General features: G+C 59.0%; 80 protein-coding genes (1 of these 80 only partly in view). 29 read left to right on the top strand and 51 right to left on the bottom strand.

What is annotated here, in order from left to right; all coding sequences use genetic code 11:
• Positions 1 to 114: 114 nt before the first annotated feature.
• On the top strand, positions 115 to 1,680 hold the full coding sequence (istA, locus tag ACP15P_RS17670) for an IS21 family transposase (protein WP_424929792.1): 1,566 nt from the start codon (positions 115 to 117) through the stop codon (positions 1,678 to 1,680).
• The gene (gene istB, locus ACP15P_RS17665; RefSeq protein WP_424929791.1) at positions 1,613 to 2,341 is read left to right on the top strand and encodes an IS21-like element helper ATPase IstB; all 729 of its coding nucleotides are present in this window, start codon (positions 1,613 to 1,615) and stop codon (positions 2,339 to 2,341) included. The genes istA and istB overlap by 68 nt, the downstream gene beginning before the upstream one ends.
• A 273-nt stretch (positions 2,342 to 2,614) precedes the next feature.
• On the opposite strand, the gene ACP15P_RS17660 is transcribed toward istB, so the two are convergent.
• The 6 genes from ACP15P_RS17660 to ACP15P_RS17635 form a co-directional block, all read right to left on the bottom strand.
• Complete coding sequence (locus ACP15P_RS17660) at positions 2,615 to 3,469, bottom strand: ABC transporter permease (protein ID WP_424929790.1); 855 nt, start codon at positions 3,467 to 3,469, stop codon at positions 2,615 to 2,617.
• A 4-nt stretch (positions 3,470 to 3,473) separates the two neighbouring features.
• Positions 3,474 to 4,340 carry an ABC transporter permease gene (locus ACP15P_RS17655; protein WP_424929789.1) on the bottom strand — a complete coding sequence of 289 codons (867 nt, stop codon included), beginning with the start codon at positions 4,338 to 4,340 and terminating at the stop codon, positions 3,474 to 3,476.
• Positions 4,340 to 5,413 (bottom strand): ABC transporter ATP-binding protein, encoded by a 1,074-nt coding sequence (locus ACP15P_RS17650; RefSeq protein ID WP_424929788.1) that lies wholly within the window; start codon positions 5,411 to 5,413, stop codon positions 4,340 to 4,342. Before ACP15P_RS17650 ends, ACP15P_RS17655 begins: the two co-directional genes overlap by 1 nt.
• A 99-nt stretch (positions 5,414 to 5,512) precedes the next feature.
• On the bottom strand, positions 5,513 to 6,580 hold the full coding sequence (locus tag ACP15P_RS17645) for an extracellular solute-binding protein (RefSeq protein WP_424929787.1): 1,068 nt from the start codon (positions 6,578 to 6,580) through the stop codon (positions 5,513 to 5,515).
• Positions 6,581 to 6,720: 140 nt separating this feature from the next.
• On the bottom strand, positions 6,721 to 8,019 hold the full coding sequence (locus ACP15P_RS17640; protein ID WP_424929786.1) for an NAD(P)/FAD-dependent oxidoreductase: 1,299 nt from the start codon (positions 8,017 to 8,019) through the stop codon (positions 6,721 to 6,723).
• Positions 8,020 to 8,055: 36 nt separating this feature from the next.
• Positions 8,056 to 9,174 carry a mandelate racemase/muconate lactonizing enzyme family protein gene (locus ACP15P_RS17635; protein ID WP_424929785.1) on the bottom strand — a complete coding sequence of 373 codons (1,119 nt, stop codon included), beginning with the start codon at positions 9,172 to 9,174 and terminating at the stop codon, positions 8,056 to 8,058.
• Positions 9,175 to 9,287: 113 nt separating this feature from the next.
• On the opposite strand from ACP15P_RS17635, the gene pdxR reads away from it, so the two are divergent.
• On the top strand, positions 9,288 to 10,772 hold the full coding sequence (gene pdxR / locus ACP15P_RS17630) for a MocR-like pyridoxine biosynthesis transcription factor PdxR (protein ID WP_424929784.1): 1,485 nt from the start codon (positions 9,288 to 9,290) through the stop codon (positions 10,770 to 10,772).
• A gap of 40 nt (positions 10,773 to 10,812) precedes the next feature.
• On the opposite strand, the gene ACP15P_RS17625 is transcribed toward pdxR, so the two are convergent.
• Complete coding sequence (locus ACP15P_RS17625) at positions 10,813 to 11,547, bottom strand: hypothetical protein (RefSeq protein WP_424929783.1); 735 nt, start codon at positions 11,545 to 11,547, stop codon at positions 10,813 to 10,815.
• A gap of 315 nt (positions 11,548 to 11,862) precedes the next feature.
• Between ACP15P_RS17625 and ACP15P_RS17620 the strand changes: the two genes are divergently transcribed.
• Positions 11,863 to 12,561 carry a hypothetical protein gene (locus tag ACP15P_RS17620; protein WP_424929782.1) on the top strand — a complete coding sequence of 233 codons (699 nt, stop codon included), beginning with the start codon at positions 11,863 to 11,865 and terminating at the stop codon, positions 12,559 to 12,561.
• 9 nt (positions 12,562 to 12,570) lie between these two features.
• Here the strand turns inward: ACP15P_RS17620 and ACP15P_RS17615 are convergent, their stop codons facing one another.
• The 3 genes from ACP15P_RS17615 to ACP15P_RS17605 form a co-directional block, all read right to left on the bottom strand.
• On the bottom strand, positions 12,571 to 14,187 hold the full coding sequence (locus tag ACP15P_RS17615; protein ID WP_424929781.1) for a GMC family oxidoreductase: 1,617 nt from the start codon (positions 14,185 to 14,187) through the stop codon (positions 12,571 to 12,573).
• A 138-nt stretch (positions 14,188 to 14,325) separates the two neighbouring features.
• Complete coding sequence (locus ACP15P_RS17610) at positions 14,326 to 14,994, bottom strand: sugar transferase (RefSeq protein ID WP_424929780.1); 669 nt, start codon at positions 14,992 to 14,994, stop codon at positions 14,326 to 14,328.
• A 121-nt stretch (positions 14,995 to 15,115) separates the two neighbouring features.
• Complete coding sequence (locus ACP15P_RS17605; protein ID WP_424929779.1) at positions 15,116 to 15,307, bottom strand: hypothetical protein; 192 nt, start codon at positions 15,305 to 15,307, stop codon at positions 15,116 to 15,118.
• A 274-nt stretch (positions 15,308 to 15,581) separates the two neighbouring features.
• Here ACP15P_RS17605 and ACP15P_RS17600 point away from each other — a divergent pair, with 274 nt between their 5' ends.
• The 3 genes from ACP15P_RS17600 (at position 15,582) to ACP15P_RS17590 (ending at position 16,691) form a co-directional block, all read left to right on the top strand.
• A complete protein-coding gene (locus tag ACP15P_RS17600) occupies positions 15,582 to 16,082 on the top strand; it encodes a response regulator (RefSeq protein WP_424929778.1) in 501 nt (166 codons plus the stop codon).
• A gap of 79 nt (positions 16,083 to 16,161) precedes the next feature.
• Positions 16,162 to 16,392: a type II toxin-antitoxin system CcdA family antitoxin gene (locus ACP15P_RS17595; RefSeq protein WP_424929777.1), complete on the top strand. Its 231-nt coding sequence runs from the start codon at positions 16,162 to 16,164 to the stop codon at positions 16,390 to 16,392.
• Positions 16,392 to 16,691 carry a CcdB family protein gene (locus tag ACP15P_RS17590; protein WP_424929776.1) on the top strand — a complete coding sequence of 100 codons (300 nt, stop codon included), beginning with the start codon at positions 16,392 to 16,394 and terminating at the stop codon, positions 16,689 to 16,691. Before ACP15P_RS17595 ends, ACP15P_RS17590 begins: the two co-directional genes overlap by 1 nt.
• A gap of 366 nt (positions 16,692 to 17,057) precedes the next feature.
• Here the strand turns inward: ACP15P_RS17590 and ACP15P_RS17585 are convergent, their stop codons facing one another.
• The 6 genes from ACP15P_RS17585 to ACP15P_RS17560 form a co-directional block, all read right to left on the bottom strand.
• The gene (locus ACP15P_RS17585; protein ID WP_424929775.1) at positions 17,058 to 18,974 is read right to left on the bottom strand and encodes a beta-galactosidase; all 1,917 of its coding nucleotides are present in this window, start codon (positions 18,972 to 18,974) and stop codon (positions 17,058 to 17,060) included.
• Between the two features lie 121 nt (positions 18,975 to 19,095).
• Positions 19,096 to 19,866 carry an SDR family NAD(P)-dependent oxidoreductase gene (locus ACP15P_RS17580; RefSeq protein WP_424929774.1) on the bottom strand — a complete coding sequence of 257 codons (771 nt, stop codon included), beginning with the start codon at positions 19,864 to 19,866 and terminating at the stop codon, positions 19,096 to 19,098.
• 43 nt (positions 19,867 to 19,909) lie between these two features.
• The gene (locus ACP15P_RS17575; RefSeq protein ID WP_424929773.1) at positions 19,910 to 21,994 is read right to left on the bottom strand and encodes an alpha-galactosidase; all 2,085 of its coding nucleotides are present in this window, start codon (positions 21,992 to 21,994) and stop codon (positions 19,910 to 19,912) included.
• Positions 21,991 to 22,839 (bottom strand): carbohydrate ABC transporter permease, encoded by an 849-nt coding sequence (locus ACP15P_RS17570; RefSeq protein ID WP_424929772.1) that lies wholly within the window; start codon positions 22,837 to 22,839, stop codon positions 21,991 to 21,993. The genes ACP15P_RS17575 and ACP15P_RS17570 overlap by 4 nt, the downstream gene beginning before the upstream one ends.
• Position 22,840: 1 nt before the next feature.
• Positions 22,841 to 23,767: a carbohydrate ABC transporter permease gene (locus ACP15P_RS17565; RefSeq protein ID WP_424929770.1), complete on the bottom strand. Its 927-nt coding sequence runs from the start codon at positions 23,765 to 23,767 to the stop codon at positions 22,841 to 22,843.
• Positions 23,768 to 23,846: 79 nt separating this feature from the next.
• The gene (locus tag ACP15P_RS17560; RefSeq protein WP_424929769.1) at positions 23,847 to 25,085 is read right to left on the bottom strand and encodes an ABC transporter substrate-binding protein; all 1,239 of its coding nucleotides are present in this window, start codon (positions 25,083 to 25,085) and stop codon (positions 23,847 to 23,849) included.
• A 138-nt stretch (positions 25,086 to 25,223) separates the two neighbouring features.
• On the opposite strand from ACP15P_RS17560, the gene ACP15P_RS17555 reads away from it, so the two are divergent.
• From ACP15P_RS17555 to ACP15P_RS17520, 8 genes are all read left to right on the top strand, one after another.
• The gene (locus tag ACP15P_RS17555; RefSeq protein ID WP_424929768.1) at positions 25,224 to 26,009 is read left to right on the top strand and encodes an IclR family transcriptional regulator; all 786 of its coding nucleotides are present in this window, start codon (positions 25,224 to 25,226) and stop codon (positions 26,007 to 26,009) included.
• A 31-nt stretch (positions 26,010 to 26,040) separates the two neighbouring features.
• A complete protein-coding gene (locus ACP15P_RS17550) occupies positions 26,041 to 27,102 on the top strand; it encodes an ABC transporter ATP-binding protein (RefSeq protein WP_424929767.1) in 1,062 nt (353 codons plus the stop codon).
• A gap of 264 nt (positions 27,103 to 27,366) precedes the next feature.
• Entirely contained in the window at positions 27,367 to 27,783 is a 417-nt protein-coding gene (locus ACP15P_RS17545) for a CopG family transcriptional regulator (RefSeq protein ID WP_424929765.1), read from the top strand.
• Between the two features lie 29 nt (positions 27,784 to 27,812).
• Complete coding sequence (locus ACP15P_RS17540; protein ID WP_424929764.1) at positions 27,813 to 28,886, top strand: extracellular catalytic domain type 1 short-chain-length polyhydroxyalkanoate depolymerase; 1,074 nt, start codon at positions 27,813 to 27,815, stop codon at positions 28,884 to 28,886.
• 4 nt (positions 28,887 to 28,890) lie between these two features.
• Positions 28,891 to 30,045: a C45 family autoproteolytic acyltransferase/hydrolase gene (locus ACP15P_RS17535; RefSeq protein ID WP_424929763.1), complete on the top strand. Its 1,155-nt coding sequence runs from the start codon at positions 28,891 to 28,893 to the stop codon at positions 30,043 to 30,045.
• Positions 30,046 to 30,125: 80 nt separating this feature from the next.
• Positions 30,126 to 30,626 carry a 2Fe-2S iron-sulfur cluster-binding protein gene (locus ACP15P_RS17530; protein WP_424929761.1) on the top strand — a complete coding sequence of 167 codons (501 nt, stop codon included), beginning with the start codon at positions 30,126 to 30,128 and terminating at the stop codon, positions 30,624 to 30,626.
• Complete coding sequence (locus ACP15P_RS17525; protein ID WP_424929760.1) at positions 30,623 to 31,594, top strand: FAD binding domain-containing protein; 972 nt, start codon at positions 30,623 to 30,625, stop codon at positions 31,592 to 31,594. Before ACP15P_RS17530 ends, ACP15P_RS17525 begins: the two co-directional genes overlap by 4 nt.
• Positions 31,591 to 33,777, top strand: coding sequence for a xanthine dehydrogenase family protein molybdopterin-binding subunit (locus tag ACP15P_RS17520; RefSeq protein WP_424929759.1), 2,187 nt, complete (start codon positions 31,591 to 31,593; stop codon positions 33,775 to 33,777). Before ACP15P_RS17525 ends, ACP15P_RS17520 begins: the two co-directional genes overlap by 4 nt.
• A gap of 91 nt (positions 33,778 to 33,868) precedes the next feature.
• Here the strand turns inward: ACP15P_RS17520 and ACP15P_RS17515 are convergent, their stop codons facing one another.
• The 3 genes from ACP15P_RS17515 to ACP15P_RS17505 are packed head-to-tail and all read right to left on the bottom strand — an operon-like array spanning position 33,869 to position 35,837.
• Positions 33,869 to 34,339, bottom strand: coding sequence for a VOC family protein (locus ACP15P_RS17515; protein WP_424929758.1), 471 nt, complete (start codon positions 34,337 to 34,339; stop codon positions 33,869 to 33,871).
• Positions 34,336 to 34,989: a hypothetical protein gene (locus ACP15P_RS17510; protein ID WP_424929757.1), complete on the bottom strand. Its 654-nt coding sequence runs from the start codon at positions 34,987 to 34,989 to the stop codon at positions 34,336 to 34,338. Before ACP15P_RS17510 ends, ACP15P_RS17515 begins: the two co-directional genes overlap by 4 nt.
• On the bottom strand, positions 34,989 to 35,837 hold the full coding sequence (locus ACP15P_RS17505; RefSeq protein WP_424929756.1) for an SDR family oxidoreductase: 849 nt from the start codon (positions 35,835 to 35,837) through the stop codon (positions 34,989 to 34,991). The genes ACP15P_RS17510 and ACP15P_RS17505 overlap by 1 nt, the downstream gene beginning before the upstream one ends.
• A gap of 521 nt (positions 35,838 to 36,358) precedes the next feature.
• On the opposite strand from ACP15P_RS17505, the gene ACP15P_RS17500 reads away from it, so the two are divergent.
• From ACP15P_RS17500 to ACP15P_RS17490, 3 genes are read left to right on the top strand one after another with little or no spacing between them, the layout of a single operon-like run.
• On the top strand, positions 36,359 to 36,946 hold the full coding sequence (locus tag ACP15P_RS17500; RefSeq protein WP_424929755.1) for a hypothetical protein: 588 nt from the start codon (positions 36,359 to 36,361) through the stop codon (positions 36,944 to 36,946).
• A complete protein-coding gene (locus ACP15P_RS17495) occupies positions 36,943 to 37,341 on the top strand; it encodes a phage holin family protein (protein ID WP_424929754.1) in 399 nt (132 codons plus the stop codon). The genes ACP15P_RS17500 and ACP15P_RS17495 overlap by 4 nt, the downstream gene beginning before the upstream one ends.
• Positions 37,331 to 38,527, top strand: coding sequence for a DUF3618 domain-containing protein (locus tag ACP15P_RS17490; protein ID WP_424929753.1), 1,197 nt, complete (start codon positions 37,331 to 37,333; stop codon positions 38,525 to 38,527). Before ACP15P_RS17495 ends, ACP15P_RS17490 begins: the two co-directional genes overlap by 11 nt.
• Positions 38,528 to 38,594: 67 nt before the next feature.
• On the opposite strand, the gene metH is transcribed toward ACP15P_RS17490, so the two are convergent.
• From metH to ACP15P_RS17460, 6 genes are all read right to left on the bottom strand, one after another.
• Positions 38,595 to 41,315 (bottom strand): methionine synthase, encoded by a 2,721-nt coding sequence (gene metH, locus ACP15P_RS17485; RefSeq protein ID WP_424929752.1) that lies wholly within the window; start codon positions 41,313 to 41,315, stop codon positions 38,595 to 38,597.
• Positions 41,308 to 42,369 (bottom strand): homocysteine S-methyltransferase family protein, encoded by a 1,062-nt coding sequence (locus ACP15P_RS17480; RefSeq protein WP_424929751.1) that lies wholly within the window; start codon positions 42,367 to 42,369, stop codon positions 41,308 to 41,310. Before ACP15P_RS17480 ends, metH begins: the two co-directional genes overlap by 8 nt.
• A gap of 255 nt (positions 42,370 to 42,624) precedes the next feature.
• Positions 42,625 to 43,677, bottom strand: coding sequence for a 2,3-butanediol dehydrogenase (locus ACP15P_RS17475; protein WP_424929750.1), 1,053 nt, complete (start codon positions 43,675 to 43,677; stop codon positions 42,625 to 42,627).
• Between the two features lie 76 nt (positions 43,678 to 43,753).
• A complete protein-coding gene (locus ACP15P_RS17470; protein WP_424929749.1) occupies positions 43,754 to 45,553 on the bottom strand; it encodes an NAD(P)/FAD-dependent oxidoreductase in 1,800 nt (599 codons plus the stop codon).
• Positions 45,554 to 45,691: 138 nt separating this feature from the next.
• The gene (locus ACP15P_RS17465) at positions 45,692 to 47,413 is read right to left on the bottom strand and encodes a sigma-54-dependent Fis family transcriptional regulator (RefSeq protein ID WP_424929748.1); all 1,722 of its coding nucleotides are present in this window, start codon (positions 47,411 to 47,413) and stop codon (positions 45,692 to 45,694) included.
• Positions 47,414 to 47,513: 100 nt separating this feature from the next.
• Positions 47,514 to 47,852, bottom strand: a complete 339-nt coding sequence (locus ACP15P_RS17460; RefSeq protein WP_424929747.1) for a RidA family protein — start codon at positions 47,850 to 47,852, stop codon at positions 47,514 to 47,516.
• A 192-nt stretch (positions 47,853 to 48,044) separates the two neighbouring features.
• On the opposite strand from ACP15P_RS17460, the gene ACP15P_RS17455 reads away from it, so the two are divergent.
• The 5 genes from ACP15P_RS17455 to ACP15P_RS17435 all read left to right on the top strand — a co-directional run bounded on the left by ACP15P_RS17455 (position 48,045) and on the right by ACP15P_RS17435 (position 52,924).
• Positions 48,045 to 48,317, top strand: coding sequence for a YgaP family membrane protein (locus tag ACP15P_RS17455; RefSeq protein ID WP_424929746.1), 273 nt, complete (start codon positions 48,045 to 48,047; stop codon positions 48,315 to 48,317).
• Positions 48,318 to 48,471: 154 nt separating this feature from the next.
• Positions 48,472 to 48,789 (top strand): MBL fold metallo-hydrolase, encoded by a 318-nt coding sequence (locus tag ACP15P_RS17450; RefSeq protein ID WP_424929745.1) that lies wholly within the window; start codon positions 48,472 to 48,474, stop codon positions 48,787 to 48,789.
• 123 nt (positions 48,790 to 48,912) lie between these two features.
• A complete protein-coding gene (locus tag ACP15P_RS17445; protein WP_424929744.1) occupies positions 48,913 to 49,419 on the top strand; it encodes a hypothetical protein in 507 nt (168 codons plus the stop codon).
• Positions 49,420 to 49,468: 49 nt separating this feature from the next.
• Positions 49,469 to 51,148, top strand: coding sequence for a bifunctional protein tyrosine phosphatase family protein/NAD(P)/FAD-dependent oxidoreductase (locus ACP15P_RS17440; RefSeq protein ID WP_424929742.1), 1,680 nt, complete (start codon positions 49,469 to 49,471; stop codon positions 51,146 to 51,148).
• A 48-nt stretch (positions 51,149 to 51,196) separates the two neighbouring features.
• The gene (locus ACP15P_RS17435) at positions 51,197 to 52,924 is read left to right on the top strand and encodes a SulP family inorganic anion transporter (RefSeq protein ID WP_424929741.1); all 1,728 of its coding nucleotides are present in this window, start codon (positions 51,197 to 51,199) and stop codon (positions 52,922 to 52,924) included.
• A 25-nt stretch (positions 52,925 to 52,949) separates the two neighbouring features.
• Here the strand turns inward: ACP15P_RS17435 and ACP15P_RS17430 are convergent, their stop codons facing one another.
• Genes ACP15P_RS17430 through ACP15P_RS17415 form a run of 4 tightly spaced genes read right to left on the bottom strand, consistent with a single transcriptional unit; the run spans position 52,950 to position 57,320 of the window.
• On the bottom strand, positions 52,950 to 53,897 hold the full coding sequence (locus tag ACP15P_RS17430; protein WP_424929740.1) for an ABC transporter permease: 948 nt from the start codon (positions 53,895 to 53,897) through the stop codon (positions 52,950 to 52,952).
• A complete protein-coding gene (locus ACP15P_RS17425) occupies positions 53,894 to 54,832 on the bottom strand; it encodes an ABC transporter permease (protein ID WP_424929739.1) in 939 nt (312 codons plus the stop codon). Before ACP15P_RS17425 ends, ACP15P_RS17430 begins: the two co-directional genes overlap by 4 nt.
• A complete protein-coding gene (locus ACP15P_RS17420) occupies positions 54,829 to 56,280 on the bottom strand; it encodes a sugar ABC transporter ATP-binding protein (protein ID WP_424929738.1) in 1,452 nt (483 codons plus the stop codon). The genes ACP15P_RS17425 and ACP15P_RS17420 overlap by 4 nt, the downstream gene beginning before the upstream one ends.
• Before the next feature lie 20 nt (positions 56,281 to 56,300).
• Positions 56,301 to 57,320: an ABC transporter substrate-binding protein gene (locus ACP15P_RS17415; protein WP_424929737.1), complete on the bottom strand. Its 1,020-nt coding sequence runs from the start codon at positions 57,318 to 57,320 to the stop codon at positions 56,301 to 56,303.
• Between the two features lie 297 nt (positions 57,321 to 57,617).
• On the opposite strand from ACP15P_RS17415, the gene ACP15P_RS17410 reads away from it, so the two are divergent.
• The 4 genes from ACP15P_RS17410 (at position 57,618) to ACP15P_RS17395 (ending at position 60,940) form a co-directional block, all read left to right on the top strand.
• On the top strand, positions 57,618 to 58,505 hold the full coding sequence (locus ACP15P_RS17410) for a LysR family transcriptional regulator (protein ID WP_424929735.1): 888 nt from the start codon (positions 57,618 to 57,620) through the stop codon (positions 58,503 to 58,505).
• A gap of 104 nt (positions 58,506 to 58,609) precedes the next feature.
• Positions 58,610 to 59,236 (top strand): NAD(P)H:quinone oxidoreductase, encoded by a 627-nt coding sequence (gene wrbA / locus ACP15P_RS17405; protein ID WP_424929734.1) that lies wholly within the window; start codon positions 58,610 to 58,612, stop codon positions 59,234 to 59,236.
• Positions 59,236 to 59,904 carry a DsbA family oxidoreductase gene (locus tag ACP15P_RS17400; RefSeq protein ID WP_424929733.1) on the top strand — a complete coding sequence of 223 codons (669 nt, stop codon included), beginning with the start codon at positions 59,236 to 59,238 and terminating at the stop codon, positions 59,902 to 59,904. The genes wrbA and ACP15P_RS17400 overlap by 1 nt, the downstream gene beginning before the upstream one ends.
• A gap of 148 nt (positions 59,905 to 60,052) precedes the next feature.
• Entirely contained in the window at positions 60,053 to 60,940 is an 888-nt protein-coding gene (locus ACP15P_RS17395; RefSeq protein WP_424929732.1) for an EamA family transporter, read from the top strand.
• Here the strand turns inward: ACP15P_RS17395 and ACP15P_RS17390 are convergent.
• The 10 genes from ACP15P_RS17390 to ectA all read right to left on the bottom strand — a co-directional run bounded on the left by ACP15P_RS17390 (position 60,937) and on the right by ectA (position 71,466).
• Positions 60,937 to 61,974 (bottom strand): LacI family DNA-binding transcriptional regulator, encoded by a 1,038-nt coding sequence (locus ACP15P_RS17390; RefSeq protein WP_424929731.1) that lies wholly within the window; start codon positions 61,972 to 61,974, stop codon positions 60,937 to 60,939. The genes ACP15P_RS17395 and ACP15P_RS17390 overlap by 4 nt on opposite strands.
• Positions 61,971 to 63,263, bottom strand: coding sequence for a sulfatase family protein (locus ACP15P_RS17385; RefSeq protein ID WP_424929730.1), 1,293 nt, complete (start codon positions 63,261 to 63,263; stop codon positions 61,971 to 61,973). The genes ACP15P_RS17390 and ACP15P_RS17385 overlap by 4 nt, the downstream gene beginning before the upstream one ends.
• Positions 63,264 to 63,274: 11 nt before the next feature.
• A complete protein-coding gene (locus ACP15P_RS17380) occupies positions 63,275 to 64,114 on the bottom strand; it encodes a carbohydrate ABC transporter permease (protein ID WP_424929729.1) in 840 nt (279 codons plus the stop codon).
• A complete protein-coding gene (locus tag ACP15P_RS17375; RefSeq protein WP_424929728.1) occupies positions 64,107 to 64,985 on the bottom strand; it encodes a carbohydrate ABC transporter permease in 879 nt (292 codons plus the stop codon). Before ACP15P_RS17375 ends, ACP15P_RS17380 begins: the two co-directional genes overlap by 8 nt.
• A 55-nt stretch (positions 64,986 to 65,040) precedes the next feature.
• Positions 65,041 to 66,276 (bottom strand): extracellular solute-binding protein, encoded by a 1,236-nt coding sequence (locus ACP15P_RS17370; RefSeq protein ID WP_424929727.1) that lies wholly within the window; start codon positions 66,274 to 66,276, stop codon positions 65,041 to 65,043.
• A 55-nt stretch (positions 66,277 to 66,331) separates the two neighbouring features.
• The gene (locus tag ACP15P_RS17365) at positions 66,332 to 67,393 is read right to left on the bottom strand and encodes an ABC transporter ATP-binding protein (RefSeq protein WP_424929726.1); all 1,062 of its coding nucleotides are present in this window, start codon (positions 67,391 to 67,393) and stop codon (positions 66,332 to 66,334) included.
• A 359-nt stretch (positions 67,394 to 67,752) separates the two neighbouring features.
• Positions 67,753 to 69,177 (bottom strand): aspartate kinase, encoded by a 1,425-nt coding sequence (locus ACP15P_RS17360; RefSeq protein ID WP_424929725.1) that lies wholly within the window; start codon positions 69,175 to 69,177, stop codon positions 67,753 to 67,755.
• A 1-nt stretch (position 69,178) separates the two neighbouring features.
• Positions 69,179 to 69,574: an ectoine synthase gene (locus ACP15P_RS17355; protein WP_424929724.1), complete on the bottom strand. Its 396-nt coding sequence runs from the start codon at positions 69,572 to 69,574 to the stop codon at positions 69,179 to 69,181.
• 5 nt (positions 69,575 to 69,579) lie between these two features.
• Positions 69,580 to 70,872: a diaminobutyrate--2-oxoglutarate transaminase gene (gene ectB / locus ACP15P_RS17350; protein WP_424929723.1), complete on the bottom strand. Its 1,293-nt coding sequence runs from the start codon at positions 70,870 to 70,872 to the stop codon at positions 69,580 to 69,582.
• A gap of 60 nt (positions 70,873 to 70,932) precedes the next feature.
• On the bottom strand, positions 70,933 to 71,466 hold the full coding sequence (ectA, locus tag ACP15P_RS17345) for a diaminobutyrate acetyltransferase (protein ID WP_424929722.1): 534 nt from the start codon (positions 71,464 to 71,466) through the stop codon (positions 70,933 to 70,935).
• A 230-nt stretch (positions 71,467 to 71,696) separates the two neighbouring features.
• Here ectA and ACP15P_RS17340 point away from each other — a divergent pair, with 230 nt between their 5' ends.
• Complete coding sequence (locus ACP15P_RS17340) at positions 71,697 to 72,194, top strand: MarR family winged helix-turn-helix transcriptional regulator (protein WP_424929721.1); 498 nt, start codon at positions 71,697 to 71,699, stop codon at positions 72,192 to 72,194.
• Between the two features lie 36 nt (positions 72,195 to 72,230).
• On the opposite strand, the gene ACP15P_RS17335 is transcribed toward ACP15P_RS17340, so the two are convergent.
• Positions 72,231 to 72,962 (bottom strand): aspartate/glutamate racemase family protein, encoded by a 732-nt coding sequence (locus tag ACP15P_RS17335; RefSeq protein WP_424929720.1) that lies wholly within the window; start codon positions 72,960 to 72,962, stop codon positions 72,231 to 72,233.
• A gap of 149 nt (positions 72,963 to 73,111) precedes the next feature.
• Between ACP15P_RS17335 and ACP15P_RS17330 the strand changes: the two genes are divergently transcribed.
• Positions 73,112 to 75,613, top strand: a complete 2,502-nt coding sequence (locus tag ACP15P_RS17330; RefSeq protein WP_424929719.1) for a cation:proton antiporter — start codon at positions 73,112 to 73,114, stop codon at positions 75,611 to 75,613.
• A gap of 46 nt (positions 75,614 to 75,659) precedes the next feature.
• Here the strand turns inward: ACP15P_RS17330 and ACP15P_RS17325 are convergent, their stop codons facing one another.
• The 11 genes from ACP15P_RS17325 to ACP15P_RS17275 all read right to left on the bottom strand — a co-directional run.
• Entirely contained in the window at positions 75,660 to 77,393 is a 1,734-nt protein-coding gene (locus ACP15P_RS17325; protein WP_424929718.1) for a serine hydrolase, read from the bottom strand.
• 219 nt (positions 77,394 to 77,612) lie between these two features.
• The gene (locus tag ACP15P_RS17320; protein ID WP_424929717.1) at positions 77,613 to 78,803 is read right to left on the bottom strand and encodes a helix-turn-helix domain-containing protein; all 1,191 of its coding nucleotides are present in this window, start codon (positions 78,801 to 78,803) and stop codon (positions 77,613 to 77,615) included.
• A 56-nt stretch (positions 78,804 to 78,859) separates the two neighbouring features.
• Positions 78,860 to 80,710 (bottom strand): sn-glycerol-3-phosphate ABC transporter ATP-binding protein UgpC, encoded by a 1,851-nt coding sequence (gene ugpC, locus ACP15P_RS17315; RefSeq protein ID WP_424929716.1) that lies wholly within the window; start codon positions 80,708 to 80,710, stop codon positions 78,860 to 78,862.
• A gap of 11 nt (positions 80,711 to 80,721) precedes the next feature.
• Complete coding sequence (locus ACP15P_RS17310; RefSeq protein ID WP_424929715.1) at positions 80,722 to 81,621, bottom strand: carbohydrate ABC transporter permease; 900 nt, start codon at positions 81,619 to 81,621, stop codon at positions 80,722 to 80,724.
• Complete coding sequence (locus tag ACP15P_RS17305; RefSeq protein ID WP_424929714.1) at positions 81,614 to 82,528, bottom strand: carbohydrate ABC transporter permease; 915 nt, start codon at positions 82,526 to 82,528, stop codon at positions 81,614 to 81,616. Before ACP15P_RS17305 ends, ACP15P_RS17310 begins: the two co-directional genes overlap by 8 nt.
• Positions 82,529 to 82,612: 84 nt before the next feature.
• The gene (locus ACP15P_RS17300; protein ID WP_424929713.1) at positions 82,613 to 83,878 is read right to left on the bottom strand and encodes an ABC transporter substrate-binding protein; all 1,266 of its coding nucleotides are present in this window, start codon (positions 83,876 to 83,878) and stop codon (positions 82,613 to 82,615) included.
• Positions 83,879 to 83,936: 58 nt separating this feature from the next.
• Complete coding sequence (locus tag ACP15P_RS17295) at positions 83,937 to 84,698, bottom strand: SDR family oxidoreductase (RefSeq protein ID WP_424929712.1); 762 nt, start codon at positions 84,696 to 84,698, stop codon at positions 83,937 to 83,939.
• Positions 84,695 to 85,444 (bottom strand): SDR family NAD(P)-dependent oxidoreductase, encoded by a 750-nt coding sequence (locus ACP15P_RS17290; RefSeq protein WP_424929711.1) that lies wholly within the window; start codon positions 85,442 to 85,444, stop codon positions 84,695 to 84,697. The genes ACP15P_RS17295 and ACP15P_RS17290 overlap by 4 nt, the downstream gene beginning before the upstream one ends.
• Complete coding sequence (locus ACP15P_RS17285) at positions 85,444 to 86,301, bottom strand: fumarylacetoacetate hydrolase family protein (protein ID WP_424929710.1); 858 nt, start codon at positions 86,299 to 86,301, stop codon at positions 85,444 to 85,446. Before ACP15P_RS17285 ends, ACP15P_RS17290 begins: the two co-directional genes overlap by 1 nt.
• Positions 86,298 to 87,614 carry a phosphopyruvate hydratase gene (eno, locus tag ACP15P_RS17280; RefSeq protein ID WP_424929709.1) on the bottom strand — a complete coding sequence of 439 codons (1,317 nt, stop codon included), beginning with the start codon at positions 87,612 to 87,614 and terminating at the stop codon, positions 86,298 to 86,300. The genes ACP15P_RS17285 and eno overlap by 4 nt, the downstream gene beginning before the upstream one ends.
• On the bottom strand, positions 87,611 to 88,472 hold the 3' portion of the coding sequence (locus ACP15P_RS17275; protein WP_424929708.1) for a phosphotransferase family protein. The gene runs 152 nt beyond the window's last position; only the last 862 of its 1,014 coding nucleotides appear in the window; the start codon falls outside the window, past its right edge; the stop codon is at positions 87,611 to 87,613. Before ACP15P_RS17275 ends, eno begins: the two co-directional genes overlap by 4 nt.

Genomic DNA, 88,472 nt, shown 5'->3' with positions numbered 1-88,472 from the left:
TGTGAAACGGCATGCAATTTTGACCCTCATATTGGGGTAATCGGCGTCCAAAAGTGACCCCCCTTATAAATCTGTTCAGAAGCTTCCTCAAAAGCATGGGGGAGCAGTCAGGGGATGTTGGTTGTGGAGACGATCGCGAAGATCAGGCGTGCGCATTTTATCGAAGGCAAGTCGATCAAGCAGATTTGCCGTGAACTGCGGTTATCCCGCAATACGGTGCGTAGAGTCATCCGATCCGGTGCGACCGAGTTCAGTTATGACCGCACGACGCAGCCCCGCCCAAAGATTGATCCCTGGCGTTCTGAGTTGGACGGGATGCTGGCCGAGAACGTCCGGCGGCCGAAGCGGGAACGCCTGACGCTCATCCGGATCTATGAGGAACTGCGTAACCGTGGCTATGGAGGCGGCTATGATGCGATACGCCGATATGCGGCGGGCTGGTCGAAGGCGACACGGGAAGCGTCGGCCAGTGCGTATGTTCCGCTGAGCTTCGATCCGGGCGAAGCCTACCAGTTCGATTGGAGCCATGAGATCGTGATCCTCGATGGCGTGACGGTGACGGTCAAGGTTGCCCATGTCCGCCTGTGCTACAGCAGGATGCCATATGTCCGGGCCTATCCCCGTGAAACCCAGGAGATGGTGTTCGACGCGCACGACAGGGCGTTCGCCTTCTTTGGCGGTGCCTGTGCGCGGGGCATCTACGACAATATGAAGACCGCCGTTGATGCGATCTTTGTCGGCAAGGACCGTGCCTATAACCGGCGTTTCCAGCAGATGTGCGGGCATTATCTGGTCGATCCGGTTGCCTGCACGCCTGCCTCGGGCTGGGAGAAGGGTCAGGTTGAGAACCAGGTCGGCGTGATCCGGCGGCGGTTCTTTGTGCCGCGCCCGAAGTTCAAATCCCATGCCGAGTTGAATGCCTGGCTGGAAGATCGTTGCGTGGCCCATGCCCGGGCGAACACGCATCCTGAGATGCGGGACAAAACGGTCTGGGAGGTGTTCGAAGAAGAGCGCCCGAGCCTCGTGCCCTATGTTGGCCCGTTCGATGGGTTCCACGCGGTTACGGCGTCTGTCTCCAAGACCTGCCTCGTGCGGTTTGACAAAAACAGATACTCGGTTGACGCCCGTGCCGTGGGGCGGCCGGTCGAGATCAGAGCCTACGCAGATCGGATGGAATGCTGGCAGGATGGCCGGATCGTCAGTCGCCATGCGCGTGCTTTCGGGCGCGACAACACCGTCTACGATCCCCTGCATTACATACCTGTTCTGGCCCGCAAGCCCGGCGCCCTTCGTAACGGTACGCCATTCAAGGAGTGGGACCTGCCGGTTGCGATCCGCCGGGTGCAGCGTAAGCTGGAACGCCAGCCCGGCGGCGACCGCCAGATGGTCGAGATCCTGAGCGCTGTGATGACGGATGGCATTGATGCTGTAGAAGCCGCCTGTACCGAGGCGCTGTCCCACAACGTCCATTCTGCGGGCGTCGTGCTGAACATCCTGGCCCGCCACCGGGAACCGCCGCCACCCCTGACAATCACCACACCGGACGCGCTGCGGCTGAACTGCGAACCCACGGCGAATTGCGACCGATATGACAGCTTGAGGAGACAGACAGATGGAACGCTCAGACGTGCTCGACGCGATGGGAAAGCTGAAGCTCTACGGGATGAGAGCCGCCTATGACGAGATTCTGACCACCGCCGTCAAACGCCAGCATGAGCCCCAGCAGATCATCGGCGAATTGCTGACGGCTGAGATCTCGGAGAAGCAGGCCCGCTCGATCAAATACCAGATGACCATCGCCAAACTGCCTCTGGCCAAGGAACTGGAAGAGTTCGACTTCGAAGCAGCCGAGGTCAACGAGACCCTGATCCGTGATCTGGCCGCCGGGGACTTCCTTGATCATCAGCGCAACCTGGTCCTGATCGGCGGCACCGGAACGGGCAAAACCCATCTCGCCGTCAGCATCGCCAGGGCTTGCATCCGGAACGGGCGGCGCGGGCGGTTCTTCAATGTCGTCGATCTGGTAAACAAGTTGGACGCCGAAGCCCGCGCCGAGCGTCAGGGACGAACCGCCGATTTGATATCGCGCTTGGATTTCCTGATCCTCGATGAACTCGGCTACCTCCCGTTCGCCCAGACCGGCGGCCAGCTCCTGTTCCACCTGATCAGCAGGCTCTACGAACGCACCTCGATAATCGTCACAACCAATCTGGCATTCGGTGAATGGCCAAGCGTCTTCGGCGACGCCAGGATGACAACCGCGCTGCTCGACCGGCTGACGCATCACTGCGAGATCGTCGAAACCGGCAACGAAAGCTGGCGCTTCAAAAACCGGGCATAATACCAGGCCGCCCCCACACTGGCCCGGCGCCGCTGCGGTAATCGGAGACTGCGCAGCACCGGGCCAGCTTAGCACCAGGGGGGTCAATTTTGGACGCCGATGAGGGGTTAAGATTGGATGCCGATTGACACCGTTGCCTGTGGAGAGTGACGGTTGAGCCGAGGGAGTGCGATTGACCGTCCGAGCAAAGCCGCTTCTCGATAAATTACCCAATCGGTTGAAATCTTCGGGTGGGTACGCCTCGAACCAGACCCATTTGCCAAGGCGGGTTAGTCATGTCCGATCGCGTTGAACGATGACACTCAGGAGAGCCAGGAGGCCGGAGCCGAGCATCAGGAAGACCGATACGGCGTTCAGGACGGGAGTGGAGCCGACCTTTACCATGCGGTCATACATGGTGATTGTGAGCGGCGCATCGGAGCCTACCAGCATGAGCGTGGTGTTAAAGTTCTCGAAAGACACCAGGAAGGCCACCACAAAGGCCGAGAACAGCGCCGGGACGAGGAAAGGCAGCGTGATGGTCATCAGCACCCGAAGGCGGCCCGCGCCGAGGTTCAGGGCGGCCTCCTCCAGCGCCATGTCGAATTTTTCAAGGCGCGCGGCGATTACGAGAGAGGTGATCGTGGTCAGGAAGGAAAACTGGCCCAGAACGATCAGCGGGATGCCTGGGCGCAGCCAGGTGGGGTTGATGCCCAGGCCCTGGTCGATGCCGTTGGCGATCATGGAGGCGAACACCAGGATCGAGATGCCGAGAATGACGCCTGGGATTACGAGCGGCACGACCATCAGCACGTAGAGCGCGTTTTTGAAGGGGAAGTCCCGGCGCACGAAGAGAAACGCGTTGCAGGTGCCGGCCGCGACGGAGAGGGCCGAGACGATGACGCCAATATAGAGGGAGTTCCCAAGACCGCGCAGGAGTCTTTCGTCGTGGAACATGCCGAGTTTTGGCTCGGTGTCGTTGAAGAACCAGTCGAGGGTGAAACCCTGCCAGGGCAGGGAGGGGAAAACGGAGTCGTTGAAGGCGAAGACGCCTGCCGCCAAAAGGGGAGCGATCAGGTAGAGGAAGAAGATCACGATATAGGCCGTGTAGACGGCGTTGAGGAGCGGGGATCTGTTGGACCGGGTCATGCCGCTACTCCTTTGCCACGGTGGTGGCGAGGCTTTGGCCGGTCAGGCGCAGGCCGGCCCAGACCACGAACGAGGTAAAGGCGAGGAGCAGGACGCCAAAGGTGGCGCCGGCCTCCCAGTTGTAGCGGGTGATGAACTGGTTGTAGATCTGTTCAGTGAACCAGCTGCTGTTTTTGCCGCCCAGGAGAATGGGCGTGAGGTAGCTGCCTGCCGTCAGCATAAAGGTAATGATGCAGCCAGCGACAAGGCCGGGCATGGCGTAGGGGACGACGATGCGGCGGAATACGGTGAAGCGACTGCCGCCGAGATTATAGCCCGCTTCCAGCATGGCGTCGTCCATACCGTCGAGTGTGGAGACAAGCGGCACGATCATGAAAAGCACAACGGTGTAAACGAGACCGATGATCACGGTGATATCGTTGTAGAGCAGTTCCACGGGGCCGCTGATCAGGCCGATGGACTGAAGTGTGCTGGATATGATACCGGTTTCGCGCAGGAGGACGATCCAGCCGAAGGCGCGGACGAGGTCGCTGACCCAAAGGGGGATCAGGCAGAGCAGGAACAGACCCGCGCGGGCGCGTTTTCGGGCCATTTTGGCGATGTAATACGCCACCGGGAAGCCGATGAGCAGGGCCAGGAAGGTCACGAGAATGGACATCCAGGCCGTGCGCAGGAGGGTGTTCCAGTAGATCGGCTCGCGGATGAATGCCATGTAGTTGGCGAAACCGAGTTCATATTCGCGAGGGCCGATTTTTTCGCGGAGGGAAACGTAGCCGATGCCAAGCTGGGGCAGGGCGATGAGCAGCACGATCCACAGCGCGAAGGGCGTCATCAGGAGGATCAGCGAGAGTTTTCCCGCGTCGGTCCGCATCAGGCCGCACCCCGTGCGAAGCAGAGCGCCCGGTCGGCGCGCCAGTGGATGTGGATGGGGTCGCCCTCGTTGATGGAGGTGGCACCGGAGGTGTCCGCGACCTCAATCAGTTTGCCGGTATCGGTACGCACCAGGATGCGGCTGTTGGCGCCGTTGAACAGCAGGCTGTCGACGCGGCCGGAGAGCGTTGCGCCGTCCTCGCCCTGGCCGATGGCCACGGCTTCGGGGCGGACGAAAACCTCCACGTCGGAGGTTTCGCGCAGGCCATCGGTTCCGGTTTTGGCAAGCACGGTGCCGCCGTTCTCGAGGGCCACGCGGGCGGTGCCGTCCGCGATGCGGTCTATGCGGCCGCCCCAGCGGTTGGTGTCGCCGACGAAGCCCGCGACGAAACCGGAGACCGGGTTGTCGTAAAGGACGCGCGGGGGGCCGATCTGCTCGAAACGACCGGCATTCATGACGGCGACGTTGTCGGACATGACCAGGGCTTCGGACTGGTCATGGGTGATGTAGAGGAAGGTGGTCTCGAACTGGTGCTGGAGCTGCTTCAGCTCTATTTTCATGTGCTCGCGCAGTTTGAGGTCGAGTGCGCCGAGGGGCTCATCCAGCAGGAGCACGTCCGGTTCAAGGACCATGCAGCGGGCGATGGCGATGCGCTGTTTCTGGCCGCCGGAGAGTTGCGAGATCTGTTTGTCCTCGACCCCTGGCAGGCCAACGCGGTCAAGCACGGCGCGGACCCTGTCACCAATGCCCACTTTGGCGTCGCCGCGACAGCGCAGGCCGTAGGCGATGTTTTCGCCCACGTTCATCATGGGGAAGAGGGCGAGGTGCTGGAACACCATTTTGACATTGCGTTTGTTAGGCGCGAGATTGAGGACGGATTTTTCCCTGAGCAGGATGTCGCCCCCGTCGGGATGCTCAAATCCGGCGATCATGCGCATCAGTGTGGTCTTTCCGCAGCCTGACGGGCCGAGGATGGAAAAGAACGAACCGGCGGGCACGCCGAAGCTGACGCCGTCAACGGCGGTAAAATTTCCAAAGCGTTTGGTGACGCTTTCGCATCTGAGATCATACATGATCCGCCCCCCGATGTCTGAAATTCCGGGTCCGGCGCATGGCCGGAACAGGACAGGGGTGCATTATCGCCCCTGCCCATAGATGGTGGCCGACAGTTTTTACTGTGCCGCCTGGATGCGTTCCAGCGCGAGACCTTCCATGTCTTCGATTCCGGCCGGGATGTTCGCAAAGAACTTCAGGTTTTCGAGGTCGGTATCGTCAAAGGCTGCCTGCACGGCGGCGCGTTTGTCCTCAGGCAGGAGCTCAATGCCGTTCGGAACGGCAGCGATCGCACCGGTCGAGGCCGACATGATTTCCACATTCTCAGGGCGCATCACGAAGTTTATCCACTTGTAAGCAGCGTCATCGGCTTCTCCACCACGGGGGATGGCAAAAGTGTCGATCCAGGCAAGTGCACCGGTTTCGGGTGGTACAAAAACGATGTCCGGGTTTTCGCCGAACAGCTTGTAGGCCGTGGAATCCCAAGTTTCCGACACCACAACCTCACCCGAAAGCATGAGGGCCGCAAGGTCGTCGCCGCCGGTCCAGTAGGTTTTGATAACGGATTTGCAGTCGATCAGTTTTTCAGTGACCTGGTCCAGCATGTCCTGGTAGGCCTCGGGGTCGTCGTAGAGCGCGAATGGGTCCATGCCCATGCCAAAGGCGGTGCCGAGCAGGATGGTACGGCGCAGGCGCATGGAGGTTTTGCCCTCGTAGGCCGGGTCGCAAAGGTCGTTCCATCCGGTCACGTCAGGCGCGACCGATTTGTTGGTCATGATGCCGGAGGTGCCCCACTGATGCGGCACGGCATAGACCTCGCCGTCGATCGTCGTGTTGGCCTTGACGCCCTCAAGCAGGTTCTCCGACATGACCGAGGTATCGATTTGACTCAGGTCGAGCGGTTTGTAGATGTTGTATTCCTGCTGGGCGGAGAAAATGCGGTCATGACTGGGTTGGGCCAGATCGTAACCGGAGCCGCCGGTGGCGCGCAGCTTCGCAATCATTTCCTCGTTGTTAGAGAACGTGACCTCAACAACAATGTCGGGATATTCCTCCTCGAATTTGTTGATCAGTTCCTCCGGCGCGTAGCTGCCCCAGGTCATGAGCCGCAGGGTTTCGGCGGAGACAGTCCCCGCGACCAGGCTGAGGGCCGTGCCCGCCAGCAGGAGTTTGAGTGACGCTTTCATGTCTGAGAATCCTTCCGTGTTGGTGTGTGGTTTGTGTGTTATTGTTCTTTTTTGTTGCGCTTTTTTCGCTGGAGGGGACTAGACCCCGAATTAGCCCGTTGGGCAAGGTCCACTTCCCATGCAATGGCATGCCAATGACGCTACGAAAGGCCGAGTCTGTCCCGGAGGCGGTAATATTCCACGGCTGCCGGCAGAAACCACGGTTTGCCGTTGTAGAGGGGACGGGGCGGGAACGCGGTTTTTTCGAGGCCCGTGGTTCCTTCGGGATCGCCTAGAACAGCCAACCCGGTTTTCATTCCGAGGTAGCTTGCCATTCCCACGCCTGCGCCACAGTAGCCCATTGCGTGATGCACCCGGTCCTGTCGACCCATATGGGGCAGGGTGTCGAAGGTGTAGCCGACGAAACCCATCCAGGAGTGTGATATTTGGTAACCAGCGAGCTCGGGAAAGATGCGGATCATCTCGTCGCGCAGGCGGCGGGCGCTGGCGCGGGTGTCGGTTTCGCCCGCACTGACTCGCCCGCCGAAGAGGATGCGGCGTCGGTCCGGGCTGGTTCGGTAGTAGTAAACCACGCGGCGGCTGTCCGAGACGAGGCGGCCTGTGGGGAACAATCCATCAATGAGGTCGGAGGGAAGCACTTCGGTGGCGATTATGTAGCTGCCGATGGGGATGATACGGCGTCTGTGCCAAGGGGAGAGGTCACCGGAATATCCATTGGTGGCAATGACCACGTCCCGGGTTTTGATGGGTCCGCGTGGGGTGGTGACGGTTGCGCCCTTGTGGTCGGAATCGAGCAAGGTTGCTGGTGTCTTGGGATGGATCGAGACGCCAGCCTTGCGGCAAAGGGCGATGAGGCCTGCGTGGTAGCGGCCGGGGTCGATTTCAGCAACGTCATGGTATACCGCGCCCCCGTGGTAGAAATCCGTGCCAAGCTCGCGTCTTTGTTCGGTGCGGGGTATCAGGGTAATCTGGCGCTCAAATTCCTTCGGCTGGTTCTCGATGGTTGCTCGCAGATCCCTGAAGGCTGCGGCCGAATGGGCGGCGTGGAAGCGGCCGGAAGTGCGGAAGTCACAGTCAAGGCCCTCGGTTTTGACGAATTCCTCAATATAGGCGCGGGAGGCATGTCCATCCTGAAGAATTCGGCGGGCGGTATCGGCGCCGTGTTTGACTGTGAGTTCCTTCAGGTCAGATTTGATTGAAATGCTGATCTGGCCGCCATTGCGGGTTGAGCAGCCCTGGCCTAGGGCATCTCTCTCAAGTACGATGACACTGCGACCGGCGCGTGCGATTTGCAGCGCTGCGTGAAGGCCGGTGTAGCCCGAGCCAATGACGACCGCGTCGGACCGGTTTGGCAGGTCGGGTGCGGTTCGATCGTCCAGAGGGTAGCGGTCCCACCAATAGGGTGCCGCGCGAAAATCCTTCGTGAAGAATTCAGCCATTGTAAGCCGCAGCGTTATGGACGCTTTCGGACATGGTCAGTCGTCCATTTCGCTGACCTGGTAGATGGATTTTGCGAGCCATTCGGGGTTTACCTCGATACCCCAGCCCGGCGCGTCGGTGACCTCGGCCATTCCGTCCGTGATCGCGTAGGGATCGGTCACGAAAAGGTCCTGCTGCCATGGGTAGTAGTCCTCACCCTCGATGGAAAACTCGAGATACTTTCCCGCATTTGGGATGGCGCGCAAGAGGTGCATGGTGAAGAGCGTCACCAGCGAGAGGTTGGCGCAGTGGGGGGTGACAGGCAGGCCCGCGGCTTCGGCCAGGCGGGCGACCTCAAGCGTGCGGCCCATGCCGCCCACATACATCACGTCGGGCTGCACGATGTCGACGGCGTGCATGTCGATCATGCGTTTCCAGGTGGGGATCATGCAGTCCTGTTCGCCGCCGGTGACGTCGAGCGGCGTGTCGGCGAAGGCCTCGCGAACGGTGCGGGTCTGGTCGAGTTCCCAGTAGGGGCAGGGTTCCTCGTAATGGGTGATGCCGTGGTCGAGCAGCATGTGGCCCCAGGTGATGGCCTGGTCGGGGGCGTAGCAGGAATTGGCGTCCACGAGCAGGGTTACGTCCTCACCGGCGAAGGTTTTGGCGATCGTGGGGATGATTTCTCCGGTGCGGCTCTCCCATTCGTCGCGGCCGCGCCCGACCTCGGCTCCAATGCGGAACTTGAAGGCGTCGAAGCCGTAGTCACCGCGCAGGCGGCGGAAGCGATCTGCCTCGTTGGCAGGCGTGATGTCGCGCTTCATGGACGAGGCGTAGGCGCGGATTTTGCCGGGACTGCCGCCGAGCAGGGTGGCGACGGGGACGCCCGCCTGTTTGCCGCGCAGATCCCAAATGGCGGTTTCCAGGCCGCCCATGGCGCGGCAGATATAGGAGCCGGGGAATTTGTGTTCGCGTTCCTGTATGAGGTTCAGGTGGTCGTCCAGGTCGTCAATGTCGATGCCGATTGTCCAAGGGGCGACCTGGCGGTGGAGAACCTGGGCGGTGATGTCGGAATGGTAGGTGGACATCTGGCCCCAGCCGGTGGCGCCGGTCTCGTCCGTGACCCTGGTGAAACCCACGAAGGGGTTCGAAAATGTCTCGATGCGAATGATTTTCATGCGTTGGCTCACCTTGGATGGACATGGATTGTCCGCATCCACGGATGATTGCATATTGGGCTGGTGATAAGGTCCACTTTGAACCAATGGGCAGACCAATTGAAGGAGCCGCGGTGACGAAATACGCGGGCGGGGCGCTCATCCCGGTCATTCCGATCAGGCACGATGACAGTGCCACGATAACGGTCCAGCTGGTCGCGGCGCTGCGGCGGATGATCCTGTCGGGGCAGTTGCCGGCGGGGGTGCGTCTGCCCGCGAGCCGGACGCTGGCGCGGAGCCAGGGGGTGTCGCGGACCACGGCGGTCAACACCTATGAGCAGCTGGCGGCGGAGGGTTTGCTGCGGTCGCTGGTGGGGTCGGGGACGTATGTGAGTGACACGATCCTACCGCCGGTGCCCGCCCATGAGGTGCCGCGTGGGGAGGACGCGGTGCCGCCGAGGCTGGCGACCCTGAGCCGGGATGCGTCGGACCGGTATTACACGCGCCTGGCGCATCCGGACACGCCACGGGCGTTTGTGACGGGCATGCCCGCGTTTGACGTGTTTCCCATGGCGCTTTGGTCGCGGCTGTCGGCGCGGCACTGGCGGGGCGGGCGCAGCGGGGTGATGCGCTATCCGGACCCGTGCGGGCTGATGGAGTTGCGGCGGAGCGTGAGCCAGCACATGCGGGCGAACCGGGGGGTAACCTGCGCGCCGGAGGAGGTGTTTATCTTCAACGGGGCGCAGGATGCGTTCAACCGGATCGCGTCCATGCTGGTCAATCCGGGCGATCCGGTGTGGTTTGAAAACCCCGGCACGGTGGGCGCACGGAACAGTTTCATTGCCTGTGGAGCCAGGCTGGTGCCGGTGCCGGTGGATGCGGAAGGGTTGGACGTGGCGGCGGGCCTGGAGGCCGCGCCGGAGTATCGGCTGGCCTTTGTCACGCCCGCGCATCAGCATCCGTTGGGAAACACCATGAGCGTGTCGCGCCGTTTTGAACTGTTGCGGGCGGCGGAGCGGACGGGGGCCTGGATCATCGAGGATGATTACGTGGGGGAGTTCCACTATGGCAGCCACACGCCACCGCCGCTGAAGAGCATGGATGCCTCGGGGCGGGTGGTCTATGTCGGCACGTTCTCGAAGTCGATTTTTCCCGCCCTGCGTCTTGGGTTCGTGGTGGCACCGCCCCGGCTGGTGGAGATGTTCGAGCGCACGGCGGCGGCGATGTTGCAGGGTGCGCCCACGGGGTCGCAGGCCATTGTGGCGGATTTCATCGACGAGGGGCATTTCACCACCCATATCCGCAGGATGCGGGAGGTCTATGCCGAACGGCGCGATGCCCTGATACGGGCGGCGGATCGGGAGTTGTCAGGGATGCTGACCGTGCAGCCGACGGAGACCGGGTTTCACACGATTGGGGATCTGGAGGTGTCAGGGCTGTCGGAAACCGTTGTGGCCGGGGCGGCGGGTGCGGCGGGGATTGCCACGGCACCGCTGGGCCGGTTTGCGCTTTCACCGATCGACCGGCAGGGGCTGACGCTTGGGTTCAGCGCGGTGCCCGCCGCACAGATCGGGCGGAGTGTCGCGGCGCTGGGACGGGTGATGCGGGGGCTGGTGTGAGGGTGTATCCTGTTGACGGGCGTTCGTGTTTATTCCACGTTCAGCCGTCCGTGCGGGGTGGAAAGGTTTCAAGTTCGGGGTGGTGTTCCAGATAGTCCCGGCAGGTCAGTGTTCCGTTCTCGGTGATCACGTAACCATCCCAGTATTCAATCGTCACGACCAAAGCGTTCCCGGCCTGATCGTCCCGTCGGTAGATTACTGGTGTGCCGTCCTCAAGTTCGAGGGGTGTGCCAATACTGTCGTCCCGGAAGAGAACCGTTCCCTGGCTGCCTTTTTTGTCATAACCGGAAGAAACGACCGCGCCGAGAGCCGGACTGTATTCCGTGGGTTTTTCCATGCAGATACCCCAAAACACCCTGTCCACGAAACTGCATTCTTCGTAGTAGCGAACGGGCAATTCAACTGGGGCTACCAACTCGATCCCGTCGTCGCCTTCCGTGAGGGTGATCAGATAGCTTTTGACCGGACCCAGAACGAAGTACTTTCCCGGTGTTACCTCCACTATCGTTTCCGCCGGGCCGTTATCAGGCTGCTGAACCGCCTTGAAGGATTTTTCGCGTCCGTCGACGATGAGAAGAACGTGACTGGGGACCAAACGCAGGGACGTGCGGTCGTCAACGTGGATCCATGTGTTTCCGTAGACTTCAGGTTTGGGGCCTTCAACCGGACAGGGTTCACGGGCGGTGGCGGGCGAAGGCAGGGTGACCAGTGTTGCCAGAATAATGGCATGGGCTGATAATCCGTGGTGTGTGGATGAATGGCTTGAATTTTGCATGGGTACTCAGGGAAATCTGGAACTGTTTTAATGGACGCGGACGGACCGCGCCCGGCATGCTAACCGAACATGTTGGATGATCCAAACGGGTGAAGGTCTGTCCGGTGCCGCGCGGGGTTGGGACCAGTCGGCACGGTACTGGACAATTCCATCGGCAGGCCGCTTCGCAAGCTGACCGGGAGTTAATCCGATGGTAGGATTTCCAAGACAGCGTGGCGAAATTCTTCATTCAACTCACCGGGATCAGGTATCCCAAATAACCAAAGGTCGTCAAAAAATTTCACGTATGCAATTTGCCGTATGATATTACTACGGATGCCGAAAATCAGAGCGGGTGGAAAAAAGATCAAACGAATACGCCATATGTTGGGCGCGGCACTGGTCTTCCTGGTTGCGGGAACAATTTTTCCGCCGGCAACCGCTCAAACCACGGACCAACAGCCTGATCCGCGTGCGCGTGAGTTTTTGCCGTATGAGGATCAGTTTGGGACGGTCGTGAGACTGTCCAATGAGGAAAACTATCCGTTTCGATTTTATGGAAGAACGCTTGCGCAGGTCGAGAATGATGGTGGACACCGGCGCGCTCGGGAATTTGCTCCGGTATTGGAGGAATATCCGTCAGTTTTGTCCTGTCTGAAACCGGACCAGCAGAGAGAGACCCGGCCCGATTTGTCACAGGTTGATTGGCGTAAGATCAATTTCATTCTTGCGGCAGAGGTGTGCGTGTTTCGGATTGCGGCCAGCTATCAAAGCGTTGAGGGATTTGAGAGGTGGCTGGAAGGGCAGGGTTTTCGTATGATGGGAAGGACTGCCCGCTCCGGTCCGCACAATCTGGGATGGGTTACGTTGGAAGCCGGCAGGTCAACCAAAGAACAGGGGCGGCTGTTCGACTACGGTTGGGTTGATTGGCTTCTGGAACGTCTGTTCGGGCTACATCTTGCTGAAACCATTCAGATTATTTTTGATCCAAACGGTCAATGGGTGGACATCAATCTGAGCGTTACCAGAAATTAACGACGGGGATCAGCCCCGATCCGCCAGGATCAGGTCGGAGGCCTTCTCGCCGACCATCATGGACGGGGCGTTGATGTTGCCGGCGGTGATGCGGGGGAAGATCGAGGCGTCGGCGACGCGCAGGCCGTCCAGGCCGTGGACTTTCAGGCGGGCGTCCACCACGGCGCCCGCGTTTGGGTCGGGGCCCATGGCGCAGGTGCCGCAGGGGTGGAAGACGGTGCCGACCTGGCCGACGATATTGGCGCGCAGGGCGTCGGGGTCGGTGACGTCCGGGCCTGGGATGACCTCGCGGAGGATGGAGTTGGCCAGGGGCGGGGCGGCGGCGATGCGGCGCAGGATGTCGACGCCTTCGCACAGCTCGTCCAGGTCTTCCGGGACGCTGAGGTAGCGGGGGTGGATCTCGGGCGGTGCCATCGGGTCGGCGGAGCGGATGTGGAGATGGCCGCGGCTCAGGGGGTGGCAGTTGGAGATGCTGAGCTGCATTCCGGGGAAGGCGTCGGGTGCCAGCAGGCGGCGTTTGCCGGGGGTTTTGTGGGTATAGCTGACCGGGGCGAAGTAGAGTTGCAGGTTAGGGCGGGGACGGTCCGGGGAACTGCGGAAAAACCCGCCGGCCTGGTTGACGCTGAGCGAGAGGGGGCCGCCGCGGGTCAGAAGATAGAGCAGACCCATGGCGATCCGCCCGGACCAGGGACGCAGAAGGTTATTCAGGGTCGGGCAGTTGGCCTCGTAGATGAAGTCATAGCCGATATGGTCCTGGAGGTTGGTGCCGACCCCTGGCAGGTCCTGGGTGATGTCGAGACCGAGGTTTTTGAGGCGGTCGGCCCCGCCGATGCCGGAAAGCTCGAGCAGCTGGGGTGAATTGACGGCACCGGCGGAGAGGATGACCTCGCGGCGGGCGTGAATGCGCAGGGTTTTGTTACCGCGCCGGTATTCGATGCCGGTGGCGCGGCGGCCGTCGAACAGGATGCGGGTGGCATGGGCGCGTGTGATGACGCGGAGGTTTGCGCGGCGTTTCGCAGGGTTGAGGTATCCGGTGGCGGCGGAGCAGCGAAAGCCGTTGCGGGTGGTGATCTGGTAGAGGCCGACGCCTTCCTGGTCGGCACCGTTGAAATCGGCATTGCGGGGGAGGCCCGTGGCCTCGGCGGCGTCAATCCAGTCGTGGCTCAGGGTGTGTACGCCGAGATCGGTGGCGGTGACGGTCATCGGCCCGCCGGTTCCGCGCCAGTCGTCGCCGCCGGCGAGGTTGTTTTCCATGCGCCGGAACAGGGGCAGCACATCCGCATGGGACCAGCCGGGATTGCCCAAAGCCGCCCAGCCGTCGTAATCCGCCGCCTGACCGCGAATATAGACCATGGCGTTGATGGCGCTTGACCCGCCAAGAACGCGTCCACGGGGCCAGTAGCTGACGCGGTTGCCGGTGCCCGGGTCGGGTTCGGTGAAATAGCGCCAGTTGATGTGGGGGTCGTGGAACGCGCCGCCATAGCCGATGGGCATGCGGACCCAGAGGTTGAGGTCGGAGCCGCCGGCCTCGATCACCGCAACCTCGGATTTACCGTCCGCGCTGAGCCGGTTGGCAAGAACGCAGCCCGCACTGCCTGCGCCCACAATCACGTAGTCGACCTGCATCCGTTTCCCGATCTTCAAACCACAAATCAGCGGGCGAATTTCGCCCACTGATCGGAGTTACACAAATGTCATGAACCGGGGTCAAGTCTCGGGCCATTATGTTTGAACTGCCACGCCAATTTTGTCCGGGTCTGGGCGTCAGTAAGACCCGTCTTTCTGGAAGGGCACGGCCAGAGTCTTAATGAGGATCCAGGCGTCGAGCACAAGCGACTGGTTCTGGATATAGTCAAGGTCGTAGTGGACACGCTCAAAGGCGGTTTCGGCGTCGTCGATGGGGCCGCGGTTGCCATTGGTCTGCGCGAGGCCGGTCACGCCAGGACGGATCTGGTGGCGGGCATGGTAGTAGGGAATCATGTCCTCGATGTCGCGGCCTTCGACCTCCAGCACCAGCGCATGGGGGCGGGGTCCGACGAGGGACATGCGACCGCAGAGAACGTCCCATAGTTGGGGCAGTTCGTCGAGGCAGGTTTTGCGCAGGATGCGGCCAAGCGGAGTGATGCGGTCATCGTCGCGGGTGGCCTGGCGGCGGCCCGACAGGTCGGTGCCCTCAACGAACATGGTGCGAAATTTCGTCACGGTGATCACGTCCCGCCCGGCGCCGTAACGGGGCTGGCGGAAAAAGACGGGTCCGGGAGAGGTGAACTTCACACAGACGGCGGTGATGATCAGAAGCGGTGCGAAGGTCAGGAGCAGGATCAGAGCGCCAATGCGGTCTACGGCGGCTTTGATGCGCCAGGATGGTGTTGTGGCATCCGTTCCTGGAATGGTGGCGGGGAACTGTTCGGAACTGAAATCTGAAACTGTCATGTCAGGTGTCCTGCCGGTTGAGGGGTTCCCCGTCCTCGGGGTTGGCCTCTTTTTGGCAGAACGGACGCGTCACGGATGTGATAGACGTCACGGAGGATTTGAATAAAGTTGTTGGGTTCGGTTACTCCGGCTTGCCTGAATTTGAATCAAGCACCCCGAAATCTCGCGATGCAGACCCATCGCGCGCGGTTGAAAAGTAGCCCTCAGCGGCCAGGCCACGCTGAAGCAGTTCGCGAATGGCGGCGGCACGGCTGGGCATTCGGCTCTTGAAGCGCCAGTCGTCCAGCGCTTTGAGCTCGTCCTCCGAGACCATTATCTGCAGTCTTTCCATACGCTTGGAGCTTTGCCCGGACATCTTTCGCATTCCATTGTGGACTGGTGGCGGAATCAAATTCCAACCACATTTTACACCGAATTTTAGGTAAGGTAACTTACTCATAAAGCCCCGGTTGTGCCATTGGAGCTCGTGATGCTGGTGTGGTAAGTTAAGAAATTGATTTCGCTGGACAAATCCGGTTTTGGCCCTACGCTTGCAAGAGGTGCCTGCGTTTGCGGGTCAACAAGACTTTTCAGGAAGGTGGTGGCTGTTGGATTTTGCGGACGAAAATGGGCTGGGAAGAGGCAAAACCGAACTTCTCAAGATCGGTCTTGAGACGGGCGGTGATGCCGGTATGCCGGTCCGTCCCGATTTCGCACGGCTGATGGCACGCTATGGCGGGTCGCCGCGTGTCCTGGTGGTGGAGGATGATCACCTGATCGGGACGGACATCGCGCATTCGCTTCGTGAGACCGGATATGAGGTCGTTGGGATTGCAAATACCCCGGATGCCGCGCTGGATTTTCTTGCGATGAGGGAAGGGCGGATCGACTGTGCCGTGATTGACATACAGTTAGATGATGAAACGTCGCAGCCGGTCGCCGAGCAACTGGACCAGCTGGCCATCCCCTATGTCGTGGTCACGGGCCATACCGAGGCGACGGTGCGCAGGCTTGGCATTGATGCCCCGGTGATTGAAAAACCCTTTGATGGCGTGCGCCTGAGTGCGGACCTGACTTCTCTGCTGCTGGTGCAAATAGAGTTGGACTAAGAGTATGCCCATAACCATGCGCATGGTTGATGTATACAAAGTCTGCGCGTATATTGATGCTCTCTAGGAGCGCCGCCAAATGAATATTCAAAGCAGGAAACCCACCAATCTTTCTCTGGACAGCAGTCTGCTGTCGGAGGCGCGGGCGTTGAAAGTCAATCTTTCCCGCGCTGCGGAAGAGGGCGTTCGGGCTGCGGTCCGGCGGGCGCGGTCGGAACAGTGGAAGGCGGAAAACGCCGCGGCACTGGAAAGCTCCAACGCATTTGTTGAAATGCATGGATTGCCCCTGGACCGCTACCGGCAGTTTTAATGCCCAAATACGATGTGTTTCCCAATCCCTCGGGTGATGGGTTCCTCCTGGATGTGCAAACTGATCTGCTGAGCGGGCTGAATACACGTGTGGTCGTGCCGTTGCTGCCGCAGGAGCATGCCCCCAAACCGGCGAAGCGGCTCAATCCGGTTTTCAAGGTCGATGGTGAATCTGTTGTCATGGCGACACAATTCCTCGCAGCGGTCCCGGTGAGTATTCTCAAGGCTCCGTTGTCGAATATGGACGACCGGGCGGATGAGGTGACCGCCGCCATGGACATGCTCCTGCAGGGGTTTTGATCTGGTTCGTGCGCCTATTGCAGAACCGGTCGGTGGTGCGGGTCGCTCCATCGCCGGGGTGACTGACCATAGGCGTATTTGAACCCCCACTGAACCGGGAGGCACTGATATAGCCCACTGCCATAGCGGGCTCTGTCATGGTCATGTCTTCGGCAATCTTCATGGCAGCATTTTTGAGGTGCATCGACATGACAAACTGGATCGGCGACAAGGGTGGCGCCTGTTTGGATTTGCGATGAAATACTGCTCGCCTCATGCCGCTGCGGGCGGCGAGGCCGTCGTTGGAGATAATCTGTTCGCGGTTTGAAGACAACGCTTCCGGGGAGCATATCTTCGTGGCGACAGTTGCTGCGGGATGATCGAACATCAGAGTTCAGTTCTTGTCACGGACAGGGGAAGAAATTCACGCCCCTCGACCTCTCGCGTTTCAGTGGAATGGTTGAACCAAAACCGCTCGGTCGCAGTGTCGCGGCAGCGGACGCCTTGCGGTAGGTCCAGTGTTTCGAGACCGGCCCGCGTGGCGGCGGATTTCAATACACGGATCATTGCTTGCTGGTCCAGCCAGCCGCACATGTAGATCAGATTGTCGATCCCGACTACGGCGGGTCCATCGCTCTCAAGCCGCTCCATTACTTCGTAATCGCCCTCCACGATCTCGCGGTATAGTGTAACGGCTCCGCCGCCCTCGAGCGGCAACGGCATGTCGGGTCGCAGGCTTTCCACGTGGGACACCGTTAGGCTTCTGCCCGGCAGGGCCGGAGGGAGCGGGACCGGCGTGCGCATCGTCGCATCCCTGGCACCGGTACGGGGGCCGAACACCCAAAGTGCCTTGCTGTGGTCCATGGCCGCCTTGAGGGCGTCGGGCATGTGCATCAGCCCTGGTGCGAGGATCATATGATATCCGCTGAGATCAGCATTTGACGGCAGAATGTCGATCGAGAGGCCAAGCTGGCGCAGGGCCCGGTAAGTGTCGAAGACCAGGTCGAAGTAGCTCAGCCCTTTGCCGTGAGGCTGGATCTGCCAGGCCCATTCGGCCTCGTAGTCGAAAATCAGCGCAATGTCGGCCTGGCGGTTGGCGACATCCGGTGCGTCGGCGATTTCGCGAGCCACCTTGCGTGCCTCGGTGAGGCCGGGTGCGTCGGCGCTGTCGGGTCGCAGAAGGCCCGCATGCATCTGTTCCTGCGCCATTGGAGCCTGACGCCAGCGGAAGTAGCAGACCGCCTCTGCACCATGGGCAAATGCCTCCCAGCTCCAGAGCCAGACCATTCCGGGAAGAGGGGTAGGGTTCCAGGGCGCCCAGTTCACCGGGCCGGGCTGCTGTTCCATAACCCACCAGCGGCCTTTGCCGACGCTGCGGTACAGGTCGTGGTGAAACGCCTGGAAGTCCGGATCGCCCTGGCGGGCATAGGTGCGTTTGTGCGCGTCGTCGGCTTTGACACGGTCTTCAAGGAAACCGAGCGGGTAGCTGTCCCAGGTGGCGATGTCGAGGTCGTCGCTGACCCTGTAGTGATCGAAATCCGTGATACGTCCCATATAGTTGTGGGCGATCGGAGCCTGAGAGTGGGCGCGGATGATATCGGCCTGAAGCCGGTTGAAACTTACGACCTGATCCGAACTGAACCGGCGGAAATCGAGCACATGGGAAGGGTTGGGCTCCGTCACCGTGAGGTTTGGCAGGTCGATCTGGTCGAAAGTGTCGTAGTCCATTGACCAGAAGACGTTGCCCCACGCGGTATTCAGTGCCTGAATGTCGCCGTCATTTCCCTCGCCTGGATAGCGTTGCCGCAGCCAGCCTTGGAATGCCGTCCGGGCCGCGTCACTGTAGGACAGGGTCGTGTCGTGGCAGCCGTACTCATTATCGGTCTGCCAGGCGGCCACATGGGGGTTGGGACCATAGCGTCTGGCGATGAGCGTTACGATTCGGGCACATTCCGCCCGGTAGCCCTCGTGGCTGAAGCAGTAGTGTCGGCGGGAGCCAAAACGGCGGGGGCGGCCATCCGCGTCAGTGGCCAGCATATCGGGATGCCGGTCCAGCATCCAGCGCGGAGGAGTTGCCGTAGGTGTCCCCAGCACGACCTTTAGCCCCGCATGACCCAGGACCTCAATCGCGTCGTCGAGCCAACTGAAGTCATATTGTTCCGGCTGCGGCTCCAGCCGGGACCAGGCGAATTCGCCAATCCGTACCCATGTAAGTCCGGCCTCGACCATGCGACGGGCGTCGTCTTCCCAGACGTCCCGCGACCAGTGCTCGGGGTAGTAACATGTGCCCAGCGTACGTTTCATTTCGGTCTTCCTGCCTCTCGTGGCCGTAGTTCTGTCAATCTCTTCTAGCGGATTGCCGGGTCTGTAGAGCATTGTCCTTCTGACGGGCCAACCCAGATTTAGGCCCGGCAGGTGGTTTTGGTCAGCCGGTCACCACGACACCACCGTCGACCACCATTGCCTGACCGGTCATCATCCGGCTGGCATCGGAGGCCAGAAAGAGGGTCGCGTCCACAATGTCCCGTGGCTCGAGGTGATCCTTGAGGCACTGGCGTTCAAGATGTGCCGCCAAAGCTTCCGGTGTCGCCCAAAGGTCTTTCTGTTTGTCGGTCAGAACCCAGCCGGGCGCGAGCGCATTTACGCGGATGCGATCCGGTCCGAATTCCCGCGCAAGGCTTCGGGTCATGCCATTTATGCCTGAATTGGCGGTCGTGTAGCTGGGGTAACCCGCATTGCCCATCATGTAGCTGATTGACGAAAAGTTGACGATTGCACCACCGCCAGACTCGCGCAACATTGGAATGACCGCCTGGCAGGCAAAAAAGTATGCTTTGAGGTTTATGGCTTGGGACCAGTCCCAAAACGACTCCTCCACATCGAGCGTGTCATGGCGCTTATCGTTGGCTGCATTGTTCACCAGCGCGGTCACCGGACCGTGCGCATCTTCTGCTGAAGCGATGCAGGATTTAAGCGCGGCGATGTCTGTGATGTCGCAGGGCAGGTAGAGCGGCCTTTGACCGTATTTGGCTTCCATTTCGTCGCAGAAAGCCGAGGCGTCGGTGCGCTGCACAAAAGCGACCCGCGCACCCTGTGCGAGGAACCCGTCGGTCAGCGAGGCGCCGATGCCCGAGCCTCCACCTGTGATGAATACGCTCCTGCCGTCGAGATCGTGAAATGTTGCGGCTCTCGTCATCGGTGGATCTTCCGTTTTGCCGGGCGGACGGTTCGCGGCTCGCTCATACGAGTTCCCCCTTCACCACCCACATTGTTTCGGGGAAGCTCCAGGGCAGGGTGAGGCCATGGTTCATCAGGTAGGCACCGCTCAACGTCATTGGTTCGGATTTTATCTCCTGGTCCCCGCGGGACAGGCCAGGTGCGTCACCACAGTTCAGCAGTTCGATCCGGTAACATTGATCGGGGGAGAGGCGGGTGAGGCGCAGCGGTCGAGGTGCGATCTGGGAGGAGGTTTCCGCCTTGCCAGCGAACACGACAAATTGCCCGCCGCCCTGTTCAAGATGCTGTTCGGCGATCACGGCGGGGTCGGCGCTGTCGAGGCGGAGGATGTCCGCACGGGCAAGCCAGCTGCGATTTTCCTTCCACCAGGAGGTTACGTGCCGCAGGACCCCGGCTTCTTCATCAGTCAGTTCGCGCGGGTCCATCTCGAAACCCATGTGTCGCTGCGCCGCGACCCAGGCGCGGAAACGTATGTCCATGACCCGGCCGGAGGTGTGGCAGGTGCGTGGTCCGACATGGCTCCCGGTCACCACCATGGGAAGGAAGAGTGCAGCGTTGTGCTGCATAAGCAGACGTTCAACCGCGTCGTTACTGTCTGAAAGCCAGACGCGGTGCGTGCGCCCGAGAATCCCAAAATCGATCCGGCCACCGCCGCTGGCGCAGCTTTCGATCTCGACCGAGGGAAACGCCTCGCGTAGACGGTCGATTAGTTCATACGACCCGCGCGTCTGGGCCGCATCGGGCATGGGGAGCACGCGGTTGTGGTCCCATTTTATGTAGTCGATGTCGTTGTCGGTCAGCACCTTGCCAACCTGATCGAACAGGAAATTCCGCACCTCTGGCAGGGCCATATTGAGCGCCATCTGCTGTCGGCCCAGAATTTGGTCCTCGCTGCCGAGGGCCCAATTGGGATGCGCGCGAAACACGTCGGAGTCGGAGTTGATCATTTCCGGCTCGAACCAGATGCCGAATTTCATACCGAGGCCGTGGACGTGGTCGATCAACGGAGTGAGCCCATCAGGATATTTGCGGGGATCGACCTCCCAGTCGCTCAGGGCTCGAGTGTCGTCGTCACGCATGCCGAACCAGCCGTCATCCAGAACAAAACGTTCGGCGCCAAGGTCGGCCGCGTGCTCTGCGATGTCCTTGAGCTCGGGAAGGTTATGGTCGAAGTAAACCGCCTCCCAGCAGTTGTAGTGGACCGGACGTGGACGGGCCGGATCCGGAAATTCTACAATCCGGTCGCGCAGGTGACGCTGGAACGCAACCGCGCATCCGTTCAGGCCGTCGTCGGAGAACATGGCGTAAAGTGTGGCCGTAGAGAACCGCGTAGCGGCCTCCGTCTCGATCCGAGTTGCGTGTCCAAACTGAATCTGGCGGCGCCCGTCGGGCAGCTCTTCCGCTGCCATGCGGTGACCACCGGACCAGCCGTAGTGAAAACCGTAGGCATGGCCGGTAGCATTGGTCGCTCCGCGGCATGGGACGATCAGCCCTGGAAAATGCTCATGACCTGTGCGCCCGGTGCGGTTCTCTCGGTAGCGCACCCCTGGGGACCAGGCGGTACGGTTCATCTGGAACTCACCGCACCACCTCCCCGCAAAGTCGATCATTTCGTCGCTGAGCTGCGGCGCGGGGAAAACCGGCGCGGAAAGCCAGTGCAGGTGCATGGGTTGACTGCACTCGATTGAGGCCCGGGCCTCAATTACGTGAGTTTCCGTGTCTATTGCGAATTGTGCGCAGTAGATGAGCAGGCCGGACTGGTCGCGAAACGTAAGCGTGAGACTGTTTTCCCCAATGCTTTCTGAGGAGAAGCAGAACTTGGGCAGGTAGGGCCGACCCGCCTCGTCCCGGATTACCAGCCCCGGTTGTCCGGGAAAGGTTCGGGTTGCTTCGGGGCAGATAGAGAGTTCCGGGTTCGCGTCGAGCATGCCACCGGTCACGTCGATGGCGTGTGCCCTGGTCAGCGTTTGCGTGTCCTCCTCATCCGGCAGACGCGGACCCCAGTAGACCACCTCGGCGAGGTGGTCTTTTTGGGAAGCAAGAACCAGCGTTTGCCGACTGTCATCGAGCCGCCAGGTTCGGATCATTTAACGGCTCCCAGCGTCAGGCCGGCAATGAAGTGCCGCTGCATGAGGAAAAACATCAACACCGGTGGCAGAGCCGCGACGATCGAGCCGGCGGAGACGAGGTGCCATGCGGCGACCCACTGGCCATTGAGAGAATAAAGACCGGCGGTGATCGGCTGGTTCTCTGCGCCCTGGGTCAGGACGGTAGCCCAGAAGTAGTCGTTCCAGATGAAGGTGAAAATCAGCACCGACAGGGCCGCGAGCGCTGGTTTCATCAGGGGCAGGACGACATACCAGAAGATGCGGATTTCGCTGACACCCTCGACGCGTGCCGCCTCGATCAGCTCATAGGGCAGGGCCTTGATGAAGTTGCGCATAAAGAGAGTGCAGAACCCGGCCTGGAAAGCGATGTGGAACAGAGCCAGTCCGTACCAGGTGTTGTACATGCCAAGATCAAGGGTGAGGTCGCGGACCGGAACCATCAGGATCTGGAACGGTACGAAGTTGCCCGCGATGAACATGAAGAAGATCAGAAGGTTGCCCTTGAACTTGTACACTGCGAGCGCGAAACCGGTCATGCAGCTGATCGCAACTGCGCCGATGACGGTAGGGATCGTTACCTTGAACGAGTTGAGGATGTACTGTCCGATTGGGGTTTGCTTGAAGATGGCCGTGTAGTTTTCAAGCAGATTGAAGCTTGTCGGCCAACCCCAGTAGTTGCCCGCGGTAATGTCACCGGCCGAGCGGACCGAATTCAGCGCGACGGCGATGAGAGGCAGGAGCCAGATAATCAGGGCAAAGGGCAGAGCGATCTTGTAGACGGTCTGAGCTGCGGCAGATTTTTTCTCAATGGGAGTGGGAAACATCTTAGTGCCCTTTCTCGTCGCGGTACATTTTCCAAAGGAAACCGGCGATATAGACCATCATGATAAGGAACAGGACCACGGCAATGGCCGCGCCATATCCCATACGGAAGCCGTATTCGGAGAACGCCTGCTCATACATGTAGAATGCCAGCACGCGGGAGGAGCCCCAGGGGCCGCCATCGGTCATAATGGAGATCAGGTCGAACGAGCGCAGGGCGCCTATGACCGTCACGACAACTGCAATAAAGGTTGCGGGCCGGAGCTGCGGAAGGATCACGTACCAGAGCATTTTTGCGCCTTTGGCATTGTCGAGGCGGGCGGCCTCGATCTGCTCCGGGTCGACCGCATTCAGACCGGTGAGGTAGAGGATCATGCAGTACGCCGTCTGCGGCCAAAGACCGGCGGCGATAATACCATAGGTCACATAGCGTTCGTCCGCGAGCACGGCTATCGGTTCGGCTCCAAACCATCCGAGCACAATATTCATCAGGCCGTAGCTGGGGTCGTAGAACCAGGCGAAGACGAGGCCGACCACCACCTGCGAGATAACAAACGGGAAGAAGAAGAGGGACTTGTAGATCCGGATGCCGCGTACTGTCTGGTTGAGGAACAGCGCCACGAAGAGTCCCATCGGGATCGCCAGCATGTAAAGAACAAGCCAGATCACGTTGTTTTTGAGTGAGGTATAAAACGCCTCGTCGTCCATCAGTTCGACGTAGTTGCCGGTGCCGACCCAGGTTGCTTCGCCGAGACCGTCCCAGTCATAGAAGGAGATGTTGATCGACTGAAAAATCGGAATGATCACGTAAACGAGAAACATGAATATTCCCGGGGCCAGGAACAGCCACGGTGCCAGGCGCTGCTGGTTTTCCTTCCACCACCCCCGTTTTGCGGGTGGATGCGTGTCCGGGACAATAGGGGCGGTCATTTCTTCCTCCTCTGGCGCGTTCGACTGACGGTTTTTGCCCCGCTCGACACCGCCGGGCGGGGCATTTCCTTGCAGATTGTTATTTGTAGACGCGCTCGCGGACCTTCTCGAGGCGCTCAAGAATGGCGTCGAGACGCTCGGGCTTCACCATGAATTCCTGGAAGCCTTCCATGCCAGCCTTGGCCATTTCCGCCGGATAGTCGCGGTCGAAAAATTGCGCGATGCCGCCATCGGTGTTCGACAGCATCTCGTAACCTGCCTGGAGGAATTTGTCGTCGCCAACCTCGGATTCGTTGTTGATCGGCAGCTGGCCCAGAGTCTCGTTGATCTGGGTCTGCACATCAGCGCGTGCGAGGTAGGCCAGGAACTTCTTCGCATCTTCCTTGTTTTTCGCATTCGCCGGAATGTGGATCGTGTCCGTTGGTGCGTCCTCTGCGAGGGGCACGTCAGGATTGATCACGGGGAATTGGAAGAAACCAAGCTGGTCATCGGTAAGCCCCGCCTCGCGCAGCGGTGCCACGGCAAAGTTGCCCATGACGTACATGGCTGCTTCGCCCTGGACCATCGGTGCAAGAGCTTCCTGCCATGAATAGGCGGCGTGGTTCTCAAGGAAGAACCCGGCGTCGATGAGCTCCTTCCAGTTGTTCATGGTCGCCCGGACGCGGTCATCGGTCCAGGAAACCTCACCTTTGCCGAGTGCCATGTGGAAGTCGTAACCGTTTGTGCGCAGGTTGATGTAGTCAAACACACCGCCGGCGGTCCAGAGGTACTTGGTACCGATGGTAATCGGGGTGACCCCGGCTTCCTTCAGGGTTTCACCGGCGGCTTTGAACTCATCCCAGTTGGTGGGAACTTCGATGCCGTTTTCCTCAAAGATGTCCTTACGATAGTAAACGCCCCATTGGTAATAGGTGTAAGGAACGCCCCAGAGCTGGCCGTCGATAGTCATCGAACCCACGGAAGAGGCCAGCGATTCCTTCAGCCCATTTTCCTCCCAAACATCATCCACCGGCTCGAAGAGGCCGGCGTCTACATACGGAAGCATTCGGTTGCCCGCGTACCAGTTAGCAAGATCCGGCGAGTCAGCTGTCAGAAAGTTCCGGATCGAAGTTTTGTATCCTTCGTGGTCGAAGAGGTTCCAGGTCACCTCAACGTCCGGGTTTTCAGCCTTAAATCCCTCGATCAGCGCCTCAAATGCGGCTTTGGGCGCAGGGTCGGATGTGTCGGTGTTGATCACCAGTTCTCCGGCGAAAACCGCCGATGAGAGTAGCGTGGAAGCGGCGACCGCCGTCGTCAAAGTTTTTGCCTTCTGGAACATGTGATTCCTTTCTCCTCCAGATTATTGGTTCCACATAATGGAACAAACGTTTTGAATGTTGACCTGATAGTCTCAAATTGCTATCAAGTCAACAATTCCTTAACGACGAATAGAACACAAAAACGGCGGATCGGGAAAATGAATAAGCACGTCGGTACTGACGGGACTGTCGGAAAAGCACTTGATATCCTTGATACCGTCGTGGCTTTCGGGCGGGCCGTGCGCTTCGCCGAAATCCAGGAAGTCAGCCCGTATCCCAAAGCGACGCTCTACCGAATCCTCCAATCGCTGACGAATCAGGGGATGCTGGCCCACGATGAGGAGCGGATGGTTTATGTCCCCGGTTTGCGGCTGGTCAGGATGGCCCGGCACGCGTGGAACCAGTCCTCTTTGGGACCTCTGGCGCTGCCGTTCATTGAGACGCTGGCGCGGGATGTGGACGAAACGGTCCATCTGGCACAGATGGAATACGGTCGCGTCGTGTTTATTGAAAAGATAACCCCTGAGAATGGGTTTCAGACCATGGCGCGCCCTGGTCGGCGGTCGCCCGCACACTGTACCGGGGTCGGCAAGGTAATGCTGGCCTTTATGGATGAGGAGCGGAGACAGCTGGCGTTGGACAACCAGCAGTATGAACCGTTCACACCCGCGACCCATTCCGGGCCACAAACACTGCTTACGGAACTCGAGACCGTACGTCAGAAGGGCGTGGCTTTTGATCGTGAGGAACACGAGCAGGGTATCATAAGTATTGCCGCGCCGATCCTTGGCAGCTCAAAGCGCGTCATTGGCGCAATCTCAATCGTGACATCCACGTTTCGCATGTCGCTCGAAGATATTGAAAGATTTCGACCCGCATTGTTGCGGACAGCCGCCCAAATCGGACGTGAGGCTGAGGTCTGGCCTTATCCGGTAGCGCAATAAACCTATCAAAACCCCTGGGGAGAGAAAAACCATGTCAGGTGTAGCACTCAACGGTGCCGTAAAACGCTACGGCGAAATTCAGGTCATTCATGGCGTCGACCTCCAGATTGAGGATGGCGAGTTTTGCGTGTTCGTTGGCCCGTCAGGCTGCGGTAAATCAACGCTGCTGCGTATGATCGCCGGGCTTGAGGAGACCTCGGATGGACAGATTTCGATTGGCGGAAGGGATGTCACGCGGGCCGATCCCGCTGAGCGTGGGGTTGCCATGGTTTTCCAGACCTACGCGCTTTACCCGCACATGACCGTCGAGGAAAATATGGGCTTTGGCCTGAAGATGAACGGCGTCGAGAAGTCGGTGATCAAGTCCAAGGTCGCTGAGGCCAGCCGTATTCTGAAGCTCGACGAGTATCTGACGCGTCGCCCGAAAGCATTGTCCGGAGGTCAACGCCAGCGTGTAGCCATCGGCCGGGCAATTGTGCGTGGTCCAGATGTGTTTTTGTTTGACGAGCCGCTGTCGAACCTTGACGCGGAACTGCGCGTGGACATGCGGGTGGAGATTGCCAGGCTGCACAAGGAAATCGGCGCCACCATGATATATGTGACGCATGACCAAGTTGAGGCGATGACCCTGGCCGACAAAATTGTTGTGCTTCGGGCGGGACATATCGAACAGGTCGGCAGCCCGATGGAACTGTACCAAAATCCCGACAACCGGTTTGTTGCTGGCTTCATCGGGTCGCCCAGCATGAACTTCATGAAGGGCAAGGTTAAAGGTGGCGAGGTTGTGGTGCCGGCGCTTGACAATGCTTCAATCCAGACCTCGGTAGCTCTGCCGGGCGATGGCTCGGACATTATCGTCGGTATTCGGCCGCAGCATCTGGCCGTGCGTGAGGGAGCGTCGCCGGTGAAGGTCGATATCCGCGAGCGGCTTGGTGGCGTGGCTTACGATTATCTCAACACACCAACGGGCGAGCGCATCGTCGTTGAGACGAAGGGAGACGAAGCCATTCCGGAAGGAACCGGCGTGGTTGTTGAGTTTGATCCAGCTGACGCCATGTTCTTTGACGCGAGCAGCGAGGAACGCCTGCGGTAAAACCGTCGGGACTGGTTTTGTCCGGATCTTCGTGATGGAAATTGAACTTCAGGCGTCGTCATGTGCGGCGCCTTCATTTTTTTGTCTTGGAAAGTTTTCGAAGTCTGGGCGCCATACGGCTTGAATTCATCTATGTTACGTGTAACACAAATTATGTTATATAAATTGCGCATCTTCGATATAAAATCTGTCAGGCGGGCTTGCGTCACGCCGCATGGATGCCATATAACATCCACATGGATGGTATATGGATGTAACTTTGAAATGAGCAATGTCACAAAGCTCCGGGATAAAATCCCGGACAATGAGAAGGTCACGATAAACCTCGGGTTTGTGGATCTGGGCCGTATCGATCTGCTGGTGCAGGAAGGCTTTTATTCCAACCGCAGTGACCTTATCCGAACCGCAATAAGGAAACAGCTCGACAGTCACGATGCGGATGTGCGCAGAACAGTCGACCGTCACACAATGGAACTGGGCCTGCGGGAATACACGCGGGCGGATCTGGAGGCGGTTCGCGATTCCGGCGAAATGCTTCATGTCAAAGTCGTCGGCCTCGCGCGGATCGCCAGCGACGTGACGCCTGAACTGGCGCTCGAGACCATTGGGTCAATCTCGGTGCTGGGCGCGCTTCAGGCTGGAAATGACGTCAGAAAAGCTCTCGCCGACCGCATTACCTGACCGGTCAGGCTTTTAAGGGATAACATATTATGTACGGATTTAACGCCGGTGTACTGCACCGGGCGAACGGTGGTGTGCGCGGTTTTGACAGCGGTGCGGCGAACGAACTGGTGCGTCGCACGTTGGCTCAGAACGGTTTCGCTGCTGAGGGCACAACGCAACCGGATTTTGTCAGCACGGTCCTCAAGGGTGTTTTGGGTAACAGTGCGACGCTTGCAGCGGTGCGTACGACTGAAGAACCGGATTTACCGAACGGCGCACGGTTTCTCGCAGGCAGTTATGCCTGTGCGGAAGGATCGAGGGATTACAGGCTTTACGTGCCCTCAAAGGCTGTGGAGCGTTTAAACGGGCTCTTGGTGATGCTGCACGGTTGCACTCAGACTGCGGAGGATTTTGCAGCCGGCACACAGATGAACGCTTTGGCGGAGAAACACCGGTTCGCGGTCCTTTACCCGCAGCAGGCGCGCGGGGAGAATTCTCGAGCATGCTGGAACTGGTTCAGTCCGGGCGACCAGACGAGAGACAAAGGTGAGCCCGCGATCCTTGCGGGCATGACGCGCAAAATCGTGGCTGATTTTGGCATTCCGTCCTCGGCCACGTTCGTGGCTGGGCTGTCCGCCGGTGGCGCCATGGCTGTCATATTGGCCACGACGTGGCCTGATATATTTGCCGGGGCTGGCGTTCATTCCGGATTGCCCTACGGGTCCGCGTCGGACGTGTCCACTGCCTTTTCGGCCATGGCGGGAAGAAATGTCGGCACCGCTTCTCTGGCCCCTCAGGTTCCGGTGATCGTGTTCCACGGATCGGCGGATGCGACAGTCAGTCCGCTCAACGCCGACCGAATTGCGGGTGACGTGCGCCGGGGCCATTCCGGGCAGTCACTGGAGACAAGTGAGAGACGTACCGTTGGGGGACGTAACTGCACCAGGATGGTGGAGACCACAATGGATGGCCGGCCAATGATTGAGACATGGAGGATCGAGGGACTTGGCCATGCCTGGTCCGGCGGGAACGCGAAAGGAAGCCATACGGATGCCTCGGGGCCGGACGCAAGCGCGGAGATGGTTCGGTTTTTCGGACAGTGCCGCAGAAAAAGGACGTAATAATATGACGATGACACTGAGATTTGATGCGGTGAGCGAAGCAAATCCGGGACCAAAATGGGAAGCCCGTTGGCAGAGGTCTTGGCCCGCCTACCGTTCATGGTTCCTGGCGCGTGGCGGCCATCGCGGACCGGACCGTAAAGAGTGCCGTGAGGCAATGGAGCGGTATATGCCCGAACTGCTACCGGTCTACGACCGGCTGACACTGTTGGCCGGAAACTCCGATCTGGCGGCAAGGTTCCTTTCGACCTGGTGTCCACCCACATACCTTGGGGGATGCTCCCTCGCGGCAGCAGCGGACGGGGATCACGTGCGGCTTGTACGGAATTACGATCTGTCGCCGGACCTCAATGAGGGGTTGTTGCTGCGCACGGCATGGACCGGGCGAGCAGTGATGGGAATGGTCGAATTTCTCTGGGGGCTTTCGGACGGCATCAATGACGCGGGACTGAGTGTGGCGCTTGCCTATGGTGGACGATCGGAGACCGGGCGGGGTTTCGGGATCACGACAATCCTGCGTTATGTTCTTGAGACCTGCGACACGGTGCCGGAGGCCCTGCAGGTGTTTCGGAGAGTCCCGTCCCATATGGCATACAATATTGTGGTGGCGGACCGGGATGGCAGAACGGCAAGCGTGGAACTGTCGCCTGGCGGTGGGGTCAGCGTGATGCCGCATGCAATCGCAACCAACCATCAGAGCGGACCCACGGTTTCGGAACGCCCGGCGTTTATGCGGAGTTTTGAGCGTTATTCACATCTTGAGACAATGGAGCGGAAGCCGTTGGCTTTGAGGGATGCGTTCATGCGTGAACCATTGAAACAGGATCGTTACAGTGAGGGATTTGGGACGCTGTTCACGGCGGAATATGATTGCGTTGAGCGTTGTATGGAATTGACCTGGCCTGATGACGGGTGGGTTAAAAGCCTCGATGGATTCACTGAAGGGACCAAGGTTGTATCCTATGAATCCGCACCGGAGCAGTCAGCTGAGTACGCTCAGGGAGACATGGACTGGTCAAAGGCTGCTTTTGTAGACTGGTTCGCCGTGGCACGGGATTTTATGAACGGTCAGGGTCGGCCGATCGAGTCCTATCTGGCAGGCAATGCGGTCACCTCGCCTCCGGATTTTTCTAAGATTTCCACGGAGCGTCAGTGCTGAAAGAAGCATAAGTTCGATGAATTCCGGAACCGATGGCAGGTCAGCCGTGTTGCCTGACCATAGGCAGACGGGGATTCCTGATGAAAATCGAACTGACGGTAAACGGAACTGCGCGGGCCCTGGATCTGGACCCGCGTGTCACGCTGCTTGACGCACTGCGTGAACATCTCAAACTGACTGGCAGCAAAAAAGGATGCGACCATGGCCAGTGCGGGGCCTGCACGGTGATAGCCGGTGGGCGGCGCATAAATGCCTGTCTCAGCCTCGCGGTCATGCATGACGGTGACGAAATAACAACGGTTGAAGGCCTGGCCGAGGCCACCGGGGGCACTTTGCAGCAGGCTTTTGTCAGAAACGACGGAATGCAGTGTGGTTACTGCACTCCAGGACAGCTTTGCTCCGCAACTGCGATGCTCGACGAACTGAGAGAGGGCTGGCCCAGCCACGTAAGTGACGATCTCAATGGGCCGTACGAACTGACCCATGAGGAAGTGTCGGAACGGATGAGCGGCAATCTGTGCCGCTGTTCCTGTTATCCCGGCATCAATGCCGCAATCACCGAAGCGGGAGCGGCAAAATGAGACCTTTCGAGTATCAGCGACCGACTACTACCGATTCAGCCCTGGCCGCGATTGCCCCAGGCGCGGCCTTCATTGCTGGCGGCACCAACCTTATCGACCTGATGAAACTGGAAGTCATGGCACCGGATACGGTGATTGATATCTCCAGGCTCGGGATGGATGGGATCGAGGAGGATGATGGCGGAGTTCGCATTGGTGCGACCGTTACCAACTCCGATCTGGCAGCGGACCGACGCGTTCGACGGGACTATCCGGTGCTCTCGCGGGCACTTTTGGCCGGAGCGTCAGGGCAGTTGCGCAACAAGGCGACAACCGGCGGTAATCTCCTTCAGAAAACGCGCTGCCCATATTTTTACGACACCGACACTCCCTGCAACAAACGCGAACCGGGCACCGGCTGCGCCGCGATTGGCGGCGAGCAGCGAAATCACGCCATCCTGGGGACATCCGAGCACTGTGTTGCTCTGCACCCCAGTGACATGGCGGTCGCCATGCGTGCGCTGGATGCGGTGGTCGAAATACGGGGAGCCGGTGGAGAGACCCGAGAGATCGATCTGGAAAAGTTTTACCTGCTGCCGGAAGACAGGCCGCAGGATGAGACGGTTCTCGAACCTGGCGAATTGATTGCGGCAGCCAGGCTGCCCGCTCCGAAGGGAACGCGACAGGTGTACCGCAAGGTTCGGGACCGTGCCTCCTATGCCTTTGCGCTGGTGTCAATCGGTGCCGTTCTGGAAATGGAAGCGGGCAGGATCAGTCATGCCGCCGTGGCTTTTGGTGGTATCGGGGTGAAGCCCTGGCGTGATGGTGCCGTCGATGATCTGCTGACCGGCGAAGAGCCGTCTGAAGGTCTTTTTGAGCAAGCGGGAGAGGTTCTGATGCGGGATGCGCGTCCAAGCGATGGCACGGAATTTAAGGTCGGTCTGACCCAACGATTGCTGAAAGCTGTTCTGACGGAGGCGACCCAATGAGTTTGGATCTTAAAATCGACGGACCCGACCGCGAACATCGGCCCGACCACCTGGCCCAAAACGTTCTTGGCCACGAAATTGATCGCCCTGATGGCTGGCTGAAGGTCAAGGGCGAGGCGACATATGCTGCTGAGACTTTTCCTGAAGGACTGGTTCACGGGATTCTGGTAAGGGCGCCGGGTATCGGGCGTGTTTCCTGCGCGAACCTTGAGGACGTCCGCAACATGCCCGAAGTTTTGGCGGTGGTCCGGGACGAACGTCTGTTGCGCAATGCTGCTCAGGGCGGTGCGAATGAGGCGCCGGTCCAAGGCGTGGACACAGCCGAATACGTTGGCCAACCGGTGGCGCTGGTCGTGGCGGAAACCTTTGAGGCCGCACGCCATGCAGCGGTCGCACTGACCGTTGAAATTGACGGTGTTGAGGCTCCGGTCGATCCGGAGGCCGTTGTTCCCGAAGAGCCTGACGATCAGATCAGTACCAGGGGCGACCTCGATGGTGCCATGCGGCATGCACCCTACTCTATTGATGTGGTCTACACGACCGCCTCTATGAATTCGGCTGCCATGGAGCCACATGCCGCAACGGCGGTGTGGGACGGCGAGGTGCTGACCCTGCGCGGCGCGCTTCAGATGCTGAAGTTCAACCGCAACGAACTTGCGGACTCGCTGGGGCTACCACCGGAGAGGGTTCGAATTCTCGCGCCTTATGTCGGCGGTGGTTTTGGGTCGAAACTTGGTATTTCGGCGGATTGCGTAGCGGCTGCGGTAGCGGCGATGGAGCTGAACAGGCCCGTGCGCGTGGTGCAGCATCGCCGTGACGTGTTTGAGGTGAATGTGAGGCGGTCGGAAACGCGTCAACGCATACGGCTTTCCTGCGACACGCAGGGACGCCTAACCGGCCTTGGTCACGAAGCGCTGGTTTCCAACCTGCCGAAAGAGGAGTTCTTCGAACCCGTGCTTCAGGCAAGCTATTTTGCCTATGCCGCGGCCAACCGGGATCTGAGACTCAAGGCCGTGCGCATCAACCGGCCGGCAACGGGGTCCGTTCGTGCGCCGGGTGAGGCCGTGGGCGTCACCGTGTTTGAGGCGGCGATGGATGAACTGGCCGTGAAGACCGGGATTGACCCGATTGAACTCAGGCTGCGCAACATTCCGGAGAAAGATCCGGATACCGGTGTTCCGTTTTCGTCGCATCGTCTGGAAGCCACACTTAAAGACGGGTCTGAGCGTTTCGGTTGGGATGAGCGCGATCCAGCGCCGCGCCAGCGGCGCGAGGGGGAATGGTGGATCGGTACCGGCATGGCGGCCGCTTTTCGTGTGAACATGATCACTCCAGCGGAGGCGCGGATCACGCTGGACGGGGACCGTGCGACTGTTGAGAGCGACATGACGGATATCGGCACCGGCAGCTACGTGATCTTTCAGCAAATCGCAGCGGAGATCCTTGGCCTGCCCACAGGCAAAGTCGATGTGAGGCTGGGTGATACGGCCTACCCGCCTGGATCGGGCTCTGGCGGCTCGTTTGGGGCAGCATCCACCGGAACGGCGGTATGGCTTGCAGGCATGGAGATCCGACGCGCCCTCGCGGAAAGGCTGGGGTGCGATGAAAGCGAAATGACTCTGAGGGATGGCTACGTAACGCACGGCAACCGTCGTGTTCCCTTGGCCGATCTCGTGGGAGGCGGTGCCTTTTCCGGTCACGGCAGGGTCGAACCCGGCGATGCCCAAGAAAAAGTACGGCAGGCGACCTATGGTGCGCATTTTGCTGAAGTGGGCGTCAATGACGTGACCGGCGAGGTGCGGGTCCGTCGGATGCTGGGCAGTTTCTCCGCCGGACGCATTCTCAATCCGCGGACCGCGAGGTCGCAGTGTCATGGTGGTATGATTTGGGGCATCGGTATGGCCCTGACGGAGGAGATGACCCACGATCGCCGCGACGGCCATGTGGTCAACCGTGATTTTGCGGGCTACCACGTGCCAGTAAACGCGGATGTGCCGCCTTTGGATGTGTATTTCGTCGAAGAACTTGATGACTGGGCCGGACCTTTGCAGGTAAAGGGTATCGGCGAGTTGAGCATCTGCGGTTCCGGCGGTGCCATTTTTAACGCCATCCATCATGCCTGCGGGGCGAGGCTGCGGGATTTCCCCGCGACGCCGGACCGGGTACTTGCGGCGTTGTCCTGAGATGAATGTATGAGACGAAGTAGTTGGTAGCAAAAAAAGGCGCCTCAAGGGGCGCCTTTTTCGCGTCGACGGAGAACAAGCAGAAGTTGGCCTAGTTCTCCGCGTCCATACCTTTGTCCGCTATTTGCTTTTGGGCCTCGTTGGTTTTAGTGCCGTCCACGCCGAGGATGGAAAGTGCGCCCGCGGATTTGGTGAACTGCAGGTCCCGGTACTGAACAACCTCAATTCGGTTGCCCCACGGGTCACGGAAATTGTTGTCCGAACCGTCGACCGCGGTACCCCCCGCGGTCACCGCGCTTTCAATCACTGGCGTCATGTCATCTACAACAAGGCCGAAATGGCGGTTATCGTCCGGTGATTGCGCCCTGCCCTCGTTCAGGGCAAGAAACTGATCGCCCATATCAAGGAACGCCATGATACGGCGCCCCTCTTCGTTCTCGTGGGTGCCGCGCAATTCGAAATCGAACAGGCTGCTGTAGAATTTGAGAGCTGTCTCAACATCACCAACTTCCAGGGCGATGTGGTTTATGCCCATCATTTTTGCCCTTTTCGTGCCAGTCATGGCTGGTCTCCATCTAGTGTGCAGTCGCTACCTCCTGTCGGTTCCAGCGCGGTCAAAAAGGAAGGGTAGCTCGTGTTTTCACAATCCTTGAGACCAAGCTCCTGCCTCAAATCTTTAAGGCGGGTGGGATCCGCGCCCTCGACAGCGCATGTGACATGGGTGCCATTGCCCAGGATGCGGGACACTGTAACCTCACCAAGGTGGTCATCAAATGCAAAACGATGTCTTTCCTTGGCCACCCGGAAGATGCGAACATTTTCCAGCGGCCCAAGAACCTCAAGCAGAGCGTTGTGATCGTGAATACGGTCCGGGTTCAGGGGCATTTCAGCCATCTCAGTGGGTAGAAATCCCTCGGCAATGTCACGACCGGTCAATGGCATGGTGATACGCCGCACCGGTTGCCAGAGTTCAAAATCCCCGTGGCGGTTCATGAGAAGCTTCAGGTCGAGTTCATCCGCCCGTAGTTTTAAACCGAAATCAAGCCGATCCTTGAACAGGATGTAGACGTCGGTTCTGCACTCAAAGTCGGTCTTGTTTCCCTGTGTCCCGAACCGTTCCGCAGACTTCGCCGCCGCATCACCAAATACACGGAACTCATATCGGGGCACTTCGGGGCCTTCGTCCTTATTTAATACAGCCATCTGTAACATCAGTCGGCGACCGCCTCCCCGCCATCCGGGTGCAGAACATGCCCGGTCATATAGGAACTGTCGTCACAGGCGAGGAAGAGAAGCGAGGGCGCTACCTCATTCGGCTGACCCGGACGACCAAGCGTGCTGTTTTGGCCAAAGGTCTCGACCTTTTCCGGCGGGAAGGATGCCGGGATCAGCGGGGTCCAGATCGGTCCCGGCGCGACACCGTTTACGCGTATGCCGCGATCCGCAAGCTTGTTGGCCAAGGCCCTGATAAACGACAGGATTGCACCCTTGGTCGACGAATAATCGATCAAAAGGTCCTGCCCCCGATACGCCGTGACCGATGTCACGCCAATGACTGTGGATCCTTCTCGCAGATGTGGAAGGGCCGCCTGAACCATAAACATCTGACCAAAAATGTTGGTGCGGAAAGTGTCTTCGATCTGCTGCTCGGTAACGTCCTCGAACCGGTCCTGGGAATGCTGCTCCGCCGCGTTGTTCACCAGGATGTCGATGCGGCCGAACCGCTCAACAGTCTGCGCAACTGCGTCGAAACAGAAATCACGGTCGGCAACGTCGCCTCGGATGGCCACACCGTCTCCGCCCTCGGCCTGGATTGCCGCTACGGTTTCCTCCGCGTCGTCATCCTCAGTCTTGTAGACAAATGCAACTTTTGCGCCTTCGCGTGCATAGAGCACGGCAGTGGCCCGACCGATACCGGAGTCTCCGCCTGTAATCAGTGCGATCTTGCCCGAGAGGCGGCCGGAGCCCGGGTAGCGCGGCGCGTAGTCCGGCTTTTTGTCCATCCTGCTTTCAAGACCCGGTTGCTGGTCCTGAACTGTTTGGTCTGAATACTGTGTCATGGGCCTCAACTCCCCTGCTCTGATTTTTTGGAAATGGCCGGCCTTGGGCCGGTCGAAAAACGAGTGATATTTGATCAACACGATGCACTGTATTTTTGTTCCGCCACTGCCTCGCATGCGCGAAACGGTGTCAGCAGAATGAGGTTGCTGAATCACTTTGCGACACCTTTCTGTGAGGATTTCCGCAAAGCAGGTGGAACCGATGGCCCAATTCGGCGTTGACACTACATCCCGGGCCGGGACCGTGAAAACCTAATAACTTATTGAGTTATAAGGTTATTGTGGTGCCCTGTCCTATAGATAGCGCTGGTGACAGGCAGTCCGAAACGCTCTCGGAGAAAGCTTAAGCCGGCAATCGCCAGGTATCCGTGCTTCCCCGGACGGGGCGTTCGGATGGCTGGCCGGACTGGAAGGAAAGAGGAACATGAACGGCATAATTTACACGGTTGGGCTCGTAGTGTGCGTCCTGGCCGTCGTGTCTTTCGTACTGTGACACACCTGCAGGGAAAGGAAATACAAAAATGACCCAATCCACCGAATACACATCTCCCGGAACCGCGACACCGGCCGCTCAGGCCGTTGAGCCGCGAAAGTCCGGAGCAGAGGAAAGCGCCGAAAAGGCGAAAGCGGCCGCCAATGATGCCAGGAACGAAATTCGCTCCTCCGCAGAAAAAGTGACGGAGACGGTAACGTCTGAGGCCGCCGCCTACGCGAAGAGCGCAAAATCCACCACGGCTGACGAAATAAGTGATGTGGCGTCCGCGCTCCGCACGGCTGCTGACGAATTGCGGTCCGGATCCCCGCAGGCCCGGACGTTCAGTCAGATTGCTGATGGCCTTGCGGATGCCTCTGAAGCTCTTCGAGACAGGGACCTCGGAGAAACTGTCTCTGACGTAAACAATTTTGCCCGCCGCAATCCGCTGGCGTTTCTTGGTGGCGCGGCGCTCGTTGGCTTTGCTGCCACGCGTTTTGCTAAAGCCTCCTCCGGAACGTCCGCCAACAGTGGTCCTGGATATGGCGCGGCCACCGATGCTCGCCGGGCTGGCATGAACGCCCACCCGACGCAGCCTCCCGCACAGCCCGCGGCAACAGCAGGAGAAAAGGTATGAACACCGAGCAGATGAAATCAGCCGGAGGGCTCCTGACGGACGCTCTTGGTCATGTCAGCGCGCTGGTCCGTAAGGAAGTGGATCTGGCCCGCGCTGAACTTCAGGAAAACCTCAACAGCGCTGGTACGGCGGTTGGCCTTATCGTTGCTGCCGTAGTGGTTGTGTTGACAGCGCTCAACGTCCTGACGGCAGCCCTCGTCGCGGCCCTTACGGAGGCTGGCATTCCGGGCGCATGGTCCGCCCTGATCGTTGGCGTGGCGCTTGCCGTTGCAGCCTATGCCATGGCCCGCAAGGGCATCGACAGCCTCAAACTTAGCAGCCTCGCACCGTCGCGCACGGCCACGAACGTGAAACGCGACGCTCAGGCGTTAAAGGAAGCATACAATGACAAGTGAAACACAGACAACAGGTGAGATCGAACGTGAAATTGAACGCGAGCGCGCAGGTCTGAGCCACACGCTCGACGAGTTGCAGGACCGCTTTTCAGTGGACTCTATAGCCCGTGAAATCGGCGATCAGTTCTGCATACACGGTTCGGACATTGGAACCGCGTTCCGGGACTCCATTAAACGCAACCCGCTCGCGGTGGCTTTGACCGGCGCTGGCATCGCATGGCTGGCATTTGGTGGTGATCGCAACACTGGCGGTTACCGGTCGGAACCTTCCTACGGCCCCCGCCCGATGCCCGCACGCGATTACCCGCGACAGAACGTTGCAGCGATGGAGACCGACCGCGGCGACCATGGGCTCGTTCCGACCGGTGCGGTGGATCGGCGTGAATCGGAGAGCGTTCCGTCCTGGGCCCGCACATTGGACCATCGCGACCGGCACGGAAGCGATGACAGCACGGGATCCAGTGATGAAGTTGGTTCGGGTGTGGCGGAGAATATCCGTGCCAAGGCCGACAGTGTCGGCGATCGTATGAAATCCGCGCGCGATGGTGTGCGCGAAAGCGTATCGTCGGCATCCCGCTCCGCGTCGGACGCAGCGACTTCGGCTTCCCAATCGGCATCTGATGCGGCCGCTTCCGCCCGGGACCGTTTTAACCGCACCGCTGAGACCGCCTCTGAGCGCGCGCGCCGTCTGCGCGACCGTCTTAGCGAGGGAACAGAGTCCATGTCGGCTGAAGCCCGGGAACGGGTAATTGCCGCGCGTCAGCGGGCTCTCGAAGCACGGGATGCGGCTTGGGAATCCACCCGCCGTGGCCGGGAAAGCGCGGCGGACATGTTTGAGGAAAACCCGCTTGTTGCCGGAGCGCTGGCCCTTGCCGTTGGTGCGGCCATCGGTGCGGCCCTCCCCCGCAGTCGAACGGAAGACCGTTATATGGGCGAGAAAAGCGATGAGCTTTTCCGGGAAGCCGAGCGGATCTACGCCGAGGAGCGGGACAAGGTGTCGGCTGTAGCCAAAGCTGCCGCCGACGAGGCTGGGACTATCGTTGAGGACACGAAGTCCGAAGCGGACACCAAATTGCCGGATGCGACCGATAAAGCCATTGGTAAGGTTGAGGAATCGGCCAAACGCGTTGCGGATGCCGCCAAGTCCGAAGCCAAGAAACAGGAGCTTGTTGGCTCCGACAGCTGACGCACAATTGGATTATAAAGCTGGCTCCCGCGTCATGTGACGCGGGAGCTTTATTGTTGCCACGGACCTATTCCGCAGCGACCGCTTTCGCGTCACCGGGGCGGTAGTTCAAAACAGGAGCCAGCCAGCGTTCAACTTCCGCCACCGACATGCCTTTACGGGTGGCATAATCTTCGACCTGATCGCGCTCGATCCTCGCCACGCCGAAATAATATGCCTCGGGGTGACCGATATAGAGGCCCGAAACGGAAGAACCCGGCCACATTGCCATGCTTTCAGTCAGTTCGACGCCGGTGTTTGCCTTTGCGTTCAGAAGGTCGAACAGGGTGCGTTTTTCCGTGTGATCCGGTTGCGCGGGGTAACCTGGAGCTGGGCGGATACCGTCGTACGGCTCACCGATCAGTTCCTGGGAATTGAAGCTTTCGTCCGGTGCGTAGCCCCAATGGTGCTTTCGGACTTTTTGATGTAACATCTCCGCCATAGCTTCCGCGAAGCGGTCTGCCAGGGCCTTGACCATGATGGAACCATAATCGTCGCCGCGTTTTTCGTAGTCGGCGGCTATGTCGATTTCCTCTGGACCCGCCGTGACCACAAAGCCGCCGATCCAGTCTGGTACGCCATCAGGTGCCACGAAATCTGCCAGCGCCAGATTTGGGCTGTCCTTGCGTTTCGAAGTTTGCTGCCGCAACGTGGTGAGCGTAGCAAGCGGTTCGGTCCGTTTGCTGTCCTTAAACAGTTGAATGTCATCGCCCTTGCGGTTTGCCGGCCAAAAGCCGATTACGGCGCGGGGGCCAAACCACTTCTCACCGATAATCCGTTGCAGCATCGCCTGTGCGTCGTTCAACAGGCTACGCGCGGCGTCGCCGTACTTTTCGTCCTCCAGAATGCGGGGGTAGACGCCCTTAAGTTCCCAGGTCTGGAAAAACGGGGTCCAGTCAATATAGCTGGCAATTTCCGCGAGATCCCAGTCCTCAATGACCTTTGTGCCCGTGATTTTGGGTTCGGTCGCGCTGTACTCAGACCAGTCGATTTTCATTGCGTTGGCCCGGGCATCAGCCAGTGGCAAACGCTTTTTAGCGCGTTCGGCCCGTTCGTGCCGTTCGACCACCTCTGAATATTCCGAGCGGATGCCTTCGATATATTTCGGGCGCTGGGTTTTGCTGAGTAGCGATGACACCACACCGACCGCGCGGCTGGCATCCGTTACGTAAATGGCCTGGCTCCTGTTGTATTGCGGAGCAATCTTGACGGCAGTGTGGACTTTCGACGTTGTCGCTCCACCAATAAGGAGCGGTATCCCAAAGCCCTCGCGCTCCATCTCTGAGGCTAGGTGAACCATTTCATCAAGTGACGGGGTGATCAGCCCCGAGAGGCCGATGATGTCGACGTCTTGGGCTTTTGCCTCCTCCAGAATTTTCTGGGGCGGGACCATGACACCAAGATCAATTATTTCGTAATTATTGCAGGCAAGCACGACACCGACAATGTTTTTGCCGATGTCGTGGACATCGCCTTTCACTGTAGCAATGAGAACGCGGCCCGCGCTTTCCCGCTTGCCATCCTTTTCAGCTTCCATGTAGGGCAGAAGAACGGCTACGGCCTGTTTCATGACGCGGGCGGATTTTACCACCTGCGGCAGGAACATTTTGCCCGCCCCAAAAAGGTCGCCGACCACATTCATGCCCGCCATAAGCGGCCCCTCAATCACGTCGAGGGGTTTTTCTGCGCCGAGGCGCGCGGCTTCAGTGTCCTCGTCAACATATTCGGTGATGCCGTTGACCAGAGCGTGTTCGAGGCGTTTGTCGACCGGCCATTCGCGCCAGCTCAGGTCTTTTTCGCGTCCGGTTGCCCCGCCCTGCCCGCGGTATTTGTCAGCGATTTCGAGCAAGTTTTCGGTAGCGTTGCCGCCATTTGCCGGTTTCCGGTTGAGCACGACGTCCTCGCAGGCCTCGCGCAGGTCCGGGTCGATCTGGTCGTAGACCGCTAGTTGACCGGCGTTGACGATACCCATGTCCATGCCAGCGCTGATCGCATGATAAAGGAACACCGCATGCATGGCCTCCCGTACCGGCTCGTTGCCTCGGAAGCTGAAGGACAGGTTCGAAACTCCACCGGAGATGTGACAGTGCGGCAGGTTTTTTTGGATCCAGCGAGTCGCCTCAATGAAGTCAACACCGTAGTTGTCGTGTTCCTCAATACCGGTGGCCACGGCAAAGACGTTGGGATCGAAGATGATATCTTCTGGCGGGAATCCGACCTTTTCGGTAAGCACACGATAGGCGCGTTCGCAGATTTCGGTCTTGCGTTGGAGACTGTCGGCCTGGCCCTGTTCGTCGAACGCCATAACCACAACCGCCGCACCATATGCGAGACAAAGCGAGGCCTGATGAATGAACGCGTCTTCGCCCTCTTTCAGTGAAATGGAGTTCACCACCGGTTTGCCCTGCACGCATTTCAGACCGGCCTCGATCACCTCCCATTTGGAGCTGTCGATCATGATGGGTACGCGGGCGATGTCGGGTTCGGCGGCCACGAGATTCAGGAACTCGATCATGGCCTGCTTTGAGTCGATCAGACCCTCGTCCATGTTGACGTCAATGATCTGTGCGCCGTTTTCGACCTGGCTACGGGCAACATCGAGAGCTGCGGCGTAGTCGCGGTTGGTGATCAGTTTGCGAAAACGGGCGGAGCCGGTAACGTTGGTGCGCTCGCCGACATTCACGAAAGGGATGTCCTGGGTCAGAACAAATGGTTCCAAGCCGGAGAGGCGCAGGAGGGGTTCAGGCATTTGTCAGCTCCCTGATTGTGCGGGGGGCATGTTTTGCGACGCGGTCCGCGATGGCGCGGATATGGTCCGGCGTGGTACCACAGCATCCACCGGCCACATTGATAAGACCATCCCGTGCGAACACCTCGACCAGAGCTGCAGTCTGGTCTGGCGTTTCGTCGTACTCTCCAAATGCATTGGGTAGACCGGCGTTGGGATAGGCGCAGATCATTGTGTCCGCCACACCGGAAAGTTCGGTCAGGTGTGGCCGCATTGCGTCTGCCCCGAGAGCACAGTTCAGTCCTACGGTAAAAGGACGCGCGTGACGCACCGAGTGCCAGAACGCGGTTGGCGTCTGACCGGAAAGCGTACGACCCGATGCGTCGGTAATCGTACCGGAAATCATGACCGGCAGTCGTTTCCCCACTTTTGCGAAACTTTCCAATGCCGCGAAAATCGCGGCTTTGGCGTTCAGGGTGTCGAAGATGGTCTCAATAAGGATCAGATCGGCGCCGCCTTCAATGAGTCCATCGATCTGTTGGCCGTAAGCGACACGCAGCTCGTCGAATGTCACGGCCCGATAGCCGGGATCGTTAACGTCGGGGCTGATGGAAGCGGTTCGGTTGGTGGGACCAACGGCCCCCGCCACGTAGCGGGCTTTTCCATCTCTGGCCTCTGCCCGATCGGCAGCCCGACGGGCCACCTGAGCACCGGCTACGTTCAAGTCATGCACGGCACCTTCCAGACCATAGTCGGCCTGGGCAATGGTCGTCGAAGAAAACGTGTTGGTTTCGAGAATGTCGGCCCCGGCCAGTGCGAACTCCAGTTGAATGCCTTCGACAGCCTGCGGTTGCGTCAGCACCAGAAGGTCGTTGTTACCCTTTTGCGGGTGGTCGGATTGATGATGCCGGCAGCCCGGGCCGTGTATGTGACCGTTCGCCGTGAAATCCTCCTCGGTCATGTTCAGCGTCTGTATCATCGTGCCCATGGCACCATCCAGGATCATGATGCGCTCACGCGCGGTGTGCTGCAGGGCCCTGAAGGCGTCCGTAACCGGGAGGGAAAAGTTGATCATATCCAAACCACCATTTTGAAGGGGCTCAATAGAACAAAGGGGGGGCGACAATCAAATTCATAATGGCCTGAGGACTTCCGGTCTCCGTTCATAATGGGTTGAAGCGGCGCGTTTTCGTAGGATCCCTGGTCTCGCCATAATTTTCGCAGAATATCTGCCTGTCAAAAGCAGACCAGTGATGCCCGCACATTGCAGGCTTCAGTCACTAGCAACCGAAGCGAGGTGAAAATATCCTCGCTTCGGATTCTTTTCGATCTAATCAGGTGCTTCCACGAGAATTTTAACCTGAGATTTCTCCGCGACGAGTGCTTCGAACCCTTCGGAGACGATGTTGTCGATGGAAATTCGCTTGGTGACGAGGTTGCCGGCGCTGAAATATCCCTGGGTCATGAGTTCCATCACCGCCGGGTAAACGTTGCGATAGGCAATTGTGCCAAGTAGTTGGCGCTCCTTCAGAACCGCGGTGTTCGGCTGGAACGAGGCCTCACCCTCCCAAATCGAAACGATGAGCGTCTGTCCCTCGTGGCGCGTACTATCTATGCACTGGGGCAGCACCTGTGGAACTCCGGTGACCTCGAAAGCAACATGCACTCCGCCTGTGGCATCACGGATTTTGCCGACAGGGTCATCTTTGGTCGGGTCGATTGCGGACGTCGCTCCGAGTTCGAGTGCCTTGGCACGGCGTTCCTCCGAAGGTTCTATCACATGAACCTGTGCCGCGCCGGCGACACGCAACGCTTCAACGACCAGCAGACCGATCGGGCCAGCACCGAACACCGCAGCGCTGTCGCCGGCTTGAATTTTCGACATGCGGACCGCGTGCAGAGCAACGGCAGCCGGTTCAACCAGCGCTCCCTGCTCCATCGACAGGGCATCCGGCATTTTATGGACCATGCGGGCAGGTACCACGGAAACCGAGGCGAACCCGCCATGGCCGCCGGAAAGACCGACGAAACCGAGGTTGTCGCAGAGGTTGTATTTGCCCTCAAGGCATGCCGGGCATTTGCCACAGGCGAAAATGGGTTCGACAGCGACCCGGTCTCCAACGGCGACATTCGTGACGCCTTCGCCCAATTCGGTGACAGTGCCACAGTATTCATGACCCATGGTGATGGGCGCGCGGTCTCGGCTCAGAGGGTGATCCTCTTCAACAGGAATGAAAATCGGGCCGGCGAGATATTCATGCAGATCGCTGCCACAAATGCCGGTCCATGCGACCTTTAGAGCGACTTCGCCAGGGCCGGGTTCCGGTGAGACGACCTCTTCGACCCTGATATCCTTCACGCCATACCAACGTGCAGCTTTCATTGTTTTGGTTCCTTCGGTTTGTTTGAAGTCCTGGCACCCGGCTGTGTGAACCAGGTGCCGTTCGGTCAGGCCGGGATCATGACAGGTGATGTACGTCCTGAAGTCCGTAGACCGGAGTCTCGAGCCCCTCTAAACGGGCCTTCAGCTGCAGAGCGAGATACAAAGAATAGTGACGCGACTGGTGAAGGTTGCCGCCATGGAACCAGAGGTTTTCCTGCTGCGTCGGTTTCCACATGTTGCGCTGTTCGCCTTCCCACGGGCCAGGGTCTTTAGTGGTGTCGGAGCCAAGGCCCCAGACTTTGCCCACCCTGTCGGCGACCTCCTGAGAGATCAGATCCGCTGCCCATCCGTTCATGCTGCCGAAACCGGTAGCCATGACCACGAGGTCGGCCTCCAGCCGTGTGCCGTCGTTCAGCACTACCGAATCCTCTTCGAAGTGATCTACCTGGCCGCGCACCAGTTTAACCTCGCCATCAATGATGAGCTGGCTGGCGCCGACGTCGATGTAGTAGCCAGACCCGCGGCGCAGGTACTTCAGGAACAGGCCCGATCCGTCATCGCCCCAGTCGAGTTGGAACCCCGCTTTTTCGAGGCCGGCATAAAATTCAGCATCCCGCTCACGCATTTGATCGTAAAGCGGGATCTGAAACTCATGCATGATTTTGTAAGGAAGCGAGGCGAAGATCATGTCGGCTTTTTCGGTAGTTACACCGTTGGCGAGGGCTTCCTCCGAGTAGAGCGCCCCAAGGCCAATTTCCATCAGGGTATCAGAACGCACGATATGTGTGGAGGACCGCTGAACCATCGTGACGTCGGCATCGGCCTCCCACAATGCTGCGCAAATATCGTGTGCTGAATTGTTCGATCCGACTACCACGACCTTCTTCCCGGTCCAGGCGTCGGGCCCGTCATGCTGTGAAGAGTGTTGAATTGTGCCCTTGAAGCTGTCCATGCCGGGAAAAGTCGGCATGTTGGGTTTGCCGGACATGCCTGTTGCAAGAACAAGCTGAGTCGGTCTTAGCGTTACCTTCTCGCCGTCCCGGTCGACCTCCACGGTCCAGGTGCCGGTCTCTTCATCAAAGTCGGCTTTCCTGACCTCGGTTCGACTCCAGTAGTTGATCTCCATGACCTTGGTGTACATTTCAAGCCAGTCACCGACCTTGTCCTTCGGTGTGAAAACCGGCCAGTTGTCGGGGAACTTGATGTAGGGCAAATGATCGTACCAGATCGGATCATGTAGACAGAGCGACTTGTAGCGGCTGCGCCATTGGTCGCCAGGGCGGTCATGCCGGTCGAGAACAATTGCCGGTACACCGAGCTGCCGGAGGCGTGCGCCGAGCGCAATGCCGCCCTGCCCACCCCCGATGATCACGGTGTAGGGCTGTGTTTCATAGCCGAGACTCGCGGTTTCGGCATCACGCAGTTCCTTCCATGACCGCCGGTTCTTGCGGGCCCCGTGCTCTGCTCCCATCGGGCGGCGTGTGCCGCGGTTTTCCTCAAACCCTTTGAGTTCCTGCAACGCAGTCAAAAGAGTCCAGATGCGTCCGTCTTTCAGCCGCAGAAGGCCCCAGCCACGTCCGGTGTCGGTTTCGAATGTCACCCATGCGGTGACCACCTCTCCGTCCCAGGTTGGATCTTCGCCATCCTGGATTTTGAAGTTGCGCAGATGGCAATGCGCAAGCTGGCTTCTGAGCAGATCCGTTACGCCAGCAGGCCCTTCAACGGTTTTCAGGTTCCAGCTCACGGCGACCAGATCGCGCCAATAGCTGTCGGTTGCGAACAGCGCGGCCACCGCTTTCACGTCGCCGGCGGTCAGAGCGTCGTTGAGGCTGCTTAAGGTTTCCTCAACCTCTACGGTTACATTGATATCCAGCATTGCGCTTCCTCCTCCTCGTTTGATTGCGACGAGTCGTAGCGCGCAAATTTTCAGTCGTTCCACGACTTGAAGGGCTCTGAGGGGCAAAAAGTTAACGCCGCATTGCAACATGTTGCGGATGCAACGCCGCGCAACAATTTAGTTGGGCGCCTGCAACCCCTCGCGACGCATACGGCGCAAAACGGTCGAGCGGTTCACACCAAGCCGTCGGGCGGCGCGGGCCATATTCCAGCCGCAGGCGTCAAGAATCTGTTCCAGGCTTTCCCCGGTTTCGCCCGGTGCATCGGCAGCTCGCGGCAAATCAGGCAGGTCGATGACCTGGCCTTCGCAAAGTGCGACAGCAACATCAAGGGCATGTTCCAGTTCCCGCAGGTTGCCTGCCCAGGTTCGGCCCATCAAATCTGCCCGGGCCGACGGCGATAGCCGGAAGTCATCTGGCGCCCGGCGCCGCAACAGCCGGTCTATCAGCCACCCCAGATCCTGCCGTTGTCTTAGCGGCGGAAGTGAGAGGGTATAGCCATGCAGCCGATGAAACAGCGATTGTGGAAGCGCGAGATCCTTCGGGCTGACGGTGCTGGTTGAGAGCGTACGCACATCGGGCCTTTGATCCAGAAAACCTGAGAGCAACGCGGAAGTCGCCTCCTCCAAATACTCAATGTGGCGAAGAAGGAGCGTCGTGGGACCGAAGACATGGCTGAACGCTTCTTCCAGTGCGGTAGCCGTCGCTCCAGCACAATCGATGCTGACGAAGCCGCCAGCCCGCCCGGTCATGTGAATGGTGCGGGCAAGCTTCGTTTTTCCCGTGCCGGTCTCGCCGTGAATGAGCAGTGGAATCGAGGTTTTTGCCAGCTTCTCCGCCTGAGACAGCATTCGTGTCATTACAGGGTCGCCATCCGAAAGACCTGCCAATACTCCGCCACGTCGCACACCACCGTAAGTTCTTCGCGGGTTGCGCGGTGCGATTGCATGGCCGAACAGGGCACCGCCATCAAGCATTTCAACAACCCGGTCCTCGGTTGGTCTGTTACGCATCAAATCCGGTAGATCGTCCACGGTTATGCCCAAAACCTCGTCGATGCCCCGCCCGATAATCGGGTCGCCGTCTGGAAAAAGCTGCCGTGCGGCGTTGGTATGTCCAATGACCCGACCGGAGCCGTCGAGGCGAACCGCGGCCTCGGGGTCGACGTCGAGAAACTCCGGGCTGGCGGAAAGACGCAATACCCAGTCCTGCCGGCTTTCGGCCATCAGATTGGCCATCTCTACCCGACGGGCGGAGTTGGTCACGAGGCTCATGGCAAGTTTTTGGCTCGTCTTCGGGGTCGGAGACCGCAGCAGGGAAATGTCGAGTACGGCTGCCATCTGCCCCAGACTGTCGAAAATCGGCGCGGCAGTACAGGACAGCGCGGTGTGCGCATTTCCAAAATGGTCGTCCTGATGGATGGTGACCGGTTGTTGCGTGACAATGCAGGCACCGACGCCGCAGGTGCCGGCCAGGTCCTCGGACCAGTTGTAGCCCAGGTAGAGCCCTGCGCTTCTGAGGTCGTCAAGAAAGTTGTCGTCGCCAAAAAAATCCACGCATACGCCTTTGGCGTCGGCTAACAGCAGAACATAATCCTGTCCCGAAACCTGGCGGAAGAGCGATTGCAGGCCCGACCGCGCGGCTGCAATCATCCATTCCGCCTGCTTACGGTGATCGCGAAGCTCGGCTTCCGTTACGACATGGGCCGGTTCCCTGCGGGTTGGATCCATGCCGTAGACTTCAACGCAGCGACGCCAGGAGTCCGAAACAAAATCATCGCGGCCCGTCTGGGTCCCGTCCAGGACCTGTCCAATTTCCTCAATGTGCGAATGATCCTTCATGCGCCTGACCTCCCGGCTAAAGATTAGCATAGGCGGAAAGGGTGACGAGGAAAACTTTAGTACAGGTCCTGGTGCAGCAGAAACCCCTATGGAAAGTGCGTCAGTAAGCGGCTGTCACGATGATCTCGACTTTAAGCGTGTCACGCGCAAGTCTGGCCTCGCCACAGGCCCTTGCCGGGGCCTCGCCTTCCGGCACCCATGCGTCCCAAACTTCATTCATCTCGGCAAAGTCCTTCATGTCCGCCAGCCAGATAATCGTCTGGAGGATCTGTGACTTCGAAGAACCGGCCTTGTCCAGAAGGGCATCCACACGCGCCAGACAATCGCGGGTCTGTTCAGCCACCGTGTCCCCCTCACCGACCTGACCACAGAGATATGCCACGCCATTGTGCTTAACGATTTTGCTCATCCGCGTGGCGGTATCTATACGTTCAATCATTTGTCCGTCCTTTTGAGTACCTGTCAGAAGACCCGGTAAAGACTATTGCGGTTTGTGTAAAAGAGAATCCGATACTTTCTTCCTCCGGAATGTCTACCGGCCCGGCGTAAAAAATTCTGGTGGTTTAATCCCCGACCGACTTCGCAACCCTGGTCAGGGCTTGGGCACGAGTACAAAGTTTTCGCTTCGGTGATGAAGTCACCGAAGAATTGGCACCGTGCATGTCAGGTTGCCTTAGGTGATTCAGGAAGGGATCTGGAAATGACAGTCAATATGGGAAAAATCGACAGGGGCCTGCGCCTCGTAGTGGCAGCTGCACTCATTTACTTCGCCTTTGCAACGGGCTCGGGCATCATGTTTTGGTTGGCTCTGGCGGTTGCGGCCGTTTTCTTTGTGACAGCACTAATTGGCAACTGTCCGGCCTACAGCATTCTAGGCATCAGGACCTGCAGGGCTTCCCGGTGACCCTGAAAAAGAGGGGTCGCCTCATCGCCCCACAGCCAGGCAAACCTGAACAACAGCAGCCCTGAGATCGGATCGACCGGGGCTGCAAAAAACTTGCCTTCACCATGGCACTGGAACTCGGGGCCGCAGCCTGAAACAAGAATGGAGACGTAAAATGCAATTCCATCCTGCAACGGAAAACACCGACAGCCCAAACGTCGCCGCATTCTACGAGAAAGCGAGTGGCTCCTGGCAATACGTGGCCTGGTGCCCGGACACGAAAAAAGCGGTGATCGTCGATCCGGTTATGGACTTTGATCCCGCCGCCGGGGCCACGTGGACCTGGAGTGCCGACGAAATCCTTGCGTATGTGCGGGATCAGGGTCTGGACGTCGAATGGGTCCTCGACACCCATCCCCATGCCGATCACTTTTCCTCCGCAAGCTACATCAAGGACCAGCTCGGTGGCAAACCAAAGCAGGCTATCGGTTAACTCGTACTGCGGGTCCAGGACATCTGGTCGGACAAATACGCTGACGACAGCCTGAAGGGGCATCCGGAATACTGGGACCAGCTGTTTGAGCACGGGGACAGTTTCAAGGTAGGGAACTGCACCGTGGATGTCACGCTGTCGACCGGACACACACTCGCTTCAATTACCTACAAAATGGGTGATGCGGTCTTTGCCCACGACACCTTTATGGTGCCCGACAGCGGTACTTCGCGCTGTGATTTCCCAGGGGGGTCCTCAGCAGAAATGTGGGACACTCTCCAGGCCATTCTTGCACTCCCCGGGGACACAAGGATCTTCGTAGGTCACGATTACTGCAAGGGTGGCCGTGACGAAGCCTGCATGGCAACGGTTGCCGAGCACAGGGCATCCAACATCCATGTGAAAGACGGCATTGCCCGAGAGGAATTCATCAGGGTTCGCGACGAGCGGGACGCAACGCTGCCTTTGCCGGACCGGATGCTGTTCGCGCTTCAGATCAACATTCGCGGCGGGCGCCTGCCGGATGGTGACGAACAGGGGCGCGCAGTCCTGCGTGTACCGCTGAACCGCTTCACATCGAAAGAAGCCCGCACATTCAACGCCGAGGCCGCCAGATCAGCCGCTGAGTAGGCATGCGCCTAATCAGGCCAACGGCATTGCAACAGGGAGGATTACCGCAATGGACTTAAGGAAAATATCGGAGAAATTCACCGTATCTCCACAGATCGCCGTTTCAGATATGGCCGAGATACGGGAAGCGGGGTTTCGTGCCATTATCTGTAACCGCCCGGATGGGGAAGGTGCGGACCAGCCGGGTTTTCAGGAGATAGAGACTGCGGCCAAGGCGGAGGGGATTGAGACCCGATACATTCCTGTTGTCTCCGGTATGGTCCGGGATGAGGATGTCACGGTATTTGGTGAAGCCCTGTCGGAAGTAAAGCGCCCCGCTTTGGCCTACTGCCGTACCGGCACACGGTCGGCAACGCTTTGGTCGCTCCATGAAGCAAAAAAGCGTCCGATTTCCGAAATCCTGTCGCGTACAAAAGGGGCTGGGTACGACATGAATGGTGTCGCCCGCCGCATCGTGAACGGTGGGCGGACACCAACGGATGTGGGTGACGCCAGCTACGACGTGGTGATCGTGGGTGGCGGGGCTGGTGGCATTTCCGTGGCCGCCAGTCTCAAGTCCCGCAAGCGGGACCTTTCCATTGCCGTGATCGACCCCGCGGACACCCATTACTATCAGCCAGGCTGGACAATGGTGGGCGGCGGCGTGTTTGAGGCGCCGGAAACGGCAAAAACAATGGGGTCGCTTATTCCGCGTGGGGTGAAGTGGATCCGTTCTGCGGTCGCGGCGTTTGAACCGCAAAACAATGCGGTGGTACTCGATGGCTGCCGCGTGGTGAAGTACGGACGTCTGGTGGTCTGCCCAGGCCTCAAACTGGACTGGGCCGGAGTCGAGGGTCTGGTGGAGACCCTAGGTCACAATGGGGTCACTTCAAACTACCGGTACGATCTCGCGCCCTACACCTGGGAACTGGTGGAGGGAATGGAGCAGGGTCGCGCCGTTTTTACGCAGCCTCCCATGCCGATCAAATGCGCGGGCGCACCGCAAAAGGCCATGTATCTCTCCGGCGATGCGTGGTTCAGGCGTGGTGTCCTGAAGAACATGGACATCCAGTTCATGAACGCGGGTGGCGTTCTGTTCGGTGTGAAGGACTACGTGCCCGCGCTTATGGAATACGTGGAAAAATACGATGCCAAGCTGAATTTTTTCCATAACCTCATTTCAATCGATGGACCCGCGAAAACTGCGAAATTCAGGGTGTCGAAGCCGGACACCGAACCTGAGGATGTCCAGGTTGAGTTTGATATGATCCATGTCTGCCCGCCCCAGACCGCGCCGGATTTCATTCGCGTCTCCCCCCTTGCGGATGCCGCTGGCTGGGTCGACGTGGACCAGGCCACACTGCGCCACAGGACTTTTGAGAACATCTGGTCCCTCGGCGATGTTATGAATGCGCCGAATGCCAAAACGGCGGCAGCCGCGCGCAAGCAGGCTCCGACCGTGGCGGAGAACATTGTCGCTGACATCGCAGGCCATTCGGCTGTTGCGCAATATGACGGCTACGGCTCATGCCCATTGACCGTCGAGCGCGGGAAAATCGTTTTGGCTGAGTTTGGGTATGGTGGTGTCCTCAAGCCGAGTTTTCCAAGTTGGCTGATCGACGGCACCAAACCAACACGCGCCGCTTGGCTTTTGAAAGAGCGTTTTCTGCCGCCGATTTACTGGAAAGCAATGCTGCGCGGCCATGAATGGATGGCGAAGCCTGAGAAGGTGCAGGTTGCGGCAGAATAATGCCCGCGTAATTGACGTCGACCTAGGGCGATTTTGACAGGACCAAAAATGCTTCGCTACTTTCCGATCCTCGACTGGGGCCGCCGCTACACGCGGACGGCCCTGGCCAATGACCTGGTTGCCGCGGTAATCGTGACCATCATGCTGATCCCGCAATCTCTTGCCTACGCGTTGCTGGCGGGATTGCCGCCCGAAGCCGGAATTTACGCCTCAATCGCGCCAATCATCCTCTACGCGGTTTTCGGCACGAGCCGGGCACTTGCCGTCGGTCCTGTTGCGGTGGTCTCGCTGATGACCGCAGCTGCCGTGGGTGAAGTTGCGTCGCAGGGAACGGCCGGATATGCCGTTGCGGCACTCACTCTGGCGTTTCTGTCCGGCGGATTTCTGCTTCTTCTTGGAGTCTTACGCCTTGGATTTATTGCCAACTTCCTTAGTCACCCGGTCATTGCCGGGTTTATTACCGCATCCGGCATCCTGATCGCAACGAGCCAGCTTAAACACATTCTGGGCGTTCCGGCCGGCGGACACACACTCCCTCAAATGCTCGGCGGGCTTTGGTCTCATCTGGACGACACCAACCTTGTCACTCTGGCGATCGGACTGTCGGCAACTGCATTTTTGTTCTGGGTGCGCAAAAGCCTGAAAGCCTTTCTAAAACGGCTGGGTGTACCATCGCTGCCCGCCGACATCCTGACCAAAGCCGGACCGGTGGCGGCAGTGGTCGCAACCACGCTTGCTGTCCAGATTTTTGACCTTGCGGAACAGGGCGTAAAGATTGTGGGCGATGTGCCACAAAGCCTGCCGCCTCTGACCATGCCCGGTCTTTCCCCAGAGTTGGTGGGCAGCCTGCTCGTTCCAGCAATTCTGATCTCGGTCATTGGTTTCGTGGAATCGATATCCGTGGCCCAGACCCTCGCGGCGAAAAAACGTCAGCGCATCGATCCCGACCAGGAGCTTATTGGGCTTGGCGCCGCCAACCTTGGCGCGGCATTCACAGGTGGCTACCCCGTTACAGGCGGATTTGCCCGCTCGGTCGTCAACTATGACGCTGGAGCCGAGACCCCGGCTGCAGGCGCATTTACCGCCATTGGTCTGGCCATTGCCGCCGTTGCTCTGACACCGCTTGTCTACTTCCTACCCAATGCCACGCTCGCCGCGACCATCATCGTCGCGGTGCTGGGGCTGGTTGATCTGTCGATACTAAAAAAAACATGGAAATATTCCCGCGCTGATTTCAGTGCGGTCGTGGCAACTATCGCCGTGACACTTCTCGTGGGTGTTGAAGCAGGCGTCGCATCCGGTGTGATTCTTTCCGTGATGCTCCACCTCTACAAAACGTCACGTCCCCACGTGGCGGAGGTGGGGCTGGTCCCGGGAACGCAACACTTCCGGAATATCCACCGCCACAAGGTCGTAACCGACCCCACTCTCGTCACGCTGCGTGTTGACGAGAGCCTCTACTTCGTGAACGCGCGCTTCCTGGAAGATTTGATCCAGAGCCGTGTGACCGAGGGATGTGATATCCGCAATGTTATTTTGATGTTTTCGGCCGTGAACGAAGTAGACTACTCCGCGCTCGAAAGTCTTGAGGCGATCAACCACCGGCTCAGTGATATGGGCGTGGGCCTGCACCTTTCCGAAGTGAAGGGGCCCGTCATGGATCGGCTCACCCGGTCACATCTTACAACAACCCTCAATGGGCAGGTGTTCCTGTCGCAATTTGAGGCGTGGGAACATCTGCGAAGAAAATCACCGAACCAGACAGCCGTGCAGTAGCTCCCGGAATGGTGACAGTCTCGTATCACGTCCGTCGCTTGCCACCGCTTGCCGCGACAATAACGCCAATGATGATGAGACCCGTCAGAACCAGCCTGACGCCCGCCCCCGCTCCAAAAGTGTTCAGCATGGTCACGAGCAGGAACAGGAACAGTGCGGCACCCCAGAGTCCCGGAACATTGGCGAAACCACCCGCCACGGATGTACCACCGATCACAACCACGGCAATCGAACTCAACAGGTACTCCTCACCCATGTTGAGCGCCGCACCACCCGAAAACGCTGAAAGCAGATAGCCGCAAAGCCCCGCCAGTGTCGCGCACATGATGTAGGTCGCTGCGCGGATGCGTTCGACTTTGACGCCGGCCAGATGCGCCGCGCGGATGTTCTGACCGATGGCAACCACACCCCGTCCGTACATCGTGCGGGTCAAAAGAACATGTCCCGCCACGGCAAGAATCATGACCAGAAGGGCGATCAATGGCACGCCTGCGATCTTCGCCGTCGTGAAATCGCCCAGTGGTTCCGGTGGTTTGACGCGGAGACCCCGGTTCCACCAGATTGCTGCGGACTGGAAGATGAAACTGGACGACAGGGTCGCGATAATTGGCGGAATCCGGAGCATGCGTATCAGCGCGTAATTGATTGCCCCAACCCCTGCCCCAATGGCCAAAGCAATCAGCAACCCAACCGGTATCATACCCGCACTGCCGTCCATCGTTTTCATCGCGACGGTACCCGCCAACGTCATGCAGGCCGGGATGGACAGGTCGACATTTCCCGGACCGAGCGTGATGACGAACATCTGCCCCAAAGCCACGATCACGAAAAAGGCTCCGAAGGTCATGGCAGCCGACAGAACCTCTGTCGCCCCACGGCCCTGGGTGAAGGTTGCCGTTGCAAGCCAAACGGCAACCGCACCGATCCAGGCCCATATCCAGGGCTGTCGGAAAATATGCAGCACGCCAGTCATCGTTTCGCCTCCGTCCGGCTGATGAGAATCCGAAGCGCCAGAACGATGATCAAAATCGCGCCCTGCGCACCGATCTGCCAGTCGGGATTGAGCCGCAGGAATGACAGGAACGAACCCGCAAGAGCGAGGGTAACAGCGCCGATTACCGCCCCTATTGGGGAAACACGCCCACCCACGAATTCTCCACCGCCAAGTATCACCCCGGCAATCGAGAGAAGCGTATAGCGCAATGCGATATTCGCGTCCGCCGAGGTTGTCAGCCCAACAAGAGCCATGCCCGACAGAACGCCAAAAAATCCGGCGAGCGCAAACATTATCATCTTGATCCGCAACAGCGACCAGCCCGCCCGCTCGAGCGAGCGCGGATTACCCCCCGCGCCACGTAGAACGGTACCCCAGGCAGAGCGCATCAGCAGAATGTGCACGACGATTGCGATAACCACCGAAGCGATAATCGGAAACGGGATGCCGGGCGGTTTGAGCGTCATCAGTGTGCGAATGTATTCCGGCGCCTTGCCCCCTGGTGTCGGGAGAACCAGCACGGCAAGCCCCAACCAGACAAAGGACATGCCCAGGGTCACCACAATTGACGGTAAATTGCGCAAATGGATCAGCGCCCCGAGCGCGGCATAGACCGCCACCAGCCCAATCAATGCCGCAATCCCCAGGAGTGGTGTGTCATAAAGCCAGGTTGCGGTAATACACGCCACAAGGCTGACAAACCCGCCAATCGACAGATCAAGCTCATTCACGCAGAGCACAAACATCTGCGCTATCGTCGCCAGCGCAATTGGAATGGCCAGGTTCAACAGTAGATTCAGCCCAAAATAACTCATGGTGCGCGGCTGAAGATAGAAAATCGCTATCAGAAGCACCGCGAGCGAGAGCGGCGGCAACAGGCTGCGCAGCATCCTTGGCGAAAACAGCCCGTTCATGCGTCAGCACGAAACGAGGCGTGCAACACCCGCTCCTCTGTCATCTCCGCCCGGGGCAGGTCCGCGACGATGCCACCTTCACGAAAAACATAGACATGGTCACAATTTCTCAGTTCGTCCATTTCGGTCGTGTACCAAAGGAACGTCCGGCCCTGGGCGGCCTCGTCCCGGATCATTCCGTAGACCTCCTGCTTCGTTCCGACATCCACCCCCCGCATTGGATCGTCCATCACAATGATTTCCGCGCTTGAGCCAAGTGCGCGGGCGAAAAGGGCTTTCTGTTGATTACCACCGGACAGCGAAAGGATCGGGTCATCCACATCCGGCGTCCGTATACCAATACGTTGACGCCATTCATCCGCAAAATCACGTGCCTGAGTTTGATCAATCAAAATGCCACGCAGAAACCGTTGGAGTGACCCGACAGAAATGTTGTCCGCAATTGACCAGAGCGGGAACACGCCATCGGTCTGCCGATCACCCGCAACCAGCGCCACACTGCCCTCCACCTGCGCACCGGAGGCATGGTCGAACACGTCCACAATCAGCTCGGTCTGGCCCTGCCCGCTTAATCCCGCAAGCCCGACGACTTCGCCTTGATGTGCGGCAAGGGCCAGACTATCAGGCGCTTTGGGCCGTGCCTCGACAACGATTGGCGCACTGTCGCGGATTACCGGTCGGTCGGCGCTGTCCCGGGCGTCCTCGGCTACACTGCCCATAGCAGCAACAAGGCTGTCCCTGTTGAAATGCTCCGCGTCATCCAGCTCGACCACGCCACCATCGCGCATCACGGCAATACGGTCCGAAGCCTCAAGGATTTCACCAAGAAGGTGGGAGATCAGAACGCAGCTGCCACCGGCCTCAACATAGCGACGCACATGGGACAGCAGCTTAGTCGCGGCAACGGCATCCAGCGAGGAGGTCGGCTCATCAAGGATCACAACCCTGGCTTCAGTTGTCGTCACGGCAAATGACCGTGCAATCTCCACCATCTGCCGTTTGGCAATGGAGAGGTCGCCGACGATATCATCCGCCGATATGCCATGACCGGGAAAAACCGTATCCAGCATTCCGCCGATCAGGGCACGTGCCCTGCGTCGCCAACCGGGTCCGGAGATCGATGGATGCGTAATGCGCGCGTTCTCCGCAACGGAGAGATTGGGGCATAGCGACAGTTCCTGATAGACACAGCGTACACCATGCCGTGTCGCGTTCTGTGGAGTGAGCCGATCCGTGATGTCGGAGCCCGCGACCTCGATCCGCCCGGTATCGGGAACGAGGTTGCCGGAAAGAACATTCATCAGCGTGGATTTGCCGGCCCCGTTATGACCGACAAGACCGAGGCATTCGCCGGCCCAAAGCTCCAGCGAAACGCCTCTTAGGGCCTGAACGGCGCCGAAACTTTTTTCGACGCCGTTCAGGACAACGACAGGTGCGTCTTTTGTCATACCTTGAAGTCAGGTCAGGCTCAGCTTGCGCCGGATATCACCGCCTGAGCGTCCTCCAGCGTGTATTCCACGTTGGCAACGCCGCCTTCTTCCGTGTTCGCCAGGTTGTCCTCAAGATTGTCCTGATCGATACGCAGGAAGGGCACCGTCAGATCCTTGGGAACGTCGGCCCCGTCAAGAATTTGCTGGGCGACCCAGAAGGCCAATGTTGACACGCCCGGCGCAATGGAAACGGACATGGTCTCATAGCCGCTGGCATCCTTTTGTTCCTTCCACCAGCTCAGCTCGTCGTGTCGGTTGCCCATAACGATTACCGGGATGTCCCGGCCCGCAGCCTTGAACGCTTGAGCTGCGCCATACCCGTCACCGCCCTGGGTTACGACACCAACGATGTCATCCGGAAGCGACGGCAGAATGCCCGCAACGGCTTTCTGCGATACATCCTGCGCCCAGTTGCCGTGGACCGAGCCGACTATCTCAAACTTCCCGGTTTCAGCAACACCCTCGTGGATGCCCGCGCTTATTTCGTCGTCAACGAACACACCAGCGAGGCCACGGATTTCCAGCAGGTTCCCGCCTTCGGAAAGCTTGTCAGAGAGGTAAAGCACCTCATCCTTTCCCATCTGCTTGAAATCCACGGCAATCCGCCATGCACAGGGCTCTGTCACGATGCCATCGAAGCTCACGACAACAACGCCGGCGTCACAGGCCTCCTTCACCGCACCGTTCAAGCCCTCGGGAGAAGCGGCGTTGACCACAATCGCATCATAGCCCTGCAGGATCAGATTCTGAATCTGCGCCGCCTGTTCGGTCACCTGGTTTTCGGCGGTTGTGAAAGCGTCCGCCGCGGCAACCGTGCCGTTTTCGACCGCCTCACCTGTCACTTTTTCCCAGCTGCCAAGCATGGCCTGACGCCAGGAATTTCCCGCATAGTTGTTCGAAAGCGCGATCCGTTTGTCAGATGTGTCGGCAATCGCAGACACGGTCATGCCTGACAGTGCGACGGCCGTCACCATTCCAAGAGTGGTGATCGTTTTCATGGTAAGTCCTCCCTTATGTTCTTGCGACGCCCCGCATTTCACGATTGTACGTCGGATGCCGACAGCCTCTACGTCCAGCCGGTTCTGTCAACACTTATTGTGAGAGGGATTGGTCTTGGATGCGCAACGCCTGCCCTGGAAAAGGGACAAGTCTATGGCGGATCAAGCGGGAACTCGGTTCCTGAAGAAGCTGACAGCCGAATAGCTGGCTAATCCCATGCAGTTCCGTAAACCGGAACAATGCCGGACGAATTTCCGGTCCTTCCCCTATCAACGCTATCGTGCTTTGAACGGAGCATGGACAAGCTCTCGGTCATGAATGCTTTTTGCCGGATTGTGGAACGTGGCAGCTTCGCCCGCGCGGCGGAGGATCTTGGGGTGTCGCCGGCACTCCTGAGCCGGGAGGTGAAGCTTCTTGAGGAGGGTCTCGGCGCAAGCCTTTTGACCCGGACCACACGACGCATGTCGCTCACGGATCACGGGCGGATCTACTACGACGAGGCGCGTCGCATCCTCGGCGCCGTGACAATGGTCGAGGACCGTATCCGGGAAGGAGCCGGTGAAGTCAGCGGGCATTTAAAGGTCAACGCATCGAGTTCGTTTGGCCAGATGGTCATCGCACCGATGCTGCCGGAATTCCTTGCGAAATATCCGGATCTACGTTTGACACTTTCGCTTGATGATCGGGTCGTTGACATGATTGAGGGCGGCTTCGATGTATCGATCCGCATCCGTCCAGCAATGCCGGATTCCGCGCTGATCGCCCGCAAGGTCGGTACCATGCGCCAACATATATTTGCATCCCCGGGCTATCTCGCCAATCATGGATCTCCTGATACACCCCATGACCTGCCCAAGCACCGGATCATCGGATTTCTTTTGGCGGACCATCTGACACATTGGTCGCTGAACGGCCCCGACGGCCCGCTGGACATTCCGCTCGATCCGCCCGTACGCGTTGGAAACAGCCTCGTGCTGCGGGATCTGCTTATTGCCGGACAGGGAATCGGGACGCTGCCGGATTTCATCTCCACGGCTGAGGAGGCGAAGGGCTCACTCGTCCGCGTTCTGCCGCAATACCAGTTGCCGGCACCGGAGATCTTTGCCGTTACGGGGTCCCGTCTTGGAATCGATGCACGTGTGACGGCTTTTCTGAAGCACCTCCGCGCAGCACTCGAACACTGATATTCTTCAATACACGTAAAGAGTGAACTCAAACCACGACGGTTTTTCCGGAGCGTGGGTTCACCGATTTTACTGGCACATCAGACAAAGCCAGTGAGGATCAAATGACCCGAATTCTAGTTCTCTACTATTCCAGCTATGGCCATGTGCGCCAGCTCGCCGAAGCCGAGGCTGAAGGCGCACGGAGCATTCCCGGTGTCACGACCGACATCCGCCGCGTACCCGAAACCGTCCCGGCTTCCGTCCGTCTGAGCGCGGGATACATTGCAGACGACACTCCCGAGGCCACACCGGCCGACCTCGCCAACTATGACGGTTTTCTCTTCGGTACGCCCACCCGGTTCGGGATGATGGCAGGCCAGATGAAGCAGTTTCTCGACCAGGCGGGCGGCCTCTGGGCCCGAAACGCCCTCGTCGGCAAGGTTGCAGGCGTATTCGCCTCGACCGGTTCGCAACATGGTGGCCACGAGGCCACACTGCTGTCGACACAGATACCGCTGCAGCATTTCGGAATGCTGATTGCCGGCATGCCTTACACGTTCTCAGGGCAAACAACGCATGATGGCATTATTGGCGGCGCACCCTATGGAGCCGGCACAATCGCGGGGGCGGACGGCGCGCTCGCGCCAACTGACACCGACCTTGCCGGAGCGCGGTTTCAGGGCGCGCATGTAGCCGAAATCGCGTCCCGCATCGCGGCGGCAACCGTCAGAGAACGGGAGGTCGCATAATGGCTCTGCTGACGATCGATTTCTTTCATGACGTTGTTTGCTGCTGGAGTTTCAATATCTCATCGAGACTACGTATGCTCGCGGTGGAACTCGACCTTGATATCCGGCACCGGACTTTCGTGCTTCAGGGCAGCGAACGCGAAATGGCGGAACGCTGGGGCACGCCCGAACAGGCGCGCGATACCATCCTGGGACACTGGGAAAGGTGCCGTGGCGTCAGCGACCGACCGGAGCTCGTCAATATCAAGGCCATGCGAAAGGCCCCGTTTCCCTACCCGCACGGCAATGTCGCGGCGCGGGCATGCAAGGCTGCCGAAGCTCTCGGCGGCCAGGCAGCCCATTGGGACATGTTCGACAGCCTCCAGCGCGCGCACCTGTCTGAAGCCCGCGACATCGCAGATCGCGACGTGGTTGTGGAGATTGGCGCGGCGGCGGGTTTCGATCGTGACACCTTCACCCTTCTGGTCGATGCTCCCGAAACAAAAGCCGCCGTCGACGCCGATCGCCTGTACGCCAGACAACTTCAGGTCACCAGTGTACCCAGCCTGATCGTGCGACAGACCGGGAACCGCCTCGTCAATGGTCCGACTGACGATCTTCGCGCCCAAATAACCGCATCGGCGCGTCTCGCCACATTCAACGAAAGGGCGATCACATGCGCATCCTGAATAGACCGCACACCGGAAGGCACAGGCGACGGATTCTCTTCGACGTGCCCCATTACTTGATGCGCGATGTCGGGCTGGACCCGCAGCCCCACACAAATCGCTACCCAACGGCCCGCCATTGGCAGGCTATAATGCGGAGTTTCAACTTATGACCCGGACCACCGACATTCTTCTGACCGCTGTCGCCCCTGCCGTTTGGGGCAGCACATATTTCGTCACCACGGAGTTCCTGCCCGAAGGTTACCCTGTCACGCTTGCAGTTCTGCGTGCCCTGCCCGCAGGCATTCTGCTGCTGGCCATCACCCGCTGCCTGCCACCGCGAGCCTGGCTGGGACGGGTGTTTGTTCTTGGAGCGCTAAATTTCGCAGTGTTCTGGACGCTCCTGTTCATTGCCGCCTACCACCTTCCTGGCGGGGTTGCGGCAACGGTCACGGCCGTTCAGGCTTTGATCGTCATTGGAATGGCACGGGCCTGGCTTGGAACGCCCGTACGCATGGCGGCGGTGGGTGCAGCAATAACCGGAATTATCGGGGTGGGCCTCCTGCTACTGGGGCCCGGCGCCGCGCTTGATCCTGTCGGCATCGCGGCCGCCCTGGGCGCAGCAGCCTCTATGGCTGCGGGTACCGTGCTCAGTCGAAAATGGCAGCCCCCGGTACCGGCCCTGAGCTTCACGGCCTGGCAACTGACGGCTGGTGGGCTCATTCTCCTGCCGATGTCATTTTTGGTCGAACCCGCACTGCCCCCGCTTACCGCTGCAAACCTGGGCGGCCTTCTATGGCTGGGACTTATCGGAGCTGCCGCCACCTACTGGATCTGGTTTCGTGGCGTGGCACGAATCGAGCCCGGGGCAGTTTCCATGCTGGGCATGATGAGTCCCGTCACGGCCGTCTTCCTCGGATGGGTCTGGCTCGGTCAGGCACTCACCCCACTACAGGCTCTCGGAGCGACTGTCGTCCTCGGCTCGGTATGGGTCAGCCAGGCCGCACATTCAACCGGAGGTCTTAACAAACTGCGCAACCGAACAGCCCGGGCCTAGCCTGTGCCACCGATCCCCAGACTCTCGCGTGCCACGAATGTGGTATGCAGAGTCACGGTTTTTGCCACCCTACGGCCGGAACTGCGTTCGATAACGAGGTCAAAGGCCGTGCGGCCTATATCACCGGCGGGTATCTCAACACTCGCCAGCGGAGGGGTCAGCAACTGGGCAATGGAGTTATCCCCCATTCCGACAACACGGATATCGTCCGGTATGCTCAATCCCTCCGCCGCAATCCCCTGATAGGCCTCCGCAGCAACAAGGTCGGTCGTCGCAAGAAGGCCATCGGGTAGAGGTTTACCTTGCTCCCGAAGTTTTTCAAACATCCGGCTTATGGCCTGCCTGCCGTTTATCTGATCGCGGGACTGGATGATGAGATAATCCGCGTCAAAACCACCGTTATCCATGCTCCATGGTTTAAAAAAACGGCCACGCCCAACTGTTGACGCGCTCGTCTGCACGTCCACGAGGTCGACACAGGCAAGTCTGCTGCATCCCTGGGACTTGAGCAGGTCAAGCGCTCGTCCCACGGCAAGGTCCACGTCCGTAACCACGCTGTCGTCACCAGCCTCAGGGTCCCGCGCCGGCTGATCCGCAAACACCACTGGGAGGTCAAGCGCCCGCGCGGTTGACAACACGTCGTCCGGCACGACGCCAATCACAATCACCCCCAGCGCACGCTCACCTGACCGAAAAGCAAGTGGCACCGACGGGTCTGCCCGAAGTATCCGAACATCCCGCTCCAATGCCGCCGCTTCGATGCCTTTGCGAACGCCAACGTAAAACGGTCGCGAGAGCTCCTCATCCGCTGTCAGCGCATGGCACAATACCACGACCTCGGTTTCAGTTTTACGTTTTGTCCGGGCTGGCGGTGCCCTCTTCGGCCGCACATAGTTGAGCTCTTCCGCAGTTTCCAAAATCGCCCGGCGCCGTTCATCCGAGATCGACAGGGTCGGCTCCTTGGATAAAACGCGCGACACCGTGGACTCGGCTACTCCAACACGTGTGGCGATTTCCTTGAGTGTAACTTTCATCCGGCCATTTCTGCGGCTAAAACTTCCGGGCGGTCTTCTCCGGCTTCGACCATGCGTTCAAGCAGGCGTTCACGCAAACCGGCCCTAACATCGGTGAGACCTGGATCACCAACGAGGTTGTTTAACTCGTGAGGGTCAGTTTCGAGGTCGTAAAGAAATGCCTCGCGATATGTGGACGCTCCACTGTCATCCCAGCCATCGACTCCCTCGCCGGAAATTTCATATTTCCAGCGACCGGTGCGCAGAGCCCGCCCAACATGGCTCTCGCTGATCTGAATGAAGATATCCTGCGGTCCTCCGTCTGACAGTATCGAACGACCCTGCATCTCATCCGGTGGCGTGATGCCCGCAGCGTCGAGAAGGGTTGGGGGAAGATCGATCAGACTTACCGGCCTGTCCGGCTCCGATCCGGGTTCAAATCCCGGCCCCCGGATGAAGGTTGGAACACGGATTGAGGCCTCGTGGCAGGAACGTTTGTATTCGTCATTTCTTGTCTTGAAATGACAGCCATGGTCGGAGCTGAACAGTACGATCGTATCATCAAGCATTCCGCGGGAGCGCAGCATGTCCGCGATACGCCCAAGTGCGGCATCGAGGCGGCTGATCATCCCCATATAACCGAAATAATGCTCCGCGCTTGTTCCTCCCAGGGTTTTCAGGTCCTCCGGAAGTTCCGGGTTTCGGCCCTGAAGCCAGCTTTCGATTCCGGATGGCGCCGGGTAGTCGTCCGTCTGGTTCTGATGGTGCGGTTCAAGAAACGACAGGAACAGGAAGAACGGATCGTCCCGTGACTGATCCATCCAGCGAATCGCTGCATCCGTCAACGCATCAACCCGGTAGCCAGGCAGGTTTTGCGGTGTGCCATCGGCCTCATAAACCGTTGTTTCGTAGGCGGTCGAGGTGAATTCAAGAATGTTCGAAGCGAGCCAATAGTCATATCCCGCCTGTTCGTCTTTCGGCACCGGGTTGTCAGAGGCCAGGTGCCATTTGCCGATGTAACCCGTAGAGTAACCGTGCTCCCTGAAATGATGGCCGAGCGTATGCTCCTCAAGCGGCAGGGTGATGTCGTTCCGGTAAACCCCGGTACGCGACTGGTATCGCCCCGTTTGCAGCGCGGCCCGCGCCGGTGTGCAGACCGGCTGACAGGTGAAACTCTCCCGCACAAAGCACCCCTCGCGGGACAGGTGATCAAAATTTGGCGTGATGTTAAGCGGGTTTCCATGTCGCCCGACGGTGTCCCATCGTTGCTGATCCGTAAAGAAAACGAGGACGTTGGGACGTTTGCGCATAAGATCTCCTGTCATTTCATACCCGACAGCATCACGCTTCTGATGAAGAACCGTTGCGCGAACAGGAACAGAAGCAGACAGGGAATGAACATGAGCATTCCCCCGACGGCTGTCAGGTTCCAACGGGTGAAATATTCCTGGTTAAACAATGTCAGACCGGTGGTGATCGGGCGCATCTGCTCCGAACTCACAACCACGAGCGGCCAGAGAAACTCGTTGAACTGAAACACAAAAGTCAGAAGAGCGAGCGTTGCGATTGCGGGATAGAGCTGCGGAAGGACAATGTCCCAGAACACGCGCAGCTCTCCGCCACCGTCCACACGTGCGGCGTCGAGCAGGTCATCGGGAATTGGAAGAATGAACTGCCGCATCAGGAAAATGCCAAAGCCGCTCATCGCGAACGGCAGGATAAGCCCGGTATAAGTGTTCAGCAGACCCACCTCGGCCGTAAGAATGTAGAGCGGCACCAATCGAATGAAGAACGGCAGCATTAGCGTGGACAACAGTGCCGCAAACATAATGCGCCGTCCGGGAAATTGCATCTTTGCAAAGACATAGCCGATCAGCGGGTCAAACACGACATGCAGGAAGCTGATGGCTCCCGCAATGACGAAACTGTTGAGGATAAACCGCGCGAATGGAGCCTCCTCCCAGATCGTGATGTAATTCAGCCACTGCGGCTGCTCCGGGATTACCACCACCTCGCCGCTGAAAAGATCTGCATCGGATTGCAGCGACAGCGATACCATATACAAAAAAGGAAGCATGGCGAGAAACACCGCAATCACCAGCAATGCTCCAATGGAAATGCGCAGCCAAAGCGGCACGCGGTCACGGGATCGGTCATACATGGCGAATATCCCTGTGGAGAAGCCGAAACTGCAGGAAGGTGACAAGCAGGATGAACAGGAACATCAGGAACGACAGGGCAGAGGAATAGCCGAGATTCAAATCCTGAAAGGCTGTTTCATAAACATGCAGCGAGTAGAGCCTCGTCGAGTTTGCCGGCCCACCACCCGTCATCAGATAGGGTAGCGCAAGCTCCTGCAGACTGCTGATCCCCAGCGTCACGGCCAGGAACAGCGTCGTCGGCATCAGCAACGGAAGAGTTATGTCACGCATCTGATCGGTCGGGCGGGCACCATCGACACGGGCGGCATCGTAAAGGTGTCCCGGAATGCCCTGAATGGCCGCAATGTATATGAGCGTCGCGTAGCCTATATCCTTCCAGCTCGACACAAACACAAGCACCCAGATCGCCGCGTCGGGATCCGCGAGCCAGGATTGGGTCGGCAGGTTGAGTGAAATCAAAGCGGCATTCAAAATGCCGGTGAACGGATCAAGGATTGCGCGCCACATGAGCCCGCCGATCACGAACGATACAATGTAGGGGAAAAACAGGATCGCCCGTACCGTATTGTTCCCCTTGGTCGGCCCGGCCAGCACCGCGGCAAACAACAGTGCGAAACAGATCGTCAGGATGGTTGAGCCAAAGGAGTAGATCATCGTCGCACTCAGCGACCGGTGAACCAGAGCGTCCGAGAGCGCGCGCGTGTAATTGCCAAGCCCAATAAAGCTGCTTTCGCCCACCATGGGCTGGCCGGAATAGAAACTGGCCCACAACTCAACAGCAATCGGGCCAAAGAAAAAGATCGTGAAATAGATGATGGCCGGCAGCAGCAGCGCATAGGCAATCACGATCTGTTTTCTGCGATAGCTCATCTTCCCACTCCGGCTGGTGCGGCGGGGCCGGACAGCCGCCCGACCCCTGTTGCCCCTACTGGCTCAGCAGTTGGTTGGCCTCATCCTCGGCCGCCGGCATCACGTCAGCAGCTTGGGCACCGCCGTACACAACCTCGTCAATCGCACCGAGGTAGATCGTCTCAAGCTGGCTGACGGGCGCACCGGAACGGCTGATTTCGGTAGTTGTTCCCTGTGAATAGGGAAGACAGCTGCCGAATGCGCTCAGGATCGGGTCGTTCGCAATTTCCTCATTCTCAAGCCAGGATTTGCGCGGCATGGTCATGCCGTACTGCAATGCGGTCGCGACCTCCACGTCAACAGCCGTGAGACGCTTGGTGAGTTCCCAGGCCATTTCGGGGTGCTCCGCTTCAGCGGGAATCATTAGACTTACGCCACCCTGCATGGTCCGCTGCTCCTTGTGGGTCAGCGACGGCGCCACAGCCCAGTTCAGATCCGGATTGCCTTCCTTGATTGGGCGCACGTCCCAGGGACCGGTGATGATCATTGCGGCGCGTCCGGCCGTGAAGAGTTTCTGCGGCCCCTCGTAATCCGCCCCCTGAATCGGCGGCGGCGCGGCGCGATCCTTGTGGATCAGGTCGCCGACAAACTGAATGGCCTCCATCGCCGCGTCCGATCCGAAGGTCATTTCATGCGCATCAGCATCGTACCAGTCCGCTCCGTTCTGGTAGAGCCAGGGAAAGTAATAAGCGATACTGGGATTGGGCGCGAACCCATACTTTCCGCCACCGGTGGTTGCGATGGCGACCTCGCGAAATTCCTCCCAATTGGTTGGCGGCCCGTCAAAGCCCGCTTCGGACAGCATGTCCACATTGTAGAGCAGCGTCGCACAGGTCAGATGGATCTGGACCGCGTAAATCTCACCATCAAGAGTATTCTTCGCAACTGAACTGTCCTGCCAGTCCTCCGGGAACCCGTAATCTGAATCCTGCTCAATAAAGTCACCCAGAGGAGTCAGATGACCCTGCTCCGCAAACTCCGTGACCCAGCCTCCGGGCTCGGCAACGAGGTCCGGCGTGGTGCCACCGGCAAAATCCGCCACCAGTTTCGTGCGCATGTCCGGCCACTGATACCGCTCGAGTGCAACCTCCCAACCTGGATTATCCGCCTCGAACTGCTCAATCACCTCCAGATATGTATGATAGGCATGGCCTGCGTTGAAATAGACCGTCAGCGTCTCAGCCAACGTCGATGTTCCCGCCGTTGTACCCAGGATCAGGGCAAGCGTGCCCGCTTTTCTGAAGTAAGTCATTTCCGGTAGTCCTCCCTTTTTTGTTGTCCGGTTGCACCCGGTTACTGCGCTTCTTTCAATAAAGTCGCGTCCCGCTGTTCCGTTCGAAGAGAAAGTATCGGCCCTCCCGAATACCGACCCTGACTGTTGTACCAGGAACCACGGTCCGGTTTTCCCCAAGTTCCGCGCAAAGCCGGTCATCCCCTTCCGATCCTGCGGTATATGCAAAGGAGGTGCCGCCGAGATGCTCCACCGCCCCCACCGTCAGAGACCCGCCATCCTCAACCGGATTGAGATGTTCCGGTCGAACTCCAAGGAGCATCCCCGGGCGTGGCGTCACACCAGCCGGAGTCGGCACAACCAGCCCTTCAAGCTGGGGAAGTTGCATGTCTGCTCCCCTTGGTACAACTTCCAGCAGGTTCATCGCCGGTGAACCGATGAAACGTGCCACAAAGAGATTTCGCGGGTTGTCGTACAGCTCCAGCGGCGGCCCGACCTGCTCAATCCGCCCGTCCCTCAGGACCACAATCCTGTCCGCGAGTGTCATTGCCTCCACCTGGTCATGGGTTACATAAATCGTGGTCGCACCCAGCCGCCGCTGCATTTCGGCGATTTCGAGCCGCATTTTTACGCGCAACTCGGCATCCAGGTTCGACAGCGGCTCATCGAAAAGAAATGCTTCGGGCTCACGAATGACCGCCCGCCCGATAGCAACCCTTTGCCGCTGTCCGCCAGACAGTTCGGCCGGTTTGCGCTCCAGAAGAGCCCCCAGCCCCAAAGAGCGGGCCACCTCGTCCGTCCGTTTTTTGATTTCCGGTTTTGAAACACGCGCAAGTTTGAGCGGATAGCCAATATTTTGTGCCACCGTCATATGGGGATAAAGCGCATAATTTTGGAAAACCATGGCCATGGACCGGTCACCCGGCGACAGCCGACCGACTTCCCGCTCACCAATGTGGATCTGACCTTCGGTCAACTCCTCCAGTCCCACAATGGTCCGCAGCAACGTTGATTTTCCGCAGCCGGACGGCCCCACAAAAACGCAGAACTCGCCATCCGCGATTTCAAGATCAAGCGACGGGATCGCCTCAAAAGTGCCGTAGCACTTGCGCACGCCCACCAGCGAAAGTTTCGACAAGGGGTGTCCTCCCTATGGCTCCCCGCATTGCCCCCTTTTTTGCGACGCAGGTCCTTTTAGGAAAGAGCGTATTACTTTCCTTTCTTTCCTGTCAACTTTTCTTTCAGGACAGCACTCGATCTAATCAAAATCTGATAAAATAATGTTTTTCAATGGTTTTATGAAATTATGTACAAACTGGAAAACGTTAGAGCAGTTAGGAAAGAAAAGTCATGCGCTACAAAAGGAACGGTGGCTAGCCGCCCAAACCCTCCAAGCTCATGGGCAATGCCAACAAACAAAAGACCGACCCCAAACGATCAGTTTCCGGGGTCGGTCCAAAAAATTTAGTTTGGACTCAGGTCTGCTTCAGCCCACAGTCAGGCCGCGCGGGCAAGATTTGGCGCGTCCTCTTTCACCAAGGCACCATGCAAAGCGGCAATCACCGCATTCAGGTCCTTGCGGTCCAGAATGAACTGAACATCGACATTTCGCGGTCCCTGCGTGGCCCCGATGCAGTCCAGTCCCGAGCCCGCAATCGCCTGCAGGCCCCGTGTCAGCACCGACAGCCCGGACAGATCACGTCCAATGACTGATGCCATCGCAATGGCCCGGGTCGACACCTCGGCGGAAGGATAGATACCGGAAAGATCCCGCTCCACACGCCGCAGCACGTCCATCGATGTATCGACATAATGCGTGATTGTGTTTGCGTTTGAAACCTTCGACACGATGCGCACGCCATGTCGGGTCAGGACTTCGAGGATCGCGGAATCGTAGCCTTTCACGCCGACCATATCCTGCTCAAACAACTCGAGCGCGAACAGCTCCAAGCCTGTCACTATCTCGACCGCAGCGCTTTCCGCCGGCTGGTCGTCAATGAGCGTGCCCGGGTCTTTCGGCTCAAACGCATTGGTCACGCGGAGCGGAACCCCGGACTGCCGCAGCGTCTTGGCCGCCTTCGGATGGATTGCCTCCATGCCGAGGTTGGACAGCTGATCGGCCACATCATAGTTTGTCCGACCAAGTTTTTTGACTTCTCCCGCCCCAACAAGATTGGGATCGGCGGAGGACAAATGAAACTCTTTATGTATGATCGCCTCACGTGCACCCGTCAGGGCCGCCAGCCGCGAGAAAGTCACCTCCGAATAGCCCCGATCATACTCACCCATGAGGCCCTCGCGGCACTGCGCGTACCCCGTGACGATCGGCAACTCACAGTCGAGGTCCACCCGGTCCATGGCTGACATGATCCGCTCATCCAAGGTCAGGTCATCCTCGTCACACCAGCCGGAGAGGTCGACAAAGCGCGCCTCCACACCAGCCCGCTGCAGCATCAGTGTCGTGACAAATGCGGAGTGGGATTCTCCAAGCCCGGCAAGCAGTTCCCGCGTCTGGCTCATGTTTTGCGCGAGGCGAAAATGTCCATAGGAACACAGCCGTTGAAGGTCGATCAGACAGTTCCGCGCCCCCAGCAACCGATCCTGAACGAAAGCATCCGCGCGCTCAACATCTGCCGGATGCTGCAGGATCCGGTTGTGGGCCTTTTTCATGGCTCCCGCAACCCGGTCGAGACGCGTGTACCAGTCATGCTCGTTATCGCCACTCGAGAAAACGGCAAACACACCGCGCTCCCCGGTTTTTTTGTGTTCGAGCAGAAGGTTGGTGATCCCACCGAAAGCCGATACAACAAAAATACGACCGTAAATCTCGTCCGGCCCCCGGTCACCGAGTATCAACGTGTCACGCAACTCGTCGATACGGTCCATTGAGGTGCCACCGATTTTTTCGACGGTATGCGCCATATCAGGCCTCCTCTGCGATAGCGTAGGAGCCGTCCTCACGGTGAACTTCCTTGCCCGTCACCGGCGGGTTGAAGACGCAGGCCATGACCAGCTCTTCCTCAGCTCTCAGAACATGCCGGTCATGCTCGTTCAGCGCGTACATCACACCCGGCTCAATCTGATGGGTTTCGCCGGTGGCAAGATCGGTAATCGACCCCTTGCCCTTCATGCAATAGACGCTCTCAAAGTGGTTCTTGTACTCGAACATATGCTCCGAGCCTGCCTTGAGGAACGTGATATGGAAAGAAAATCCCATACCATCATCGGCCAGAAGCATCCGGATGGAAGTCCACTGTGCATCCGACACGATACGGTCATTCTCGGAATTGATGATCTTGTTGATATCTCTGACGATCATATCGCTTACTCCGCTGCAATCGGGGTTTTGGCACTCATGGCGTTACGCACGGCTTCATCAAGGATGTCGAAGCCTTTGCGCAATGTCTCGACCGGTGTGGTCAGCGGTGCGAGAACCTTTACCACCTGATCCTCGTTGCCCGAGGTCTCGATCACCAGACCCGCGTCATAAGCCCGGCGGCAAATATCGGAGGCCAGCTCCCCGGACCCCACATCAACACCCTGCATTACGCCACGGCCCTTCAGGCCGCTGCCCGGAATTTGATCCGCGATGCGGAACAGGCGGTCCTGGATCAGCTCCGATTTCATCTCAAGTTCTTTCTGGAACGCATCATCTGCCCAGAATTTTTCGATCGCCACACGCGCCGTCACAAACGCATGCGTATTTCCACGGAAAGTGCCGTTATGTTCCGCCGGCCCGAACACGTCATGTTGTGGCCGCACCAGAACGAGAGCCATTGGCAAACCAAAACCCGAAACGGATTTCGCCATAGTCACGATATCCGGGGTTACGCCCATATCCTCAAAGGAAAAGAACGTACCGCTGCGACCACACCCGGCCTGAATGTCATCAATAATCAAGAGTGCGCCGTGCTCTTTGGCCACGGCGGCGATGCGACGCACCCATTCCGCACGGGCGCAGTTCAAACCGCCCTCACCCTGAACTGTTTCCAGGATGATTGCCGCCGGCGCATCCACACCACCGGAACCGTCGGCGAGCATCTGCTCCAGATAGTCAGCCGTATCGGTTTCAGCACCAAAATACCCGTCATAGGGCATCCGCGTTACACCGCTAAGCTCCATGCCTGCGCCGCCGCGGTGATACCCGTTTCCTGTCGCCGCCAGCGCTCCGGCCGTGACACCATGGAAACCGTTGGTGAATGCAATAATATTCGTCCGCCCGGTCACTTTACGCGCGATTTTCATCGCGGCCTCAACCGCGTTTGCACCCGTCGGACCTGTGAACATGACCCGGTGATCCATGCCACGGGGCGCGAGAATATGGTCCTCAAACGCCTCGAGAAACTCACCTTTTGCGCCGCTGTGCAGATCCAGGCCATGGGCAATCCCATCGGCCGTTATGTGCTCCACCAGTGCGGCTTTCATATCCGGATCGTTGTGTCCGTAATTGAGCGATGAACATCCGGCCAGAAAGTCGATATAAGTCTGTCCATCCGCAGTCGTCAGTTCGGACCCGGAAGCCTTTTCGAAGACCGCCGGCATGTTGCGGCAGTACGAGCGCGCCGCGCTCTCGCGACGGTCATAAATATCATGGGTTTCAGTCATGTCCTTGGGCATGAGAGTACCTTTCGCATCCTGTGCGTTAATCATTGAATTTGGTATGTCGGGAGGATCGGCTCAGGCCGCGCGGCTCAGTTCATCCGCAGTCGGCAGGCTGATCGTCACCATATGCTCGGTGTCGTGCTGCCCGTCAAAGTGTACATCCCGTTCGAAATGCGGCTCATCCGTGAGATCGCCACCAATGGAGCGGGCAAAGCTCCGGAACAGGCTCCATGATGCGGTGTTGTCCCGCGTGATGGTTGTCTTGAGGTTCTCGGCGTCGTTGCAGGCGTCACGCTCGATCAGGTCGAGAAGCATCCGCTTGCCAAGGCCGGTACCCCGGGCCTTCTCCCCGACGGCCACCTGCCAGACAAAAAGCTCCGAACTGTCGGGAATCATATGGCCGGACACCCAGCCCACGATTTCCCCGTCACGTTCCGCAACCACGCAGGTATCACGGAAGTGATCAGCCTGGATGAGGTTGGCATACATGGAATTTACATCAAGCGGCCTGCAGCTTTTTACAAGCGCCCATATATCGGCTCCGTCCGACGCATCAGGTTTGCGCAAACGGAGCGTACGCGTTCGGGGTTCAGTCAGATCTTTCGGCATGGCATGTGTCCCTGGTCGTTCGCGCGAATAGATAGCCGCTGCTGAAAATAACTTCAACATACTAAGCAGTTTTATTTTCGCTGCATCGATCGGGCGATTTTTTTGCTCATTTTCCCGAATTTATCGATAAAAAGGGCCGCAAAATTGATTTGCAAGGCGAATTATCTCAATGCGCCCTTAAAATGCTTTGGTTCTTGAAGCATCCTGCAACTCCGTGCCACAATTGCTTCATGACTGTGACGCAATCCGACCGCGTCGATGACTGCCTCATCGCGCTCCGAAGAATAATCCGCGCAACCACCCTTTTTGAACGTGACCTGGCCGTAGCCTCGGGAATCACGCCCGCGCAGCTACGCGTATTACAGATTCTTTATGCCCAACCGGACGGCAGCCGCACACCCAAGGTGCTCGCCACGCAGATGGGTGTCGCCCAGGCCACGGTCACGGCCATCATCGACAAACTGGAAGCACGGGATCTGATCCTGCGCCAGAGATCCGAAACGGACCGTCGACAGACAAACGTGACCATTACTGATCAGGGTCGCGAGGTGGTTGACGATGCGCCTGATGCTCTTCAGCAACGCTTCGTCCAGGCATTCGGCCGAATGCAGAACTGGGAACAGGCCCAGCTTCTCGCCTCCCTCGAACGTGTGGCGGCCATGCTTGACGCCAAGGATATCGACGCATCGCCAGTTCTGTCGTCGGGCGATTTCCACTCCCTGTCCTGACTGGCATCGTGCTCACTCAAATCACGAAAATTGCCATCATTTCGCGTCTCTATGTTCAGCTGCCTCCTTCAGTCCCAGCATTCGCAAAACCTGACGCGTCCCCGCCCCTACTGGATCAATAACCGGCAGAGCAATGGCTTCCGCCACGGCCGGAGCCGCTGGCGCCAATGGCCCGCCACCAATCAGCAGAGCCTCCGCCCCATCCGCCTCACATTCGCGGGCAAGGGAAACCAGAGCCGCCCGTATCCGCACCGGATCAGACATGATTGCAGGGACATCGCCCCTGGTTATACGCAGCGACGCGAGGTTTCCAGAATGACCATATCGCCTCACCAGACTGAGAATGGCGGCTTCAAGCCTCGGTGTCGTAGTGACAATCGAGAACATCCGTCCACCCGCGGCAGCCTCTGCCATCCCGCCCTCCGCAATACCAGCAACCGGCACATCGACCCGGTCGCGCAACGTCAACAGCCCCGGATCACCAAAGGCTGAAACGATCAGCCCGTCCACCCCGGCAGCGGCCAAATCAATTCCCTTCGCCACCACCTGCTCCACGGAGGCATTGAGCGCAGTCTCATCCATGATCACCGTCGGACCCCGCTCCATGGTATGGCCTTCGACAATCACGCCTCGCGGGCAAATCGGCTCCGCCAGTCCCGTCATCAGTGCGGTTGTTGAAAGGTTTGCATTGGGGTTCAACAGACCAATCCGATAGCGGTGCCCCCCGTTACGCATGGTTCCCGTCGGCAGGCTTTTGGAGTCACTCATACCGCCAAGTAAAATTCCCTTTCAAATGAGGAAGCAACCGCATTTATCCGGCCAAACCCCGCAAAAATTTGAGATCACAAACGGAGTTACCAATCGGAGCGACGTCAAATTGCACGTGCGTCCGCCGCGTCTTCTGATATTTCCGGTTTATGGACATCACTATCGTCATCACCGTCATTGCATCGTTGTTTGTCGTCATTGGCGCGGCTGAGCCCTTCGCCGCGCGCGTTCGCCTTCCATACAGCGTGATCCTCGCCGTTCTCGGCATTATGATCGGTGCTGGCGCAACCTTCTTTCTCAGAACGACACTGACCGACGCACTCAACCCGGTGGCAGAGGCAATTCTGGGCCTGCCAATCAGGTCGAATGTCTTCCTTTATGTCTTTCTGCCAACACTGCTTTTTCAGGCAACACTGGGCATGAACCTTAGAAGAATGCTCGATGATTGGGTCCCCATCCTAACGCTTGCGGTGGTGGCTGTGGTTGTCGCCACGCTCTCGGTAGGCTACGCCCTCTCATGGGCCAGCACGCTGCCCCTTGCCGCCTGCCTTCTGATCGGCTCGATCGTCTCAACCACCGACCCCTCGGCGGTGGTCTCTATTTTTCGGTCAATCTCGGCTCCAAGGCGTCTTGCCCGGATTATTGAGGGGGAAAGCCTGCTCAACGATGCCGCCGCCATCGCTCTGTTCGGCCTGTTCATGGGCTTCGTCATGCTTGGCCTGCCCGACCCGAAGCTCAGCGACGCCCTCGCCCGCTTTCCAATGCTCATCGCTGGCGGCGTGGTGACCGGATGGGTCGCCGCCCGGATCGCCGTCTGGGTCATGAGCCTTTTCAGCCGTCACGAACTGGCACAAATCTCAATCTCCGTGGCTCTCCCCTACCTCGCCTATATCGTGGCGGAACAGAGCGTGGGAGCGTCAGGCGTCATTGCGGTGGTTGCCGCTGGTCTCACACTCAACCTCACGGCACCTGGACGATTGCCACCCCAGTCCTGGACCAACCTGCGTGAACTTTGGGACGTACTCGCACACTGGGCCGGAGCACTTATCTTTATCCTCGCAGCGCTGCTCATCCCGCGCCTGTTGGAAGAGGTTCGACTGGAGGACTTTCTTTTGGTTGGCGTCGTGGTTGTGGCAGCAATCATCGCCCGAGCCGCCATCCTGTTCGGGCTGATGCCGCTGCTTACGTCGCTCAAAATATCCCCTGCGGTCGAACGACCCTACCGGGTTGCGATCCTTTGGGGTGGCCTCCGGGGCGCCGTCACACTGGCACTGGCACTCGCCGTAACCGAGAGCTTCCGCGTCCCGGATGACATCCAACGGGTCGTTGGCATACTCGCCACCGGGTTCACACTTTTCACATTGCTCGTACAGGGTACAACACTGCGCTGGATCATCGGACGGCTCGGGCTGGACCGCCTCTCCCCACTCGACGAGGCCCTGTCCCGTCAGGTGGTCGCCGTTGCCCTGCAGACCGTGCGCGAAGACGTTGCACACACCACGGACAGGTATGACCTGAACCGCGACACCGTGCGTTCGGAGGCAAAGCGGTTCGGGGAACGCCTCGATGCCGTCGTAAAGATGGCCGAGGAAAACGGCCGCATCCTCGACCGAGACCGCATTGCTCTGGGTCTCATTGCGTTGGCCGGGCACGAACGCGACACCATTCTCGAACACATGCGCGAACGCACGATCTCCGCTCGAATGGCCGAACTGGTACTGTCGGACGCGGACCGGCTGATCGAAGCCGCCCGCACCCAGGGCCGCATCGGTTATCAGAAATCAGCACGACGCAGTGTTGCTTATGGCCAGGCATTCCGCGCAGCCGTGCTGCTCCATGGTCGTTTGGGCATTTCCGGCCCGTTGGCCCAGATGACCGCCGACCGTTTCGAACTGTTGCTGGCTCAGCGTCTGATCATGCGCGACCTCGGGACTTTCATCGACGGCCGCATTCGCCGCATCCACGGTCGCCGCGTCGCGGAACTTCTCCACGAACTTCTGTCACGCCGTATCGAGAACGTGGAAACCGCACTCGAAGGTCTTCGCCTACAATACCCAGGGTATGCTGAGGAACTCGAACGGCGCTTCATCCGGCGCACCGCCCTGCGAATGGAGGAGCGCGAATACGTCGCCATGCGCGACGACGGACTGATCGGGGCCGAGGTCTATACCGCCCTGATACAGGAGCTTGCAACGCGCAGGGGCGCCGCAGAGGAACGCCCCCGCCTGGATGTCGCGGTCCAGCGCGAAGCCTTCGTCCGCCAGTTCCCGTTCTTTGCCGATCTGGACAACGCCATTGTCAAACGTCTGACCCGCTCGCTTGCCACACGCTACTTCAACGCGGGTGAGGTCATAGTGCGCAAGGAAATATCAGGCACACGGGTGTTCTTTATTGCCTCAGGCGCGGTTGAACTCGAAAGCGCGGGCCAGTCCTGGCGGCTTGGCCGTGGCGAAATGTTTGGCCAGATGGCACTTCTCACCAACCGAGCGCGCCGCGCGGATGTCCGCGCCATCGCACCAACCACCGTCCTTGTCCTGGACGAGGACCGCTTCCGGCGCCTGCTCAAACGCAGCAAGGCTCTGCGCGAGGCCGTCCGTCTCAGCGCTGAAAAACGCGGTATCGACCCGTCCATTCTTCTGCCGGAAGGCTGAACAGGACCACACTGCTCAAAAGTTAAATCCTCCCACAATAGAGCAATCACACGAACAGGAGATCGTCATACTCCGATATTCCGAAAATTTTAAGGATGTCGCCATCTCCAGAGAGGGTCAGACGCAGACCGGCTGATCCCTCATAAATGTCCCGGATTTCAGTCCCGCGCAAGTCAATCAAATCCTGCGAGACGTCAAAGTCCAAGATCCTGTCGCGGTCGCGGGAACCGTCGTTGGCAGCGCGCCCGAACACAAATACGTCCGCTCCGCGGCCGCCTGTCATCAACTCATTGCCCTTGCCGTCGATCAGAGTATCGGCCCCCCGGCCACCCTCCAAGACATCTGCCCCGGATCCGCCAAAAAGCCGGTCATGACCTCTGCCACCGCTAAGCTCGTCGTCCCCGCCACCGCCGTTCATGCTGTCATGACCTTTTCCACCGCTCATGAGATCATCACCCCTGCCACCATGAATACGGTCACTCCCGGACCGGCCAATCGCCTGATCGTCGGTGGCACCCAAAACAAATCTGTCGTCCCCGCCGTCACCAATCCGTAATTTGGAGCCGTCGGCAAACTGGATCGCATCCTCCAGTTTTCCAAGCGCGGTTTCGAGTGCAAGAGAAACACCCTCGTGGCTGATTATCGTGCCACGTTCATGCACCTCAATCGCCAGCCCAGAAGCGGACACGCCTTCGACCCGAACCCGCCCGGACCCCTCATTCGCTTCAACCCAGGCGTTATCGGGCAAAACGGTTTCGATCATTCCAACAAGCGCTGACACTGAACCGTATGCCAGATCCGGACGATTTACCGCCGCCGACAGAATGGCACCGGATTCCAGATGCAGAAAGGTAGCCGAATCCGTTCCCGACGTACCGCCGGAAAACCCGACCAGATGACGATCCTCGGAAATATTGAATTTCGCGAGACCCAGTCCGAACTCGTAACCTTGGTCAGTCAGAACAAAATCCGTCATCAGGGAAAGGGACTCTTCCGGCAACAGGCTTTGTTCCACCAGCAGTGCGTTTAGAAACGTTGTCATGTCCGCCGTGTTGGAAATGCCACCACCTTCCGCGAAGCGGTCAAGGCCCAACCAGGTCACGTCAAGCAGTTCATCATCGCCCAGTGGATAATATGATTTCAACCTGTTTGCATCATGCTCGAAGTCTTCCAGTAGACTGGCGGACATGCCAAGCGGTTCGAAAATCCGCTCTTCCATCAGTTTACCAAGCGTCTGACCGGTGACTTCTTCGGCAATCAGGCCCAGCAGCGCATAGTTACTGTTGGAATACTCGAAACGCTCACCAGGTTTGAACTGCGCGGGGAGTCCGCGCAAAAGGTCGAGCGCAAACTCCGTATCAACGATCTCATCAGACTCCGCCGCAGCCCGCTCAACCAGACGAAATCCGTCATCGTCCGAGATATTCGTGTAGTTGAATATTCCAGTTTGCATTGTCAGCGCATCGCGCAGGGTCGCCTCGTTTACGTTGGCAATTCCCTTCGTTACTGACTTCGAAAGGTAGTCGGCAATCGGACGGTCGAGGGCCACCAAGCCCTCCTCCGCAAGCTGGAGCAAGACAACCGCCGTCATCATCTTAGTCTGCGACCCGATCTCGAAGCTCTGTTCCGCCGGTTTGATTTGCTCGCCTTTTGCCCTAACCGCGGCCTCAATCCCGTTCATCGAAATCGACACCACGCTCGTCGGCGCTCCCTTGCCGGTGATGAACTGCGCAACGGTTTCAAGCGGCGCCCGCAGCGCCGCTGGATTGAAAACTCTCATGATCTGCCCTCGCAAAATCCGGCCCTCAGTTCAGAAAGGCCGCAACATTTGTTGGTGCATTTGACAGATGCCCAACCACACGTCGTCCGGATCGGCTGGTCCGGACGCATAATCCAGCCGGACGAGGCGTTATGCTTAATATTTCATTTTATTTCATAAGGTTGCTGTCTAGTGACCAAACGTCCAAACCAGCTTGTCCAGACGTTTTCTGCCTCGCGCTCAAACTGCTGCCCGGTTTTCGCGCCGCCACATCGACGGCGTCTGGCTCGTGACCCGCTTGAAACTCGCGTTAAAAGTCGATTTTGCGTTGTAGCCAACGGCCTCACTGACCTCGAGCACGCTCATGTCCGTTGTTCCCAGCAGTTTACAGGCTTCGCGGATCCTGTACCGGTTCACAAAATCATAGAACGAGGTTTCCAGGCCCGCATTCAGGACTTCCGACAGATGGATCGGGCTAAGTGCCACCGATTCCGCCAGTTTCTGCAGGTCGAGATTACCCTGCCGCCAGAGTTTTCCCGCCTCCATCCGTTCCTCAACCCGTCGGGCCAACCGCAACAGGTCATTTTCCGTTAGCCCTGACCGCGCGTATTTGCTTCCTGTCGAACCACTATTAACGACGCGCTCGATCGAAGAGTTCGCCTCCGCAACGACCGGTGCCGACCACTGTGGCAGAGCGGGTCGCGCATGTAGGGCATAGAGCCCCAGCGCTCCGGACATCGCCAGATCGAAGATCATGGCCGACACCCCCTCCCGTATTTCGGGCAGGTCCAGCAGTGCCAGTAACTCATCCAACGCTACGATTCCCGCAAGCAGCAGGATCACCACAACCAGCGCATCGAGCCAAACCAGTGATCGGCCCTCAAGGTCCGAGAAAACCTCCCGAATGTCTCGCTGATAAGACACCAATCGCCGTGCGCACAGGACGCCATAAACAACCACCACAATCACCCAGAGCAGCCAGAATACATTCTGGCCAAACGCTACCAGCCTGAGAAACTCCCCCGCGGCATCCGGACCAAAATCCACCCGCATCGCCGCGGGCAGCGACAGAAACGGAGCCAGACATAATCCCGCAAGTGCAATCGGCAGAAGATGGATTAGGTCCTGGCGCTTCAGGCACGCATTTGGTTCGGTCAGCCCTCGAACGAACAGCCAGAGACTAATCATGTATCCCGGATACAGCACGAGTACATAGCCATAGAAAATCGGTTCCATTCCGAAGATCGGAACGAAATACAGCACATCAAATTGGTCCAGCGCATCAATCGCGAAAAACGCCACCATGGCCCAAAGATGCAGGTGTGGCCCAGGCTCCTGATGCAAACGCAGGCTAAGGCCCGCCAGCACCAGCAACGACATGCCCAGCCCCATACCGGCGCCGATAATCTCAAACAAAATTCCCTGCGTCATTGTGCGATAACTGACACAGGTTTCTGTCAGTGGGTAGAGTTGGTTGCGAAAAAAAGCTACAGCCAGCCCCCGTCCACGAGCACCGTCTGGTTCGTGATCGCACGGGCGGCATCTGAACACAGAAAAACCGCTACCCCTGCCACGTCCTCCGGTTCGGTGAACCGGCGCAAACACTGCCGCGACATCACCTCATCCTGCAATTCAGGCGTCAGCCACTTCTCCACCTGCCGTTCCGTCCGCACGAATCCCGGAAGCAGGCAGTTGACCCGCACGCCATCGGGACCGGCCTCGCGGGCAAGCGCGTGGGTCAAACCTTCGATGCCAGCCTTCGCGGTCACATACCCGACCGCATCGGCAAGTCCTTCCCGCCATGCAATTGAACCGAAATTCAGGATCACGCCAGAGCCTTTTCTCCGCATTGCGGGCAACACCGCCTGGGCGCAGAAAAACTGGTGATCGAGATTGACCGACAGCGTGTCACGCCAGCTTTCCGGCGTGACCTCATTCGTTTTATGCCGCATGTCATTAGCCGCGCCATTCACCAGCACATCGATGTCGCCCGCCTCGTTGGCAAGCGCCATAATTCGCTCCCGCAGCGCCTCTGTACAGGTCAGATCCACTTCGTGGAAGGCAACCGCCGAGCGAAGACCTTCGGCCAGATCCCGGCCCGCCGCACCGTTGATGTCAAAAAAGGAAACCCGCGCACCCTCGGCAGCGAAGGCCGTCACCACGGCCCGGCCGATACCGGTGGCACCGCCGGTTATCAGAACATGTTTGGCCTTCAGATCGGTTCCGAGCAACTGACGCCGTTCAGTGGTGGGGTCAAAAAGGCTGACCTTGCTCATGTCAATTTCAAAATCCGCGCTGGACCCCGGAACCGGCGCGCCATTCGGCTCACAGACAATGATGGCCTCGGAGCCCGCAACCCGGCACATCAGTATCGTCTCTGAACCGGTTGGTTCATCCATTTCCACCGAGACCGGAACCGTCACTGATGGAATGCCCTTCCGTGCCGCGCGCGCCTCATGGGCAGGGCTGAAATGCTCAGGCCGTACACCAAGAGTCACCTTCTGTCCTTCCGATATATTTGTGGGGTCGTCGCCCACAAGGGGGAGCACCGCACGATCCCCGCCGTCCAGAACCACATCCAACCCGTCCGTGCCCTGCGCTATCCTCGCCGGGAAGAAGTTCATGTTAGGAGAACCCATGAATCCGGCAACAAACGTGTTGGCGGGACGCTCATAAATCTCCTTGGGCGCCGCGTACTGTTGCAGAACACCCTGGTTCATCACCGCAATCCGGGTCGCGAGCGTCATCGCCTCGATCTGGTCATGGGTCACGTAAACCGTCGTGCGGCCAACATTCTGATGCAGCTTCTTGATCTCGGCCCGCATCTCCACCCGCAGTTTCGCATCGAGATTGGAGAGCGGCTCATCAAACAGGAACAGTTTGGGATCCCGCACGAGCGCCCGTCCCATCGCCACACGCTGACGCTGTCCACCCGACAGCTGACCCGGCTTGCGGTCCAGAAGCGGTTCAATCTGCAGCAATGAAGCTATCCGTGCGACCGTCTCCGCCTGCACCGTCTTGTCGATGTTACGGCACTCCATGCCGAAGGTCATGTTCTGCCGCACCGTCATCGTCGGGTAGAGCGCGTAGGACTGAAACACCATCGCGATGTCCCGGTCCTTGGGTGCTTCATTATTCACGACCCTGTCCCCGATCATCACTTCGCCGGAGGTTACGCTCTCCAGCCCCGCAATGATCGACAGAAGCGTGGATTTGCCGCAGCCCGACGGTCCGACAAGCGCCACGAATTCGCCCGAATCCGCTTCCAGATTAATGTCCTTGAGCACCTCGACGGAGCCATAGCTCTTGCGCAGATTTTTGATTAGCAAAGAAGACATTGTCCCTCCCCCTATTTGACCGCGCCGGAGGTCAGGCCCCGCACGAAATATTTGCCGCCAAACACGTAAACAAGCAGCGGTGGCAGAGCCGCGAAGATCACGGAGGCCGCCTCAACATTGTAATGCCGCTCGCCGGTGCCCGAGCCTGAAAAGGCAACGATGGCCGATGTGATGGGCTGGTTGGCACCGGATGTGAAAACCGTGCCGAAAAGAAACTCGTTCCAGATCCCGGTGAATTGCCAGATCACGCATACGATCAGAATCGGCGGCGAGAGCGGCAGCATGATGCGCCGGAAAATGCGCCAGAACCCGGCACCATCGATCCGCGCCGCTTTGATCAGGTCATCCGGCACAGCCAGGAAATAGTTCCGGCAAAACAGCGTGGTAAAACTCGCGCCCTGCACCGTATGGACCAAGACCAGCCCCGCAATCGTGTTCGACAGCCCAATCTTGCCCAGAACAAACGCCCAGGGCAGCAGTGTCATCTGCGCCGGCAAAAACACACCCAGTGTAATCAGTCCGAATACCCATGTGTCATATTTGATGCGCCATTTTGACAGGGCATAGCCGTTGACGACACCAAACGCCGTCGACAGGATCGTAGCCGGAATGGTCATCATCAACGTGTTGGAGAAGTACCGCGAGACCCCCTCGCAGCTGCCCCCGATGCAGAAGGTACTCCAGGCCTCACCCCAGTACTGCCAGCTCATCACCTCAGGCAGGGATATGAACCCCTCCCGCACGATGTCCTCTAGCGGCCGGTAGGCGTTCATGAGAATGATCACCAGTGGCGACAGGTAAAGCAGAGCGAAAAACCCCAGCAGCCCGTAGACAATCGTCTTCGCCCGGGCCTGACGAGCACTGCTGCCGGTCGCAAGCGGATCAAACGCATGATGTGTTGTATCAACCATGGGAGGGGCCCTCCTTCCGCGCGCGCCAGGCAGTCAAGATCACGTACGGCACAATGACAATGGCAAGCGCCACAAGGATCATCACGGCCGCCGCCGCACCCTGAGCGATCTGACCGCGCTGGAACATCAGGTCGTAAACAACAATCGCCGGAACCGTGGTTGCGACACCCGGCCCCCCCTGGGTCAGCGCCACCACCAGGTCATAAGTCTTGATGGCAAACTGAAGGAGCACCACCGTGACGGCGACAAAAATGGGCCATATCGTCGGCAAAACCACCTTGCGATAGATCCGCGGCATGGAGGCTCCATCGATCTGGGCCGCCTTGATCAGATCTCCATCCACAGACCGCAATCCCGCCAGGATAAGCGCCATCGCAAAACCTGACGCGTGCCAGATGCCGGTGAACACCACGACGTAGAGCGCCATGTCCCTGTCGGTGATCCAGTCGAACTTCGCGCTCAGCCAGCCCAGATCATTCAGAGCCCGCTCCACACCGGTCTGCGGATGAAAAATCCAGCGCCAGACGGTGCCGGTCACGATGAAGGAAATGGCCAGCGGATAAAGAAAAATTGTCCGCCACACCGATTCAAACCGCACTCTCTGGTCAATGAGAATGGCGAGCAGCGTCCCAACACAGAGCGAACCCAAAACATACAGAATCCCGAACAGAAATAGGTTCTGGTAGGAGACAATCCAGCGTTTGCTCTTCCACAGAGCCGCGTATTCACCGAACCCGCCATAGGCCATGTTCGGAAGCAGCGTGGACTGGGACACGGAGATCCAAAGTGTCCAAGCCGAGAACACCACCACGTAAATGAACGCTGCTGCAAGGGTCGGCAAAAGCACCAGCTGCGGCGTCCAGCGGGCCAGCCGCTCGCCTGGGGAAGGCTGTATCGGATCAGGCATGTTTGACCGTTTTCTGATTGATTGTGTGAAGGATCCGTGCCGGCCAACGGGAGCAGGTCGACACGGTCATCAAACCGTCGGAGCCTAGCTTTGCAGCTCAACCGCGTCGGCAAGCTGGTTGGCGGCTTCTTCCGGTGTGATGGAATCGTCGGCGACAAACTCGGTGATCACTTCCATCATGGCGCCCCGGTACTTCTGCAGAACCGTCATGTTATGCGCCATCGACCGAACGAGTGTTCCCTCGTCGACCGAAGCCTTAAGGTCCTCAAGACCCTTCTGCTGGCACTGGGTGAACCCACCCGTGGACAGATCAACATCCGTGCGCGACGGGATCGAGCCCTTGGCGACGTTGAACGTCACCTGAAACTCCGGCGACATGATGGTGCTGGCCAAAAGCTTCTGACCCTCCACGTAGTCAGGGTCGGTCTGATTGAAAAACACCACCGAATCCGCATTCAATATGAACCCGGTTCCACCCCAGTCCACCGGCGTCTGGTTGCAGAGATAGTCCTCGCCTTCCTCGAAACCGGCCAGATTAGCCGAGGCCACGGTCCAATCACCCATCAGGAAAAACGCCGCCTCGCCGGACATGGTCATGGTCATCGACTGCTCCCACGAGCGGCCGTTAATACCGTCATCCATGTAACCAACCATTTTGCGAAGCTGCGCAAAAGCATCGATCATGCCCTGGCTGCGCATTGCGTCGACGTCGGCTTCCTGGAATGCCTTGCGGTACAGGTCCACATCCATGCCATAGACAACACTGTCAAACGTGGTCGTATCCGACCAGTCCGCCGCACCATGCGCAATACAGGTGTAACCCGCAGCCATAATCGCATCACAGGCTGCATTGAACTCGTCCCAGGTTATGGGAACCTCGAGGCCGACCTCATCAAGGATCGCGGGTGAACTGTAGAGCCAGTTGACACGATGAATATTCATGGGAGCCGCGACCCAGCTCCCAGTGGGCTTCATCACCGAGGTCAGTTCCGGCGCAACCACATCGTCCCAGCCTTCCGCGGCCGCAACCTCATCCAGGTTGGCAGTGGTTCCGGTTGCGTTCCACTCAGCAATTTCCGGACCCTTCAGCTGCACGGCGGCAGGCGCATTTCCCGCCACCACATCCGACCGCAGCTTGGCCAGCGTGTTGGATGTGTGGCCCGAAATCGCGGTCTGCTCCCAGGTTCCGCCGGCGGCCTCAAACATTTCACCGAGCTTAGCAATCGCAGCGGCTTCCGAACCCTGAGCCCACTGGTGCATCATGTTGGTTTTCGGTTCGGCCTGCGCGCCCGTTCCAAAGGCCATAACCGCCAGGATCGAAGCCCCGTTCATCGTGCTGTTGAGTTTCATCTTCTTCCTCCTCCATCGGATAACCCGATTGGTTTTTTGGGTATTTATCGGCGCGTCCTCAGATCGAGATCCCGCCATCGACATTCACCGTCTGCCCCGTCACAAAGGCTCCATCCGCAGACGCAAGCCATGCGGCTGTCGAGGCAATCTCTTCCGGTTTGGCAAAACGCCCGGCGGGCTGACGGTCCAAAAACCATTTTTCAGCCGCCTCAAGGCTGCCCAGTTCTTCCGCCAGGTCCGCGATCCGCTGACGCAGCGACGGTGTGTCCACCACGCCCGGGCACAGCGCGTTGAAGCGAATTCCGTCCTTCAGATAGTCGGCTGCGCAGGCTTTCATCAGTCCGATCACGCCTCCCTTCGCCGCCCCATAGGCCGCACGAAACGGATACCCCTTGAGCGATGACGCAAGCGAGGCTACGAGGATCACCGATCCGCCATGCTCCCGCATCCGCGGTACGGCTGACCGCGCCACGTGGAACGCACTGTCGAGACAAATTCCCTGGCTCCTGCGCCAGTCGGCATCCGTCGTTCCCTCCACCGTGCCGTGATGCACAAACCCGACGGCGTGAGCCGTCACGTCAATACGTGCAAGCCGCGACAGCCAATTTTCTACAGCCTCCGGATCAGTCGCATCCACCGCCGTCGTAGACGCAGCCTCCAAGCCATCAAGGAGCCCCACATCTATGTCCGACACATGAACCTCCGCGCCTTCGGCCAAAAACCGCTCCGCGATGGCACGCCCAATGCCCTGTCCAGCCGCAGTGACACATGCAACCTGACCGGAAAGCCTTTGTTGCGGCAGGGGAGTTGCACCGCTCAATAGGTTGCCCTCCCGCCCGACAGGTCAAAGACCGCTCCCGTGGTGAACGAGTTCTCGGCGGAGGCCATCCAGGCCACCATGTTGGTGATCTCTTCCACCGTCACGAAACGGCCGCGCGGGATTTTCGAGAGCATGAACGCGACAAATTCCTCAGAGACCTGATCGAAAATCCGGGTCTTAGCAGCCGCCGGCGTGATGCAGTTGACCGCAATGTCATTTCCGGCGAGTTCCTTGCCCAATGACTTGGTCATCGCAATCACCGCCGCCTTCGACGCGGAATAGGCCGACGCGTTCGGATTACCCTCCTTGCCCGCAATGGACGCCACATTGACGATCCGTCCGTAATTGCGCTCAACCATGCCCGGCGTCACCGTACGGCAGGTGTTGAAGGTGCCGTCGACATTCACGTCCTGGACCTTGCGCCAGGCATTGGCGGGATACTCGGCAAGTGTGGACGTCGGCCCGGCAATGCCTGCGCTGTTAACCAGCACGTCGACCTTGCCAAACTTTGCTTCAGTTGCGGCCATTGCGGCCTCAACACTGGCGAGATCGGACACATCCGTCTGGATCAGGGCCAGTCGGTTCTCCCCAATCGCAGCGACCCGCGCTTCCGGGCTGCTGACGTCCATGTCCCAAACCGCGATGCTGGCACCGGACGCCGCCAGCCGTTCGGCAACGGCCGCACCAATTCCGTTGCACCCGCCGGTGATCGCCGCCACCTGGCCCTTAAAATCGTAACTGTTCATCACGCGGCTCCCGTCGCCACGACTGTCTGGGACTGTTCCCCCAAACCGTCGATACCAAGGCGAACGGTGTCGCCCTCATTGAGCCAGACCTGTGGGTTCATACCGGCCCCAACACCCGGGGGCGTGCCGGTGCAGATCAGATCGCCGGGCTCAAGCCGCGTAAATTCGGACATGTAGCTGACGATGGTCGCCACATCGAAAATCATCGTGCCGGTGTTTCCTGTCTGCATGCGCTGCCCGTTCACGTCGAGCCACATGCCCAGCTTCTGAACATCGGCGATCTCATCCTTTGTCGCGAGAAACGGCCCGGTTGGACAAAAATTCGGGAAACTCTTGCCTTTCACCCACTGCCCCGACCGTTCCATCTGCCAGGCGCGTTCGGAGACGTCGTTGACGAGAACAAACCCCGCGATGTGATCCATCGCCTCGGCCTTGGTGATGTTCAGGGCCGGCTTACCGATGACGATGCCCAGTTCAACCTCCCAGTCGAGTTTGGTCATCCTGGGCGATTTCAGGATGTCATCGTTCGGACCGCAGTAAGTCACGGTCGACTTGTTGAACAGGATCGGCTCGTCGGGAACCGGCAGACCGGCCTCCGCGGCGTGATCCGAATAGTTCAGACCAACACACCAGATGTTGAAGGGCTGCGCTACCGGCGGAGCAAGCCGCTTACCCTCGATATCAGCCGCCGGAAGGCTCTTCGGATCGAGCGCCGCAAGCTGTGCCAGCAGTTCCGGTGAAAGGGTGCGCGGGCCAAAATCCTCAACCACCGAGGACACGTCACGGAGCGTACCATCGCTGTCAATGATGCAGGGAATTTTGCGCCCGTAACGGTCGCCATAGCGGGAAAGTTTCACAATGCGGTGTCCTTGTAGTTCCTTTGGCCCCACCACGTATTGGCGAGGGGCCGTCCGCCGACGAATGCGGCACTGCCCAATGCGTCCTGAATCCGGAGGCATTCATTCCATTTGATCATCCGTTCCGAGCGGGTGAATGAGCCGACCTTCAGTTGTCCACCGCCGAGGCCGGTTGCGAGATGGCTGATCGACACATCTTCCGTCTCACCGGAGCGGGCCGAAACGATCGCACCCCACCCCTTTGACTGCGCCGCGCGGAATGTCTCGAACCCCTCAGACACGGTTCCCGCCTGATTGACCTTGATTAGAACTGCGTTGCAGGCGCCGTCCTTCTGCGCTTCCCGCACCAGATCCGCGTTCGTCACCAGGTAATCATCCCCTATGATCTGCACCCGATTGCCGAACCGGCGCGTAAATTCCACGGTGCCCAGCGTGTCGTCCTCGGCCAACGGGTCCTCAATTGACGCAATGGGGTAGCTGTCGAGCCATCCACCAAGCAGGTCGATCATCCCCGAGCTGTCCAACTCCCGGTCCTCCAGCGCCAGGCGATACCGCCCGTCGCGCCCAAATTCCGAGGCCGCAATGTCGAGCGAAACCACAACCCGCTCGCCCGGTTTTTCCCCGGCCTTCTCAATAGCGGCAATCAGTGTTTCCAGCGCTTCCTCGTTGCTGTCGAAGACCGGCCACCAGCCGCCCTCGTCAGCGACACCGGCCAGTTTTCCGCGCGATTTCATGATGTCGCCCGCCGCGAAATAGACCTCACTGGTCACCTCCATGACCTCGTCAAAACTGCCGGCACCCGGCACCATGATCATGAAGTCCTGGATATCGACCCGCCGCCCCGCGTGGGCACCACCACCGAAAATCTGTATCTCGGGCAGAGGCAGCGACGGGCTGAACCCGGTTGTCCCTGACACGTGCTGCCAGAGTGGTCGCCCCGCATCTGCCGCCGCGGCATGAAGCACCGCAAGCGATGTCGCCACGGTCGCATTGCCACCCAGCGTATCCTTCAGCGGCGAGGGGTCCAGCTCCAGAATGGCCTGATCCACGCCGCGCTGGTCCGCCGCATCCATGCCCGTCAGTGTAGAAGCAATGGCACCGTTCACACTGCGCAGAGCCGCTTGCACACCCTGTCCACGCAGCGCATCTCCGCCATCGCGACGGTCGACCGCCTCACGCGTGCCCCGCGACGCCCCGGCCGGTGCAATCGCCCGACCCATGACACCATTTTCGAGGATCACATCCACTTCTACCGTCGGTCTGCCACGGGAATCCCATACCCGCCGGCCCTTTATTTCCCTAATCGCTGTCACGCGTCCAAATCCTTCAATCGGGCTTTGAGTGTTTCGGTTAAGTCGCTGAGTGTTTGGACCGGCTCCACGATCATCGGCCGCGCCAGCGCGCGAACCTGCTGCCGTCGTGTCTCATCCAGATATTCAACCGGCGATTTCCCATCGACCCGGGCCAGCATGAGAGCAGGCAACAACCGACACACACGTGCCTCCAGATCCGCGGGATCCTCCCACGACACATGCGGGCCATAGCCTTCCCAGAACCGCGCGATCTCTCCAAGGAACGCCGCTCGCATCCCGGGCAGATGGATCGCCTTCAGCACCAGATGATTCAGGCAGAACGACGGATCAAAACTGGCGTCCCCCATGGTCGCGCATTCGGCGTCGAGTATCACCGGACCACCGTTGCGCATCAGAATGTTCTTTGGGCTGACATCCCCGTGCACAAGAACCTGATCCGACCGATAGAGCACGTCCGCCAAATCATGCAGCCGTGCCTCAAGTTCCGGATGCCGGCCCGCCGTAGAAATCAGATACGGCTCGATCCGCAGCGCCCGAAAATCATCGCGGTTACGAAACGCGGACCGGTCGAAGTCATCTCCGGAAGACACCGCATGTATACGCCCGACCACATCCCCTACTGCGCGCGCCTCCCCGTTGGGACGAGTGCCTTCCAGCATCGCGGTCTTCCAAAGATGGACGTCCGGGCCGTCCAGAAATTCCATGACAAAACCATGCGCGTGTTCGGACCGACCAAACAGCCGAACCGCCGATTGCGGCACCACCCGGGCCGCCACCTCCAGCCAGGCATATTCGGCGGCATTGCGGTGCACAGGTGCACGCCAATCCGCCGCGACCTTTAGCTTCGGCAAAGCCAGC

The organism is Amaricoccus tamworthensis (assembly GCF_049800875.1).
Classification (GTDB): Bacteria; Pseudomonadota; Alphaproteobacteria; order Rhodobacterales; family Rhodobacteraceae; genus Amaricoccus; species Amaricoccus tamworthensis.
This window is presented reverse-complemented; position numbering and strand designations above follow the sequence as displayed.

What these genes read in the sequence shown, in the direction of transcription:
- ugpC (WP_424929716.1), bottom strand. Translation starts at nt 80,710, where the DNA reads ATGTCTTCTTTGCTAATCAAAAATCTGCGCAAGAGCTATGGCTCCGTC.
- istA (WP_424929792.1), top strand. Translation starts at nt 115, where the DNA reads ATGTTGGTTGTGGAGACGATCGCGAAGATCAGGCGTGCGCATTTTATC.
- ACP15P_RS17425 (WP_424929739.1), bottom strand. Translation starts at nt 54,832, where the DNA reads ATGAACGGGCTGTTTTCGCCAAGGATGCTGCGCAGCCTGTTGCCGCCG.
- istB (WP_424929791.1), top strand. Translation starts at nt 1,613, where the DNA reads ATGGAACGCTCAGACGTGCTCGACGCGATGGGAAAGCTGAAGCTCTAC.
- ACP15P_RS17565 (WP_424929770.1), bottom strand. Translation starts at nt 23,767, where the DNA reads ATGACCGCCCCTATTGTCCCGGACACGCATCCACCCGCAAAACGGGGG.
- ACP15P_RS17325 (WP_424929718.1), bottom strand. Translation starts at nt 77,393, where the DNA reads ATGAGAGTTTTCAATCCAGCGGCGCTGCGGGCGCCGCTTGAAACCGTT.
- ACP15P_RS17520 (WP_424929759.1), top strand. Translation starts at nt 31,591, where the DNA reads ATGAGTTTGGATCTTAAAATCGACGGACCCGACCGCGAACATCGGCCC.
- ACP15P_RS17440 (WP_424929742.1), top strand. Translation starts at nt 49,469, where the DNA reads ATGGACTTAAGGAAAATATCGGAGAAATTCACCGTATCTCCACAGATC.
- ACP15P_RS17430 (WP_424929740.1), bottom strand. Translation starts at nt 53,897, where the DNA reads ATGACTGGCGTGCTGCATATTTTCCGACAGCCCTGGATATGGGCCTGG.
- ectB (WP_424929723.1), bottom strand. Translation starts at nt 70,872, where the DNA reads ATGCCCAAGGACATGACTGAAACCCATGATATTTATGACCGTCGCGAG.
- ACP15P_RS17660 (WP_424929790.1), bottom strand. Translation starts at nt 3,469, where the DNA reads ATGACCCGGTCCAACAGATCCCCGCTCCTCAACGCCGTCTACACGGCC.
- ACP15P_RS17645 (WP_424929787.1), bottom strand. Translation starts at nt 6,580, where the DNA reads ATGAAAGCGTCACTCAAACTCCTGCTGGCGGGCACGGCCCTCAGCCTG.
- ACP15P_RS17555 (WP_424929768.1), top strand. Translation starts at nt 25,224, where the DNA reads ATGAATAAGCACGTCGGTACTGACGGGACTGTCGGAAAAGCACTTGAT.
- ACP15P_RS17465 (WP_424929748.1), bottom strand. Translation starts at nt 47,413, where the DNA reads ATGAAGGATCATTCGCACATTGAGGAAATTGGACAGGTCCTGGACGGG.
- ACP15P_RS17505 (WP_424929756.1), bottom strand. Translation starts at nt 35,837, where the DNA reads ATGACACAGTATTCAGACCAAACAGTTCAGGACCAGCAACCGGGTCTT.
- ACP15P_RS17655 (WP_424929789.1), bottom strand. Translation starts at nt 4,340, where the DNA reads ATGCGGACCGACGCGGGAAAACTCTCGCTGATCCTCCTGATGACGCCC.
- ACP15P_RS17510 (WP_424929757.1), bottom strand. Translation starts at nt 34,989, where the DNA reads ATGTTACAGATGGCTGTATTAAATAAGGACGAAGGCCCCGAAGTGCCC.
- ACP15P_RS17340 (WP_424929721.1), top strand. Translation starts at nt 71,697, where the DNA reads ATGACTGTGACGCAATCCGACCGCGTCGATGACTGCCTCATCGCGCTC.
- ACP15P_RS17415 (WP_424929737.1), bottom strand. Translation starts at nt 57,320, where the DNA reads ATGAAAACGATCACCACTCTTGGAATGGTGACGGCCGTCGCACTGTCA.
- ACP15P_RS17575 (WP_424929773.1), bottom strand. Translation starts at nt 21,994, where the DNA reads ATGATCCGAACCTGGCGGCTCGATGACAGTCGGCAAACGCTGGTTCTT.
- ACP15P_RS17620 (WP_424929782.1), top strand. Translation starts at nt 11,863, where the DNA reads ATGCCGAAAATCAGAGCGGGTGGAAAAAAGATCAAACGAATACGCCAT.
- ACP15P_RS17385 (WP_424929730.1), bottom strand. Translation starts at nt 63,263, where the DNA reads ATGCGCAAACGTCCCAACGTCCTCGTTTTCTTTACGGATCAGCAACGA.
- ACP15P_RS17360 (WP_424929725.1), bottom strand. Translation starts at nt 69,177, where the DNA reads ATGGCGCATACCGTCGAAAAAATCGGTGGCACCTCAATGGACCGTATC.
- metH (WP_424929752.1), bottom strand. Translation starts at nt 41,315, where the DNA reads ATGCCTGAACCCCTCCTGCGCCTCTCCGGCTTGGAACCATTTGTTCTG.
- ACP15P_RS17500 (WP_424929755.1), top strand. Translation starts at nt 36,359, where the DNA reads ATGACCCAATCCACCGAATACACATCTCCCGGAACCGCGACACCGGCC.
- ACP15P_RS17435 (WP_424929741.1), top strand. Translation starts at nt 51,197, where the DNA reads ATGCTTCGCTACTTTCCGATCCTCGACTGGGGCCGCCGCTACACGCGG.
- ACP15P_RS17650 (WP_424929788.1), bottom strand. Translation starts at nt 5,413, where the DNA reads ATGTATGATCTCAGATGCGAAAGCGTCACCAAACGCTTTGGAAATTTT.
- ACP15P_RS17400 (WP_424929733.1), top strand. Translation starts at nt 59,236, where the DNA reads ATGGCTCTGCTGACGATCGATTTCTTTCATGACGTTGTTTGCTGCTGG.
- ACP15P_RS17290 (WP_424929711.1), bottom strand. Translation starts at nt 85,444, where the DNA reads ATGAACAGTTACGATTTTAAGGGCCAGGTGGCGGCGATCACCGGCGGG.
- ACP15P_RS17395 (WP_424929732.1), top strand. Translation starts at nt 60,053, where the DNA reads ATGACCCGGACCACCGACATTCTTCTGACCGCTGTCGCCCCTGCCGTT.
- ACP15P_RS17390 (WP_424929731.1), bottom strand. Translation starts at nt 61,974, where the DNA reads ATGAAAGTTACACTCAAGGAAATCGCCACACGTGTTGGAGTAGCCGAG.
- ACP15P_RS17370 (WP_424929727.1), bottom strand. Translation starts at nt 66,276, where the DNA reads ATGACTTACTTCAGAAAAGCGGGCACGCTTGCCCTGATCCTGGGTACA.
- ACP15P_RS17580 (WP_424929774.1), bottom strand. Translation starts at nt 19,866, where the DNA reads ATGACGAGAGCCGCAACATTTCACGATCTCGACGGCAGGAGCGTATTC.
- ACP15P_RS17530 (WP_424929761.1), top strand. Translation starts at nt 30,126, where the DNA reads ATGAAAATCGAACTGACGGTAAACGGAACTGCGCGGGCCCTGGATCTG.
- ACP15P_RS17615 (WP_424929781.1), bottom strand. Translation starts at nt 14,187, where the DNA reads ATGCAGGTCGACTACGTGATTGTGGGCGCAGGCAGTGCGGGCTGCGTT.
- ACP15P_RS17335 (WP_424929720.1), bottom strand. Translation starts at nt 72,962, where the DNA reads ATGAGTGACTCCAAAAGCCTGCCGACGGGAACCATGCGTAACGGGGGG.
- ACP15P_RS17535 (WP_424929763.1), top strand. Translation starts at nt 28,891, where the DNA reads ATGACGATGACACTGAGATTTGATGCGGTGAGCGAAGCAAATCCGGGA.
- ACP15P_RS17635 (WP_424929785.1), bottom strand. Translation starts at nt 9,174, where the DNA reads ATGAAAATCATTCGCATCGAGACATTTTCGAACCCCTTCGTGGGTTTC.
- ACP15P_RS17595 (WP_424929777.1), top strand. Translation starts at nt 16,162, where the DNA reads ATGAATATTCAAAGCAGGAAACCCACCAATCTTTCTCTGGACAGCAGT.
- ACP15P_RS17640 (WP_424929786.1), bottom strand. Translation starts at nt 8,019, where the DNA reads ATGGCTGAATTCTTCACGAAGGATTTTCGCGCGGCACCCTATTGGTGG.
- ACP15P_RS17570 (WP_424929772.1), bottom strand. Translation starts at nt 22,839, where the DNA reads ATGTTTCCCACTCCCATTGAGAAAAAATCTGCCGCAGCTCAGACCGTC.
- ACP15P_RS17585 (WP_424929775.1), bottom strand. Translation starts at nt 18,974, where the DNA reads ATGAAACGTACGCTGGGCACATGTTACTACCCCGAGCACTGGTCGCGG.
- ACP15P_RS17375 (WP_424929728.1), bottom strand. Translation starts at nt 64,985, where the DNA reads ATGAGCTATCGCAGAAAACAGATCGTGATTGCCTATGCGCTGCTGCTG.
- ACP15P_RS17625 (WP_424929783.1), bottom strand. Translation starts at nt 11,547, where the DNA reads ATGCAAAATTCAAGCCATTCATCCACACACCACGGATTATCAGCCCAT.
- ACP15P_RS17525 (WP_424929760.1), top strand. Translation starts at nt 30,623, where the DNA reads ATGAGACCTTTCGAGTATCAGCGACCGACTACTACCGATTCAGCCCTG.
- ACP15P_RS17495 (WP_424929754.1), top strand. Translation starts at nt 36,943, where the DNA reads ATGAACACCGAGCAGATGAAATCAGCCGGAGGGCTCCTGACGGACGCT.
- ACP15P_RS17470 (WP_424929749.1), bottom strand. Translation starts at nt 45,553, where the DNA reads ATGCTGGATATCAATGTAACCGTAGAGGTTGAGGAAACCTTAAGCAGC.
- ACP15P_RS17490 (WP_424929753.1), top strand. Translation starts at nt 37,331, where the DNA reads ATGACAAGTGAAACACAGACAACAGGTGAGATCGAACGTGAAATTGAA.
- ACP15P_RS17545 (WP_424929765.1), top strand. Translation starts at nt 27,367, where the DNA reads ATGAGCAATGTCACAAAGCTCCGGGATAAAATCCCGGACAATGAGAAG.
- ACP15P_RS17380 (WP_424929729.1), bottom strand. Translation starts at nt 64,114, where the DNA reads ATGTATGACCGATCCCGTGACCGCGTGCCGCTTTGGCTGCGCATTTCC.
- ACP15P_RS17550 (WP_424929767.1), top strand. Translation starts at nt 26,041, where the DNA reads ATGTCAGGTGTAGCACTCAACGGTGCCGTAAAACGCTACGGCGAAATT.
- ACP15P_RS17330 (WP_424929719.1), top strand. Translation starts at nt 73,112, where the DNA reads ATGGACATCACTATCGTCATCACCGTCATTGCATCGTTGTTTGTCGTC.
- ACP15P_RS17410 (WP_424929735.1), top strand. Translation starts at nt 57,618, where the DNA reads ATGGACAAGCTCTCGGTCATGAATGCTTTTTGCCGGATTGTGGAACGT.
- wrbA (WP_424929734.1), top strand. Translation starts at nt 58,610, where the DNA reads ATGACCCGAATTCTAGTTCTCTACTATTCCAGCTATGGCCATGTGCGC.
- ACP15P_RS17460 (WP_424929747.1), bottom strand. Translation starts at nt 47,852, where the DNA reads ATGATTGAACGTATAGATACCGCCACGCGGATGAGCAAAATCGTTAAG.
- ACP15P_RS17540 (WP_424929764.1), top strand. Translation starts at nt 27,813, where the DNA reads ATGTACGGATTTAACGCCGGTGTACTGCACCGGGCGAACGGTGGTGTG.
- ACP15P_RS17320 (WP_424929717.1), bottom strand. Translation starts at nt 78,803, where the DNA reads ATGACGCAGGGAATTTTGTTTGAGATTATCGGCGCCGGTATGGGGCTG.
- ACP15P_RS17300 (WP_424929713.1), bottom strand. Translation starts at nt 83,878, where the DNA reads ATGAAACTCAACAGCACGATGAACGGGGCTTCGATCCTGGCGGTTATG.
- ACP15P_RS17610 (WP_424929780.1), bottom strand. Translation starts at nt 14,994, where the DNA reads ATGACAGTTTCAGATTTCAGTTCCGAACAGTTCCCCGCCACCATTCCA.
- ACP15P_RS17480 (WP_424929751.1), bottom strand. Translation starts at nt 42,369, where the DNA reads ATGATCAACTTTTCCCTCCCGGTTACGGACGCCTTCAGGGCCCTGCAG.
- ACP15P_RS17310 (WP_424929715.1), bottom strand. Translation starts at nt 81,621, where the DNA reads ATGGTTGATACAACACATCATGCGTTTGATCCGCTTGCGACCGGCAGC.
- ACP15P_RS17590 (WP_424929776.1), top strand. Translation starts at nt 16,392, where the DNA reads ATGCCCAAATACGATGTGTTTCCCAATCCCTCGGGTGATGGGTTCCTC.
- ACP15P_RS17455 (WP_424929746.1), top strand. Translation starts at nt 48,045, where the DNA reads ATGAAGTCACCGAAGAATTGGCACCGTGCATGTCAGGTTGCCTTAGGT.
- ACP15P_RS17305 (WP_424929714.1), bottom strand. Translation starts at nt 82,528, where the DNA reads ATGCCTGATCCGATACAGCCTTCCCCAGGCGAGCGGCTGGCCCGCTGG.
- ACP15P_RS17605 (WP_424929779.1), bottom strand. Translation starts at nt 15,307, where the DNA reads ATGGTCTCGGAGGACGAGCTCAAAGCGCTGGACGACTGGCGCTTCAAG.
- ACP15P_RS17355 (WP_424929724.1), bottom strand. Translation starts at nt 69,574, where the DNA reads ATGATCGTCAGAGATATCAACAAGATCATCAATTCCGAGAATGACCGT.
- ACP15P_RS17450 (WP_424929745.1), top strand. Translation starts at nt 48,472, where the DNA reads ATGCAATTCCATCCTGCAACGGAAAACACCGACAGCCCAAACGTCGCC.
- ectA (WP_424929722.1), bottom strand. Translation starts at nt 71,466, where the DNA reads ATGCCGAAAGATCTGACTGAACCCCGAACGCGTACGCTCCGTTTGCGC.
- ACP15P_RS17475 (WP_424929750.1), bottom strand. Translation starts at nt 43,677, where the DNA reads ATGAAAGCTGCACGTTGGTATGGCGTGAAGGATATCAGGGTCGAAGAG.
- ACP15P_RS17560 (WP_424929769.1), bottom strand. Translation starts at nt 25,085, where the DNA reads ATGTTCCAGAAGGCAAAAACTTTGACGACGGCGGTCGCCGCTTCCACG.
- ACP15P_RS17515 (WP_424929758.1), bottom strand. Translation starts at nt 34,339, where the DNA reads ATGACTGGCACGAAAAGGGCAAAAATGATGGGCATAAACCACATCGCC.
- ACP15P_RS17420 (WP_424929738.1), bottom strand. Translation starts at nt 56,280, where the DNA reads ATGACAAAAGACGCACCTGTCGTTGTCCTGAACGGCGTCGAAAAAAGT.